108 protein-coding genes and 1 pseudogene (2 of these 109 only partly in view) are annotated in these 114,313 nt (G+C 68.1%); 72 read left to right on the plus strand and 37 right to left on the minus strand.

What is annotated here, in order from left to right; all coding sequences use genetic code 11:
• Positions 1–456 carry the 3' portion of a TetR/AcrR family transcriptional regulator gene (locus ACWDSI_RS09695; RefSeq protein ID WP_449756405.1) on the plus strand. 159 nt of this gene lie to the left of the window's left edge, so only the last 456 of its 615 coding nucleotides appear in the window; its start codon lies beyond the left edge, outside the window; it ends in the stop codon at positions 454–456.
• Here ACWDSI_RS09695 and ACWDSI_RS09700 read toward each other — a convergent pair.
• Positions 437–862, minus strand: coding sequence for a nitroreductase family deazaflavin-dependent oxidoreductase (locus ACWDSI_RS09700; protein WP_449756494.1), 426 nt, complete (start codon positions 860–862; stop codon positions 437–439). The genes ACWDSI_RS09695 and ACWDSI_RS09700 overlap by 20 nt on opposite strands.
• A gap of 58 nt (positions 863–920) precedes the next feature.
• Complete coding sequence (locus ACWDSI_RS09705; protein ID WP_449746866.1) at positions 921–2,084, minus strand: steroid 3-ketoacyl-CoA thiolase; 1,164 nt, start codon at positions 2,082–2,084, stop codon at positions 921–923.
• Between the two features lie 221 nt (positions 2,085–2,305).
• Here ACWDSI_RS09705 and ACWDSI_RS09710 point away from each other — a divergent pair, with 221 nt between their 5' ends.
• A complete protein-coding gene (locus ACWDSI_RS09710) occupies positions 2,306–3,529 on the plus strand; it encodes a cytochrome P450 (RefSeq protein ID WP_449747005.1) in 1,224 nt (407 codons plus the stop codon).
• A gap of 21 nt (positions 3,530–3,550) precedes the next feature.
• Positions 3,551–4,000 (plus strand): nuclear transport factor 2 family protein, encoded by a 450-nt coding sequence (locus ACWDSI_RS09715; protein WP_449756495.1) that lies wholly within the window; start codon positions 3,551–3,553, stop codon positions 3,998–4,000.
• 150 nt (positions 4,001–4,150) lie between these two features.
• Here the strand turns inward: ACWDSI_RS09715 and ACWDSI_RS09720 are convergent, their stop codons facing one another.
• From ACWDSI_RS09720 to ACWDSI_RS09735, 4 genes are all read right to left on the minus strand, one after another.
• Positions 4,151–5,143 carry a hypothetical protein gene (locus ACWDSI_RS09720; RefSeq protein ID WP_449756406.1) on the minus strand — a complete coding sequence of 331 codons (993 nt, stop codon included), beginning with the start codon at positions 5,141–5,143 and terminating at the stop codon, positions 4,151–4,153.
• A 221-nt stretch (positions 5,144–5,364) separates the two neighbouring features.
• Positions 5,365–6,543 (minus strand): thiolase domain-containing protein, encoded by a 1,179-nt coding sequence (locus ACWDSI_RS09725; RefSeq protein ID WP_449756407.1) that lies wholly within the window; start codon positions 6,541–6,543, stop codon positions 5,365–5,367.
• Positions 6,543–7,598, minus strand: coding sequence for a thiolase domain-containing protein (locus ACWDSI_RS09730; RefSeq protein WP_449756408.1), 1,056 nt, complete (start codon positions 7,596–7,598; stop codon positions 6,543–6,545). The genes ACWDSI_RS09725 and ACWDSI_RS09730 overlap by 1 nt, the downstream gene beginning before the upstream one ends.
• Positions 7,599–7,648: 50 nt before the next feature.
• Positions 7,649–8,716 carry a Zn-ribbon domain-containing OB-fold protein gene (locus ACWDSI_RS09735; RefSeq protein ID WP_449756409.1) on the minus strand — a complete coding sequence of 356 codons (1,068 nt, stop codon included), beginning with the start codon at positions 8,714–8,716 and terminating at the stop codon, positions 7,649–7,651.
• Between the two features lie 87 nt (positions 8,717–8,803).
• On the opposite strand from ACWDSI_RS09735, the gene ACWDSI_RS09740 reads away from it, so the two are divergent.
• Positions 8,804–9,841, plus strand: a complete 1,038-nt coding sequence (locus tag ACWDSI_RS09740; RefSeq protein WP_449756410.1) for an LLM class F420-dependent oxidoreductase — start codon at positions 8,804–8,806, stop codon at positions 9,839–9,841.
• Between the two features lie 18 nt (positions 9,842–9,859).
• Here ACWDSI_RS09740 and ACWDSI_RS09745 read toward each other — a convergent pair whose 3' ends face one another.
• Positions 9,860–11,296, minus strand: coding sequence for a cytochrome P450 (locus ACWDSI_RS09745; RefSeq protein WP_449756411.1), 1,437 nt, complete (start codon positions 11,294–11,296; stop codon positions 9,860–9,862).
• A gap of 53 nt (positions 11,297–11,349) precedes the next feature.
• Positions 11,350–12,132: a crotonase/enoyl-CoA hydratase family protein gene (locus tag ACWDSI_RS09750; RefSeq protein ID WP_449756412.1), complete on the minus strand. Its 783-nt coding sequence runs from the start codon at positions 12,130–12,132 to the stop codon at positions 11,350–11,352.
• 70 nt (positions 12,133–12,202) lie between these two features.
• On the opposite strand from ACWDSI_RS09750, the gene ACWDSI_RS09755 reads away from it, so the two are divergent.
• The 3 genes from ACWDSI_RS09755 (at position 12,203) to ACWDSI_RS09765 (ending at position 15,633) form a co-directional block, all read left to right on the plus strand.
• Positions 12,203–13,849: an acyl-CoA synthetase gene (locus ACWDSI_RS09755; RefSeq protein ID WP_449756413.1), complete on the plus strand. Its 1,647-nt coding sequence runs from the start codon at positions 12,203–12,205 to the stop codon at positions 13,847–13,849.
• A 19-nt stretch (positions 13,850–13,868) separates the two neighbouring features.
• Positions 13,869–14,999, plus strand: a complete 1,131-nt coding sequence (locus ACWDSI_RS09760) for an NAD(P)H-dependent flavin oxidoreductase (RefSeq protein ID WP_449756496.1) — start codon at positions 13,869–13,871, stop codon at positions 14,997–14,999.
• 118 nt (positions 15,000–15,117) lie between these two features.
• Positions 15,118–15,633, plus strand: a complete 516-nt coding sequence (locus tag ACWDSI_RS09765; protein WP_449756414.1) for a hypothetical protein — start codon at positions 15,118–15,120, stop codon at positions 15,631–15,633.
• On the opposite strand, the gene ACWDSI_RS09770 is transcribed toward ACWDSI_RS09765, so the two are convergent.
• Complete coding sequence (locus tag ACWDSI_RS09770; RefSeq protein WP_449756415.1) at positions 15,522–16,655, minus strand: acyl-CoA dehydrogenase family protein; 1,134 nt, start codon at positions 16,653–16,655, stop codon at positions 15,522–15,524. The genes ACWDSI_RS09765 and ACWDSI_RS09770 overlap by 112 nt on opposite strands.
• 33 nt (positions 16,656–16,688) lie before the next feature.
• On the minus strand, positions 16,689–17,891 hold the full coding sequence (locus ACWDSI_RS09775; RefSeq protein ID WP_449756416.1) for an acyl-CoA dehydrogenase family protein: 1,203 nt from the start codon (positions 17,889–17,891) through the stop codon (positions 16,689–16,691).
• A gap of 107 nt (positions 17,892–17,998) precedes the next feature.
• Here ACWDSI_RS09775 and ACWDSI_RS09780 point away from each other — a divergent pair, with 107 nt between their 5' ends.
• The 12 genes from ACWDSI_RS09780 to ACWDSI_RS09835 all read left to right on the plus strand — a co-directional run bounded on the left by ACWDSI_RS09780 (position 17,999) and on the right by ACWDSI_RS09835 (position 29,648).
• Positions 17,999–18,187 carry a ferredoxin gene (locus tag ACWDSI_RS09780; protein ID WP_449746882.1) on the plus strand — a complete coding sequence of 63 codons (189 nt, stop codon included), beginning with the start codon at positions 17,999–18,001 and terminating at the stop codon, positions 18,185–18,187.
• Positions 18,188–18,275: 88 nt separating this feature from the next.
• Positions 18,276–19,166 (plus strand): 3-oxoacyl-ACP reductase, encoded by an 891-nt coding sequence (locus ACWDSI_RS09785; RefSeq protein WP_449756417.1) that lies wholly within the window; start codon positions 18,276–18,278, stop codon positions 19,164–19,166.
• A 61-nt stretch (positions 19,167–19,227) separates the two neighbouring features.
• Positions 19,228–19,992, plus strand: coding sequence for an MlaE family ABC transporter permease (locus ACWDSI_RS09790; protein ID WP_449747007.1), 765 nt, complete (start codon positions 19,228–19,230; stop codon positions 19,990–19,992).
• Positions 19,993–19,995: 3 nt separating this feature from the next.
• Positions 19,996–20,847, plus strand: a complete 852-nt coding sequence (locus ACWDSI_RS09795; protein WP_449746884.1) for an MlaE family ABC transporter permease — start codon at positions 19,996–19,998, stop codon at positions 20,845–20,847.
• 2 nt (positions 20,848–20,849) lie between these two features.
• Positions 20,850–22,028: an MCE family protein gene (locus ACWDSI_RS09800; RefSeq protein WP_449756418.1), complete on the plus strand. Its 1,179-nt coding sequence runs from the start codon at positions 20,850–20,852 to the stop codon at positions 22,026–22,028.
• Positions 22,021–23,085, plus strand: coding sequence for an MCE family protein (locus ACWDSI_RS09805; protein ID WP_449746886.1), 1,065 nt, complete (start codon positions 22,021–22,023; stop codon positions 23,083–23,085). The genes ACWDSI_RS09800 and ACWDSI_RS09805 overlap by 8 nt, the downstream gene beginning before the upstream one ends.
• Positions 23,082–24,227 carry an MCE family protein gene (locus tag ACWDSI_RS09810; protein WP_449756419.1) on the plus strand — a complete coding sequence of 382 codons (1,146 nt, stop codon included), beginning with the start codon at positions 23,082–23,084 and terminating at the stop codon, positions 24,225–24,227. The genes ACWDSI_RS09805 and ACWDSI_RS09810 overlap by 4 nt, the downstream gene beginning before the upstream one ends.
• Position 24,228: 1 nt before the next feature.
• Complete coding sequence (locus ACWDSI_RS09815) at positions 24,229–25,500, plus strand: MCE family protein (RefSeq protein WP_449756420.1); 1,272 nt, start codon at positions 24,229–24,231, stop codon at positions 25,498–25,500.
• Entirely contained in the window at positions 25,500–26,732 is a 1,233-nt protein-coding gene (locus tag ACWDSI_RS09820; RefSeq protein WP_449756421.1) for an MCE family protein, read from the plus strand. The genes ACWDSI_RS09815 and ACWDSI_RS09820 overlap by 1 nt, the downstream gene beginning before the upstream one ends.
• Positions 26,729–28,153, plus strand: a complete 1,425-nt coding sequence (locus tag ACWDSI_RS09825; protein ID WP_449756422.1) for an MCE family protein — start codon at positions 26,729–26,731, stop codon at positions 28,151–28,153. Before ACWDSI_RS09820 ends, ACWDSI_RS09825 begins: the two co-directional genes overlap by 4 nt.
• Entirely contained in the window at positions 28,150–28,962 is an 813-nt protein-coding gene (locus tag ACWDSI_RS09830; protein ID WP_449756423.1) for a hypothetical protein, read from the plus strand. Before ACWDSI_RS09825 ends, ACWDSI_RS09830 begins: the two co-directional genes overlap by 4 nt.
• On the plus strand, positions 28,962–29,648 hold the full coding sequence (locus ACWDSI_RS09835; protein ID WP_449756424.1) for a hypothetical protein: 687 nt from the start codon (positions 28,962–28,964) through the stop codon (positions 29,646–29,648). Before ACWDSI_RS09830 ends, ACWDSI_RS09835 begins: the two co-directional genes overlap by 1 nt.
• 33 nt (positions 29,649–29,681) lie before the next feature.
• Here ACWDSI_RS09835 and ACWDSI_RS09840 read toward each other — a convergent pair whose 3' ends face one another.
• The 3 genes from ACWDSI_RS09840 to mhuD all read right to left on the minus strand — a co-directional run bounded on the left by ACWDSI_RS09840 (position 29,682) and on the right by mhuD (position 32,257).
• Positions 29,682–31,184: an aldehyde dehydrogenase gene (locus ACWDSI_RS09840; RefSeq protein ID WP_449756425.1), complete on the minus strand. Its 1,503-nt coding sequence runs from the start codon at positions 31,182–31,184 to the stop codon at positions 29,682–29,684.
• 94 nt (positions 31,185–31,278) lie between these two features.
• On the minus strand, positions 31,279–31,896 hold the full coding sequence (locus tag ACWDSI_RS09845) for an LON peptidase substrate-binding domain-containing protein (RefSeq protein ID WP_449747008.1): 618 nt from the start codon (positions 31,894–31,896) through the stop codon (positions 31,279–31,281).
• 52 nt (positions 31,897–31,948) lie between these two features.
• On the minus strand, positions 31,949–32,257 hold the full coding sequence (gene mhuD / locus ACWDSI_RS09850; protein WP_449746894.1) for a mycobilin-forming heme oxygenase MhuD: 309 nt from the start codon (positions 32,255–32,257) through the stop codon (positions 31,949–31,951).
• Between the two features lie 68 nt (positions 32,258–32,325).
• Here mhuD and ACWDSI_RS09855 point away from each other — a divergent pair, with 68 nt between their 5' ends.
• Positions 32,326–33,183, plus strand: coding sequence for an alpha/beta fold hydrolase (locus tag ACWDSI_RS09855; protein WP_449747009.1), 858 nt, complete (start codon positions 32,326–32,328; stop codon positions 33,181–33,183).
• 34 nt (positions 33,184–33,217) lie between these two features.
• On the opposite strand, the gene ACWDSI_RS09860 is transcribed toward ACWDSI_RS09855, so the two are convergent.
• The gene (locus tag ACWDSI_RS09860; protein WP_449756426.1) at positions 33,218–34,411 is read right to left on the minus strand and encodes a hypothetical protein; all 1,194 of its coding nucleotides are present in this window, start codon (positions 34,409–34,411) and stop codon (positions 33,218–33,220) included.
• Positions 34,412–34,498: 87 nt separating this feature from the next.
• A complete protein-coding gene (locus ACWDSI_RS09865; protein ID WP_449756427.1) occupies positions 34,499–35,410 on the minus strand; it encodes an A/G-specific adenine glycosylase in 912 nt (303 codons plus the stop codon).
• On the opposite strand from ACWDSI_RS09865, the gene ACWDSI_RS09870 reads away from it, so the two are divergent.
• Both ACWDSI_RS09870 and ACWDSI_RS09875 read left to right on the plus strand, forming a co-directional pair.
• Positions 35,409–36,101, plus strand: a complete 693-nt coding sequence (locus ACWDSI_RS09870) for a carbonic anhydrase (protein WP_449746897.1) — start codon at positions 35,409–35,411, stop codon at positions 36,099–36,101. The genes ACWDSI_RS09865 and ACWDSI_RS09870 overlap by 2 nt on opposite strands.
• Positions 36,102–36,244: 143 nt before the next feature.
• Positions 36,245–36,976: a hypothetical protein gene (locus ACWDSI_RS09875; protein ID WP_449756428.1), complete on the plus strand. Its 732-nt coding sequence runs from the start codon at positions 36,245–36,247 to the stop codon at positions 36,974–36,976.
• A 4-nt stretch (positions 36,977–36,980) separates the two neighbouring features.
• On the opposite strand, the gene disA is transcribed toward ACWDSI_RS09875, so the two are convergent.
• On the minus strand, positions 36,981–38,081 hold the full coding sequence (disA, locus tag ACWDSI_RS09880; protein ID WP_449746899.1) for a DNA integrity scanning diadenylate cyclase DisA: 1,101 nt from the start codon (positions 38,079–38,081) through the stop codon (positions 36,981–36,983).
• A 19-nt stretch (positions 38,082–38,100) separates the two neighbouring features.
• On the opposite strand from disA, the gene ACWDSI_RS09885 reads away from it, so the two are divergent.
• Complete coding sequence (locus ACWDSI_RS09885; RefSeq protein ID WP_449756429.1) at positions 38,101–38,706, plus strand: PaaI family thioesterase; 606 nt, start codon at positions 38,101–38,103, stop codon at positions 38,704–38,706.
• Between the two features lie 9 nt (positions 38,707–38,715).
• On the opposite strand, the gene radA is transcribed toward ACWDSI_RS09885, so the two are convergent.
• Positions 38,716–40,095, minus strand: a complete 1,380-nt coding sequence (gene radA / locus ACWDSI_RS09890; RefSeq protein ID WP_449756430.1) for a DNA repair protein RadA — start codon at positions 40,093–40,095, stop codon at positions 38,716–38,718.
• 66 nt (positions 40,096–40,161) lie between these two features.
• Positions 40,162–40,842, minus strand: a complete 681-nt coding sequence (locus tag ACWDSI_RS09895; RefSeq protein WP_449756431.1) for a hypothetical protein — start codon at positions 40,840–40,842, stop codon at positions 40,162–40,164.
• Between the two features lie 328 nt (positions 40,843–41,170).
• Here ACWDSI_RS09895 and ACWDSI_RS09900 point away from each other — a divergent pair, with 328 nt between their 5' ends.
• The 5 genes from ACWDSI_RS09900 to rlmB are packed head-to-tail and all read left to right on the plus strand — an operon-like array spanning position 41,171 to position 45,229.
• On the plus strand, positions 41,171–41,659 hold the full coding sequence (locus ACWDSI_RS09900; RefSeq protein ID WP_419222544.1) for a CarD family transcriptional regulator: 489 nt from the start codon (positions 41,171–41,173) through the stop codon (positions 41,657–41,659).
• Positions 41,660–41,671: 12 nt separating this feature from the next.
• Positions 41,672–42,400 (plus strand): 2-C-methyl-D-erythritol 4-phosphate cytidylyltransferase, encoded by a 729-nt coding sequence (ispD, locus tag ACWDSI_RS09905; RefSeq protein WP_449756432.1) that lies wholly within the window; start codon positions 41,672–41,674, stop codon positions 42,398–42,400.
• Positions 42,397–42,861, plus strand: a complete 465-nt coding sequence (gene ispF, locus ACWDSI_RS09910) for a 2-C-methyl-D-erythritol 2,4-cyclodiphosphate synthase (RefSeq protein WP_449746904.1) — start codon at positions 42,397–42,399, stop codon at positions 42,859–42,861. Before ispD ends, ispF begins: the two co-directional genes overlap by 4 nt.
• An 11-nt stretch (positions 42,862–42,872) precedes the next feature.
• The gene (gene cysS / locus ACWDSI_RS09915) at positions 42,873–44,261 is read left to right on the plus strand and encodes a cysteine--tRNA ligase (protein WP_449746905.1); all 1,389 of its coding nucleotides are present in this window, start codon (positions 42,873–42,875) and stop codon (positions 44,259–44,261) included.
• A gap of 14 nt (positions 44,262–44,275) precedes the next feature.
• Entirely contained in the window at positions 44,276–45,229 is a 954-nt protein-coding gene (rlmB, locus tag ACWDSI_RS09920) for a 23S rRNA (guanosine(2251)-2'-O)-methyltransferase RlmB (protein ID WP_449746906.1), read from the plus strand.
• A 25-nt stretch (positions 45,230–45,254) separates the two neighbouring features.
• Here rlmB and ACWDSI_RS09925 read toward each other — a convergent pair whose 3' ends face one another.
• Positions 45,255–46,025 (minus strand): LamB/YcsF family protein, encoded by a 771-nt coding sequence (locus ACWDSI_RS09925; RefSeq protein ID WP_449746907.1) that lies wholly within the window; start codon positions 46,023–46,025, stop codon positions 45,255–45,257.
• Positions 46,026–46,076: 51 nt separating this feature from the next.
• Between ACWDSI_RS09925 and ACWDSI_RS09930 the strand changes: the two genes are divergently transcribed.
• Positions 46,077–47,714 carry a carboxylesterase/lipase family protein gene (locus ACWDSI_RS09930; RefSeq protein ID WP_449746908.1) on the plus strand — a complete coding sequence of 546 codons (1,638 nt, stop codon included), beginning with the start codon at positions 46,077–46,079 and terminating at the stop codon, positions 47,712–47,714.
• Here ACWDSI_RS09930 and ACWDSI_RS09935 read toward each other — a convergent pair.
• The gene (locus ACWDSI_RS09935) at positions 47,656–48,483 is read right to left on the minus strand and encodes an alpha/beta fold hydrolase (RefSeq protein ID WP_449756433.1); all 828 of its coding nucleotides are present in this window, start codon (positions 48,481–48,483) and stop codon (positions 47,656–47,658) included. The genes ACWDSI_RS09930 and ACWDSI_RS09935 overlap by 59 nt on opposite strands.
• A 440-nt stretch (positions 48,484–48,923) precedes the next feature.
• Between ACWDSI_RS09935 and ACWDSI_RS09940 the strand changes: the two genes are divergently transcribed.
• The 4 genes from ACWDSI_RS09940 to ACWDSI_RS09955 are packed head-to-tail and all read left to right on the plus strand — an operon-like array spanning position 48,924 to position 55,619.
• Positions 48,924–50,891, plus strand: coding sequence for a hypothetical protein (locus ACWDSI_RS09940; RefSeq protein WP_449756434.1), 1,968 nt, complete (start codon positions 48,924–48,926; stop codon positions 50,889–50,891).
• Positions 50,891–52,429, plus strand: a complete 1,539-nt coding sequence (locus ACWDSI_RS09945; protein WP_449756435.1) for a hypothetical protein — start codon at positions 50,891–50,893, stop codon at positions 52,427–52,429. Before ACWDSI_RS09940 ends, ACWDSI_RS09945 begins: the two co-directional genes overlap by 1 nt.
• Positions 52,426–53,934, plus strand: coding sequence for a glycosyltransferase (locus ACWDSI_RS09950; protein ID WP_449746912.1), 1,509 nt, complete (start codon positions 52,426–52,428; stop codon positions 53,932–53,934). The genes ACWDSI_RS09945 and ACWDSI_RS09950 overlap by 4 nt, the downstream gene beginning before the upstream one ends.
• On the plus strand, positions 53,931–55,619 hold the full coding sequence (locus ACWDSI_RS09955; RefSeq protein ID WP_449746913.1) for an ArnT family glycosyltransferase: 1,689 nt from the start codon (positions 53,931–53,933) through the stop codon (positions 55,617–55,619). Before ACWDSI_RS09950 ends, ACWDSI_RS09955 begins: the two co-directional genes overlap by 4 nt.
• A gap of 219 nt (positions 55,620–55,838) precedes the next feature.
• Here ACWDSI_RS09955 and ACWDSI_RS09960 read toward each other — a convergent pair whose 3' ends face one another.
• Entirely contained in the window at positions 55,839–56,972 is a 1,134-nt protein-coding gene (locus ACWDSI_RS09960; protein WP_449756436.1) for a beta-mannosidase, read from the minus strand.
• A gap of 41 nt (positions 56,973–57,013) precedes the next feature.
• Here ACWDSI_RS09960 and ACWDSI_RS09965 point away from each other — a divergent pair, with 41 nt between their 5' ends.
• Entirely contained in the window at positions 57,014–57,538 is a 525-nt protein-coding gene (locus ACWDSI_RS09965) for a DUF2599 domain-containing protein (protein ID WP_449756437.1), read from the plus strand.
• A gap of 14 nt (positions 57,539–57,552) precedes the next feature.
• On the opposite strand, the gene ACWDSI_RS09970 is transcribed toward ACWDSI_RS09965, so the two are convergent.
• Genes ACWDSI_RS09970 through ACWDSI_RS09980 form a run of 3 tightly spaced genes read right to left on the minus strand, consistent with a single transcriptional unit; the run spans position 57,553 to position 60,145 of the window.
• The gene (locus ACWDSI_RS09970; protein WP_449756438.1) at positions 57,553–58,446 is read right to left on the minus strand and encodes a metal ABC transporter permease; all 894 of its coding nucleotides are present in this window, start codon (positions 58,444–58,446) and stop codon (positions 57,553–57,555) included.
• Entirely contained in the window at positions 58,443–59,258 is an 816-nt protein-coding gene (locus tag ACWDSI_RS09975; protein WP_449756439.1) for a metal ABC transporter ATP-binding protein, read from the minus strand. The genes ACWDSI_RS09970 and ACWDSI_RS09975 overlap by 4 nt, the downstream gene beginning before the upstream one ends.
• Positions 59,255–60,145: a metal ABC transporter solute-binding protein, Zn/Mn family gene (locus ACWDSI_RS09980; protein ID WP_449756497.1), complete on the minus strand. Its 891-nt coding sequence runs from the start codon at positions 60,143–60,145 to the stop codon at positions 59,255–59,257. The genes ACWDSI_RS09975 and ACWDSI_RS09980 overlap by 4 nt, the downstream gene beginning before the upstream one ends.
• Positions 60,146–60,250: 105 nt before the next feature.
• On the opposite strand from ACWDSI_RS09980, the gene mshA reads away from it, so the two are divergent.
• The 9 genes from mshA to ACWDSI_RS10025 all read left to right on the plus strand — a co-directional run bounded on the left by mshA (position 60,251) and on the right by ACWDSI_RS10025 (position 67,985).
• Positions 60,251–61,597, plus strand: a complete 1,347-nt coding sequence (gene mshA, locus ACWDSI_RS09985) for a D-inositol-3-phosphate glycosyltransferase (RefSeq protein WP_449756440.1) — start codon at positions 60,251–60,253, stop codon at positions 61,595–61,597.
• A gap of 45 nt (positions 61,598–61,642) precedes the next feature.
• Positions 61,643–62,194 (plus strand): YbjN domain-containing protein, encoded by a 552-nt coding sequence (locus ACWDSI_RS09990; protein WP_449756441.1) that lies wholly within the window; start codon positions 61,643–61,645, stop codon positions 62,192–62,194.
• A 7-nt stretch (positions 62,195–62,201) separates the two neighbouring features.
• Positions 62,202–62,513, plus strand: a complete 312-nt coding sequence (locus ACWDSI_RS09995; RefSeq protein WP_449756442.1) for a hypothetical protein — start codon at positions 62,202–62,204, stop codon at positions 62,511–62,513.
• Complete coding sequence (locus ACWDSI_RS10000) at positions 62,510–64,117, plus strand: AMP-binding protein (RefSeq protein WP_449746922.1); 1,608 nt, start codon at positions 62,510–62,512, stop codon at positions 64,115–64,117. Before ACWDSI_RS09995 ends, ACWDSI_RS10000 begins: the two co-directional genes overlap by 4 nt.
• Before the next feature lie 228 nt (positions 64,118–64,345).
• The gene (locus tag ACWDSI_RS10005) at positions 64,346–64,531 is read left to right on the plus strand and encodes a hypothetical protein (RefSeq protein ID WP_449746923.1); all 186 of its coding nucleotides are present in this window, start codon (positions 64,346–64,348) and stop codon (positions 64,529–64,531) included.
• 64 nt (positions 64,532–64,595) lie between these two features.
• Positions 64,596–65,339, plus strand: coding sequence for a phosphoglyceromutase (locus ACWDSI_RS10010; protein WP_449746924.1), 744 nt, complete (start codon positions 64,596–64,598; stop codon positions 65,337–65,339).
• Between the two features lie 68 nt (positions 65,340–65,407).
• A complete protein-coding gene (locus tag ACWDSI_RS10015; RefSeq protein WP_449746925.1) occupies positions 65,408–65,743 on the plus strand; it encodes a GNAT family N-acetyltransferase in 336 nt (111 codons plus the stop codon).
• Positions 65,744–65,874: 131 nt separating this feature from the next.
• Entirely contained in the window at positions 65,875–67,302 is a 1,428-nt protein-coding gene (locus ACWDSI_RS10020) for a sensor histidine kinase (RefSeq protein ID WP_449756443.1), read from the plus strand.
• On the plus strand, positions 67,299–67,985 hold the full coding sequence (locus tag ACWDSI_RS10025) for a winged helix-turn-helix domain-containing protein (RefSeq protein WP_449746927.1): 687 nt from the start codon (positions 67,299–67,301) through the stop codon (positions 67,983–67,985). The genes ACWDSI_RS10020 and ACWDSI_RS10025 overlap by 4 nt, the downstream gene beginning before the upstream one ends.
• A 1-nt stretch (position 67,986) precedes the next feature.
• Here ACWDSI_RS10025 and ACWDSI_RS10030 read toward each other — a convergent pair whose 3' ends face one another.
• Positions 67,987–68,814, minus strand: a complete 828-nt coding sequence (locus tag ACWDSI_RS10030) for a hypothetical protein (RefSeq protein WP_449756498.1) — start codon at positions 68,812–68,814, stop codon at positions 67,987–67,989.
• A 186-nt stretch (positions 68,815–69,000) separates the two neighbouring features.
• Between ACWDSI_RS10030 and ACWDSI_RS10035 the strand changes: the two genes are divergently transcribed.
• The 12 genes from ACWDSI_RS10035 (at position 69,001) to ACWDSI_RS10090 (ending at position 79,840) form a co-directional block, all read left to right on the plus strand.
• Positions 69,001–69,960, plus strand: coding sequence for a Ppx/GppA phosphatase family protein (locus ACWDSI_RS10035; RefSeq protein ID WP_449746928.1), 960 nt, complete (start codon positions 69,001–69,003; stop codon positions 69,958–69,960).
• A gap of 50 nt (positions 69,961–70,010) precedes the next feature.
• A complete protein-coding gene (locus tag ACWDSI_RS10040; RefSeq protein ID WP_449756444.1) occupies positions 70,011–71,780 on the plus strand; it encodes a hypothetical protein in 1,770 nt (589 codons plus the stop codon).
• Positions 71,781–71,826: 46 nt separating this feature from the next.
• A complete protein-coding gene (locus ACWDSI_RS10045) occupies positions 71,827–72,699 on the plus strand; it encodes a sugar phosphate isomerase/epimerase family protein (RefSeq protein ID WP_449756445.1) in 873 nt (290 codons plus the stop codon).
• A 16-nt stretch (positions 72,700–72,715) separates the two neighbouring features.
• Complete coding sequence (locus ACWDSI_RS10050) at positions 72,716–73,591, plus strand: thioesterase family protein (protein ID WP_449756446.1); 876 nt, start codon at positions 72,716–72,718, stop codon at positions 73,589–73,591.
• A 51-nt stretch (positions 73,592–73,642) separates the two neighbouring features.
• Positions 73,643–74,503, plus strand: a complete 861-nt coding sequence (proC, locus tag ACWDSI_RS10055) for a pyrroline-5-carboxylate reductase (RefSeq protein ID WP_449756447.1) — start codon at positions 73,643–73,645, stop codon at positions 74,501–74,503.
• Between the two features lie 187 nt (positions 74,504–74,690).
• A complete protein-coding gene (locus ACWDSI_RS10060) occupies positions 74,691–74,921 on the plus strand; it encodes a helix-turn-helix domain-containing protein (protein WP_449746933.1) in 231 nt (76 codons plus the stop codon).
• Positions 74,922–75,224: 303 nt separating this feature from the next.
• Positions 75,225–75,326, plus strand: a complete 102-nt coding sequence (locus ACWDSI_RS10065) for a 30S ribosomal protein bS22 (protein WP_003402602.1) — start codon at positions 75,225–75,227, stop codon at positions 75,324–75,326.
• A 128-nt stretch (positions 75,327–75,454) separates the two neighbouring features.
• Positions 75,455–76,504, plus strand: coding sequence for an NAD-dependent epimerase/dehydratase family protein (locus ACWDSI_RS10070; protein WP_449746934.1), 1,050 nt, complete (start codon positions 75,455–75,457; stop codon positions 76,502–76,504).
• A 180-nt stretch (positions 76,505–76,684) separates the two neighbouring features.
• The gene (locus ACWDSI_RS10075) at positions 76,685–77,824 is read left to right on the plus strand and encodes a lysophospholipid acyltransferase family protein (RefSeq protein ID WP_449756448.1); all 1,140 of its coding nucleotides are present in this window, start codon (positions 76,685–76,687) and stop codon (positions 77,822–77,824) included.
• Positions 77,825–77,878: 54 nt separating this feature from the next.
• Positions 77,879–78,304, plus strand: a complete 426-nt coding sequence (locus ACWDSI_RS10080; RefSeq protein WP_449746936.1) for a hypothetical protein — start codon at positions 77,879–77,881, stop codon at positions 78,302–78,304.
• Complete coding sequence (locus ACWDSI_RS10085) at positions 78,301–78,600, plus strand: hypothetical protein (protein WP_449746937.1); 300 nt, start codon at positions 78,301–78,303, stop codon at positions 78,598–78,600. The genes ACWDSI_RS10080 and ACWDSI_RS10085 overlap by 4 nt, the downstream gene beginning before the upstream one ends.
• A gap of 79 nt (positions 78,601–78,679) precedes the next feature.
• On the plus strand, positions 78,680–79,840 hold the full coding sequence (locus ACWDSI_RS10090; RefSeq protein WP_449756449.1) for a zinc-binding dehydrogenase: 1,161 nt from the start codon (positions 78,680–78,682) through the stop codon (positions 79,838–79,840).
• 320 nt (positions 79,841–80,160) lie between these two features.
• On the opposite strand, the gene ACWDSI_RS10095 is transcribed toward ACWDSI_RS10090, so the two are convergent.
• Positions 80,161–81,288, minus strand: a complete 1,128-nt coding sequence (locus ACWDSI_RS10095) for an HAD family hydrolase (protein ID WP_449746939.1) — start codon at positions 81,286–81,288, stop codon at positions 80,161–80,163.
• Positions 81,289–81,388: 100 nt separating this feature from the next.
• Between ACWDSI_RS10095 and ACWDSI_RS10100 the strand changes: the two genes are divergently transcribed.
• The 9 genes from ACWDSI_RS10100 to ACWDSI_RS10140 all read left to right on the plus strand — a co-directional run bounded on the left by ACWDSI_RS10100 (position 81,389) and on the right by ACWDSI_RS10140 (position 90,035).
• A complete protein-coding gene (locus tag ACWDSI_RS10100) occupies positions 81,389–81,643 on the plus strand; it encodes a glutaredoxin family protein (RefSeq protein WP_449746940.1) in 255 nt (84 codons plus the stop codon).
• An 80-nt stretch (positions 81,644–81,723) separates the two neighbouring features.
• On the plus strand, positions 81,724–82,416 hold the full coding sequence (locus tag ACWDSI_RS10105; RefSeq protein ID WP_449746941.1) for a redox-sensing transcriptional repressor Rex: 693 nt from the start codon (positions 81,724–81,726) through the stop codon (positions 82,414–82,416).
• A 37-nt stretch (positions 82,417–82,453) separates the two neighbouring features.
• On the plus strand, positions 82,454–83,806 hold the full coding sequence (locus ACWDSI_RS10110) for a glutamyl-tRNA reductase (RefSeq protein WP_449746942.1): 1,353 nt from the start codon (positions 82,454–82,456) through the stop codon (positions 83,804–83,806).
• A complete protein-coding gene (gene hemC / locus ACWDSI_RS10115; RefSeq protein ID WP_449746943.1) occupies positions 83,803–84,738 on the plus strand; it encodes a hydroxymethylbilane synthase in 936 nt (311 codons plus the stop codon). The genes ACWDSI_RS10110 and hemC overlap by 4 nt, the downstream gene beginning before the upstream one ends.
• 52 nt (positions 84,739–84,790) lie before the next feature.
• Positions 84,791–86,584 carry a uroporphyrinogen-III synthase gene (locus ACWDSI_RS10120; RefSeq protein WP_449756450.1) on the plus strand — a complete coding sequence of 598 codons (1,794 nt, stop codon included), beginning with the start codon at positions 84,791–84,793 and terminating at the stop codon, positions 86,582–86,584.
• An 11-nt stretch (positions 86,585–86,595) separates the two neighbouring features.
• Positions 86,596–87,573, plus strand: a complete 978-nt coding sequence (gene hemB / locus ACWDSI_RS10125) for a porphobilinogen synthase (RefSeq protein WP_449746945.1) — start codon at positions 86,596–86,598, stop codon at positions 87,571–87,573.
• 398 nt (positions 87,574–87,971) lie between these two features.
• The gene (locus ACWDSI_RS10130; RefSeq protein WP_449756451.1) at positions 87,972–88,898 is read left to right on the plus strand and encodes a DUF3824 domain-containing protein; all 927 of its coding nucleotides are present in this window, start codon (positions 87,972–87,974) and stop codon (positions 88,896–88,898) included.
• Entirely contained in the window at positions 88,885–89,340 is a 456-nt protein-coding gene (locus ACWDSI_RS10135; protein ID WP_449756452.1) for a hypothetical protein, read from the plus strand. The genes ACWDSI_RS10130 and ACWDSI_RS10135 overlap by 14 nt, the downstream gene beginning before the upstream one ends.
• The gene (locus tag ACWDSI_RS10140) at positions 89,337–90,035 is read left to right on the plus strand and encodes a hypothetical protein (RefSeq protein ID WP_449756453.1); all 699 of its coding nucleotides are present in this window, start codon (positions 89,337–89,339) and stop codon (positions 90,033–90,035) included. Before ACWDSI_RS10135 ends, ACWDSI_RS10140 begins: the two co-directional genes overlap by 4 nt.
• A gap of 13 nt (positions 90,036–90,048) precedes the next feature.
• Here ACWDSI_RS10140 and ACWDSI_RS10145 read toward each other — a convergent pair whose 3' ends face one another.
• From ACWDSI_RS10145 to ACWDSI_RS10165, 5 genes are all read right to left on the minus strand, one after another.
• Entirely contained in the window at positions 90,049–90,738 is a 690-nt protein-coding gene (locus ACWDSI_RS10145) for a hypothetical protein (protein ID WP_449746949.1), read from the minus strand.
• A 184-nt stretch (positions 90,739–90,922) separates the two neighbouring features.
• The gene (locus ACWDSI_RS10150; protein WP_449756454.1) at positions 90,923–93,358 is read right to left on the minus strand and encodes a TPR repeat region-containing protein; all 2,436 of its coding nucleotides are present in this window, start codon (positions 93,356–93,358) and stop codon (positions 90,923–90,925) included.
• A 9-nt stretch (positions 93,359–93,367) separates the two neighbouring features.
• Positions 93,368–93,739, minus strand: coding sequence for a hypothetical protein (locus ACWDSI_RS10155; RefSeq protein ID WP_449756455.1), 372 nt, complete (start codon positions 93,737–93,739; stop codon positions 93,368–93,370).
• Positions 93,740–93,861: 122 nt separating this feature from the next.
• The gene (locus ACWDSI_RS10160; protein WP_449756456.1) at positions 93,862–95,976 is read right to left on the minus strand and encodes an acyl-CoA dehydrogenase family protein; all 2,115 of its coding nucleotides are present in this window, start codon (positions 95,974–95,976) and stop codon (positions 93,862–93,864) included.
• Between the two features lie 58 nt (positions 95,977–96,034).
• Complete coding sequence (locus ACWDSI_RS10165; protein WP_449756457.1) at positions 96,035–96,892, minus strand: LuxR C-terminal-related transcriptional regulator; 858 nt, start codon at positions 96,890–96,892, stop codon at positions 96,035–96,037.
• Between the two features lie 145 nt (positions 96,893–97,037).
• Between ACWDSI_RS10165 and ACWDSI_RS10170 the strand changes: the two genes are divergently transcribed.
• Positions 97,038–98,717 carry an AMP-binding protein gene (locus tag ACWDSI_RS10170; RefSeq protein WP_449756458.1) on the plus strand — a complete coding sequence of 560 codons (1,680 nt, stop codon included), beginning with the start codon at positions 97,038–97,040 and terminating at the stop codon, positions 98,715–98,717.
• A gap of 96 nt (positions 98,718–98,813) precedes the next feature.
• Here the strand turns inward: ACWDSI_RS10170 and ACWDSI_RS10175 are convergent, their stop codons facing one another.
• Positions 98,814–99,731: an endonuclease domain-containing protein gene (locus ACWDSI_RS10175; RefSeq protein WP_449746955.1), complete on the minus strand. Its 918-nt coding sequence runs from the start codon at positions 99,729–99,731 to the stop codon at positions 98,814–98,816.
• Positions 99,732–99,960: 229 nt separating this feature from the next.
• On the opposite strand from ACWDSI_RS10175, the gene ACWDSI_RS10180 reads away from it, so the two are divergent.
• Together ACWDSI_RS10180 and ACWDSI_RS10185 are read left to right on the plus strand one after the other, a co-directional pair.
• Positions 99,961–100,653, plus strand: a complete 693-nt coding sequence (locus ACWDSI_RS10180) for a TetR family transcriptional regulator (protein WP_449746956.1) — start codon at positions 99,961–99,963, stop codon at positions 100,651–100,653.
• Between the two features lie 121 nt (positions 100,654–100,774).
• The gene (locus ACWDSI_RS10185; protein ID WP_449746957.1) at positions 100,775–101,938 is read left to right on the plus strand and encodes an acyl-CoA dehydrogenase; all 1,164 of its coding nucleotides are present in this window, start codon (positions 100,775–100,777) and stop codon (positions 101,936–101,938) included.
• Between the two features lie 117 nt (positions 101,939–102,055).
• Here ACWDSI_RS10185 and ACWDSI_RS10190 read toward each other — a convergent pair whose 3' ends face one another.
• From ACWDSI_RS10190 to gabT, 5 genes and pseudogenes are all read right to left on the minus strand, one after another.
• Entirely contained in the window at positions 102,056–102,985 is a 930-nt protein-coding gene (locus ACWDSI_RS10190) for a hypothetical protein (RefSeq protein ID WP_449756459.1), read from the minus strand.
• 139 nt (positions 102,986–103,124) lie between these two features.
• The gene (locus ACWDSI_RS10195) at positions 103,125–103,709 is read right to left on the minus strand and encodes a YdcF family protein (RefSeq protein WP_449746959.1); all 585 of its coding nucleotides are present in this window, start codon (positions 103,707–103,709) and stop codon (positions 103,125–103,127) included.
• A gap of 155 nt (positions 103,710–103,864) precedes the next feature.
• Positions 103,865–105,340 carry an NAD-dependent succinate-semialdehyde dehydrogenase gene (locus ACWDSI_RS10200; RefSeq protein ID WP_449756460.1) on the minus strand — a complete coding sequence of 492 codons (1,476 nt, stop codon included), beginning with the start codon at positions 105,338–105,340 and terminating at the stop codon, positions 103,865–103,867.
• Positions 105,333–107,309: pseudogene (locus ACWDSI_RS10205) on the minus strand (primary-amine oxidase); the annotation flags it as partial. The pseudogene ACWDSI_RS10205 and the gene ACWDSI_RS10200, both read right to left, overlap by 8 nt.
• 28 nt (positions 107,310–107,337) lie before the next feature.
• Positions 107,338–108,702: a 4-aminobutyrate--2-oxoglutarate transaminase gene (gabT, locus tag ACWDSI_RS10210; protein WP_449756461.1), complete on the minus strand. Its 1,365-nt coding sequence runs from the start codon at positions 108,700–108,702 to the stop codon at positions 107,338–107,340.
• A gap of 103 nt (positions 108,703–108,805) precedes the next feature.
• On the opposite strand from gabT, the gene ACWDSI_RS10215 reads away from it, so the two are divergent.
• From ACWDSI_RS10215 to ACWDSI_RS10235, 5 genes are all read left to right on the plus strand, one after another.
• Positions 108,806–110,305, plus strand: coding sequence for a PucR family transcriptional regulator (locus tag ACWDSI_RS10215; protein ID WP_449756462.1), 1,500 nt, complete (start codon positions 108,806–108,808; stop codon positions 110,303–110,305).
• Positions 110,302–111,198: an SGNH/GDSL hydrolase family protein gene (locus ACWDSI_RS10220; protein WP_449756463.1), complete on the plus strand. Its 897-nt coding sequence runs from the start codon at positions 110,302–110,304 to the stop codon at positions 111,196–111,198. Before ACWDSI_RS10215 ends, ACWDSI_RS10220 begins: the two co-directional genes overlap by 4 nt.
• 540 nt (positions 111,199–111,738) lie before the next feature.
• Positions 111,739–112,275: a DUF559 domain-containing protein gene (locus ACWDSI_RS10225; protein ID WP_449756464.1), complete on the plus strand. Its 537-nt coding sequence runs from the start codon at positions 111,739–111,741 to the stop codon at positions 112,273–112,275.
• Positions 112,276–112,407: 132 nt separating this feature from the next.
• The gene (gene hemL / locus ACWDSI_RS10230; RefSeq protein ID WP_449747011.1) at positions 112,408–113,736 is read left to right on the plus strand and encodes a glutamate-1-semialdehyde 2,1-aminomutase; all 1,329 of its coding nucleotides are present in this window, start codon (positions 112,408–112,410) and stop codon (positions 113,734–113,736) included.
• A protein-coding gene (locus tag ACWDSI_RS10235) for a histidine phosphatase family protein (protein ID WP_449746965.1) crosses the window boundary here: on the plus strand, positions 113,736–114,313 show its 5' portion. Its footprint extends 49 nt past the window's final position; 578 of the gene's 627 nt are visible here — the first part of the coding sequence; its start codon is at positions 113,736–113,738; its stop codon lies off the right edge, out of view. Before hemL ends, ACWDSI_RS10235 begins: the two co-directional genes overlap by 1 nt.

Raw genomic sequence — 114,313 nt, forward strand, 5'->3', positions numbered from 1 at the left:
CGCTACTTCAGCGGGACCGAGGAATTGCTGCGTGCCACCGCACTCGACGCGGTGGGCGATTTCCTCGACCGGATCATCGAGCGCATCGCCGGCATCGCCGAACCCGATGTCGCGGTTGTCGACGGCGTGGAGGCGGTTCTCGAAGAGCTCACCACGGATCGCTACGTCGGCGTGCTGTTCGCCCAGGGGCATCTGAGTCTGCCGGCGGTGGGTGAGGTGACCTCGCAGGTGGGTCATGATTTCGTGCTCACGATGGTGACGCGGATGGACGTGGACTGGGCGGCCGCGGGCTACGGCGAACGCGAACTCGACCTCGTGGCCGAGATGGTGCTGCGGACTCTGCAGTCGATGGTCCTCGACCCGGGCACGCGGGACCCGACCGGACGCCGCGCGTTTCTGGACGCATGGCTCGGCGCAGCGATGCGCGCCCTGTCGGTCACGCCGGCGTGCAGATGACCACCGGGATGGTCCGCTGCGTCCAGGCGGCGTAGGTGTCGAAGTCGGCGTAGAGGTCCACCAGGTGCGGCCACAGCGTGGCGCGCTCGTCCTCGTCGGCCGTACGCGCGATGAAATCCTTTGTATCGCTGCCGATCTGGACGGTCACCGCGGGATTGTCGCGCAGATTCAGGTACCACGCCGGGTTGTTCTCCCGGCCACCTTGGGATGCCACCACCACGATGTCGTCACCGCGCCGCAGGTAGAGCAGGGGTGCGGTGCGCGGCTTGCCGGACTTACGGCCGATGGTGGTGAGCAGACACACCTGGACCGGCTGTCGCAGGGCGGCGCCGACGCGCCACTTGCCCCCGAGACGGCCGCCGGTGAGCCGGTAGATCGCCGTGTTCGCCCGTGAACCCGCCTTCATGAGCGTGCCGACGATCGGCGAATCGAGTTGATCCGGACGGGATTCGGGCTTCACCGCCTCAGATCCGTTCCAGCACAGTGCCGGTGGCCAGTGCCCCACCCGCGCACATGGTGACGAGCGCGGTCTGGCCGTCGGTGCGCTCGAGTTCGTGCAGGGCGGTGGTGATCAGACGGGATCCGGTGCTGCCCACCGGGTGTCCGAGTGCGATGGCACCGCCGTTGACGTTGACGCGGTCGAGGTCGGCGTCGTGCACCTGCGCCCAGCTGAGCACCACCGAGGCGAAGGCCTCGTTGATCTCCACGAGGTCGATGTCCGACAGTGTCATCCCGGCCCTGGCGAGCACCCGTTCGGTGGCCTGCACCGGCCCGTCGAGGTGATAGTGCGGTTCGCTGCCGACGAGCGCGGACGCACGGATCCGGGCGCGCGGTGTAAGGCCCAGCTCGCGGGCCCTGCTCTCGTCCATCAACAGCACCGCGGCCGCGCCGTCGGAGATCTGCGACGAGGTGCCCGCGGTGTGGATGCCGCCCTCGATCACGGGTCGCAGCGCGCGCAGTGATTCGGTGGTGGTGTCGCGCAGTCCCTGGTCGCGGCTCACGTCGATCACGTTGCCGGTGAACTCGCCCTCCTTGGTGCGCTCGGGAGCCTTCAGGGTCAGCACCTCGCGATCGAAGCGCCCTTCCTCCCAGGCGCGCCGGGCGCGCTGCTGACTCCGGACGCCGAGCGCGTCCACGTCGTCGCGGGTGATGCCGCGCCGCCGGGCGATGCGCTCGGCCGCCTCGAACTGGTTGGGCATGTCGACGTGCCACGAATCGGCGTGATAGGGCCCGGCGTCGACTCCGATGTTGGCGCCGAGCGGCACCTGGGACATCGCCTCGACCCCGCAGGCCATGCCCACGTCGATGGTGTCGGTGGCGATGAGTCCGGCGATCAGATTGACCGCCTGCTGCGCCGATCCGCACTGGCAGTCGACGGTGGTGGACCCGGTCTGTTCGGGTAGCCCCGCCGACAGCCACGCCTTGCGGGTGATGTTGCCCGACTGGGCGCCCGCCTGGGTCACGCAGCCGCCGATGGCCTGCTCGACCAGCGCCGGGTCGATGCCGGCTTGCTCGATGAGTCCGCGCTGCGCGAGACCGAGGAGTTCCTCCGCGTGCAGCCCGGAGAGCCAGCCGTTTCGCTTGCCGATCGGTGTGCGCACTGCTTCGACGATCACCGGTTCGCCCATACCCGACACTCCTTCTCGATGTACTTGCGTCGAGTGGCGACAAGCCGACCCGACATCGGGACAAAATTAGAACAAGTTCTCGTCCGCGTCTACGCCGCAGTGTACGGTGTTGCCTACCGAGACTGAAACACGTTCTCATTTCGAAGACAGGGGTGTGCGCAGTGATCAAGACCGAAGGAGTCGGCTCGTCGGGCACCGAAGCCGCGGCCACGTGCCCGTTCATGAACGAAGCCGGTTGGGACTTCACCAACCCCGACCTCCTCGAGCGCGGCATGCCGGTGCGCGAATTCGCCGAACTGCGTCGCACCGCACCGGTCTGGTGGAACGCACAGCTGCCCGGCAAGGGCGGCGGCTTCCACGACGGCGGCTACTGGGTGATCTCCAAGCATGCGCACATCCGCGAGATCTCCAAGAACAACAACGACTGGGCCACGTCGACCAACGGCGTGATCATGCGCTTCGACGATGAGATGACCAGCGACCAGCTCGACGTCACCAAGGCGTTGCTGATCAACCACGACCCGCCCGAGCACACCCGCCTGCGCAAGATCGTGTCGAAGGCGTTCACGCCGAAGGCGGTGCAGGCACTCGAGGACAAGCTCGACGATGCCGCGCGCACCATCGTTCGACGCGCCGCCGACCGCGGCACCGGAGACTTCGTCCACGATGTGGCCGTCGACCTGCCGTTGCTCGCGATCGCCGACCTGCTCGGCGTACCCGAGGACGACCGCGACAAGCTGTTCAACTGGTCGAACTCGATGATGAACTACGACGACCCGGAGTTCGACGAAGACCCGCAGATGGCGTCCGCGGAGATCCTCGGTTACGGCTACACCATGGCCGAGGAGCGTCGGAAATGCCCGGTGGACGACATCGTCACCAAACTCGTCGAGGCCGACATCGACGGTCAGTCGCTCGACGAGACCGAGTTCGGGTTCTTCTTCATCCTGCTGACCGTGGCCGGCAACGAAACCACCCGGAATGCGATCAGTCACGGCATGAACGCGTTTCTCGAGCACCCCGACCAGTGGGAACTGTTCAAGAAGGAACGTCCCTCGACCGCCGTCGACGAGATCGTCCGCTGGGCCACGCCGGTGAACTGCTTCCAGCGCACCGCGAAGAACGACACCACGGTGGGCGGCGTCGACATCGCGGCCGGGCAGCGGGTGGGCCTGTTCTACGGATCGGCCAACTTCGACGAGGACGTGTTCGACGACCCGTTCAGCTTCAACATCCTGCGTGATCCCAACCCGCACGTCGGATTCGGCGGCAATGGCGCGCACTTCTGCGTCGGCGCGAACCTGGCCCGCATGGAGATCAACCTGATGTTCAACGCGCTCGCCGACATCGTGCCCGACATCTCCCGTCTGGAGGCGCCGCGACGGCTGCGGCACGGCTGGATCAACGGGGTCAAGGAACTCCGCGTCGACTATGGCACCCGCTAGATGGCGCCGGACGGGCCGGCGATGACGGCGGCGGCCGACACCCCGGCCTATCTGAACATCGACCGCGACAACCATCCCGCCGTCGTGGCCGGGCGGCGCTCCCGGGCGGCGGTGGTGGCCCGCGACAAGGCGGCCTGGCTCGACAACTTCACCGACGACGCGAAGGTGGAGGACCCCGTCGGTCCGTCGATGTTCGACGCCGAGGGTGTGGGATTCCAAGGGCGCGAACGTATCTCGCATTTCTGGGATCTCTCGATTGGCACCACCGAGAGCATCGAGTTCGTGTTCGACGAGGAGATCATCTGCGGCCCCGAGGTTGCCTACATCGGGAGCATCGTCACGCACATCGCGGGCCACGTGTCGCAGGCACGAGGGGTGTTCACCTACCGTGCCGCCCCCGACGGCCGACTCGAAGCGCTGCGCGCCTTCTGGGAGGTCGAGAAGACCATCAACTCGGTGCGCAAGGCCTGATCGGCCCGGCTACCGAAAGTAGGGGAAGGTTGGTCTTCCCCTACTTCTCGCACCTTCCCCCAGAAAGTTCTCGGGGAAGAGCACGAAAGTAGGGGAGGAATCGGTCGGGAGTGCCCCAGACAACCAAGGTCGGAGGGGCTCAAGATCGAGTCACCGGATGAGGCCGGCGCGGCGGAGCGCGGACCGGATCTTGCGAATCACCACCGCCGGCGTCATCAACTCTTGCCACGTCCATCGCACGACGATGATGTCGCAGTCTCGGATTGCGTCTTCGCGGAGTTTCTCCGCGTAGATCACGTCCTCGGGGAGTCGGTGGCCGCTCGCCGGAGCCGCGCGGTGGTACTTGAATCGCCCGTCGAACTCGCCGACCACCCGTAGCTGTCCATCGGAGTCGCGCCAGCCTGTGTCACAACGTTTCACGTCGCCGCCGTCGACCTTCACCGCAACCTGCAAGTCCGGGAACGGAATCGAGCCGTCCTCGAGGAGGATGCAACAACTCAACGATTCCCCGATCGATTCGCAGAGATCTGTCGAATGGACATGCGCCGTTCGGAGGGTCTCGATCCCGTGGGTACCCTTGAGTGCGTCGATGACAGGCTCGAGCGAGATGGGCAGATCGCGTCGTCGGCTCTCGAACAAACCAGAGTTGAGCGCGCAGATCGCTTGCCGGATGGATCCATCTCGCGCGACGTCGCACACTGTCCGGGCGATACTCGTGACCACGATGCCCTGGTACTCCGTCAGATGCTCGGGATCGACCGCTGTCTGATGGATGACCAGTCCGGGGGACGTCCGTCCGGATTTCTCGGAGATGAAGTGCGCCGTCGACCTGTCGGGTTGGAGGAGCGGCACTTGCAGGAGTGCGGCTGCCGACTGGTGGCTCGGGTAGCGTCGGCTGCCACCGGTGCGGACCGCGGCCACGACCTTGTCGCGATATTTCGCTTCGCGCGCTGCGTAAGAGTCTTGGCCCTCCGGTGCCACCGTCGAAATGTAGGACCCCCAGTGGATTCGCTCGATGGCGTTGGTGCGCAGGGCATAACGAATATCGGCGTCGGTGCTGCCGGTGCGGATGGCCTCGCGGCGCAGAATGAGACGGTCCGCTGCGGGCGGTTGGCGGAGGTCGAATTCGTCAGGATCGATCATGGGCCGATCTTGCCAAGCGCCACGTCGACCGCAGCTGCTCTATCCACAGACCATTGAGTGAGCAGAACCCTCCCCTACTTGTGGGCTCATCCGCGAGAAATTTCCAGGGGAAGGCGCTGAAAGTAGGGGAACGTTGTTCTTCCCCTACTTTCGGTCGGTGGGTCGGTGGGTCGGTGGGTCGGTGGGTCGGTGGGTCGGTCGGTGGGCGGAAAGGCAGGCGGCTAGTGCGTCGGCTTGTCGGCGCCGACCAGCCACATCGAAAAGTACTGCGACCCACCGCCGTAGGCGTGGCCGAGTGCCTTGCGCGCGTCGGCCACCTGGTGTGCGCCGGCCTTCCCCATCACCTGGATCGCGGCCTCGGCGAACCGGATCATGCCCGACGCACCGATCGGATTCGACGACAACACCCCACCGGAGGCGTTGACCGGGATGCGGCCCCCGATCTCCGTCTCGCCGGCCTCGGTGAGGTTCCAGCCCTCGCCCTCCGGGGCAAAACCGAGGCTCTCGAGCCACATCGGTTCGAACCAGGAGAACGGTACGTAGATCTCGGCGGCATCGATCTCGTCGATCGGGTTGTCGATACCGCCGGCCTTCCACAGCGCCGCGGCGGCGTCGCGACTCGCCTGTGGGTTCACCACGTTGCGGTGGGCGAACGAGAGCGGTTCGGTGCGCATCGCGGTGGCGTGCACCCACGCGACCGGATCGCCCTGCGCCACAGCGGCATCGGCCGCCTCCTCATCGCCGATCACCACCGCGCAGGCACCGTCCGACGACGGGCAGGTCTCGTCGTAGCGGATGGGATCCCACAGCATCTGCGAGCTCATCACCTTCTCGACGGTCTGATCGGGCTGGTGCAGATGGGCCAGGGGGTTGAGCGCACCGTTGCGGCGATCCTTGGCCGCGACCACCGCCCCGATGTGCTCGGGTGCGCCTGACTGCCGGATGTAGGCGCGCACGTGCGGTGCGAAGAAGCCGCCCGCCCCGGCGCCGACCGGTTTGGTGAACGGAACCGGAATCGACAACGCCCACATGGCATTGCTCTCCGACTGCTTCTCCCACGCCACCGCCAGCACCCGCCGGTGGATGCCCGCGAATACCAGCGACGCCGCCACGTTGGCCGTCGACCCGCCGACCGAACCGGCCGTGTGCACCCGGATCAGGCGCTTGCCCACCGCGCCGATCGCCTCGGCCATCGCCAGTTCGGGCATCATGACGCCCTCGAACAGATCGGGGGCCTTGCCGATCACGATGGCGTCGATCTCATCGATCGACACCTTCGCGTCGGCCAGTGCGGAGTCGATCGCCTCCCGGCACATCCCGGCCATCGTCGCGTCCTGCCGTTTGGCGACGTAGCGCGTCTGCCCGGTGCCCAGTACCGCAGCGCGGTTGTTGTGTGCCATCAGTTCTCGTCTCCCACCTGGGCTGCCTCGTCGGAACTCAGCGTGACCACCATGTTCTGTTGCAGCAGCGGACCGCTGGTGGCGTGCGCGACCGCGGTGCGCGCGCTGCCGGTGAGGATGGCGTGCGCGGCGTAGCCGATCCGCTGCAATCCCACCGAGAACAGGGAGTTGCCCGCCAGTGCGCCCCCCGACGGGTTGATGCGCACCGAATCGGGCAGGTCGAGGGCGTTGCGCACGATCAGCTCCTGGTGGGTGAAGGGTGCGCAGATCTCGGCCACGTCGACCGCGCGACCACGCTCCCCGAACGCGGTGTCGGCGGCCAGCCGTGTCGACGGCGACTCGGTGAGGTCGCGGGCGCCGAAGTTGGGCGTGTCGATCCGGTGATCCCAGCCGGTCACGAACGCCGGATTGGCCACGAGTTCGCGAGCACGTCGCTCCGAGGCGATGATGACGGCCGCCGCGGCGTCGGTGTACGGCGCGATATCGTGTGCGCGCAACGGATTCGCGACGTACTCGGCGGCCAGCAGCGACTCCACCGAGGCGCCCGAGGTGCGTGCGGCAACGGCCGCCATGTCGGCCTCGGTCCATGCGCCCGAATCGATTCCGGCACGGGCCTGTAGCCCGGCGAGCGCGGTGGCGCCCGGCCGCAACGGCGCGACGGTGTAGGGGTCGGTCTGCAGCGACAGGGTGAGGTCCGCGCCTCCGGCCGACGGCTTGCCGAATCCGTAGGCCAGCGCCAGGTCGACCTCACCGGTGGCGATCTTCACCCACGCCTCGTACAGCGCCCAGGCGCCGTCCATCTCGACATGCGATTCGTTGATCGGCGGCATCGCGCCGATCGAGTCGATCGCGGAGATGAACGAGAAGGCGCGTCCGGCAAGGTAATCCGACGACCCACTGCACCAGAACTCGATGTCGGTGCGCTCGATGCCGAGTTCGGCGTAGAGCTTGTGGAAGCAGGGGATCAGCATCTCGACACCGTTGGTGGTGCCGTGCGTCCCGACGATGTTGGGACTGTGCGCGAATCCGACGATCGCGATCCGGGGAAGGGCCACAGGTTCTCCTAGACGGGTGCGGTGATACCGGGACGGACGTGTATTGGGACTCAGAGGAATTCGCGGTAGGACTCGTAGTCGGCGTCGGGTTCTCCGGTCGGCGCGAAATGGCTGATGCTGCCCAGCGACAGTTCGCGCTCGCCGTCGGGCACCCACACGGCGCGCACCCGCATACCCATGCGCACCTCGTCGGCCGGGCAGTCGAGGATCAGGTGCAGAAACGGGATGTCGGTGCCGTCGAGCAGCACATAGGCCGCCACGTACGGCGGCGTGATCCGCTGCCCCCTGAAGGGAACGTTGACGATGCAGAAGGTGGTGACCGTCCCGGCGTCGGACAGCTCCACACGTTCGGTCGCCGGTGCTCCGTCCGACGGGCTGACCGCACGCGGCGGGAAGTACACCCGCCCCGCGTCGACCCCCGAGCCGATGCGCGACCCGATGAGCTTGCCCTCGGCGAGCCCGCGCAGGTAGTCGCTCTCCTCGGGGGTGGCCGAATGGGTGATGGTGGTGGTGATGGGGACGGTGATCACGACGAGTCCGTCCTCGGTCGCCGCAGGCTCGGATGCGTCCGTCTTGCCGGGGGAGTCCTCCGGTGCCGCCGCTGCACGTGCCGGTTCGGGTGCGGCAGCGAAATGGGCGATGTCGCCGATCGCCCCGGTGCGTGCCGCTCGCCACACCGCGTGGACCCGCATCCCGGTGCTCAAGGCGTCGGGGCCGTCGGCCGCCACTACGTGCAGCAGCGCCGTGTCGGCACCGTCGAGCCTGATCAGGGCCCAGGCGAACGGAACGTCGCGGGGTTGTCCGTCGGCGGGTGAGCCGTTCCACGACCACGCCGTGACGATGCCCGAATCGCCGACGTCGACGATGTCGGTCACCGGAGCGCCGGTTTCCGGATCGAACTCGAGGGGCGGCACCGCGACCGTGCCGTCGCTGCACCGTGATCCGACGATGCGGGCCTCGCGCAGTGCCAGCGCGAACTGGCTCAACACCGGCCCCAGTGAGCGCGTGTAACCGAACGTGTTGGTCAGCGGTGCGGTGAGGATGTCGGTGCCCGGATCGGGGACGGTCGCGACCGGGCTCTGCGAGGCCGGACGCGTGGCGGTTGAGATGCTGCTCACACTTCGAGTAGAACACGTTCTAGTATTGGGACACAAGGTGCGCCCGTCGACGTCGCCGGAGGCGCGTCGGAGAGAGAGGTTGTTGGCGTGAAACTCGCACTGCAGCTTGGGTATTGGGGTGCAGGTCCGATCGATGACGCGCCGGCGCTGATCGCCGCGGCGGAGGCGGCCGGATTCGACGCCGTGTTCACCGCGGAATCGTGGGGCTCGGATGCGTACACACCGCTGGCGTGGTGGGGTGCGGCCACGACGCGTGTGCGGCTCGGCACCGCCGTCGCCCAGCTCTCCGCGCGTCCGCCCACCTCGCTGGCCATGCACGCGCTGACGCTCGATCACCTCTCCGGCGGTCGCCACATCATCGGCCTGGGCGTCTCCGGACCCCAGGTGGTGGAGGGCTGGTACGGGCAGCCGTTCGCGAAACCGCTGGCCCGCACCCGCGAATACGTGCGGATCGTGCGCGAGGTGCTCGCCCGGGAGGATCGGGTGACCAACGCGGGCGCGCACTACCCGTTGCCGTATCCGGCCGATGCTGCCGGGTCGACGGGACTGGGCAAGCCGCTCAAGTCGATCACTCATCCGCTGCGCGCCGACATCCCGATCTGGCTCGGCGCGGAGGGGCCCCGGAACGTGGCACAGACCGCCGAGATCGCCGACGGCTGGCTGGCGATCTTCTACTCGCTGCGCCTGGCCGACCGCTACGAGCAGTGGCTCGCCGAGGGCTTCGCGCGGCCCGGTGCCCGTCGCACCCGGGACGATTTCGAGGTGGCGGCCACCGTTCAGGTCGCCATCACCGACGACGTCGCCGCGACGATCGACGCCTATCGGCCGGCCACCGCGCTCTACGTCGGCGGCATGGGGGCCAAGGAGAAGAACTTCCATGCCGACCTGTACCGGCGTATGGGCTACGGCGAGGTGGTCGACGAGATCGGCAGCCTGTTCCTGGCCGGACGCAAGACCGAGGCGCTCGCCGCCGTCCCCGACGAGATGGTCCGCGAGACGATGATCGTCGGAAATGCCGACGAGGTGCGCGAGCAGATCAAGCAGTGGGAGGCGGCGGGGGTGTCGATGCTCATGGTGACCGCGCGTGACACCGACACGATCGCACAGCTCGGCGCTCTGGTCTGAGCTGTTCGTATCTGGGGGTCAGCCGGTGTGCGCACCCACCCGACGTGGACTGAGGGTGAGATGAAAGTTCTTGGGCACCAGAGTCAATCGTTCATCGATGCGCAATTCGTAGCCCGGGTCGGCGGCGATGTCGAAACGGTGCAGCAGGCTGGCGAGCACCAGGGTTGCCTCGTGCAGCGCGAACTGACGCCCGATGCAGGCGCGCGCCCCGGTGCCGAAGGGTTTGTAGCTGTGTGCCGGGCGCTTCTTCACGTTTTCCGGCAGAAACCGGTCGGGATCGAAGACGTCGGGGTTGTCCCAGACCGACGGGTCTGTGTGCACCTGGCCGAGAACCACCACCGCCCAGTCCGACGGCCGCATCGGGTATTTCCCGGCCAGGGTGGTGGTCTCGCGCGGGCTGCGCGCGAAGGCGGGCACAGTCGGCCAGATCCGTAGCGCCTCGTCGAGACACCGTCGGATGTCGCGGAACTTGGGGACCTGCTCGAACGTGGGCATCGCGTCGGGGTCGTCGCCGAGGATCTCGGCAACCTCCCGCTGGGCGGCAGCCAGGCATTCGGGATTCTGCGACAGGTAGTAGAGAGTGAAAGACAGCGCCCCCGAGGTGGTTTCGTGTCCTGCCACCAGGAAGGTGAGGATCTGGTAGCGGATGTTGAGCGGGGAGAGTCGTTCACCGGTGTCCGGATGTGTCACGTTGAGCATGATGCCGAGCAGATCGTGTTGGTCGGTGTCGTCCTTGCGTTCGGCGATCAGGTCGTCGAGCAGTGTGTCGACGTAGGCCTGCGGTTCGCTGTTTCGGCGGTCGAGATACCGGGCGAGCAGCCGACCACCGGGTGCGGTCCGCAATCCGCCCTTACGGCGCCCCGTCTCGAGGGCCCGGATCATCGCCCCGACGAACGGATGTCGTTCGGCGCTCGAGAACGATCCGAAATCGTGGCTGAACGCGGTGCGGCTGAGGGTCTCCATCGTCAGTTTGGTCATGTCGCCGGTGACCTCCACGCGCCTGGTGCCCGACGCGTCGACCGGACGGCGGGTCCAATAGTCGAACAGTTCGGTTGCGGTGCGCACCATGATCGGGTGATACGAGCGCATCGCCGACTTGGTGAACGCGGGCATCAGCAGGTCATGTGCGAGTTGCCAATTCGGCTCGTCGTTGTACGCGGTGAACAGGCCGTCGCCGGCGTAATCTCGCAGCGCGACGATGGCCGGCGGCAGCGCCTTGCAGAACCGGGTCTCGTCGCACAGCTCCGCGGCGAGTTCGGCCGACGAGACGAACACGAACTTCTGCCGGAAGATCTGCATCTCGTAGATGGGACCGAGCTGTGCACCGAACTCGAGCACGCTCAGCAGGGGGCTGCGCGGGTCCGCGACACCGAAGTCGCCGACGAATCGCCGGCGGCGACCCGCATGCGGGAACTGCTGACCGGACCAGTCATTGAGGATGTGGCGTCGCACCATCACCCGACGATGCCCTCAGGAACTCGGATGTGTCAAAGGGTTCGAACGGATTCTCATCGTCCCGTGAAGATCGGGGTCTGCTTGTTGGCGAACGCCCGCGGCCCCACCTTGGCGTCGGCGCTGGCGAAGACCTTGGCGCCGAGATCGGCGTCGATCTTGAACGCGTCCTCCTCGTGCATGCCCTCGGTGTCGCGGATGGTCCGCAGGATGGCCTGCACCGCGAGGGGTCCGTTGGCGGCGATGCGTTCGGCGATCTCGAGGGCCTTGTCGAGTGCGGTGCCGTCGGGCACCACGTAGCCGATCAGTCCGTACTCCTTGGCCTCGGCGGCGGTGATGTGACGGCCGGTGAGCAGGATGTCGGCGGCGACGGTGTAGGGGATCTGCCGTACCAGCCGCACCGCGCTGCCGCCGAGCGGGAACAGTCCCCAGCGGGCCTCGGAGACGCCGAACTTTGCGCTCGCCCCGGCCACCCGGATGTCGGTGCCCTGCAGGATCTCGGTGCCACCGGCGATCGCGGGTCCTTCGACGGCGGCGATCAGCGGTTTGGACAATCGCCTGCCCTTGAGCAGTGCGGGCAGTCGGGTGAGATCCCAGCCGCCCTCGGCGAACTTGTCACCCGGCGCCTTCTGGTTCATCGACTTGAGGTCGGCGCCCGCGCAGAAGTAGCCGCCGGCGCCGGTCAGGATGGCGACGCGGATGTCGGGGTCGGCGTCGACCTGATCCCATGCCTGCTCCATGATGGCCATCATCTCGGTGGAGAGCGCGTTGCGTGCCTCGGGCCGGTTCATCGTCACGATCAGCACGTGACCGCGTTTTTCCACCAGGCAGTCGGGCATCGGTACTCCTTGTGATCGATCGCACTTTTGCGTCTTGCCGAAAACGGTAACACGTTCTAATTTTGTGGGCATGGCCATGCACATCGCCGATCTCATCGAGCACGCCGTCGACCTCGTGCCCGAGCGGGTGGCGCTCGAATCCGACAACCAGGTGCTCACCTACGCGGAGGTGGAATCACAGGCCAACGCGCTGGCGCACACCCTGCGTCAGCTGGGCGTCGAACCCGGCGACGCGGTGGGCCTGTACAGCCGAAACACCATCGAATGCGTCATCGCGATGATCGCCGTCTTCAAGGCGCGCGCGGTGATGGTCAACGTCAACTACCGCTACGTGCTCGCCGAACTCGAGCACATCGTCGGCGACTCGGGCATGAAGGTACTCATCTACGAACGCCAGTACGGCGAGAACGCGGTGAACGTGTTCTCGAATGCGCCGGCGCTCGAGCACCTCATCATGCTCGACGACGACAGCGGCGTACCCGTCCCGGAGGGCGCGCTCACCTACGACGAGGCGATCGCGCGGGGGTCGGCCGAACGTGACTTCGAGGAGCGGTCCAACGACGACCTCTACATGCTCTACACCGGAGGCACCACCGGTGCGCCCAAGGGCGTCGTGTGGCGGCAGGAGGACATCTGGCGGGTACTCGGCGGCGGCATCGACTTCTACACCGGCGACCCGATCGACGACGAGTGGAAGCTGGCCCGCGACGGTGCGCAGCACCCCCAGCTGGTGCGCTATCCCATCCCGCCATTCATCCACGGCGGCTCCCAGTGGGCGGTGTTCCAGGCCTTGTTCGCCGGCGGAAAGGCGATCATCTACCCCGACTTCGGGGGGCACCTCGCCTGGGAGATCGTCGAGCGACACAAGGTCAACGTCGTGATGATCACCGGTGACGCGATGGCCCGGCCGATGGCCGACGCGCTCGCGGAGAGTCTGGCCGGTGACCGTCCTTACGACACGTCGTCGATGATCACGGTGGCATCGTCGGCGGCGCTGTTCTCCGCGACCATCAAGGACCGGCTGCTCGACATGCTGCCGAATCTGATCGTGGTGGACGCGATCGGTTCGTCGGAAACAGGTTTCGCCGGAATGGATTTCGCGAAGAAGGGCCAGTCGCACGCCGGGGCACCCCGCGTGGTGGCCGACAAGGAGGCAGTGGTGCTGCGTGCGGACGGCACCCGCACGCAACCGGGCGGCGGCGAGGTGGGTGTGCTCGCGAGGTCGGGGCATATCCCGCTGCGGTATCACAACGACCCGGAGAAGACCGAACGCACCTTCAAGGTGTACGACGGTGTGCGCTATGCGATTCCGGGCGATCAGGCGGTGCTCGAGAGTGATGGCACCATCACCATGCTGGGACGCGGCTCGCAGTCGATCAACACCGGCGGGGAAAAGGTGTATCCCGAGGAGGTGGAGGCGGCACTCAAGGCGCATCCCGATGTGTTCGACGTGCTCGTCTTGGGAGTGCCCGATGAACGGTACGGTCAACGCGTGGCAGCGGTGGTGGCCACCCGCAGTGATCGACGACCCACGGTGATCGACCTCAACAGCGTTGTGCGCGAGCACATTGCCGGATACAAGTGTCCGCGCAGCGTGTGGTTCGTGGATGAGGTGAAACGGTCACCGGCAGGCAAGCCGAACTATCGGTGGGGTACGCAGATCACCGAGTCCCGGCCGGCCGACGACTCGGTGCAGGTCCTCTCGGGAAGGGCGTGATCGGATGAGCGACAACATCATCACCACGGAGCTGACCGAGCGGTTCGGCATCGACTATCCGATCTTCGGGTTCACGCCGAGCCAGGACGTGGCTGCCGCGTTGAGCCGGGCGGGTGGCTTCGGGGTACTCGGCTGCGTGCGCTTCAACGATCCGGCCGAGCTCGACGAGGTGCTCGAGTGGATGCACGAGCACACCGACGGCAGGCCGTTCGGGGTGGACGTGGTGATGCCGGCCAAGATCCCCACCGAGGGCAGCAAGGTGGATCTCGAGTCGATGATTCCGCCCGAGCATCGCGCGTTTGTCGAACGCACCCTCGACGATCTCGGGGTGCCACCGCTGCCCGACGGGGAGCGCCTCGACGCCGGGGTGCTGGGCTGGTTGCACTCGGTGGCGCGTTCGCACGTCGACGTGGCGATGGAGCATGCGCGAAAGTACGGTCAGATCAAGCTGATCGCGAACGCCTTGGGGTCGCCGCCGCCTGATGTGATCGCCGTGGCGCACGAGAACGGTGTGCAGGTGGCCGCGCTCGCCGGGGCGAAAGAGCATGCGCTGCATCATGTCGACGCAGGGGTCGACATCGTGATCGCGCAGGGATACGAGGGTGGTGGCCACACCGGTGAGGTGACCTCGATGGTGCTGTGGCCCGAACTGGTGGACGCGGTGGGGGATCGGGCGCCGGTGCTCGCCGCGGGCGGTGTCGGCAGCGGCAGGCAGATGGCGGCCGCGATCGCGCTCGGTACCCAAGGCGTGTGGATGGGCACCTACTGGCTTACCGCGGCCGAGTACAAGCTGGGTGCGGTGGGTGATGGGCCGTCGACCGTGCAGAAGGCGCTGCTGGCGGCGTCGTCGCGAGACACCGTGCGACGTCGGATCTACTCGGGAAAGCCTGCGCGCCTGTTGAAGACGAAGTGGACCGATGCCTGGGACGCCGCGAACGCACCCGATCCGCTGCCCATGCCGCTGCAGAATCTCCTCGTCGCCGAGGCTCATTCGCGCATCTCGCACGCCGACGATCCTGATGTGGTCGCGATGCCCGCCGGGCAGATCGTCGGCCGGTGCGATGCCATCACCCCGGTCGCCGAACTCGTCGCCGATCTGGTGAGTGAGTACGAGGAATCGGTTGCGCGGCTGGGAAAGACGCTGGAGTAGCCGTTACCGTCGAGCGTGCCCGGATTCGCGTTGAGCGTGCCCGGTCTCGCGTTGAGCGTGCCCGGTCGGGTGGTTTCGACAAGCTCAACCAGCGAAACTGCACACGCTCGACCGGCGGATGGGCACGCTCGACCAGCGGATCGGCACGCTCGACCGGCGGATGGGCACGCTCGACCGGCGGATGGGCACGCTCGACCAGCGGATGAGCACGCTCGACCGGCGGATGGGCACGCTCGTCCAGCGGATGTGGGCAGGGGCGGGTGGTTTCGACAAGCTCAACCGGCGGATGGGCACGCTCGACCGGCGGATGGGCACGCTCGACCGGCGGATGTGGGCGGGGGCGGGTGGTTTCGACAAGCTCAACCAGCGAATGGGCGCGCTCGACCCGCGGATGTGGGCGGCGGCGGGTGGTTTCGACAAGCTCAACCAGCGAAACTGGACGCTCAACCGGCGGATGTGGGCACGCTCGACCAGCGAAACTGGGCACGCTCGACGGAATTCTGGGCACGCTCGACGGGGCCGTCACGCAGGCTCGGTGGCCAGCGCATCTCCGATCCGGCGCAGCACGGTGCTCGCCGAACCCAGGGTGAATTCGTTCTGCTTGGCGCGCAGGAAGAATCGGTGCGCGGGATGACTGGTGTCGAGGCCGACGCCGCCGTGCACATGCACGGTCGTATGCGCGACGCGGTGCCCTGCTTCGGCCGCCCAGAACTTGGCGGTGGCGATCGCGGTGCGCAGTTCGATGTCGGTCACCGCGGAGTCGGTGTGCGCCCCGGCCAACAGCCATGCCGCCTGGGTGGTGGTCAGCGACAATCCCTGAGCGTCGATGTATCCGTCTGCCAGGCGTTGCGCAACCGCCTGAAAGGAGCCGATCGCCCGACCGAACTGTTCGCGCTCGCGCGCATACTCGGCGGTGAGTTCGAGTGCGCGCGAGACGATTCCGGATTGCTCGGCACAGATTGCCAGGGTGAATCGATTCACGACGTCGTGTACCGCTGCCGCACCGCCGTCCAGGATGTCATCGCCGCCGATGCCGACATCGGCGAAATCGACCTGGGCGGTGGGGATGAGTCCGGTCGATGTGGTGGGCGTGACCGTCACGCCGTCCGCATCCGTGCGGACGACCACCACGACGGGGCCGTCGGCGCCGATCGCGTTGACGAGAAGAAGGTCGGCGGCCGGTGCGTAGGGGACATTCACCTTGGTCCCGGTGAGGACACCGTTGTCCGCGGTGGCCGCCGGCGAGCCGGGGTCGACGCCGAGGTCCTCCTCGAATGCGACGGTGACGATCAGCTCACCGCCGGCGCCGGGTCCGACGACCGTCTCGCGTAACGCGGTGCTGCCACGTGCGGCGATCAGCGGCATGGCGGTGAACGCGTGCGCCGCAAACGGGACACGGGCCAAAGCGCGGCCCAATTGCTCGGCGACAACCATGTTCTCGACCGCGGTGAGATCGCCGCCGCGATCACCCGCGACGGCCGACGGCACCTCCAGGCCGAGAAGGCCCGCAGCGCCGAGTTCACGCCAGAGTTCGTGGTCGAGGGGTGCCCTGGTGACTTCGAGTTCGGCGACGCGCTCGGGTGAACTGATCTTGCCGACGATGTCGTGCGCCAGGCCGCGCACATCCTCGCCGGATTCGGGGAGAGTGAAATCCATTGTGTGGCTTCCTTCGACGGTGAGGGATCTCGATCAGCGGCGCTGGTGGGGCAGCCCGAGGGCGAGCATCCCGATGATGTCGCGCTGGATCTCGTTGGTGCCGCCACCGAACGTGAGGATCAACGACGTGCGCTGATAGCGCTCGAGTCGGCCGGCCAGATGCGCACCCGGGCTGCCCTGACGCAGTGTGGCGGCCGGGCCGAGGATCTCCATCAACAGCCGGTAGGCCTCGGTGGCGAATTCGGTACCGAACACCTTGGTCGCCGACGCGTCGGCAGGGCTCGGCGACCCCCCGGATGAGGAGACCGAGGCGATCTTCCAGTTGATCAGTTTGAGGTACTCGACCTTCGCGTGGACGCGCGCGAGATTCGTCCGCACCCACGGGCTGTCGATGACGCGCTGCCCGTCGCCGGTCTTGGACTGCTGCGCCCACGCCACGGTCTCGCGCAGGGCGGTCTGAATCGGCGCCGCGCTGCACAACGCGACGCGCTCGTGGTTGAGCTGATTGGTCACCAGCGGCCAGCCACCGCCCTCGTCGCCCACCAGCGCCGTGGTCGGCACCCGCACATCGGAGTAGTAGGTGGCGCTGGTGTCCACCCCTGACATCGTGTGCACCGGGGTGTAGCTGAAGCCGGGACTGTCGGTGGGCACGATCAGCATGGATATCCCGCGATGCTTCTTGCCGCCGGGTTCACCGGTGGCCGGGTCGGTGCGACACGCCAGCCAGATGTAGTCGGCGTACTGCACCAACGAGGTCCACATCTTCTGCCCGTTGACGACGTACTCGTCGCCGTCGCGCACGGCGGTGGTGCGCAGCGCGGCCAGGTCGGTGCCCGCGCCGGGCTCGGAGTACCCGATCGAGAAGTGCAGTTCGCCGGCGGCGATCCGCGGCAGGAAGAACGACTTCTGCTCCGGCGTCCCGTAATGCATGATCGTCGGCGCCACCGAGTTGATGGTCAAGAAGGGGACCGGCGCGCCGGCGATCGCGGCCTCGTCGGTGAAGATGAGCTGATCCATCATCGACCGGTTCTGGCCCCCGTATTCGGTGGGCCAGCCCAACGCCAGCCAGCCGTCGCACCCCATCTGGGCCACCACGTCCCGGTAGGCGTCGCCCTCGCCCAGCTCGCCGACACCGCCGACGAGCGCGGCGCGGCGCTCGTCGGTCATCAGCCCGGCGAAATACGACCGCAGTTCCCGCCGCAACTGCGACTGTTCATCCGTGTATGCGATGCGCATGGGAACCTCGTCCGTCGTCGTGGGCACTCGCCAAGTTCTGAAACACGTTCTAACCTGTATCCACTCGGCCCGTCAACCATCGAGGCCGACAGCGAGGAGTGCTCCCAATGCGAATCAAGGCAGATTTCGACCTATGCGAGTCCAACGCCGTGTGCGTGGGCCTGGCGCCGGACTTCTTCGACCTCGATGACGACGACTACCTGGTGATTCTCTCCGACGAGGTACCCGCCGACCGGGTGGAGGAGGTGCGGGCCGCAGTGGCCGGGTGCCCCAAGTCCGCGCTGTCGCTCGAGTGAGATCGATCGATCGAAAACCCACCTCCTCGTCCCGCCCCGCGGCTAACGTGTTAGAACAAGTTCTAGTTTCGTCGAGAGGGGTGTGGGGATGGTCGAGTCGCTCAGTGACCGGGTAGCGGTGGTGACCGGGGCGGGCGCCGGCCTCGGCCGGGCAGAAGCCATCGGATTGGCCACGGCCGGCGCGACCGTCATCGTCAACGACCTACCCGCAGCGCTCGCCGACAGCGACGTGACCGACGCCATCACCGCGGCGGGTGGTACGGCCGTGCAGGTACCCGGCGACATCTCCGACTCGGCCACCGCCACCGAGATCATGCGGACCGCCACCGAGGACCTCGGACGACTCGACATCGTGGTGAGCAACGCCGGAGTGGTCCGCGACAAGATGCTCTTCAACCTCACCGACGACGACTGGGACCTGGTGATCCGGGTACACCTGCGCGGTCATTTCCTGCTCAACCGCAACGCCGCCGTGCACTGGCGGTCGGAGTCGAAGAAGGCGGGCGCCCCGGTCTACGGCAGGCTGATCAACACCTCGTCGGAGGCCGGTCTGTTCGGGCCGCCCGCGCAGGCGAACTACGGCGCCGCCAAGGCGGGTATCACCGCACTCACGTTGTCGGCGTCACGCGCACTGAAGTCCTACGGGGTGCGCGCCAACGCGATCTGCCCGCGCGCACGGACCGCGATGACCGCCGACGTCTTCGGCGACGCGCCCGACGACGGCGTCGATCCGCTGGCACCCGACCACGTCGTGCGTCTCGTCACATTTCTCGCATCCGAGGACGCCGATGCCATCACCGGTCAGGTGTTCGTGGTGCACGGTCGGCAGGTCACCCTGATGGCCGCACCCACCGTCGACAAGGTCTTTCGCGCCGACGGCGACGCGTGGGACGACGACGATCTGGCGAAGACCCTCGTGGCGTACTTCGCCGATCGTGATCCCGACCGGACATTCTCGGCGACAGGGCTGGTCAACTGACCCACTGGACATTCTGTGGCGTGCTAGTTTCGCGAGTGTCCGAAGGGTGAGGAGTGCTGGTTTGGTTGGCTGGCTTGCTGGCCCCATGGAGGGCGTGGGTGATTTCGTCGCACTTGGCGTCGATTCCTCGCGAGAACTCTTCCGTCGGCCGTTCCAGTGGCGCGAAACCGTAGAGCAGTCATGGGCCATCGCCCGGGTGTCGATGATGCCGACACTGCTCGTCGCCATCCCGTTCACCGTCCTGGTCAGTTTCACGCTCAACATCCTGCTGCGTGAGATCGGCGCGCAGGACCTCTCGGGCGCCGGGGCCGCATTGGGCACCATCACGCAGATCGGCCCGATCGTCACCGTGCTGATCGTGGCAGGTGCCGGCGCCACGGCCATTTGCGCCGACCTGGGCGCCCGCACCATCCGCGAGGAGATCGACGCGATGAAGGTGCTCGGCATCGATCCCGTGCATCGGCTCGTCGTACCGCGGATCATCGCGTCGACCGGCGTCGCGGTGCTGCTCAACAGCCTTGTGTGCACCATCGGCATCGGCGGCGGGTTCATGTTTTCGGTCTATCTCCAGGATGTGAATCCCGGCGCATTCATCGCTAGCCTTACCCTCCTCACCGGCTTCAGCGAGCTGATGATCTCGATGGTGAAAGCGGCCCTGTTCGGACTCTTCGCCGGGATGGTGGGGTGCTACCAGGGACTGAACGTGAAGGGCGGTGCGAAGGGTGTCGGTGACGCGGTCAACGAAACCGTCGTCTACTCCTTCATGGCACTTTTCGTCGTCAACGTGGTGGTCACCGCCGTCGGTATCAAGGCAACGGCGGGCTGAGCGATGGTCCTTCCGTTCACCACCCGATTGCAGACGGCCCGCGTCGCGGTGAAACGCGCGGGCGAGGACTGGAATCAAATCGGTGACCAAGCACTGTTTTATTGGGACAGCATTATCGCCATCCCGCGCGCGCTGAGGCAGTACAAGAAGGAGACGCTGCGGCTGATCGCGGAGATCTCGATGGGGTCCGGTGCGCTCGCCATGATCGGCGGAACGGTGGTGGTGGTGGGGTTCCTCACGCTGTTCACCGGCGGCACCATCGCGGTGCAGGGCTACAGCTCGCTGGCCAACATCGGGGTGGAGGCGCTCACCGGGTTCTTCTCCGCCTTCATCAATGTCCGCATCGCGGTGCCGGTGATCGCGGGTATCGCGCTCGCGGCCACCATCGGGGCGGGTGCCACCGCGCAACTCGGCGCCATGCGCGTCAGCGAGGAGATCGACGCGCTCGAGACGATGGCGATCTCGTCGATCCCGTTTCTGGTGAGTACCCGCATCGTGGCGGGGATGATCGCGATCATCCCGCTCTACTCCCTGGCGTCGCTGGCCGCGTTCCTCGCGAGCCGCTTCGCCACGGTGTTCCTGTACGGACAGTCCTCCGGCGTCTACGACCACTACTTCGACACCTTCCTGATCCCGTCGGACATCCTGTGGTCATTTGTGCAGGCCATCTGCATGGCGATCGCGGTGATGCTCATCCACACCTACTACGGCTACAACGCCGGCGGCGGTCCGGTGGGGGTGGGCGTCGCCGTGGGCAATGCGGTCCGTGCCTCACTGGTCGTCGTCGTCGCGATCACCCTGCTCACCTCGCTGGCCATCTACGGGGCCGACGGCAAATTCAACCTGGCGGGCTGACGATGGTGCGACGTGCCGAACGCAGCCCTCGGGTCCGCAAGACCGCCGCGGTCATCATGGTCGGCGCCATCGTCGCGGTGATCGTCGGCGCAGCGGCGCAGTTCCTCGGCTGGTTCGCCGACACCCAGCACGTCACGCTGATCTCCCCGCGCGCCGGCCTGGTGATGAGTCCCGACGCCAAGGTGACACTGCGTGGCGTGCCGGTGGGACGGGTGGGGTCGATCTCGCAGCGTGACGGACACGCCGTGCTCGTCCTCGACATCGACACCGCCCAGATCGATCACGTCCCGGCCAACGTGACCGCCGACATCAAGTCCAACACCGTCTTCGGGGCGAAGGCGGTGACTCTTGTGGTGCCCGAATCCGGGCCGCAGGGTCGGTTGCGTGGCGGCGACGTGATCGAGGCCGACCACGTGGTGGTGGAGCTCAACACCGTGTACCAGCAGCTGGTCAACGTGCTCGCCGATCTGCAGCCCGACAAGCTCAACGCCGTGATGGGCGCGGTCAACACGGCCCTGTCGGGACACGGCGCCCACATCGGTGCGGCGCTCGATCAGCTGTCGGATCTGCTGGCGACGACCAATCCGCACCTGCCCGCCCTCGACGAGACGCTGCGGCAGACCGCCGGCGCCACCGACGTGTACGCCGACGCCATGCCGGATCTGATGCGCACGGTGGACAACGCCACGTTCGTCGGTGACACCCTGGTGGCCAACTCACGCAACCTCGACGCGTTGCTCATCAACGCGACGGGGATGGCCGACACGATCGACGGGGTGCTGGCCCCGAGCAAGGCGACGCTGATCGCCGAGTTGCAGGATCTCAACCCGGTGTCGCAGCTGCTCGGTGCGCAGGCCCCCGGAATCAAGTGTTTCCTCACCGCGTCGGCCAGTGCGGCCGAGCTCGCCCAGCCGCTGCTCGGCGGCAAGAACGACAACCTCCTGCTGTATGCGGGCCTGCAGCCGGGCACCGACCCGTACACCTACCCGGAGAGCCTGCCGCTGGTGGCCGCCGCGGGACCCCCGACGTGTGCGGGCGCACTGGGCAACCCGACGACCAAGGAGCACACCGGCTTCTACGTGACCGATAACGCGCCGGTGCCCTACCAGCCTCGCACCACCCCAAAGCTCAACGGCCAGAAGCTCTTCCAGTTGTTGTTCGGGGAGCCGCCGCGTGGATAACCGTTCGCGCGCGTTCCGCGCCACCGCGATCAAGCTGGCCGCGTTCGCGGTGGTGATGATCCTCGTGTTCGTCGGACTCGTGGTGGTGTTCAGCAACTACCGGCCCGGTTCGTCCGACGACTACACCGCCGTGTTCACCAGCGCGTCGGAGATGAAATCGGGCTCCAAGGTGAAGATCGCGGGCGTCGAGGTGGGCACCGTCGACAAGGTGGCGCTCAACCGCGACAACGACGCCGTGGTGTCGTTCAGCGTCGACGAGAAATACCGGCTCCCCGCGTCGGTGCGCGCCCTGATCCGTTACGAGAACCTCACCGGCGACCGCTACCTCGAACTCGCGCAGGGCACCGGCGACCCCAGCGACGTACTGTCCGCGGGAGCCACCATTCCCATCGGCCAGACCGAACCCGCCCTCGACCTCGACAAGCTGCTCGGCGGATTCAAACCCCTGTTCCGCACCCTCGACGCCGACGAGGTGAACACGCTGTCGGCCTCGCTGATCGAGGTGTTCCAGGGCCGCGCACAGCGCGAGGCGCTGACCGACCTGCTCACCGAGACGGCGTCGTTCACCGGCGCGCTCGCCGACAAGGACCGCCTGATCGGCGAGGTGATCGACAACCTCAACGAGGCGCTCGGCACCCTCGACGGCGACAAGCACGGCCTCGACGTGAGCATCGACCAGCTCCAGCAGCTGATCACCGGACTCTCCGCCCAGCGCGGCGCCATCGGCAACTCACTGACCCAGACCGCGCAGGCCACCACCGGTCTGGCCGACCTGCTCGGCGCCACCCGACCCGATCTGCAGCAGATGATCACCAACACCGGATCGACGTCGGCCGAACTACTCAAGGCCGAGCCCTACCTGCGGTCACTGCTCGACCGGCTGCCCTCCGACTACAAGAAGCTGTCGAACCTCGGCAGCTACGGCGCGTGGCTGCAGATCTTCTTCTGCCGCATCCGGTTGCTGCTGTCGGGGCCCGACGGCAAGCAGTACTTCTTCACCGCGATCAACGTCATGGGCGACACCACCAAAGCAGGCGGGCGGTGCGCGGCCACATGAGCAGCAGGATGCGGATCGGTGTGATCGGCGTGGTGGTCACCGCGCTGGTGGTGATCGTGGCGATGCAGATGGACCGCCTGCCCTACCTGTCGCCGATCAGCACCTACACCGCCTACTTCGACGACGCCGGCGGCCTCGTCAGTGGCGACATCGTGACGGTGTCGGGGGTCAAGGTGGGCACCGTCACCAAGATCGCGCTGGCACCCACGCCGCAGGGCACCAAGGCCGCGGTGACGTGGACGATGGACGACACCGTGATCATGGGCACCGACACGCAGGCGGCCGTCAAGACCGAAACGGTGCTCGGTCGACGGAATCTGACGGTGGTGCCGCACGGCGGCGGCCGCATCAGGCCCGGGGGAGAGATCCCCAACCGCAACACCATCGCGCCGTACTCGCTGAGCGACGCGCTCGACGTCTCCACCAACACGCTCTCGCGCACCGACACCGACCAGCTCAACAAGGCGCTCGACACCTTGTCGTTCACGTTCTCCGAGACACCCGACGGGGTGCGCGGCGCCGTCGACGGGGTGTCGAGACTGTCGAAGGCCATCGCCGACCGCGACAACACCCTGCGTGAGCTGCTCGCGAAGGCGAGCGGTGTCACCCGCATCGTCGGCGACCGCAGCAAACAGATCAACCAGATGCTCGTCGACGCCAACGCGTTGCTCGGCGAACTCGACTTCCGGCGGGCCGCCATCGCACAGCTACTCACCGGCACCCGGGACGTGGCCGCGCAGATCTCCGGATTCATCGCCGACAACAACGCACAACTCACCCCGGTGCTCGACAAACTCAACGCCGTCACGCAGATCCTCAACGACAACGAGGCGAACCTGAAGGAGACCATCGACCGGCTCGGTCCGTACGCGAACGCGCTCGGCGAGGCGGTGGCGTCGGGACCACGCTTCGAATCCCTGGTGGGCATCCCGACGTTCGGCGATTACACCGCGACGTTCATGAAGATCCTGCAGCAGAAGTACCCCGAGGTGGCCAAGGCGTTCTCCTACAGCGGTTTCCCGCTGCTGCCCCAGGCGTGGAGCGTCGCCCCGCCCACCCCGCAGTACCCGCCGGGCCAACCGGCCCCGTCGCCCACGTACCCGACGCCCCCGCCGGCCACCTCACCCCGGGGAGGTGGCTGACATGGCGATGCGACCGTCGGTGAGTCTGAGCCGGAAATCGTGGACGATCGCCGCGCTGGTGGTGGCGCTGGTGGTGGCCGCGGTGCTCGGCTACGCCGCCTACGGCCGGGCCACCACCAAGACGTTCACCGCCTACTTCGCGTCGGTCAACGGGCTCTACCAGGGCGATCCGGTCCGGGTGATCGGCGTCGACGTCGGCCGGGTGGCCACCATCACCCCGCGCGCCAGCGATGTGAAGGTCACCCTCGAGGTCGACAAATCCACGCCGATCCCCGCCGACGCGCGCGCGGTGATCGTCGCCCAGAGCCTCGTGTCGGGCCGGTTCATCCAGCTTTCCCCGGTGTACGCCGGCGGAGCGCAACTCGGCGACGGGGCCGCAATCCCGATGGAACGCACCGCCGTCCCGATGGAGTGGGACGACGTGAAGCGCCAGCTCGGCGAACTCACCAAGGCGGTGGGCCCCGACGGCGCCGACAAGGGGTCGGCGGCGCGGGCCATCGACGTCGCCGACGCGAACCTCGAGGGCAACGGGCCGGCCATCAACAGCTCGATCACCGAGATGTCCGATGTGCTGACCACCTTGTCATCGGGGCGCGACGACCTCTTCGCCACCATCCGCAACCTGCAGAAACTCACCGACGCGCTCTCCACGAGCCACGAGGAACTCGTCCAGTTCAACGGGCGGATGGCGTCGGTGAACGATGTCCTCGCCGACAACACCACCGCCCTCGACGGGGCGATGCACAACCTCGACTCGGCGATGACCGACGTCCAGCCCTTCATCGCCCAGAACAAGCAGGCGCTGACCTCCTCGGTCGCCGGCCTGGCCACCACCACCCGCATCCTCGCCGAGAAGGACGAAAAGCTGCGTGGGCTGCTGCACTCGGCGCCCAACCAGCTGGCCAACTTCTACAACATCTACAACCCCCTGACCGGCGCATTGTCGGGGGTGTTCGGCCTCGGCATGGGCAACAACCTCATCACCCTGCTGTGCGGCACCATGGAGGCCAACAACCGCCCGGGTCAGAGCGAAGCCGACGTCGCCAAATGCGTCGACGTCCTCGCGCCCCTGCTGTCGAACATCGCGGTGGCCTATCCGCCGTTCCTCTCCGATCCCGTCGTCGGCATCAGCGCGCTGCCCAGCCAGATCACCTATCAGAACGCGGACGTGAAGGCGCGCGCGCAGCAGGGCATCCGCGACCAGGACGCGCAGACCCGCCGCGGCAACGGGCCGCTGGGCGCGCTGCTCGTGCCGTGGGGAGGTGAAGGCTGATGCAACCCGGTGGCACACGGCGCGCCGACCGCGTCCGGCTGGGCCTGACGCTGGTCGCGGTGGCCCTGATCGCGTCGGCGTGTGGCTTCTCCGGGGCGTCGAGTCTGCCGGTGCCCGGCGCCCAGGGCACCGACAACGGCAGCTACCAGATCAGCGCGGTGATCCCGACCGCGTCCGGGCTCACCAACAACGCGCCCGTCATGATCGACGACGTCACCGTCGGCAGCGTCGGGCGCGTCACCGTCGGCCCCGACTGGCACGCGAACGTACCCATCCGGCTCAACCCGGGCGTCAAGGTGCCCGTCGGGTCGTACGTGATGGTCGGGATGACCAGCGTCCTCGGGTCCACGCATCTGTCGATCGTGCCGCCACCGCGCCCCCGCCAGGGGTATCTGCGCGCCGGCGACCAGATCCCGCTGCCGAACTGCCCGGAACAGGACAACATTCCGTCACCCGGCGGCGCGGCCCCGGTCGCCGACATCAACTCCGCACAGCAGGTTCCCCAGTGCGCCTTCCCGACCACCGAACAGGTACTCAGTGCGCTGTCGGTGGTGCTCAACGGCGGCGGATTGTCGCAGTTGGGCGACGTCACCCACGAACTGAGCGAAATCCTCGGCGGCAACGCGAAGTCGATCCGCGCGCTGATACCCCGGCTCAACACGCTGGTCACCAACCTCAACGGACAGACCGACAACATCATCGCGGCCATGGACGGTCTCAACCGCCTCACCGGCACCCTCAACGAGCAGGCCCCCACCGTGGAGAAGGCGCTCGCCGACGGCCCGCAGATCCTCCGCCTGCTCAACGACGAACGGGAGAAGTTCGTCGCCACCCTGGTGTCGCTGGGCAAATTGTCGGCGACCACCAACGACGTCCTCGACGCCAACAGAGAGGACATCAAGACCATCGTCGCCAACCTCAACCCCGCGCTCGGCGGGCTGGCGGCGGCAGGCCCGGCGCTGCCGTCCTCGCTCCGGATCCTGCTGACCTTCCCGTTCCTGGAGGACACCATCCCGGACATCGTCAAGGGCGACTATGTGAACTCCGACCTGGTGCTCGACCTGACGGTGAACAAACTCAAGAGCTCGATCCTGATGACCAGCGGACTGGTCAGCCCCGAGGCCGTGGCCGGGGCACCGGCGGGGGCGGCCAAACGTGGTCTCGACCCGTTCACATCGCCCCTGGTTCCCGGCGGCGCGCAAACCCCGCCTACGCAGGCCGGTGGCCGATGAAGATCACCCGTTTCGTGCGCATCCAGTTGACGATCTTCACCATCGTCACCGTGATCGCGGTGGTGGCGATGGCCGTGTACTACGTGCGGGTGCCCGCGATGGTCGGCGTGGGCCGCTACCAGGTGCAGCTGCTGCTGCCGAGCACCGGCGGCCTCTATAAGAACGCGAACGTCAGCTTCCGCGGCGTCAACGTCGGGAAGGTCAGCGAGGTGCGACTGACGCCCGACGGTGTCGCGGCGACACTGTCGATCCGCAGCGGCACCGAGATCCCCGCGTCGTCGCGGGCCTCGGTGCGCAGCCAGTCGGCCGTGGGTGAACAGTTCGTCGAGTTCACGCCGCCCCCGGGCGCCAACGGCGACGGCGGCCACCTCCACGACGGATCGGTGGTGCACAGCACCGACATCCCGGTGGAGATCTCGTCGGTCCTCGACCAGGCCAACGCGCTGCTCGCCAAGGTGGGCGACACGAAGCTGCGCAACGTGATGGACGAGGCGTTCGGGGCGTTCAACGGCACCGGTGAGGACCTGCGCAGGCTCCTCGATTCGATGACGCTGCTCGTCGACGACGCCACCAAGAACGTCGACGTCACCATCGACCTGGTGGAACAGGCCGGTCCGCTGCTGGCCACGCAGACCGCCACCGCCGGAGCGATCCGTGCCTGGACGTCGGACGTGATGAAGGTGACCGACCAGTTGCGCGCGAACAACCCGGAGATCACCGACATCCTCACCAAGGGGCCGACGACGGCGGCGGTGTCGCAGCAGCTGTTCGCCGCGATGGATCAGACCCTGCCGATGCTGATCAGCAACCTCGGGGTGGCGTCGAAGACGCTGGCGGTTTATCTGCCCAATCTGCAGCAGGTGCTGGTGATCTATCCGCGGCTGATGAGTGCGCTGCTCACCGCCGTCAACTCGGGGTCGCCCGAGTACGGTCCCAGTGTCCTGTTCTCGCTGGGTCTGCAGGATCCGCCGCCGTGCACGGTGGGCTTCCTGCCACCATCGCAGTGGCGTTCCCCGGCGATCCAGACCGCCCGCGATCTGCCGCCGGGACTGTTGTGCCGGTTGCCGCAGGATTCGTCGATCGCGGTGCGCGGTGCCCGCAATTTCCCGTGCGCCGAGTTCCCGGGGCGTCGTGCGGCCACGCCGGAGGGGTGCCGGGAGGGCTACAAGCCGCTGTCGAACAACAACGTGCCGTTCCCCAACGGCATCCCGGGGGTGATCCCGGCGCCCACCGGCCAGACCACACCGGGATCGCCGTCGTCGTATGAGCCCGGACCCGCCGTGTACGGCACCACGTACGATCCGGAGTCGGGGGATTTCATCGGCCCCGACGGAAAGACCTACAACGCCGGGACCGGCCGGAACGAGCAGGGACGAGACAGCACGTGGCAGAGTCTGATCACCGACGGAGTGGGCCGGTGACCGGGCGCGCCACCGGCGCCACACCCGTGCGGTCGGCTCCGCTGCGCCGCAAACGCAAACCCGATCGGGCGGTACCGGAGACGCCCGCGACAGCCGAGCCGGGCACGGTCGACGGGGATCTGGGCACGGTCGACGGGGAAGTGGGCACGCTCGACGGGGATCCGGGCACGGTCGACGAGGATCCGGGCACGGTCGACGGGGAAGTGGGCACGGTCGACGGGGAAGTGGGCACGGTCGACGCCGGGCTGAGCTACCGCGAGCGGCGGGCGCGCAGGCAGGCCGGGGCGCCGGTCACGCGCACGGCCCGGGTGTCGCGCAGCCGTGCGCTCGGCCCGATCCTCGCGGTCACCGCCGCCGTGGTGGTGATCGTGGCCGCGACGGTGGCGTCGGTGCTGTTCGCGGTCGGTACCGCCCGCATCGACCACCGCAACGAGCTGCGCGCGGAGTACTCGGCGTTCGCGCGACAGATGACGATCAACCTCACCTCGCTCAACCCGGGCAACGTCGACAAGGCGCTGCAAACCGTGCAGGACAAGACGAGCGGGGCAGCCCAGCAACGTATCCGGCAGTCGATGGCACAGGTGGTCAGCCTCATCCGTGACCAGAAGCAAACGGTGAGTTCGCAGATCATCAGCGATGCGGTGACGCGCTCGACGCCCGACGAGGGATCGGTGATCCTGGTCTACGGCTGGGAGATGCAGCCCCAGGACCCCAAGCAGGAGCTGGTGGTGCAGACGTTCCGGTGGCGGATAGACATCACCCGCATCAACGGGGACCTCAAGATGACCGACTTCGAGTGGGTCACCTGATGGCCGCCCTCACCGCGCGCATCGGGCGTCGATGGCTGACCGGCGCGATTCTCGGGCTACTCGTGGTCGCCTCGCTGGCGTCGGCCGGAATCCTCGGTTTCCGCTACTGGGACGCCCGCAGCGTGGAGACCGCACGCGCCACGTCGCTCGCGGCGGCCCGCGACTACGCCACCACCATGTTCGGCTACGACCCGGTGAACGTGGCCGACCACGTCCAACGGTCGAAGGAAGCGGTCACCGGATCGGCCAAGTCGGAGTACGACAAACTCATCGCCAAGCCGCTGTCGGACTCCTCCGACGACTTCGTCGAGGGTGTGCGCAAGCAGCGTGTGGTGTCGCAGGCGGTGATCCAGGATGCCGGAGTGGTCGCCAACACCCGCGACACGTCTACCGTGCTGATCTTCATGAACCAGTCGGTTACCCGCAACGGCAAGGAACTCGTCCGGGTGGACCCGAGCCGGTTGACCTTCTCGATGGTCCGGCGTGACGGCCGCTGGCTGATCGAGACCATCGACGTCATCACCGACGACTCGTTCCGCAGCCGTATCTCCCGCACCCAGACGCCGCCGCCGGGAGCCATCCCGCTACCCGCACCGGGTTCGGCACCCGCCGCACCCACCAGCCCACAGCCGGGCCCACAGACGGGGGCGCCGGCACCGTCCTCGTCGACGATGCCGGCGCCCTGACCCGCCCGGGGGTTCTTCGCGCCGATTCGGCGCTCAGTCGTGGGGGCTCACCTCGTAGCCCAGCGGCAGCATCGTCGACTTGTGTTCGACGAACGATTCCAGACCCTCCGGACCGCATTCGCGGCCGATGCCGGAGTTCTTGTAGCCGCCGAACGGCGAACCGGGGTCGATGGCGTAGAAATTGATGCCGAACGTGCCGGTACGGATCTTCTCGGAGATGGCGATCCCGCGTTCGACGTCGGAGGTCCACACCGTGCCGGCCAGGCCGTAGTCGGAATCGTTGGCGATCGAGATGGCCTCATCGACGTCGTCGTAGGCGATCACCGAGAGCACCGGGCCGAAGATCTCCTCACGGGCGATCGTCATGTCGTTGGTGACGTCGCGGAAGATCGTCGGCGTGAGGAAGTAGCCGTCGTCGAGGCCGGCCGGTCGGGCGCCCTCCAGCGCCGCGGTGGCCCCGGCCCGCTTGCCCGCCTCGATGTAGCCCTCGATCTTGGTGCGCTGTTTCTCGCTGATCACCGGACCGAGTTGCGCTTCGGGGTCGTCGGGCAGGCCCACCTTCATGCCCTGCGCGGCGGTCACCATCGCCGCGACGATCTCGTCCTCACGGCTGCGTGGCACCAGCACACGGGTCTGCGCCACGCACGCCTGGCCGGTGTTGAACAGCCCGAGGAACACCATCATGGCGATGTTGTTCACGTCGACGTCGTCGAGCACGATGGCCGCCGATTTTCCGCCGAGTTCGAGCGAGCACCGCTTGAGCGATTCGGCGCAGGCCGCGCCGATCACCCTGCCCGCCGCGGTGGAGCCGGTGAACGTGATCTTGTCGACGTCGGGGTGTGCCACCAGCGCCTTGCCGGTGTCGGGACCGCCGGGAACCACCGAGATCACGCCCTCCGGAACACCGGCCTCGGTGAAGATCTCGGCGAGCAGGTTCGCGGTGAGCGGCGTTTCCGGCGCCGGTTTGAGCACCACCGAACAGCCCGCCGCGAGCGCGGCGCCGAACTTGTTGCACACGAGGAACAACGGCACGTTCCAGGCCGTGATGGCGCCGACCACGCCCACCGGTTCCCGGGTCACCCGGGTGGTGCCGAACATGCCCGTCCGGTACTCCTGCCAGGCGTAGTCGCGAGCGGCGTTGGCGTAGGCACGCAGCACGCCGGTCCCGGGGAGTTGCTGCAGCGTCGTCACCGCACTCGGTGGCGCGCCCATTTCGGCCGACACGATCCCGGTGATCTGTGCGGTGCGCTCCTCGATGAGCGCGGCGGCACGGTCGAGCACGTCGGCGCGTTCGGCGGGCGGGGTGTTGGCCCACACCCCGGAGTCCAGGGCGGCGCGCGCCGTGCGCACCGCGGTGTCCACGTCGGTGTCGTCGGCCAGCGGCACCGATCCGACGCGCTGTCCGGTGGCCGGTGAGTACACCTCGAGGGTTTCGGTGGAATGTGGCGCCACCCAGCGGCCGCCGATGTAGAGCGAGGTCTGCTCGCTGGGCGGGGACTGGTCGCTCGACGGTCGGGACTCGACGGTCTGGGTCATCCATGCTCCTCGGTTGTGAACTGCGGCAGATGTGAACTGCGGCACAACCGATACTAGAACACGTTCTAACTCTGCGGCAGGGGGTCGGCAGGGTTCAGTTGCCGAAACGCACCCGCGCCGCGATGCCGTCGACCGCGTCGGCCAGGACGAGCACCTGACTCGCACGATCAGGTGCCTCCAGCAGCGACTGACGGTCGGCCGGTCCGATGGGCAGCCGCGCTGCCCAGCCGAACACACCCACCTCGTCGAGGTCGGCGGCGTCGAAGGCGGGCATCGCCGCCGGCAGGTCCGCGCCGCGACGCGCGTACGCCTCACCGATCACCTCGCGGATCGTCGCGCCGATGGCCAGGAGCCGATCGCGGTCATCGGCCGTGCCCCGCCGACCCGGCAGCGAGCGGACCCGTGCCCGCGGATAGGGGTCGTCGGGCAACCATTCGATCACCTCGAACAGCCCGCCACCGGTGCAGGTCAGGAGGGCCTCTCCGTCGGGTTCGCGCGCCACCTCGTCGATCATCGCGAAGGTGCCCACATCGTGGCGCACATCCCCGCCGCCGACCTCCGAACCGCGAGCGATCAGCACGACACCGAAGCGCGGGGGGCCGAAGCGCCGCGGACCGTCGAGGCAATCGGTCAGCATCTGCCGGTAGCGGGGCTCGAAGATGCGCAGCGGCAGTTCCTCACCCGGCAGCAACACGGTGCCGAGCGGGAACATCGCCTCCGTTGTGATGCCGTCCACGGCGCGGTCGTTGCCGAGGGCGTCTGTGTCAGGCGGAGGGCTTGGCGTCGAGCACGACCTCGAACTCGAGGAGGTCTGCACCCGAGGCGACCGGCTTCGCGCGCTCACCGGCGTGCGCCTCGCGCGCCGGGCCGGCCGCCCACGCCTGGAAGTCTTCCTCGGACTCCCACTGGGTCACCACGAAGTACCGGTCGTCGCCCTTGACCGGGCGCAGCAACTGGAAGCCGAGAAAGCCCTTGGAGCCGTCGACGGAGTGCGCGCGGTGGGCGAACCGCTTCTCGAGTTCGGGGCCCGCGCCCTCGGGGACATGGATTGCGTTGATCTTGACCACTGCCATAGCGCCCACCCTATCGGCCTCACCGCGATGCGATGGTGGCTGCACTAACCTCGTGAGCTGTGACAGCGATGGTTTCCGCCGCCACCGGGCTGCTCGACCACGGTGGCCCCGACACGCGGGGTGGTGAGCGCCCCGCGCCCGATCGCGTTGCCGACGCCGACCAGGCGACCGCCACGTTCGCTGGACTCGGTGTCGGCCCGATCGTCCTGCTGCACGGGCTGATGGGCCGGGGCCGCACCTGGCGACGTCAGATCCCGTGGCTGCGCCGATACGGGAGGGTGTTCACCTTCGACGCGGCGTATCACACCGGTGCCGATGCACCCGAACCCGCCGACGACGCGGAACTGTCCACCGAGCGCTTCGTCGGGGATCTGGCGGAGATCCTCACCTGGATCGACCTGGGACCTGCTGTGCTGGTGGGCCATTCGATGGGGGCGCTGCACGCGTGGTGCGCCGCCGCGGACTATCCCGAACTCGTCAGTGCACTCGTGCTCGAAGACATGGCACCGGACTTCCGCGGCCGCACCACTGCGAGCTGGACGCCCTGGTTCGATTCGTGGCCGGAGCGCTTCGAGTCGCGGCAACAGGCCGAGGAGATGTTCGGCGCGGTGGCCGGGCGCTACTTCTACGAGGCGTTCGACGACGGGCACCTGCACGGTCGGCTGCCCGTCTGGGCGGCGATCGCCGAGGAATGGGGCCGACGCGACTTCTGGGACCAATGGCGCGCCGTGGCGGTACCGACGCTGCTGATCGAGGCCGAACACTCGGTGACCCCGCCCGCCCAGATGCGAAAGATGGCCTCGGTCAACGACCATGCGCAGTACCTGCGTGCCGCCGGTGCCGGACACCTCGTCCACGACGACGCCCCCCAGTTGTACCGGGGGGCGGTCGAGGCGTTTCTGTCCGGTCTGCCGGACAGGGACTGATCCCTACTGGGACCGATCTACTGCATGCCTGCTGCTACTGGATGCCTGCTGCCGGGGGCGCGGCGGGACCCGGTGCGGGGACGACCGGTTCGCCGACGATCCGGCGGAACGCGTGCACCTGGAACAGGCCGGCCAGCGGCGCGGCGACGATCAGACCGATACCGCAGACGATGGCGCCGACGAGCATGGTCGCCCAGGTCACCAGCAGCGTGAGAATCGAATCGGAGACGCGATTCTTGGTCACGTCGACCGAGCGGCCCATCGCCTTACCCGGCGACAGTGACTCGCTGATGGTCACGAGCACCGCGAACTGCAGGAAGAAGATGGCGATGATGCCCGGGATGACGCACAGCGCATAGCCGATACCGGTGATGATGCCGACCAGGATCGCGGTGGCCAGCACCGGACCGAAGCGGATCGGCACCAGGAACGACTTCGCCGACACCGGCTCACCGTTGGCCACGCGCACGGCACCGGAGACGATGCTCGCCTGGATGTAGATCGCCACGAGGTACACGAGGATCTCGACGATGATCAGCAGGATGGTCGCGCCGACACCGAATGATGTTGTGGTGTAAGTGAGGTCGGCGCCGTAGGGGTTGGAGTACGTCTCGGTGGTGGAGGTGCCGGCCCACGACGTGGCCGTGGCGCCGAGAACCGCGGCGAGTACCGCCACGATCAGCATCAGCACGCCGGGCAGGATCATCGGACCGGGATTGGCCTTGAACTGATTCCACGCCCACCCGAACGACTCGCCGACGCTGAAGGTGTCGGGCGGAAGCTGCGCGGCGCCGTAGCCGGGAGCCGGCGCGCCCTGATACGGCGGCGGGGGAGGCACGCTTCCCGGCGGGACGCTGCCCGGGGCGGGGGCGCCGTATTCCGGTGTGCCGTATTGGGGTGCCCCGTATTGGGGCGTGCCGTACTGGGGTTCGCCGTATTGGGGCGTGCCGTACTGGGGTGGCTGTTGCTGTGGTCCGGGCGGGGTGCCGGGCTGCTGCGGGGGAGTCGGCTGGCCCGGTGCGCCGTACTGAGGTGACCCGTATTGAGGTGATCCGTACTGGGGTGATCCGTACTGGGGTTCGCCGTACTGGGGTGATCCGTACCGGGGTTCGCCGTACTGGGGTGATCCGTACTGGGGCGGCTGTTGCCCCGGAGCGGGCGGCGGTGTCGGCTGCTGCGGATCGGATTCGGGTGAGGGTGGCGTCGAATCATTCGGCGGCTCAGTCATGAGCAGACACGCTAGCAAGCTCGCGGGGTCTGGAGAAGACCACGATCAACCGACCGGGTGGCAACGGTGACGACTTCGGCATCGGGATCAATCCACGCGACGTCGATCTCCTTCGCCGGCCAGACAGAATCGACCGTCGGTGGTGAGTTCCACCAGACCGTCCACCAGCAGCGAGTCGAGTGCCCGATCACGTTGTGCCACATCGGTTGCCCACACGACGTCGAGTTGGGCCCGGTCCACCGCCGCGTCGGTGCCGCGCAGCACGTCGAGCAACAGTCCGCGCACCTGGCGATCGGTACCCGCGAATTTCTGCGTCCGCCGAGGTTTTCCGGCATGGGCGGGGCGGCCGGCACGTACCCAGGCGCAATCGGTCAGCGGGCAGGCCGAGCAGTCGGGATTGCGGGCGGTGCACACCAGTGCCCCCAACTCCATGAGAGCCGCCGAGAAGCGGGGCGCGGCGGGCGCATACTCACCGTCTCCGGTGCGGGGCAGCAGCGCCTGGGCGTCGGTCAGATCCGTGCGCGACGGATTGCCGGGCTCCGCGCGGCCGTGCACCGCACGCGCGATCACGCGCCGGACGTTCGTGTCGACGACGGGGACCGCCTGGCCGTAGGCGAAGCACGCGACCGCGCGTGCCGTGTAGTCGCCGATACCCGGCAGGGTCAGCATCGTCGTCACGTCGTCGGGCACCGCGTCGTCGTGCTCGTCGGCGAGCACGCGGGCGCACTCGTGCAGCCGCAGCGCCCGCCGCGGGTAGCCCAGCTTTCCCCACGCACGCAACACCTCGCCGGGGGTCTCGGCGGCCATCGCCGACGGCACCGGCCAGCGGCCCACCCAATCGGTCCACGGTGCGATCACCCGCGCGACCGGTGTCTGCTGCAACATGATCTCGCTGATCAGGATCTGCCATCCGGACAGGCCCTCGCGGCGCCACGGCAGATCGCGTTCGTGGCGATCGAACCAGCCGAGTAGCGCTTGCGATGGCACACTAGTCCCCATGATCGGACTGACCCCGAAAAAGGCGTGGGACGTGCTGCGCGAAGGCAACAGGCGATTCGTCGAAGGCGTGTCTGAACATCCCAGTCAGGGTATCGAGGACCGCGCCCGGCTCGCCGCAGGCCAACACCCGCACGTGGTGCTCTTCGGTTGCGCGGACTCGCGTCTGGCCGCCGAGATCATCTTCGACCAGGGGCTCGGCGACATGTTCGTGGTCCGCACCGCCGGACACGTGATCGACTCCGCGGTCCTCGGTTCGCTCGAGTACGCCGCCGAGGTGCTCGAGGTGCCACTGATCGTGATCCTCGGACACGACAGCTGCGGGGCGGTGAAGGCCACCCTCGACGCGCTCGACGACCTACAGATTCCCGGCGGCTACATCCGCGACGTGGTGGAGCGGGTCACCCCGAGCATCCTCGCCGGCCGCAGCGAGGGACTGACCCGCGTCGACGAATTCGAGGCACGGCACGTGGTGGAGACCGGGCGACTGCTCATGCAGCGCAGCCGCATCATCGCCGACCGCGTGGCCAACGGGAAGCTCGCCATCGTCGGCCTGACCTACGCGCTGAGCGAGGGTGCCATCCAGCTTCGCGGTTCGTACGGCGACATCGGCCAGGGCTATGCCGGTGACGTCAACCCGGTGCACGTGGATCACCACGGACATCACGAGGTCGGTAGCGCCAAGTCCGCGTGATCCGACGGCCGTGTGGTCGTGACCGGCGACCGGCCCGGGCCTGAACCCGAACTTTAGACTTTGCCCCGGTCAGGCCCGTTTTCTTCGGCGACACGCCGATCGGGGTGAGCCGGGCGTCGGAAGCTGGCCGTTAGCGTGGACGCGTGATCGAACCGCACGGCCCACTTCCACCCGAGATCTACTGGCGACGCCGTATCGTCGCCGGTGGCGTCGGGGTGGCTGTGCTCGCCCTCGTCGTCGGACTGATCATCTGGACCACCTCGGGTAGCAACGACTCCCCGTCGAACACCGCCGCGAACTCCGCGGTGACCTCGACCACCACGACGACATCGGAACCGGCGTCGGAGTCGTCGGAGGCGCCCGCGGGTGGCGGTTCCTACGGCGGCGGCGGAACCCCGGCGTCGGAGTCCGTGTCGGTGCCCCCGGGATCGCCCGGTGCCCCCGCGCCCGCCGGTGCCAACGGCGTGGCGCTGTGCCCCGACCAGAACGTCGCCGTGGTGCTCTACACCGACAAACCCACCTACACCACCGGTGATCAGCCCGTCTTCACGATCGTGACCACCAACGCCGGCCTCACCGCATGCACCCGCGACGTGGGCAAGGCGGCGCAGAACGTGGTGGTGCGCACCCTCGACGGAACACGCACCCTGTGGTCGGCGCAGGATTGCTCTCCGCTCAAGACCGTCAACAACGTGGTGTTGCAGCCGCAGCAGCAGGTCAAGGACACCATCACCTGGTCGGGGACCACCAGCAATCCCGGCTGCGACAAGCCGCGGGTGCAGGTGCCGCCGGGCTCGTATCAGGCCATCGGCAAGATCGGCGAGAAGGAATCGGCGCCGATCACCTTCAACGTGGTCGCTCCCGCCCAGCCCTGATCGACTAGTCGTAGCGTTCGATGCTCGTCTCGGCGAGCCGCGACAGTCCCTCACGGATGTGTCGCGCCCAGATGCTGCCGATCCCTTCCACGGCCTGCAGGTCGGCCGCCGACGACGCGAGCAGCGCCTGCAGTGTGCCGAAGCTGCGCACCAGACGGTCGATGTGGGCGAATTGCAGCCGCGAGATGCCCGCGAGCAGCCGGTAGCCACGCGGGCTCATCGCGGTGTCCTGGGCCTCGATCGTGGTGGGGTAGCCGAACGCACCGGCGAGCAGCGTGAGGTCGAGCAGGTCGGCGTCGGAGAGACCCTCGACCGCCTCGAGGGTGGCGCGGACCTCTTCGGTGGTCGCCGGTTCGGGACCGGCGTAGTAGTCGCGCACCAGCAGTTCGCGTTTCGTGTCGTTCTCGGCGATGAGCTCCTCGAGTTGCAGGCTCACCTGCCTGCCGTTCACGCCGAGTTCGAGCACGTACTCGTCGATCTCCACCGACACGCGGCGCACCATCTCCATCCGCTGGGCCGCCGACATCGCGTCGCGCAGCAACACGTAGTCCTCGATCTCCGCCCGTGACAGTGTGGCGCTCACCTCGTCGAGCCGGGCCTTGTACCGCTCGAGGGTCGACAGGGCCACGTTGGCGCGCGACAGGATCGGGTCGGGACTCTCCACCACCCGGCGTTGCCCGTCGACGTAGACGCTGACGATCGACATCGACGCGCTCACCGAGATCACCGGATGTCCGGTCTGGATGGCGGTGCGTTCGGCCGCTCGGTGCCGGGTGCCCGACTCCTCGGTCGGGATGGACGGGTCGGGCACGAGCTGCACGTTGGCGCGCACGATGCGCTTGCCGTCGGTGGAGAGCACCACCGCGCCATCCATCTTCGCGAGCTCGCGCAGCCGCGTGGGGGCGAATTCGACGTCGAGATGGAAGCCGCCGTCACAGATTTTCTCGACGTCGGAATCGTGACCGATCACGATGAGTGCGCCGGTGCCGCCGCGCAGGATGCGTTCGAGCCCGTCGCGCAGGCCCGTGCCGGGAGCCACGCGGGCGAGTGTCTCGCGCGTCAGCTCCGAGCGTGCGCCGTGTTCGGTCCGCACCACCTCGGGCATGCCCGGCCTCCCTTCACCGATGATCGCGAGACTAGGGTATCGGCACGTGAGAACAGAGTTCGCGGTGCCCGCCCACCTCGACCCGCTGCAGCGGCACCCCAAAGCGCCCGCGCCGGGCGAACCCATCCGTAGGCACAATCCGCTGTGTTTCGGCTGCGGGGCGGACTCCGCGCAGGGACTTCACCTGGTGGTGCGCGCGGCAGAAGAGAGTGCGCCAGAAGAGAGTGTGGAAGAGGAATTCGCCGTGGAGACCGAGATGACGGTGGAACCGCGGATGGAAGGCGGTCCCGGCGTCATCCACGGGGGCATCCTGTCCACGGCGATGGACGAGGTGATGGGCACCGCCCCGCTGCTCGTGGGGCCTGCCGCGATCACCGTGCATCTCGAGGTCGACTTCATCGCACCCGTGCCCATCGGTTCCACGCTGTATCTGCGGGCGCGCATCCTCGGCAAACAGCGGCGCAAGATCTACGTCGAGGCCATCGGCCACCTCGGCGACCCGCAGCAGCCGGTTGCCGTGGGGCACAGCATTTTCGTCACCATCGACGCCCGCGACCACTTCGCCGACCACCTCGCCAACAGCGGACTCTCCGACGAGCACAAGCGACGGCTGTCGCGGCCGTAGCGCGACCGCTCAGAACGAGGCGTCGACGACGGTGAGCGTGGCCGCCGCGATGGCCGATTCCACGTCGCGCGCCCGGCTGATCCGCATGCCCGACGGCAATTCGTCGTCGGTGGCCTCGGGCACGATCGCATGCCGGAAGCCGAGTCGTGCGGCCTCGGCGACCCGCCGTCCCACCGACGTCACCCGGCGCACCTCGCCGGTCAGGCCCACCTCGCCGATCGCGACCGTCGTATGCGGGATCACCATGCCGCGCTGACCCGATGCCACCGACAGTGCGATCGCCAGATCGGCGGCGGGTTCGGTGACGCGCATGCCGCCGACGGTGGCGACGTAGATCTCCCGTTCGTGCAGCGGCATCTTCATCCGGGCCTGCAGCACGGCCAGCACCATCAGCACGCGCGGCTGATCCAACCCCGACACCGCGCGGCGCGGATTGGCCATCGTCGTCGGATTCGACAGCGACTGCACCTCGCCGACCAACGCCCGCCGGCCGTCCATCGTGACCATGTTCGCCGTACCGGGGGTATCCGAATCACGTTGGTGCAGAAACATTCCCGACGGATCGGGCACTTCGTGGATGCCGTCGGAACGTTGTTCGAAGCAGCCCACCTCGTCGGCGGCGCCGAACCGGTTCTTGATGCTGCGCACCATCCGCAGCGCGGAGTGTTTGTCGCCTTCGAAGGAGAGCACGACGTCGACGAGGTGCTCGAGTGACCGCGGGCCGGCCACCGCGCCGTCCTTGGTGACGTGCCCCACGAGCACCACCGCGATCCCGCGGTTCTTTGCCAGCGACACCAGCGCGGTGGTGACCGCGCGGATCTGGGTCACCCCGCCGGTCACGCCGTCGGTGCCCGCGGCCACGACGGTCTGCACCGAGTCGACGACGAGCAGGCTCGGCGCCACCGCGTCGACGTGTCCGAGGATGGTGGCCAGGTCGGTTTCGGCGGCCAGATAGACGTTCTCGTGCACGGCGTCGGTGCGCTCGGCGCGCATCCGCACCTGACCGGCGGACTCCTCGCCGGTCAGATACAGCGCTCGTCGCCCGCCGCGCGCCCAGTGTTTGACCGTTTCGAGCAGCAGCGTGGACTTGCCGACGCCGGGTTCACCGGCCAGCAGGATCACCGATCCGGGAACCACGCCACGCCCGAGCACGCGGTCGAATTCACCGACCCCGGTCGGGATGGCGACCGAGCCGGCCGCATCCACCCGCGTGATCGGCAGCGCCGGACTCGACGGGGCCACCGCGGCGTGCCGCGACGCGGCCGCCGGGGCCGCGCTGACCGACTCGTCGACGGTGCCCCACTCGCCGCAGTCGGGGCAGCGGCCCACCCATTTGGCCACCTGATGACCGCAGGCACTGCAGCGGAAGGAGGTTTTCGTTTTGGCCACAGCGTCAGCCTAGAGGCGGCCACGGACAACTCGGGTCAAGCGCCCCCGAACGTCGGCGATCGACGATCAGTGCCCGGGCAGTTCCTGCTCGTAGGCGTGTTCGTCGGCGGGCTGCTCGGCCTCGCGGACCTTGTCCTGCCGCGTCAGCAGGGTTCCGGAATCGACCGGCGTGGTCACGGTGACGTCGCCGGCGGGAACCGTCGACCCGTCGGGGTTGACCTGCGCGAAGGTGAATGTGAGCGGGGTGGTCAGTCCGACGGCGACGGTGTCGCCGGTGCCGTCGAGGGTGGCGGTCATCCGCTTCTCGGCGTCGGCGGCGTTCTGGGGCGCGATCAGCGCGGCGGGATAGCCGGCGCGCAGCGACTTGCCGGGCATGATGTCGTACTTGCCGCTCAGAGTGACCGTGCCCTGCTTGGCGGTGACGTTGAGAAGGCGATAGGTGTTGGTGTCGCTGCCGTTGGCGATGACCCAGGAGAGCTGGAACGGACCGCCCTTGTCGAACACCTCGGCCGCGTTGTCGGTGGGGTAGATGATCTGCACGTCGCGCAACTCGATCTGGCCCAGGTTGGCGTTGGCGCCGTTGACCGCGGGGAGCTGGTTGGCGGTCTGGGAGATCTGTCCGGCGCCGCACCCGGTGGTGCCGAGCGCGATGGCGATCCCGGCGGCGGCCACGGCGGTGGCCTGCGCCAGCCGGCGCACACGCCGACTGCCCGGCTGGGGCAACCCATTTCGAGATGACACAGACACCTGTTCCTCCCAGGAGATCGAAAGCCGAATCGCGCCCGCGCGAACCCTGCACTACGCAGCGTAGTGGGCCGGGCACCCAAAAGCCCGACGGGGTGCCAGATTGGTCCCGACGAGTCGTCCCGGCCCGCGTTCGGGTGCCGCCGCGAGGGCGGGTCAGGTGGCGTGTGCAACCAGGTCTTGCGCGTGACCTCAACCCCTGTTATGGGAGCGGCCCGCACCAGCCCGAACACCCACGCCGACGAGCGTGTAGGGCGTTGACCTGCACCGTTGGGTGTGCCCCAAAACACCCCCGTGCTAGACTGGCCCTACTCGAAAGGGGCATGGAACATTGAATTTCAAAGTTGGCGACACCGTTGTCTACCCCCATCACGGTGCTGCCCGGGTCGAAGACATCGTGACCCGGACCATCAAGGGTGAGCAGATCGAATACCTCGTCCTCAAGGTTGCCGATGGTGACATGACGGTCCAGATTCCCTCCACCAAGCTCGAATACGTCGGCGTACGCGACGTCGTCGGCGAAGAGGGACTCGATCAGGTCTTCCAGGTACTACGCGCGCCCCACACCGAGGAGCCCACCAACTGGGCCCGCCGATTCAAGGCGAATCAGGAGAAGCTGATCTCCGGCGACATCATCAAGGTCGCCGAGATCGTGCGTGACCTGTGGCGCCGCGAGCAGGACCGTGGCCTGTCCGCGGGGGAGAAGCGCATGCTGACCCGTGCTCGTCGCGTGCTGGTCGACGAGCTGTCGCTGGCCCAGAACACCGACGACGAGAAGGCGACCACCATTCTCGACGAGGTCCTGGCCGCCGCGTCCTGACGAGCGGCGTCGATGATGCCGACCGTCGGAGTGGTGATCCCCGCCGCGGGATCGGGCACCCGGCTCGGTGAGCCGGTACCCAAGGCGTTCGTCGACGTCGGCTCCCGCACCATTCTGCAGTGGTGTGTGGACGGTGTGCGGGCGGCCGGTGTCGCCTCGACCGTCGTCGTGGTGGTGCCCGCCGACCTCGTGGCCGACGCGTCACGCCTTGTCGGTGACGACGTGCTGGTGGTGGCCGGTGGTGCTCACCGATCCGAATCCGTCCGGGCCGGGATCGACGCACTCCCCGACGACGTCGACGTGGTGCTCGTGCACGACGCCGCCCGGCCGTTCACCCCGGCCGCGGTGTTCGAGCGTGTCATCGCCGCCGTCGCCGCGGGCCATCGTGCCGTGGTGCCCGGACTTCCCGTCGCCGACACCCTCAAGCAGGTCGGTGCTCCCGGCACCGACGGAGCCCAATCGGTGATCCGGACCGTCGACCGCGAACCGTTGCGCGCCATCCAGACACCGCAGGGCTTCACCCGCGACGCCCTCGACCGCGCGCACGCGGACGCTTCCGGTCTGGCCACCGACGATGCCGGTCTGGCCGAACGCTGCGGCATCGCCGTGCACGTCGTCGCCGGTGATCCCCTCGCACTGAAGATCACCACGCCGTGGGATCTGCGGATCGCGCGAGACATCGTGGTGGCCGAGGCGAGCGCCCCGACCGCGACCGGGTCACGAGAGTGGGCGGAATCATGAGGGTCGGCATCGGTACCGACGCACACGTCGTCGACCCCGAGTCGCCGTGCTGGATGGTGGGCCTGTTCTTTCCGGACACACCCGGCTGCGCCGGACACTCCGACGGCGACGTGGGCGCCCACGCACTCTGCGACGCGGTGCTCTCGGCCGCCGGCCTCGGGGACGTCGGTTCGGTATTCGGCACCGGGCGACCCGAGTGGGCGGGCGTGTCGGGGGTGCGGATGCTCGCCCACGTGGCGCAACTCGTCTCCGAAGCCGGATACACGGTGGTCAACGGGGCCGTCCAGGTGATCGGCAACCGACCGAAGATCGGTCCCCGCCGCGCCGAGGCGCAGCAGGTGCTCGGTGACGCGCTCGGCGCGCCGGTGTCGGTGTCGGCGACCACGACCGACGGGCTGGGCATGACCGGTCGGGGCGAGGGTGTCGCGGCCGTGGCCACCGCCCTGCTCGACGACCGGTAGAATCGCACGTCGTGACCCTGCGCTTGTACGACACCGCTGCCCGCGAGGTGCGCGACTTCGAGTCGCTGCGCCCCGGACGAGTGACGGTGTACCTGTGTGGCGCCACCGTGCAGGGCGTTCCCCACATTGGTCACGTGCGCAGCGGCATCGCTTTCGACGTGTTGCGCCGTTGGCTCGAATACCGCGGCAACGACGTGCTGTTCGTCCGCAATGTGACCGACATCGAGGACAAGATCCTGCGCAAGGCCGCCGACGCGGGACGTCCGTGGTGGGAGTGGGCGGCCACCCACGAGCGGGAGTTCACCGCGGCCTATGACGCCCTCGGGGTGCTGCCGCCGTCCGGCGAGCCGCGAGCCACCGGCTTCATCACGCAGATGGTGGAGTACATGGAGCGGCTCATCGACCGTGGCCACGCCTACGCCGCGCAGGGCAACGTCTACTTCGACGTGCTCAGCCAGCCCGACTACGGCCAACTCTCCGGCCATCGCCTCGACGACGTGCACCAGGGGGAGAGTGCCGGGGAGGGCAAACGCGATCCCCGCGACTTCACCCTGTGGAAGGCGGCCAAGCCCGGCGAACCGTCGTGGCCCACGCCGTGGGGCCGGGGGCGGCCGGGCTGGCATCTCGAATGCTCCGCGATGGCCACGTCGCTCCTCGGTCCTGAGTTCGACATTCATTGCGGCGGAATGGATCTCGTGTTTCCGCACCACGAGAACGAGATCGCGCAGGCGCACGGCGCCGGGGACCCGTTCGCGCGGTACTGGCTGCACAACGGGTGGGTCACCATGGGCGGCGAGAAGATGAGCAAGTCGCTGGGCAACGTGGTGTCGATCCCGGCGATGCTCCAACGGGTGCGGGCCGTCGAACTGCGGTACTACCTGGGCAGCGCCCATTACCGCTCGATGCTGGAGTACTCCGACGGCGCCCTCACCGAGGCGGCCGCCGGATACCGTCGGGTCGAGTCGTTCATCGACCGCGTCGCCTCGCGTGCCGGTGACGTGTCCGTCGGCGAGGTGCACCCCGATTTCGCGGCCGCACTCGACGACGACCTCGGGGTGCCGGCGGCACTGGCGATCGTTCACAACGTTGTGCGACAAGGTAATACGGCACTGGAATCCGGTGACGGCGAGGCCGCGTTGGCCGCGGCCGCCTCGGTACGCGCGATGATGGGTGTGCTCGGCGTCGACCCGCTCGACGCGCACTGGGCCGAAACCGGCGACGACTCGTCGGCGATGTCGGCGCTCGACGTGCTCGTCGACGCCGAGTTGCGTCGCCGGGTGCAAGCGCGTGCGGAGAAAGACTGGGCGACCGCCGACGCCGTGCGGGATCGGTTGTCGGAAGCGGGAATCGAGGTCACCGACACTCCCGACGGGCCCACCTGGGCACTCAAGGGTCAGTAGGGCAGGGGTACGCAATGGCAGGCAACTCCAGGCGCCGCGGTGCGGTACGCAAGTCGGGTTCCAAGAAGGGGCAGACCGTCGGCTCCGGCGGTCAGCGCAGACGCGGGCTCGAGGGTCGCGGCGCCACGCCGAAGGCCGTCGACCGTCCGTATCACCCGGCGCACAAGCGGGCCAAGGCCAACTCGAAAAACGTTGCGGGGCGGCCCGGTCCGCGACGCAAGGACGACGGTCCCGAATACGTGCTGGGTCGCAACCCGGTGCTCGAATGCCTGCGCGCCGGGGTGCCCGCGACCGCGTTGTATCTGGCGACCAACTCCGAACCCGACGACCGCGTGGCCGAGGCGGTGAAGATCGCCGGTGACCACGCCATCGCGATCCTCGAGGTGGGCAAGCCGGAGCTGGACCGGTTGTCGGCCAACGGGTTGCATCAGGGCATCGCCCTGCAGGTTCCCGAATACTCCTACGCGCACCCCGACGACCTCATGGCTGCCGCGATCGAGAGTGGCACGCCGCCGCTACTGGTGGCGCTCGACAACATCACCGACCCGCGCAACCTGGGTGCGGTGATCCGCTCGGTGGCCGCTTTCGGCGGTCACGGTGTGCTCATCCCGGCGCGCCGCAGCGCCAGTGTCACCGCCGTGGCCTGGCGCACCAGTGCCGGCGCCGCGGCACGGCTGCCGGTGGCGCAGGCACCCAATCTGACTCGGACACTGAAGGATTGGGCGGCAACCGGCGCTCAGATCGTCGGCCTCGACACCGAGGGCGCGATGAGCCTCGACGACTATGACGGAACCGGGCCGACGGTGATCGTCGTCGGCTCCGAGGGCAAGGGGCTGTCGCGGCTGGTCCGCGAGACCTGCGACTCCATCCTGTCCATCCCGATGGCCGGCGACGTGGAGAGCCTCAACGCGTCGGTGGCCGCGGGCGTGGTGCTCGCCGAGTTCGCCCGCCAGCGCCGCCACGTCTGAGGACCGCCCGGCCCTTCCCCGGGCGTCACGCCGTCCGCACTCCGATTCCGGCCCCGACCAGCGCGTCTCGGACCGCACGGGCATGGGCCACCGCGCCCGGGGTGTCGCCGTGCAGGCACACCGACTCCGCACGCACCCGGATCGTCGACCCGTCGACGGCCGTCAACGTTCCGCGTTGCACCAGCTCCACCACCCGGCCCGCGATCTGCGCACTGTCGGCGAGTACCGCCCCGGCCTCGGTACGCGGCACCAGCGTGCCCTCGGGCGTGTAGGCGCGGTCGGCGAATGCCTCGGTGATGATGGGGATACCCGCGTCCGACGCCGCGCGCAGCACCTGCGATCCGGGCAGGCCCATCAGCGCCAGCGACCCGTCGTACTCGCGCATCGCGGCCACCACCGCAGCGGCTTGCCGTTCGTGGTTGACGATCGTGTTGTACAGCGCGCCATGGGGTTTCACGTAACTGACCGACCCGCCGGCGGATCGTGCGATCGCCTCGAGCGCACCGATCTGATACAGCATGTCGGCGGTGAGTTCGGCGGGCGCGATGTCCATGAAACGTCGACCGAAACCCGCGCGGTCGGGGTAGGACACCTGCGCCCCGATCCGCACCCCGGACTCGACGGCCGCGCGGCAGGTGGCCAGCAACTCGGCCGGGGTGCCCGCGTGGAAGCCGCACGCGATGTTCGCGCTGGTCACCAGCGTCAGCATCGCCTCGTCGTCGCCGACGCCCTCACCGAGGTCGGCGTTGAGGTCGATGGACGTCCCACCGTCATCGGTGATCGCGCCGTCGGTCATGCCGCCATGGTAGGTGGCTCACACCGGATCGTCGTTCGTTAGGTTGGAACGATGACCTTGCTCGACATGACGGTGCGCACCGCAGACGGACTCGTACGCGGCCGGCGGGGCCGGCGCCTGCGACGCGGCACCATCAGCTGGCGCGGCATTCCCTTCGCGGCGCCACCGGTGGGTGGCGGCCGGTTCGCCGACCCGCAGCCGGTGCTGGCCTGGCCCGGGGTGCGTGACTGCACCCGTTTCGGCGACGCAGCGATTCAGGAGCGACGCTTCGCGGCCATCGCGCCCGGCCGCTACCAGCCGATGAGCGAAGACTGTCTCACCCTCAACGTGTTCTCCCCGGAGACCGCCTCCACCGCACCCCGGCCGGTGATGGTGTTCATCCACGGTGGCGCGTACATCCTGGGCACCACCGCCACCCCGCTTTACGACGCCTCGCTGCTGGCACGGTCACAGGACGTGGTGGTGGTGACCGTGCAGTACCGCTTCGGCGCCTTCGGGATGCTCGACTTCAGCGGGTACTCGACTCCTGAGCGCACCTTCGCCGAGAACCCAGGTCTCGCCGACCATCTCGCCGCATTGCGCTGGGTGCAGCGCAACATCGACGCCTTCGGCGGCGACCCCGACAACGTGACGGTGTTCGGCGAGAGCGCGGGCGCCAGTTCGGTGCTGGCCCTGCTGTCCACCCCGGCCGCGGCGGGACTGTTCCACCGGGCCATCGCCGAGAGCCCGGCACCCGACCTCATCGTCGCCAAACACGAAGCCGCCATCTACGCCGACGAGTTTGTGCGTATCCTGGCCGATCCCACGCGGCGTGCCTCCTCCGTCGCCGACCGTGGCGAGCCGATCGACCCAGCGCGGGCACGCGAATTGCTCGACGGCGCCGAACCGGCCGAGATTTTCCGCGCGGGCAATCGGCTGATGCGTTTCGCGCGTCACGCCGACCTGATGGCACCGGTTCCGTTCGGACCGGTGGCCGGAGGTGAACTGCTGCCCGCGCTGCCGCTGGTGGCGGCGCGCCACGGCGGCACCCATCCGGTTCCGCTCGTGATCGGCACCAATCGCGACGAGGGCAAGCTGTTCGACAAGTTCTTCAACATGCTGCCCGATGCCGAACGAGCGTTGGTGCGGGTGGAGGACGCCGGTGCCCGCGACGAGGTGATCGGCGAGTACGAGGGTGGCGCCGCCGACCGGCTGCGGCTATCCGCCGACGCCACCTTCTGGGCGCCGACCATCACTTTCGCCGACGCGCACAGCGCCACCGCACCCACCTACGTCTACCGCTTCGACTTCTCGACCCGGGCTCTCGACCTCGCCGGCGTGGGGGCCACACATGCCACCGAACTGTTCGCCGTCTTCGGCGCCTACCGGCTCCCGCTCGGCGTGGGACTCGCGGTGGGCGACTGGCGCGATGCGGGGCGCGTCACCGCCGACGTGCAGTCGCGGTGGGGCGGATTCGCCCGCACGGGCATCCCCGGCGACGACTGGCCGCGCTACGTCGACGCCGACCGCGAGATTCTCGTGATCGACCGGCACGACCAGGTGGAAGCCGACCCCGATGCCGGTCGCCGCGCGGCGTGGCAGCGGGCACACGCCACCCCGCCCGGTGGTGACACCGGGCGGGAACCGGTGGTCACGGTTCCCAGTGACTCGGCGGATCCGCAGCGAGAAACGACAACACCAGGGGATTGAACAACTCCGGCGATTCCACCGGGAGGATGTGGGTGCCGGGCAATACCGCCAGCCGACCCCGGGGCATGACCCGCGCCAGCGCGGTGGCGTGCTCGAGACGCACCACCCCGCGGTCGGCGGCGACGACGAGGGTCGGCGCGCTCACCCCGGCGAAGTCGTCGACCCGATAGTGCGGGCCGGAGCTCAGCAGGTCCAGCGTCTTGTCGTAGATCTCGTCGAACTCGGTGAGTCCGTCCGGTGACGATTCGAGGAATCCGGCCCGCACGAAGTCGACGATGGACGGCTCGCGCCGCGCGGCGCGCTCTATGAAGTCCGACGGCGCGGCGCCGTCGAGGTTCACGTAGCTGCAGGTGGCGACCACCCGGCGCACCAGGTCGGGGCGCAGCAGCGCGATGCGTAAGACCACGACGCCACCGTCGCTCCAGCCCACCAGGTGCGCCGGTCCGCCGATCACCCGGTCCAGATAGCCGATGACCTGATCGGTCATGTCGTCGAACGTGTACGGCCCGGCCCGGTCCGGACTGTGCCCGTGTCCGCTTCGCTCGGGCACGAAGACGTGCAACCCGGAGTCGGCGAACTCCGAGATCTGTGCTCCCCAGGTGGCCGCCGACGCGTAGGCACCGTGCACCAGGACCGTCGGGTGACCGTGCGGATCACCGGACTCGAAGTGCCAGACGAGGCGACCGTCGATGTCGAGATAGCTGCCGCCGTCGATGCGTTCACCCGCTCGCAGCGCCGAATGGCCAGAACCGGGTCGCGTTCCGATCATGCCCGCACCACCACCGGGAGGTGCGTGTTCCGCGGGGCAGCGCTCGGCCTCCGGACACGACGAAACCAGGTGTGGCTGAGCGCAGACATGGCGCCCATGGTCCCAGAGAAATCGCAGCCGAACGGACACGGATCGGACTCGAAACGGCAACGCTGCGCACCCGAAAGGCGCGAAACGACCACGCCGCGCCCGCGGAGCGACAGTTGCGCTACGCCATCAAGCCGCGTTGAGTAGCGTGGGGACGAAGGACTTTGGTTGCATGCGGTTTCGTGGATATGCCGACGTGTGAGTTCACCAATAGATGGGTGAAGCCTCTGGTCAGGGAAACAGCGGTTTTGTGAAGACAGGTTTTGTGAAGACAGGTTTGTGAAGACACGGGCTCATCAGCGGCGGTAAGTGGGTTGTCGACGATTCCGTGTTCGGCTTCGACAGAGGACTCGATGACCATTCGACGCGCGCGACACTCACTCAAGATCCCCACGGCACTGTCCGCGGTCTTCCTGCTCCTCGGTGCAATGGCGCTCGCCGGCGTTCCACGTGCATCGGCCGCACCGGGCGACCCGCCACCGCCGCTGTCGCTGCAGGCCGTCGGGGTGTCCCCGACCTTGACCTTCAGCGGTCAGCAGGGTCAGGCCAGCCTCACGTTGCCGGTGCCGCAGGATCTCTCGCCGGATGTCCTGAGCGGCGTGACCGATGTACCCCCGTTCGTCACCGGCGGCGAGGTCGACGTGGTGCAGGGTGACCGGGTTCTCTCGCGCACACCGATCTCGCGGGCACCCAATGCTCCGATCGCGTTGCCCCTGCGCGGTGTCGACGTGGAGCAGAATGCGGCCGCATTGACTCTTCGTTCGTACCTGACGGTGGACGGGACCTGCCAATTCGACCCCGACCAGGGATTCCGCATCCGCAATGCCACCGTCGCATTCACCGGGCGCGAGGCGATTCCGCAGACCGTGGCCTCGTTCCTGCCGCCGATCCTGCGGAATCTGGCGATTTACCTGCCCGACGACGTGCAGCAAGTGGAGGGGGCTGCCGCAGTCCAGTTGGCCACCGCCGTCGCCGGCAATTACGGAACCGCGGACTTCGGCATCGAGGTGCGTTCGCTGCCTCGCGGCACCCTGACACCACCGGACACCCCGGGACCGCTGGAGCGTCAGATCGTCGTCAACACGTCGGCGCCGCCCGGTCTCACGCTGCGGACATCGCCGGGCGGTGCGCCCTACCTGTTGCTGGGTGGTCCGGCGTCCCAACTCTCGGCGCAGGCGCAGTTCCTCACGTCCAACCTCGCGCCGATCGCTCAGAGCTCCGCGGCGGTCGCCGGCACGCTGAACCTCGCGCCGCAGTTGGCGCCCAATGTCCAGACGCTCGCCGACCTGGGTATCACCAACCAGACGGTGACATCGGCGGCGTGGCCGTCGGTGTCGATCGGGATCGATCAGACCCGCCTGGCGCGACCTTCGCGCAACATCCGGGTGCAGCTCACCGGCTCGTACACGCCCGGGCCGTCGGGCTCGACGGGTGTGCTGTCGGTGACACTCGGCGACGATGTCATCGCGACCATCCCCACCGACAGCTCGGGCACCTTCAATCAGTGGGTGACCCTTCCCGACAACCAGCTCGAGCGGTTCAACAATCTCACCGTCACCCTGCAGCGCGGCGATCTACGCGAAGGCTGTGGCAACGGGGTACGCAGTTCGCTGAGCGTGTCGGCGTCGGGCGAGATCAAATCCGAGCCCGCCGACCCGCCGGTGCCGCCCGGGTTCGGTTCGCTGCCGCAGGCCCTGATGCCCCGGACCCAGGTGGCGTGGACCAAGGGTGACGTGCCCGACGTCTCCCGCGCCGTATCGATCATGACTGCCCAGCAGCGACTGTCGGCGGTCCCGGTGGGCGTCGACGTGGTCTCGGTGTCCGACGCCGCGTCGTCGTCGCAACCCGCCCTGATCATCGCCGCGGACGGCACCGGCCTGCCCGGCGGGCTGAACCTCCCGGTCACCGAGAACTCCGGGACGGTGTCGGTGTCGTCGGGGTCGGGAGCCACCAGCAAGGTGACGCTGTCGCCGCAGGTCGAGTTCGGTTCGGTTCAGGTCACCCGATCCGGTGACCGCAGCATCGTGGTGGCCACCTCGACCAACGATGCCGCCGACCTCGACGCGCTGCTGGTGTGGTTGGGATCGAGTGACCGGTGGTCGACGGCGATCGGTGATGCCGCACTCAAGGTCGCGGGCAACGATCCGGTCTACCTGTCGAGTGACGCGCTGGGACAAGCCCCGTCGTCGTCGCACGACTGGGGCTGGGCGGTCGCGGTCGGTGTGGTGGCCGGCGGATTGGTGCTGGCCGCATTGGTCGCGGCGCTCACGCTGCGGCGACGGCGGGCCGACGAGCCCGACACCCCCGACGACGCAGCGTGATGACGGCGGCGACAGCCCCGGTCGAGGCGTCCCACGATCCGCCCGACCACGGCCATCGGCAGGGTGAACACACCGTCCGGGTCTTGGCCGTCCGCTGGGTGATCCTCGTGGCGGCCACGGTGATCGCCTACTGGAGCCACCTGGACTCGGTGCTCCAGGGAATACGGTCGCAGACGGTGATCACCTACGTGCCGGCGGCGCTGCTGCTGACCGCGATGGCCGCCTACGGTGTGACCCTGCGCCGTGGTCCCGAGCTGCCGATCTACGACCGGCAGACCGATGTCATCGTCGGCGTCATCCTGCTGGGCCTGTCGCTGAGCACCGACGCACTGCTGGCCCCACGGTTCACCGGCGGAATCTATTTCGTCACCCACCTGGACCTGCTCGGACTGTGGGGATTCGTCCTGGGCGCCTCGGTCCTGCTGTTCGGACTGCGACCGGTGGCACGGTACCGCTGGGTGTGGCTCCTCGGGCTGTCGGTGTTCCCGATCCCGATGCGCATCCTGGCGCTGCTCATGTTGGGGGGCACACCGTTCGCCGCGGGAGCGGCGATGGTCATCCTCGCCGTCATGGCATCGATGATCGCGGTTGGTCGCACGCGCCGCCTGGCGGTGGCCGGCGGGCTCATCGCCGGCGGGGTGGGCGTCATCCTGCTCTTCGCCGTCCAGCTCGTCCATCCGAGCGCGCCCACCTGGGTCTTTCAGACCCTGCCGCCCGTGGGCTGCGTGCTCGTCACCGGGGTGGTCGCCTATGTCGCTCGGCGGCGCAATGCTTCGCCCCGTCCGTTCGACAGGCCCCTCTACCCGCCGGCCGTGGCGCAGGTGGGCCGCGGACCGTGGGCCTGCCTGCTGGTGGTCACCGTGCTCTCGTTCTTCGTCCGGGTACCACCGCTGGACGGGCCGCCGAGTGTTTACGTTCCCGGACTGAACACCCGCCCACCCCTGACCGTGCCGTCCGACTGGGTGCAACTCACCGGAGCGCGGGAGTACGACTGGGTGTCCCGGCTCTACGGGCCGAATTCGCTGCTGGTGCGCCAAGAACTGGTACAGCGCGACGGGGATCCGGCGTTCGACAAGTTCGCACGACCCCGCAAGGTGGTGGCCGACAGCATCGAGACCGCCAGACCGGCTGCGCTGCAGTTGTATCCGCTGATCTTCATTTACGACCTCGTCGGCGACCGGATCAGTCCGCGCAAGCAGATCCCGCTGGCGCACAACGTCACCGGCCGCGTGTTCACGGTCGTCGACGACACCAACTATCTCACCTACAACCTGCTGTGGTGGGAATGGAACAACGGTACTTACACCCAGCAGGTGACCCTCTGGGCCGTCGACAACCACGAGACCTGGGCGCCGTTCCCCGAGCCGAAACTCACCGTGGTGCAGAACCTCAACACGCTCGTCACCGCCGTGTTGCGTGGCAATTCGGTGGTCGAGGACCTCAAGCCGAATCTGAAGGACGAGGCACTGCTGGTCGGTGCCGCCAACGACCTCATCGACGCGCAGGTGGCGTCCATACCGCAGGCAGGGGCATCGTGACCGACAAACAGTCCGGCGCGCGCTCCGAATCCGTGGTGGACGTCAATTCGACTGTCGCGCAACGTCTGTCCGACGAATCCTACCGGCAAGCCGCGCTCGACGACGCGGTCAACGGGCTGCGTACGCGCAACCCGCAGAAGTCGGCGTCGATCGCGTTCAGCCGCGGCCAGAAGATCATCGGCGCGGCGATCGTCGTCGTGCTGGTGATCTGCTTCGTGTTCTGGACCGTCGGCACCGCCGCCACGCTGGTCTCCATCGCCACCGTCGGCTACATTCTGTCGCTGCTCGACCGGCTGGTGATCTTCCGGCGCGGTCTGGTCAACGGCGCCATCAAGATCTCCGACGAACGGGCGCGGGCGATACCCGACGACCAGTTGCCGCCGTACACCGTCCTCGTTCCGGCCTACGGTGAACCCGAGGTGGTGGGTCAGCTGATCGCGGCTGTGGAATCGCTCGAGTACCCCGCCGACAAACTCCAGGTGCTGCTGCTCCTCGAGGAAGACGACGAGCCGACCATCGCGGCGGCAAACGAGGTGTCGCGCAACAACTCCGTCACCGTCGTGCTGACCCCGCCCGCACAGCCGCGCACAAAACCGAAGGCCTGCAATTACGGTCTGCATTTCGCCACCGGCGACATCGTGACCATCTACGACGCCGAGGACAAACCCGACCCGTTGCAGTTACGTCGGGTGATCGCGGCCTTCGCCGACCTCGACGACGACTCAGTGGTCTGTATCCAGGGAAAGCTGAGTTTCCACAACGTCTACGACAACATCCTCACCCAGTGGTTCACCGCGGACTACGGCATCTGGTTCGGCTACCTGCTGCCCGGGATGATGGCGAGTAAGGCGCCGATCCCGTTGGGCGGCACGTCGAATCACTTCCGCCGCGCGGTGCTCGACGAGATCGGCGCGTGGGACCCGTTCAACGTCACCGAGGATGCCGATCTCGGGGTGCGGATCGCCGGCTACGGTTATCGCACCGCGGTGCTGGATTCGGTGACGCTCGAAGAGGCCAATGTCGATCCCATCAACTGGATTCGGCAACGATCCCGTTGGTACAAGGGCTACATGCAGACCTGGCTGGTGCACATGCGCACACCCAGGGAGCTCTACCGCACCCTCGGCTTCATGGGATGGCTCCGGTTCACCCTGCTGATCGCCGGCACCCCGGTGATCGCGTGCCTCAACATGGTGTTCTGGCTGATCCTGCTGGTGTGGTTGGCCGGTCAGCCCGCGGTGATCGCCGACCTGTTCCCCGGGCCGATCTACTATCTCGCGCTGATCTCGCTGATCGTCGGCAACAGTGCCGCGATCTACATGACCCTGATCGCGATCCGTGAGGACGGGCGCCCGGGCCTGATGTGGTCGGGTCTGATCGTCCCGCTGTACTGGGTGATGATGAGCGTGGCCGCCATCAAGGGCATGTGGCAGATGCTGTTCAACCCGTCGTACTGGGAGAAGACCGCACACGGCTTGTCGTCGAACGACGGGACGTCGACGTGAGCAGGCGCCCGGGCTTGTGGATCTTTCTCGGAGCGTGGCTGGTCTACCTCGCGATCGGGGTGTATTTCGCCGCCTTCGCCCACGTGTACTTCGGCGATTCGCTGTCGCGGGTGCAGTCCGCGCAGAGTGTGTTGTTCAGTCGCGACCCCCACCTCGCGGCGATCGGATTCATCTTCACGCCGCTGACCGCGGTGGTGCAGTTGCCGCTGATCGCGCTGTCGCCGTGGTGGCCGCAGGTCACCACGGATTCGTTGTCGGCGGTGATCATGTCGTCGGCGTTCATGGCGGGCGCAGTGGTGCAGGTGACCGGCATCGCGCGCGACCGGGGAGTGCCGCGATACCTGACCGCCGCGGTGGCGATCTGCTTCGCCATCGACCCGATGATCGTGATGTACGCCGCCAACGGGATGAGCGAGGCCCCGTATCTGTTCTTCCTCGCGTGGGCCATCCGACGCCTCATCCGCTGGGTCGACACCGACGACGTGCACGAACTCATCGTCGCGGGCGTCGCGTTGGGGCTCGCCTATCTCACCCGGTACGAGGCCGCGGCCGCCGCGCTGGTCACCGGGATCTTCGTCGCGGCCCTCACCTACCGGCGCGCCGCACGCGGTGGAGAGTCGCGACGGCGCGATCGGGTCCAGGCGGGTCTACTCGACATGGTGCTCGTCGCGGCGCCCAGCGCGGTGGCCTTCATCGCGTGGGCATTCGCGAGCTGGCTGATCACCGGGAACCTGTTCGCCCAGTTCACCTCCGAGTACGGCAACGTGGCGATCATCCGCGAATCCGGTGGCTCCGGATCGACAGGTGGGCTGCAGGCACTCGGGTTCTCGGCGACCGAGTTGCTCATCCTCGCCCCGCTGTACGGGTTGTTGCTCGTCCTGGTGGTCTGGGTTCGCGCACATCGCAATCGGTTGATCTCGCTGGCGGTGCCTGTGTTGATCATCGGCGCGGTGCTGGGGTTCCAGATCTACAGTTACGCACGGGGTTCGACGTTCGGTTTCCTCCGCTTCTACCTGACCGTGGTCCTGCTGTCGGCGGTCACGGCCCTGCTCGTGGTGCCTGCGCGTCGTGCCGAACCGGTGCGCCGTCCCGGCCGAAGTGCGCAGCAGCCGGCCGTCGATCCCGGAGCAGGCCGCGGTCGCCGCTACGTCGCCGCGGCGGCGGTCGCGATCACGGTCGTCGCCGTCGCGATCCCGGTGACCCTGCTCGGCATGAGATCGCCGAAATTCGCGCCGCAGGAGTTCGCGTACACGGCGGTGGTCCGTCCACGACCGGATTCGACGAGCAAGCGTTACCTCGACTCCCAGCAGATCTTGCGATCGTTCTCCACCGAACGTCTTCTCGCCGAGTACTTCGACAGCCTCGACCTTCCCGAGGGGAGCGTGCTCACCGACACGGTCTACGGGTTCGGCGTGGTGGCCCAATCACGGCACCCCAAGCAATTCGTGATCCCCTCGGATCAGGATTTCACCGAGATTCTCAACGACCCGGCCGCGCATGGGGTGCGCTACATGCTGGCGGTCCCGTCGGACGGCCGCGGCACTTCCGACGCACTCAACGTCCGCTTCCCGACGCTCTACGAGAACGGTGCCCAGATCTCGGCGTTGGTGCTGGAGGCGCGCAATCAGGGCGCGGACCTGCCCGACTGGCGGGTGTATCGGGTGACGTCGCCGGTGCCGCGCTGAATAGTGGTGTGGTGGTGAATAACGGCGTGGCGGTGAATGGTGGCGTGGTGCCGCGAAATCTGTACAGAATGGGCGCCTCTGGTGAACGCGACCCGCGCTGGTGCGGGCCGCGTGTCTCAGAGCCGCCCGTTCTGTACGTCTCCCGACTGCTGTGTGTGACGCCGTCAAGGTGATGGCCCTCCCGCGCGGCAAACATGAGGTCGTCTTCGCACCGCCGACTCAGGTGATCGTCTTGTCCACGACGTCCCACGCCGGGTCGTCGGGCCCGATGTCGAAGGTGCACTCGTCCGGGCGCGGGTCGGGGACGAACGCCCACAGCAACGCCCCCGCGACTCCCGCGGAACGATAGTTCTCCAGTCGTGACCGGAACATCTGTGCACGCTGGGCAACCCCGCGGCAACTCCCGGCGTTGATGCCGATCTCGTTGACCACCAGTGGTTTCCCGAGTTCTCGGGCCTGGGCCAGGCGTGCCGGGAGATCGCTGCCCGCCGGGCCGGCGGCGCCGTCGACGCTGTAATCATGAAAGTCGAGCACGTCGAGGCCGTCGGAGCCGGCCACCCGCGCGAACTCGGCGCCCGCCAGCCCGCACTGATCACCGCCGACGAAGCCGGAGAAGATCGGGCGGTCGGGATCGATCGCACGCAGCTGTGCACCGACCGCGTCGAAGAAGTGACGGAGGACCTCGGCGCCGCCCGGCGGGCACAGCCGGTCGTGCCAGTGGCACCCGGCGGGGCCGCAGATGCTGGCCTCGGGCTCGCCCACCGGCTCCCAGCCCGCGATCACCGGTGAGCCCTTCCAGCGGTCAACAGCGGTGGTCACCCAGTCGGAATACGTCACACCACCGGGACCGCGCGCAGTGCGCCATCGGCTCTCGTACCAGGAGCGGTCCTTGAACTTCTCGTCCTCACAGTCGCCGCTGCTGCCTGCCAGCACGGGCAGCACCATCTGGTGGTGGCGTTCGGCGGCGGCGAAGACGGCGTCGAGTCGGGAGAAATCGAGTAGTCCGCTGTCGCGGTGGACGGCGAAGGCCGAATAGAGATTGAACCGCGTCAGGGCTCGCGGCGGCAGTTTTCCGAAGTAGTCGTCGAGATCGACCATCGCGCCGCAACCCACGTTGATCGACCAGTCGGTGCCCAGCTGGTAGGCGTTGAAACCGCTAGGCCACCACGGCGATCCGTCGAGGACGAGGCCGGTCGAAGTGGTGGTCACCCGTCCCTTGAGACGGTTGCCACCCGAGGTCGCCGACCCGTGCGGTGTGGTGGGGCGGGTGCAGGCGACGGCCATGCACAGCACGCCGACGATGCACAACACCCCGGCCACATTGCGCCACTGGCGCAACGAATACCCGACCATGTGCCGGAGCATACGCCCGGCCGTCGGCTACGGTCGGTGCAATGACACCCCGTCGGCGGCTGGGCGCGACCGCCCTTGCCATCGCCGTCTGCGCGGCCACCGCGGCCGGGTGCTCGTCGTCGGACAACTCGTCGTCGGACAACTCGGCGTCGCCGGCCGGTTCGACGGGCACCAGCTCGCCGCAGACCGAGAGCGCGGTGGTCACCGCACCCTCGCCGGCCACCGCGACCTCGACACCCTTCGTCGACCCGGTCCACCGGCCGCCCTACATCGACCACGTCACCTGGGTCGACACGGCCGTGGGCCCGAGTCTGCAGATCTATCCCACCCCGTCGGGGCGCGCGAGCACCTCCGACGACGGGGCGGCGGTGGCATGGTCGGAGGTGCTGGCGCTGGCGCCGGGGGCGAACACCCCCGGCATGCAGGCGCAATTCGACTGTCACTGGGATTTCGCCCGGGCGGTGGAGCCGGACAAGCCGAGCTGGAACATCGAACCCGACCGGCCCGTGGTGGATCGCCAGCAGATGATCGCCACGCGCTGCAATCCCGGTGGCCCCGAGGAGTGAGGCCGTCGTGCGGGTTACGAAGCGGCGGTGGCGGATTCGCGTCGGGTGATGTGCCGGCGGCGGCCACCGACCCAGCGGCAGATCAGGTAGATCACGAACGAGATGGTGGTGACGAACACCGAGACGGGCAGTTTGGGGGCCAGCGAGAGCAGCAACCCGCCCACCGCCGCGATCTCGGCGAAGAGCACCGACCACAGCACCGCACGCGTCGGGTTGGCGGTGATGCGTGCCGCCGCGGCACCCGGCGTGATCATCAGCGACATCACCAGCAGGGCGCCGATGATCTGCACGCCCTGCGCGCACGCCAGGCCCATGATGATCGCGAAGACCACCGACAGCGTCCGCATCGGCACACCGCCGGCCTGAGCCACCCGCGGGTCCATCGATGCGAACAGCAATGGCCGGTAGATCACGCTCAATACCGCCAGCACCACGACGGTGGTGATCGCGATCGCCCGCAGACCCTCGACGCCCACGCTGACCACCTGGCCGGTGAGCAGTGCGAAGCCCGTGCCGATCCGGCCGTAGAGCGCCAGGAACAGCACACCGAGTCCGAGGCCGAAGGCCATCACCACGCCGATCACCGAATCACGTTCGCGGGCGCGATTTCCCATCAAGCCGAACACCGCGGCGGCGATCACCGCGCCGATCACGCCGCCCAGATTGACGCTGACGCCCGCGAGTAGCGCGGCGGCCGCGCCGGTCACCGACAGTTCGCTGGCACCGTGCACCGCGAACGACATCTGCCGCACCACGATCAGCGGTGCCAGCACCCCGCCGAGCAGGCCCAGCAGGGCCAGCGCGAGCAGTGCCTGCAGCACGAAGTCGTAGTGCAGCAATTCAGCGGTCACCGAGAAGTCCCAGAGATCGCTCCAGGAGACGTCGGTGGCCAGATGGGTGGTGGTCATGCCGGCGGCTCCGGTTCCCCGCAGTCCGCACAGTGATGGGCGTCCTCACCGCCGATCACCACCAGGCGGCCGTGGACGCGCAACACCTCGACGTCGCTGCCGTAGAGCTCGGTGAGCGTTTCGCTGGTCATCACCTCGGCGGTGGTCCCGATGCGGAAGCGCCCGCCCACCAGGTAGAGCACGCGGTCGACATAGGGCAGGATCGGATTGATCTCGTGGGTGACGAACACGACCGCTGTGTCTTCCCGCCGCCGGTGGGCGTCGATGAGTTCGACCACCCGCTCCTGATTGGCGGGGTCGAGACTGGCCAGCGGCTCGTCGCACAGCAGCAGGCGCGGATCGGTGGTGAGCGCCTGCGCGATGCGTAACCGCTGCTGTTCGCCGCCGGAGAGCAGCCCCACCGGGGCGTCGGCGTAGGTGGTGGCGCCCACCTCGGCGAGTGCCGCGTCGACGCGTTCGCGTCGCCGTCGCCAGCCCCGGAGTCCCATACCCCAACGGGCGCCGTCCACGCCGAACCCCACCAGGTCACGACCTCGCATGGCCATCGGGTCGGCGTCGTCGGCGTGCTGTTGCGGGATGTAACCGATCGCATCGGTCACGGTCAGTTCCCCGGCGTTGAGCGGGTACTGGTGCAGCAGCGTACGCAGAAACGACGTCTTGCCCGAGCCGTTGGGGCCCAGGACGGCGACGAACTCACCGGGCGCGATGTCGAGGTCGAGGTCGTCCCACAGCACACGGTCGCCGAATGCGAGCCGCGCATGGGAGAACCGCGCGACCGGTGTCGTGCTCCCGGCCGGGGTCGGGCCCGTCACTTCGCCAGGGCCGCCGACAGCGCAGTGATCTGCTTCTGCTGCCAGGTGATGTAGTCGGTCACGCCCTCGGGGAGGGTTTCGGTGAAGTCCACCACCGGAACGTTGGCAGACTTTGCCACCGCCAGCAACGCCTCGGTCACCGAGTCCACCGCCTGGGTGTTGTAGATCAGGGCACTCACCTTGCGTTCGGTGAGCAGATCCTGCATCGCGGCGCGGTCGGCCGCCGAAGGCGACTGGCCCTCCTCGACCGCGGCGGTGAACCCGGCCGGCGCCGCGTCGACGAGTCCCGCCTCGGTCAGCAGGTAGGCGGCCAGCGGTTCGGTCTGGGCTACCCGGGTTCCGTCGTGGGCGGCCTTGATGGTGGCGAGTTCGGTGCGCAGGCCGTCGATCTTGCCGTTGAATGCGGTGGCGTTGGCCCGATAGGTGGCGGCATGCGACGGGTCCTTGTCGGCCAGCGCGTCGGCGATCTTGGTGGCCACCTCGCCGACCACCGGCAGGTTGTAGAAGACGTGCTCGTTGGCGTCCTTCGTACCGCCCATCACCTCGAACGCGTTGATCACGGTGCCCGAGGTCTGCTGCGACGCCTTCTCCATGTATTCGTCGTAGTGGCCGCCGTTCATCACCACCACGTCGGCGTCGGCGACCTTCGCGGAGTCGACCGCCGAGGGTTCGAACTCGTGCGGGTCGCCCGACGGGTCGGAGTAGAGCGCGGTGACCGTCGCGTCCTGGCCGGCGACCGCGGACGCCACCGCAGCCCAGACATTCGTGGAGGTCACCACGGTGGGCTTGCCGTCCGACGCGGTTCCCGAACCGCTCGAGCATCCCGCGACGATCACGACCAGCAGACCGGTCGCCAGCATCGCCACCGCAGCCATCGCACGCTTCATCTCGTCCATCTTTCGCTAATGACAATCGTTACCGAAAGGAGTGTAACACCGCCCGGACATGCGGCCATCGGCATCGCCGCGCGCGGGTTTCTCTAAGCTGGAGTGATGACGTCCCTGGTGCCGCGGCGAGTCGCGCTGATCTCGGTACACACCTCTCCGTTGGCGCAGCCCGGCACCGGCGACGCGGGGGGCATGAACGTCTACGTCTGGCAGACCGCGCAACGCCTCGCCCGCCGCGGCGTGGAAGTGGAGATCTTCACCCGCGCCACGTCGTCGTCCGACGCGCCGGTGGTGGAGGCGGCGCCCGGTGTGACCGTGCGCCATGTGGCGGCCGGACCGTTCGAGGGACTCGACAAACAGGATCTGCCCGCCCAGTTGTGCGCGTTCACCGCGGGCGTGCTGCGCGCCGAGGCCGTGCAGCGGCCCGGCTACTACGACCTGATCCACTCGCACTACTGGTTGTCGGGGCAGGTGGGCTGGCTGGCCCGCGACCGGTGGGGCGTGCCGCTGGTGCACACCGCGCACACGCTGGCCGCGGTGAAGAACGCCGCGCTCGCGGTCGGTGACACCGCCGAGCCGATGCTGCGCGTGATCGGCGAGCAACAGGTGGTCGACGAGGCCGACCAGCTCGTCGCGAACACCCAGACCGAGGCGCACGAGTTGGTCTCGATGTACCGGGCCGAACCCGCTCGGGTGGATGTGGTGACGCCCGGCGCCGATCTCGATTGCTACACACCGGGTTCCGCGGATGCGGCACGCCGGGCACTGGGCCTGCACCCCGATTCGATGCTGCTGACCTTCGTCGGCCGCATCCAGCCGCTGAAGGCCCCCGACATTCTGCTGCGCGCGGCGGCACCGCTGATCGAGCGAACCCGTGACGCGCGGCGGCCGGTTCGACTGCTGGTGGTCGGCGGTCCGTCGGGCAACGGGGTGCAGACGCCGTCGGCGATGGTCGACCTCGCCGCGGAACTGGGGATCTCCGACGCCGTCACCTTTTTGCCGCCACAACCCGCCGGCCGCCTGGCCGACGTGTATCGGGCATCGGATGTTGTTGCCGTGCCGAGCTATTCGGAGTCGTTCGGCCTGGTTGCGATCGAAGCGCAGGCGTGCGGTACCCCGGTGATCGCGGCCGACGTCGGCGGGCTGGGAGTTGCCGTCGCCGACGGACGCAGCGGGGTGCTCGTCGACGGGCACCGGATCGACGACTGGACGAACGCGCTGGAGAAACTGGTGTCGTCGCCCGACGAGTTGTCGGCGATGCGTGCGCACGCACGCGCACACGCGGAGCAGTTCTCCTGGGACCGCACCGTCGACGCCTTGCAGGACAGTTACGCACGCGCGATGGCGTCGTTCGCGGTTGCCCCGGGGACACGTCCGACACCCGGCGCGGGCTCCGTGCCCGGCCGGTTGTCGGGGATGCGCTGGCGCCGGCGCAGCAGGGCCACCGCCTGATCGAGGAGATCGGGTGCCAACGCACACGGACAGGAGTGATGCTCGATGAGTCACACCGATAATCTCGCCCTGCTCGAAGAGGTACTCACCGAGCGCGAGATCGCTTTCACCCGAAAGAGTTCGGGCGGTGCGCAGTCGGAGCACGTGGTGCTCGAACTGCCGGGGGAGAAGAAGCTCAAGACCACGGTGCTGTTGACCGCCGGCACGCACGGGGTCCGTGTGGAGGCGTTCGTGTGTCGTCACGCCGACGAGAACCACGAGTCGGTGTATCGCTATCTGCTCAAACGTAATCGGCGTCTCTATGGGGTCGCCTACACCATCGACAACATCGGCGACATCTATCTGGTGGGTCGCATCTCGAACGACGCTCTCACCCCCGACGAGGTGGATCGGGTTCTCGGGCAGGTCCTCGAGGCCGCCGACGGCGACTTCAACACGCTGCTCGAACTCGGCTTCGCCAATTCGATTCGGCGCGAATGGGCGTGGCGGGTGTCGCGCGGCGAGTCGCTGCGCAACCTGCTCGCCTTCGAGCACCTCATCGACAAGGAGTCGCTGCCCGAGCCCACCGGTGAGCGGAGCGACGAACTCCCCACCTGAGTCGAGCGTGCCCACTTTCGCGTCGAGCGTGCCCGGTTTCGCGTCGAGCGTGCCCGGATCGGCGTCGAGCGTGCCCGGTTCGGCGTCGAGCGTGCCCGGTTTCGCGTTGAGCGTGCCCACTTTCTCGTCGAGCGTGCCCGGATCGGCGTCGAGCGTGCCCACTTTCGCGTCGAGCGTGTCCACTTTCGCGTCGAGCGTGCCCGGATCTGCGTTGAGCGTGCCCGGCCAATCGGTCAATTCCGACGGAGATGCGCGTCACAAGGTGGCAACCAGTGTTGATACGCTCATCCCCACAGACCGGCCAACGGAGGTGCCATGAGCTTCAAGAGTCCCTACCCAGATGTCGACATCCCCAACGTCAGTGTCTATGACTTCCTGTTCGGCGACATCGACGAGGCCGATCTCGATCGCGTGGCGCTCATCGATCCCAAGACCGACACCAAGACCACTTACCGGCAGCTGATCGGCAGCATCAACGCGGCCGCCGGTGCCCTTGCCGCCCGGGGTATCGGGGTGGGCGACGTGGTGGGCATTCTGTCGCCCAATCTCCCGGTGTTCGCCACCGTCTTCCACGGCATCTTGCGCGCCGGTGCCACCGCAACCACGATCAACGCGCTGTTCACCGCTCCCGAGATCGCCAAGCAGCTCAAGGATTCTGGCGCCAAGACGCTGGTCACCATCTCGCCGATGGCGCCGCAGGCACTCGAGGCCGCCGCCGAGGCGGGCATCGCCGACGACAGTGTGTACATCCTCGACGGTGAGGGGCTCGCGGCTTCCGGACACCCCAACGCCGCCGACCTGATCGGTCCCAACCTGCCCGCACCCGATGTTTCGTTCGACCCGAAGACCCACGTCGCGGTGCTGCCCTACAGCTCCGGAACCACCGGAAATCCCAAGGGCGTCATGCTCAGTCACACCAACCTGGTGGCCAATGTCGCGCAGATCGCGCCGCTGCAGGGGATGGCCTCCGACGACGTGATCATGGCCGTGTTGCCGTTCTTCCACATCTACGGCATGACGGTGCTGCTCAACGCCGCGCTGCGCGTGCGCGCGAGCCTGGTGGTGATGCCGCGATTCGATCTCGTCGAGTTCCTGGAGAGCATTCAGAAGTACAAGGTCACCTACGCGTTCATCGCGCCGCCGGTGGCCGTCGCGCTGGCCAAGCACCCCATCATCGACAAGTACGACCTGTCGTCGCTGCACACCATGCTCTCCGGTGCCGCGCCGCTCGACGACGAACTCGGCAAGGCGGTGGCCAAGCGACTCAACCTGCACATGCTGCAGGGTTACGGCATGAGCGAGTTGTCGCCGGTGAGCCACCTGATTCCCTTCGACACCACTGCCGCGCTCGGCCTCGAAGAGCCGCCGTTGTCGTCGACCGGATGGGCGATTCCCAACAGCGAGAACAAGATCGTCGACCCGGCCACCGGCGCGGATCTGCCGCTGCCGACCGAGGGCTTGTCGGAGCCCGGTGAGCTGTGGGTGAAGGGCCCGAACGTGATGCTCGGCTACCTCAACAACGAGCAGGCCACCGCAGACACCATCGACGCCGACGGCTATCTGCACACCGGCGACATGGCACAGGTGGACCCCACCGGCTGCGTCTACATCGTCGACCGGCTCAAGGAACTCATCAAATACAAGGGCTACCAGGTGCCGCCGGCCGAACTCGAGGCACTGCTGCTCACGCATCCCAAGATCGCGGACACGGCGGTGGTCGGCGTGATCGAGGAGGAGTCGGGCGAGGAGATCCCCAAGGCCTACGTCGTGGTGCAGGCGAAGGTGGAACTCACCGAGGACGAGGTGATGGAGTTCGTCGCGACAAAGGTGGCCCCGCACAAGAAGGTGCGGGAGGTCGAGTTCATCGAGGCCATCCCGAAGTCCGCGTCGGGCAAGATCCTGCGCAAGGATCTCCGCAAGTAGCCGCGCGCCGGCCCGCTGGTTGAGTGTCTTCCCGCTGGGTGCGGGTCTGTCGCGCTGGTTGAGCGACGCCCGCTGGTTGAGCGACGCCCGCTGGTTGAGCCCTCCGCGCTGGTTGAGCGACGCCCGCTGGTTGAGCGACGCCCGCTGGTTGAGCGCCGGCCCGCTGGTCGAGCGACGCCCGCTGGTTGAGCGCCGGCCCGCTGGTCGAGCGACGCCCGCTGGTTGAGCTTGTCGAAACCACCATCCGCGGGCACGGTCGACGGCAAAGCGGGCACGCTCGACGGCAAAGTGGGCACGCTCGACGGCAAAGTGGGCACGCTCGACGGCAAAGTGGGCACGCTCGACGGCAAAGTGGGCACGGTCGACGGCAAAGTGGGCACGCTCGACTCGCGGCGACAGCCGAACACGCGATGAACTCTCCAAACGGGTGACACGTTCATCGCGATGGCGGCGGGTGGCCTGTGCGAAACTGACGGGTATGAGCAACGGCACCCTGATCCTGATGCGGCACGGCGAGAGTGAATGGAACGCGTCGAACCAGTTCACCGGATGGGTGGACGTCGCCCTCACCGACAAGGGCAGGGCCGAGGCCAAACGCGCGGGCGAGCTGCTCGTCGAACACGACGTGCTGCCCGACATCCTCTACACCTCGCTGCTGCGTCGTGCGATCACCACCGCCGACATCGCGCTCGACGCGGCCGACCGGCTGTGGATCCCGGTGGTCCGTGACTGGCGGCTCAACGAGCGGCACTACGGCAAGCTGCAGGGACTGAACAAGGCGGAGATCAAGGAGGAGTTCGGCAACGAGCAGTTCATGTTGTGGCGCCGCAGCTACGACACGCCGCCGCCGCCGATCGACCCGGACTCCGAGTACAGCCAGACCGGCGATCCGCGCTACGCCGACATCGAGGTCCCGTTGACCGAATGCCTCAAGGACGTCGTCGAACGGTTCACCCCGTACTTCCTGGACACCATTGCGGCCGACATCACGTCGGGCAAGACCGTGCTGGTGGCCGCCCACGGCAATTCGCTGCGCGCTCTCGTGAAGTACCTCGACGGCATCTCCGACGCCGACATCGCCGAACTCAACATCCCCACCGGCAACCCGCTGCGCTACGACCTCGACGACGATCTCAAGCCGCTCAATCCCGGTGGCACCTATCTCGATCCCGAGGGCGCGGCGGCCGGGGCCGCGGCGGTGGCGGCGCAGGGTCAGAAGTGACTGTGTGGTACAAGCTGTAACGCAATCGTCATGGCAAGCAAAGTGTGACGCGCGCTATATTTGAGTGCATGGTGAACGACGACGAGGTCCGAATCGATCATTCGCCTGCTCAGGAGCGCTACCAGGCGGTGCTGGTTGCCGCGGCGGATCCGGACGGATTCGATGTCGCCGAATCGCTCGTCGGATACCTCGACTACGTGTCCGAGCCCTATCAGGTGGTGCTGACGCACACCGTGATCCTCGACAGCCACTCGGGACGCGGATACGCGGCCCGGTTGGTGCGGGCCGTGCTCGACGACATTCGGCCGACCGGAAAACAGGTGGTGCCGGTGTGCAGCTACGTCCGCCGCTTCATCGAGTCGCATCCCGAATACTCCGACATGGCGGTTCCCGTCCCGCAGTGACGCACTCGCGGACGGGCGTCGGGCCGGGCCGAAACCAACCCGAACGCGGTGTGAACAGCGGTCGAACACTTCTTCGCCGTGTGTGCTGGCCGTTTGACGGCCCGTAAGCTGGAATTGTGACCGGTGGATTCGTGAGCGGCGCTGTTTTCGTCGTCGTGATCGTCGTGGCACTGGCCATCGGTGTGCTCATCGGCATCCGTGTCCATCAGCGAAGCCAGCGACCGCACTCGCGTCGTCCCGGTCGGCCCGCCCCGGCATTACAGCAGGCAGCAGCGCGCATCGAACCCGCAGAGCTCGCCGACAAACCCCGGGTGGTGCCCGAGACCGCCGAACTGCGGGCTTCGGATGTGCGGGTGACCACCGACGACGGGCGGATGACCACCGCGGGTCTGCTCAGTCTCATCGTCCGCAACTCCGAGACCGCGATCGCCGTGGTGGACCAGTTCCGCGACGTGGTCCTCTACAACCACCGCGCCGTCGACCTCGCGATGGTCCGCGACCGTCTCCTCGCCGACGCCGTGTGGGACGCCGCGAAGGAAACACTCGACACCGACGCCGACAAACGTTTCGACTTCGAGCCGCCCGCCTCGGCGGCAGGCTTCATCTCCACCGGCCGCACGCGCGCCAACTCGGTGGAATCGGTCCGATGCGTCGCCCGCCTGGTGCGGCACGCCGACGAGCGTTATGCCGTCGTCTACGGCTTCGACGACACCGAGCACTCCCGTGTGGAGGCCACCCGGCGCGACTTCGTGGCCAACGTGTCGCACGAACTCAAGACGCCGGTCGGTGCGATCGGCCTGCTCGCCGAGGCGCTGCTGGAATCGGCCGACGACCCCGATTCCGTCGAGTACTTCGGCCGCAAGGTGGCGGCCGAGGCCACCCGGATGGGCAACATGGTGAGCGAGCTAATCGCCCTGTCGCGGCTGCAAGGCGGCGAGACCGCCGACTTCACCGAGGTCAACGTCGACCGGTTGATCGGCGAGGCCGTCGATTCGGCCACCGTGCCCGCCGAGGCCGCAGGCATCGCGCTGCGCACCGACGCACCCGCGGGACTCGTCGTGCGCGGAGACCGGGTACTGCTGCTCACCGCCCTCAACAACCTGATCGTCAACGCCATCGCCTACTCACCGGCCAACACGATCGTCTCGATCAGCCGCCGCGTCACGCGGGTCGACGGCAGGCCCATGGTGGCCATCGCCGTCACCGACCGCGGCATCGGAATCGCACAGGCCAACCAGCAGCGGGTATTCGAGCGGTTCTTCCGGGTCGACCGGGCGCGCTCGCGACAGACCGGCGGCACCGGATTGGGGCTGGCCATCGTGAAACACGTCGCCGCCAACCACGGCGGTTCCATCAGCCTGTGGAGCAAACCGGGCACGGGCTCCACGTTCACCCTCTGCATTCCGCAGGACCTCACCGCGCGTGGGTCGTGGGATGCGGACCGACCGGCCGCGGATACCGACATCGACGCCTCGCTGCCCGATTTCGGCTCGTCCGCGGTCCCCGACCCGGCACTCCCGCCGGTGCTCGCCACTCAATCAAAGGACATCGACAGGTGACTCACGTTCTGATCGTCGAGGACGAGGAATCGCTGGCCGATCCGTTGGCCTTCCTGCTGCGCAAGGAAGGTTTCGAGGCCAGCGTCGTCAACGACGGCGCACACGCGCTCGCGGCATTCGACCGGGTCAGCCCCGACATCGTGCTGCTCGATTTGATGCTGCCCGGCATGTCGGGCACCGAGATCTGCAAGTCGCTGCGGTCGCGGTCGAGCGTGCCGGTCATCATGGTCACCGCCCGCGACAGCGAGATCGACAAGGTGGTGGGCCTCGAACTCGGTGCCGATGATTACGTCACCAAGCCCTACTCCGCGCGGGAGCTCATCGCGCGCATCCGTGCCGTGTTGCGGCGCGGGGGAGAGGGTTCCGACGAGGACCTGTCCATCGGCGTGCTGGAGGCCGGACCGGTGCGGATGGACGTGGAACGGCACATCGTCGCCGTCAACGGTCAGCCGATCACGTTGCCGCTCAAGGAATTCGACCTGCTCGAGTATCTGCTGCGCAACGCCGGCCGGGTACTCACCCGCGGGCAATTGATCGACCGGGTATGGGGCGCCGACTACGTCGGCGACACCAAGACGCTCGACGTGCACGTCAAACGTCTGCGCTCCAAGATCGAACCCGACCCGGCCAACCCCAAGCACCTCGTCACCGTCCGCGGGCTGGGTTACAAGCTCGAACCCTGAGCTATTCGTCGAGCCGTTCGTACTTGATGTCGGTGTCGCGGCGGCTGGTGGCTGCCGCGGTGGCCGGATGAACTGCGATGAGCCCCATGCCGTTTCGGCGTCGGCACACCCGGGCGAGTTCGTCGTAGGCGGCCGCGCCGAGCAGTTCGGTGAGTTCGGGCGCATACGATTCGAACACCTGCGTGGCACCGACATGCGCGTCGGGTGATCCCGAGCAGTACCACTTGAGGTCGTGACCGCCCTCGCCCCACCCGCGCCGGTCGTACTCGGTGATCGTGGTCTGCAGCACCTGGGTGTCGTCGGGACGTGTCACCCACTCCTGCTCCCGGCGCACCGGAAGTTGCCAGCACACATCGGGTTTCACGGTCAGCGGTTCGAGCCCGCGGCGCAGGGCCATGGCGTGCAGGGCGCAGCCGGGACCGTTGGCGAAGTCCGGGCGATTCAGAAAGATGCACGCGCCCTTGTGAAGTCGGGTCTTGAGCGCCGGTTCGTCATCGAGGTCACCCTCCTCGAGGTACCCCTTGTTGCCCAGCGGGTCCTTGCCCGACCCCTTGTCGAAGAACTGCCAGTCGGAGCGCGTGAGCATCTTGACGCCCTTGGCCAGGCGTTTGCGGTCGTCCTTGTCGGAGAGATAGGCCCCGTGGCTGCAGCAGCCGTCGTCGGGGCGGCCCTCGATGATCCCTTGGCAGGCGGGGGTGCCGAACACGCAGGTCCAGCGCGACAACAGCCAGGTCAGGTCGGCTCTGATCAGGTGCTCGGCGTTGGCCGGGTCGAAGAACTCGTACCACTCGCGGGCGAAGTCGAGATCGACCTCGGGAGCAGGCGCGATGCGCGCGGGACGTGGGGGGCTGGACACGACGTCCACCGTAACCCGCCACGCAACGGGCGGTCGGTCGGCGCCGGGCACCTGCGCCCCGTGCCGAAGGCACCCACGCCCCGTGCCGAAGGCACCCACGCACCGTGCCGAAGGCACCCACACACGGACGGCGAATCGGACACGCACTACCGTGGATTCGTGCGTTTAGGAGTCCTCGACGTGGGCAGCAACACGGTGCACCTGTTGGTGGTCGACGCCCATCGCGGCGGACATCCCACCCCGATGAGTTCGACGAAGTCGGTGCTGCGACTCGCCGAACAGATCGACGGCAAGGGCCGGCTCACCGAGCGCGGGGCGCGATCGCTGGTGGAGTCGGTCGACGAGTTCACCCGGATCGCGACCAGTTCGGGGTGTGAACAAACCATGGCGTTCGCGACGTCGGCGGTACGCGACGCCACCAACAGCGACGCCGTCCTCGACCGGGTGGAGGCCGAGACCGGTCTGCGGGTGGTGGTGCTCTCCGGCCGCGACGAGGCGCGACTCACGTCACTGGCGGTGCGGCGCTGGTTCGGGTGGGGCGCCGGGCGCATCCTGGCCCTCGACATCGGCGGCGGGTCGCTGGAGATGTCGAACGGGGTCGACGAGGAACCCGACGTCGCACTGTCGCTTCCGCTGGGCGCCGGACGCCTGACCCGCGAGTGGCTGCCCGACGACCCGCCGGACCGGCGCCGCATCGGGGTGCTGCGTGACTGGCTCGACGCCGAGCTCAAGGCGCCGGCGAAGGAGTTGCTCGAACCCGGCCGGCCCGATGTCGCGGTGGCCACCTCCAAGACGTTCCGCAGCCTGGCCCGGCTCACCGGTGCCGCGCCCTCGGGTGCGGGTCCGCGGGTGCGGCGGCAGTTGACCGCGAGCGGTCTGCGGCAGGTGATCGCCTTCATCTCGCGGATGACCCGCGACGACCGCGCCGAACTCGAAGGGGTCAGCGCCGACCGTGCGGGACAGCTGGTCGCGGGGGCACTCGTCGCCGAGGCGGCGATGCGCGCGTTGTCGGTGGATACACTGGAGATCTGTCCGTGGGCTCTGCGTGAGGGAGTGATCCTGCGTCGTCTGGACAGCGAACCGGCCGACACGACCGAGCCGATGGCTCCCACCCGGTGACCGCGGGCGACAGCACTACATGACGAGTTGAGGACGGAGTACGCGTTTCGATGGCGAACCAACCTGGGGCGGGCAAGCCGCAATCGAACACGGGATCGGGCGGCGATGCCCCCGAGTCGCGGCCGATCTCGGTGGCCGAACTGCTGGCGCGACGCGACGCGGCGGCCGCGGAAGCGGCACCGGGGCGGGGCTCGACCGAGGGCCGACGCTCGGCCGACGGTCGGGGTCGACGGCGCGCCGGCCGCGACGGGGCCGTCTCGGTCTCGGAGCTGACCGGTGAGATCCCACGCATCACCACCGATCCCACCCCGGCCACACCGGTGTCGAAAACACCGGCCCCGGCACCGCAAACCTCCCGGCCGGCAACCCCGCAACGTGAGACGCCGGTTCGCCCGGCGTGGGGTAACTCGCAGCCCGGTCCTTTCCCGCGGTCGAGCAGTCCGATCGCACGTCGCGCGTCACAGGACGGACCGGTGCCCGACACCGACACCGACACCTCGGCGTCGGCCTTCCGCGGCGCCACCCCCGGTGACACGCCCACCCCCACGCGGCCGTCGTTCCGTGCGCCGGAAACCCGTGACTTCCATGCCGGTGCCGTCGCCTCGCGACTGGCCACGCCGGCCGCCGAGCAGGCATCCGACGATCTCGTGGAGGCCGATCTCGAACACGCGAACGCGGTGACCGGGATCATCCCGGTGGTGGGCGACGAGCCCGACGGGGTGAGCGTGGTCGACGCCGACGACGTGGACAGCGTCGAACTCGCTGCGCCCCCGACCCCGGCCGGCCGGACCAGCGCATTCGCCGAGGTGATGGACGACGATTTCGAGGCCTACCGAGCCTTCGCCGACGTCGAGGACGACGAGGAGCCCAAGCAGAAGCGACGCTGGTTCCGGCGACGCGGCGCCAAGGCCGCCGGGAGGGGTGCTGCCGCCAAGGCGGCTGCCGCCGCCGACGGCACCGACGCCGAAGCCCCGACCGTCGACAAGGCCACCGGCCCCGATGTACCCGAGCCGGCGACTGCCGACTTCCCGGGCGACGAGGCGGTCGCGCTGACGCCCGCGGCGACCGAACAGTTCTCTGCCGCCGATCGCGAGGAGGCGACGGACGCGTCGCCGGCTCCCGGCACCCCGGCGTCTGATGCCCCGGCGCTCGAGGACCCGGCGCTCGAGGCCGAGGAGAACACGTCGATGGAGCTGGTCGAGGATCTGCTCGACGTGCAGCCCGCCGCCGACGACGTCATCGCGGATTCGGAGCCACCCGTCCCGGCGACCGACACCGCGGATGTCGACGACGTCGTGGGCACCGAATCCTCCTCCGCAGCCCCAGTCGTCGACGATGTAGCGGCCGAGGGGGTTCCCACTGCCGACACGTCGGCCGCGGACACAGCCACCGCCGACACGTCGGTCACCGAGACGGCAGCAGCCGAGAAGACCGACACCGCAGACACCGACGCCCCAGAGACCGACGCCCCAGACACCGACACCGCAGACACAGACACCGATACCCCAGAGACCGACACCGCAGACACCGACACCGCCCCCGCGAAGAAGGGTCGTTTCGATTCACCGCTGGCCGCGTGGCTGCTGGTGATCGGCGAGTCGCTCGTCGGCCTGGCCGTGGGCGTCGGACTGTTCTGGGGCTTCACCGAGCTGTGGAAGTGGAATGTGTATTTCGCGCTCGTGCTCGCGGTGCTGGTGATCTTCGGCGTCGTGACGCTCACCCACGCGGTCCGCCGCTCCCGCGACCTGCCCACCACGCTGCTCGCGCTCGGCGTCGGCCTGATCGTGACGATCGGTCCGCTCGTGCTGCTTGCCACGTGAGCGCGACCGCGCGTCACCCATCGTCCGGCCGCGTGAGCGCAACCCGATGAAACCTGTCTCCGACATCCCGGTGGGCCTGTCCACGGCGTCGGTCTATCCCCAGAACACCGAGGCCGCGTTCGCCTACGCCGCCGACCTCGGATACGACGGTGTGGAGCTGATGGTGTGGGGGGAGTCGGTGAGCCAGGACATCCGGCACGTCGAGTACCTCTCCGAGCGCTATCAGATGCCGGTCCTGTCCATCCACGCACCGTGCCTGCTGATCTCCCAGCGCGTGTGGGGCCGCGATCCGCTGGCGAAACTGGCGCGGGCCGTGCAGGCGGCCGAGGACCTCGGCGCGAGCACCGTGGTGGTGCATCCGCCGTTTCGCTGGCAGCGCACGTACACCGCAGCGTTCGACGACCTCGTCGCCGATCTGGAATCGTCGAGTGACGTCGACGTCGCGGTGGAGAACATGTTCCCGATGCGCGCCGACCGCCTCTTCGGGGCCGGTGATCGTTCGGCGAAACGCCTGATCACCCGGGGCGGACCGGGGTTGGCGGCCTCGGCGTTCGGCAAATCGACCGACCCTACCGACGACGGATACGCCCACTACACACTCGACCTCTCGCACACCGCCACCGCGGGCGTCGACGCCGTCGCCCTGTTCGAGCGGATGGGATCGCGGCTTTCTCACCTGCATCTCGCCGACGGCAGTGGCGCGGCCACCGACGAACACCTCATCCCCGGCGACGGCTCTCAGCCGTGCGCCGAGATCTGCCGGCGCCTGGCGGCCTCCCACTTCACCGGAGCGGCGATCCTCGAGGTCGGCACCGGCGCGGCCCGCACCAAACCCGAACGAAGTGCCCTGTTGTCGCGCGCGCTCGAGTTCGCCCGGCAGCATCTCAAACGCGAGACCATACCCACCGCTTCGACATGAATCCCAGGAGCAGGCGATGAGCAAGCTGTCGGAGTTGTCGACCCTCACCAGAGACGACACGGCCACACCGCGCATCGGTGACGGCGAGCGGCCCCACCTCGTCTACACCGCGACGATCGATCCGGTGTTCACCATCGGCCCCAAGGTGCACGGCGGTTCCATGCAGATGCTGGTCGCGCACGCCGCACGCCGGGCGTTCGACGAACTCGCCGCACCCGATGACCGGACCGTCAGCGGCAGCGAGCTGGTGCCCGTCGCGATCGCCAGTGACTATCTGTCGGCACCCGACCCCGCCGAGGTCCAGCTCGAGGTGACCCTGCGTAAACGCGGACGCACCGTGTCGCTGCTGCACGTCGACCTGTGCCAGAACGGGCGCACGATGGTGTCCTCGTCGGTCACACTGGCCCGGCCGGAGACCGGACGGCCGCATCACTCGGCGCCGACGCTGCTCGACGGCGTGCCGATCACCCCCGTGGACGGCGGCATCGACATCGACTCGTCGCCGGTGTCGGAGGTGATGCATCTGGGGCCCGCGCTGGATCTGGTGCTCGATCCGCAGACCTTCCCGGTGGCCAGCGGCGACACCGGCGAGCCGGTGGTCCGGGGCTGGACCAGACCCAAGGGCTGCGACCCCGACGCCGACTTCACGGTCCTGATCTGCGACATCTCGCCACCGGTGGTGATGAACCTCGCGTTGTTCGGCTGGGCACCCACCCTTCAGCTCACCACCTACGTGCGCCGCGAACCGGCGCCGGGATGGCTTCGGTTCGCGGCGACGAGCTCCGAGGTGGGACCCGGGATGTTCGAGGAGGATCACCTCGTGATGGACTCGACGGGGGCCGTGGTGGCCCAATCCCGGCAGCTCGCGTTGGTGCCCCAGCACCGGCACTGACCCCCCGCGGCACCACCGGATCGCACCGCACCGACGAAAGGCTCGAAGGACGTGACCGAACGTATCGCCATCATCGGCGGCGGAAAGATCGGCGAGGCATTGCTGGCCGGCCTGATGGGCGCGGGCACCCCGGCCAAGAACCTGGTGATGGCCGAGAAGAACGAGAAACGGGCCACCGAGATCGCCGACGAGTACGGCGTGCTGGTCGCCGACATCCGGGCGGCAGCCGAGGGCGCACAATACGTGTTCCTCGCCGTCAAACCCGAGGACGTCGACGCCGTGCTTCGTCAATTGTCGTCGGCCGACGACCCGGGCGAATCCGAACGCGTCACGGTGAGCCTGGTGGCCGGGTTGCCGACGGCCCGCTACGAGCAGGTCCTGCAGGCCGGTTCCCCGGTGGTGCGGGTCATGCCGAACACCCCGATGCTGGTCAACGAGGCGATGTCGGCGGTGTCGGCCGGACGCCATGTGGACGCCGAGCAACTCGGCGCCGTGGTGCGGCTGCTCGAGTCGGTCGGCAAGGTCACCGTGATCCCCGAACGGCTGATGGATGCGGTCACCGCGCTGTCCGGGTCGGGACCGGCGTATGTGTTCCTGATGGCCGAGTCGATGATCGACGCGGGCGTCGCGCTGGGCCTGTCACGGCAGCAGGCCACCGAGATGACCGTGCAGACGATCCGCGGCGCGGGCATCCTGATGAGTGACTCGGGGTTGTCGCCGGTGGATCTGCGGGCGGCGGTCACCTCGCCGGGCGGAACCACCGCGGCCGCGATCCGCGAACTGGAGTCCGGCGGGCTGCGGGCCGCGATGTACCGTGCCACCGAGGCCGCCGCCGCAGCGAGTTCGCGGGCCGGACGTCGAGCCGATGTTGAGGGTTTGGGTGGTGGACGCGCCGAACGCGGGACCCCATGAATAGTGGGTTACCGGCCAGAAAACCCCAGCATGTTGTGGTCGACGTGAAGAATCCGTCGGTTTCCTGGCAACTCACGTCGCTTTTTTCACATCTGCCACGCTAAGCTCCTTTAAGCACGTGCGTGTCTGGTGTCCGCCGGAGGGGAAGCCGGCGGCCGCGACGCGTGCTCCGGAGGTATGAGTTTTTATGGCTGCTGAGACTCCTGGTGACAGGACAGGCGCGGTGGGCAACACAGGCTCGGGTTCGCAGTTCCTGACCGTCGCCGAAGTCGCGTCGCTGATGCGCGTATCGAAGATGACCGTCTACCGCCTCGTCCACAACGGGGAACTGCCCGCCGTTCGCGTCGGCCGGTCGTTCCGCGTGCATGCCAAGGCCGTGCACGACTATCTGGAGACGTCTTACTTCGACGCCGGTTAGACCCGCAGGCACCCGGCCACCGCGTCGCGCCGCGGCAAGATGTGCATCTCGGCTCCCGCCCACCAACGGCTCCGTCCGGCCGGTGGGCGGGAGTTCTCGTGTCCTGTGGGCACCCCGCAGCCCGTCATGCGTCGACCTGATTTCGCTGTATGAGGGGGCGGCCGGTAGTGTTGATCCTCGCGTACCCGACCTCCCGGCATGGTGACGGTGGGTGTGACGGCCCAGTTCCGTATGGTGCGGAATTTTCCGTACTCGGCGGAACCCCCGGGCCGATGAGACAGCGTGAAGTGAGGAAGTGGCCCGATGGGTTCTGTGATCAAGAAGCGCCGCAAGCGCATGTCGAAGAAGAAGCACCGCAAGCTCCTTCGTCGTACCCGCGTGCAGCGTCGCAAACTCGGCAAGTGAGTCACCCGCCCCGCGACCCGGGGCGAGTGTGACCCACGGTCTGAAGAGAACCCGCGTACGCGCGGGTTCTTTTCATGTCGGGATGTTCCCGATCACCTCGTGGCGCGTGCCGGGATAGCCTGAACCCCATGTCCGACACTGCGCAGGTGCCCAGAACCGTCCTGGTGACGGGCGCATCGACCTTTCTCGGCGGCTACCTGGTCGCGCGGCTCGCCGCGAACCCCGAGGTCGAGCGTGTGTTGGCGGTCGATTCGCGCGTCCCGCGCAAAGATCTCATGCGGCGCATGGGTCGGGCGGAGTTCCTGCGACTCGACATCCGGCGGCCGGTGATCGCCAAGGCGATCGCGCACTACGAGGTCGACACCGTGGTGCACGCCGCCACGTCGATCATGGACACCGCGGCGCACTCCGCGGCGATCAAGGAATTCACCCTGCTCGGGGCGATGCAGGTGTGTGGTGCCTGCCAGCGCAGTCCGTCGGTCAAACGCCTCGTCCTGCGCTCGAGCGGCATGGTGTACGGGTCCAGCGCACGCGATCCGTCGCACTTCGCCGAGGAGACCCCTGCGGTGCGCGAGCCGCGCTGGGGTTTCGGCCGGGATCTGCTCGACGTCGAGGGTTACGTGCGTGGGCTGGCGCGACGCCGCCAGGACATCGACGTCACCATCCTGCGTCCGCAGGCGATGCTGGGGCCACGGATCACCACGCGGATGGGTTCGTATCTCTCGATGCCCGTGGTGCCCACGGTCATCGGATTCCAGCCGCGCCTGCAGTTCCTGCACGAGGAGGACGCGCTGGCCGCGATGGAACACGTCGCGCTGGCCGGCCGGCCCGGAACGTTCAACATCGCCGGCGACGGAGTGGTCACGCTGACGCAGGCCGTGCGCCGCCTCGGGCATCTCGAGTTGCCGGTGCCCAGCGGACTGCTCGCGCCGGTCACGGGCGTGCTGCAGGACCTGCGGTCGGCCAGGTTGCGCTCCTCGCAGACCGAATTCCTCACCTACGGCCGGGTGCTCGACACCACCCGGATGCGAACCGAACTCGGCTTCGCGCCGCGCTACTCCACGAAGGACACCCTCGACGACTTCATCGAGCGCAGCTCGGTGTCGCCGGTGATCAGCGTTGACACGTGGCGGAGTCTGGAGCGGCGCGTGGTGTCGGCGGCACACCGGCTGGCGTGATGGTTTCTGGCAGGTCCGGCATTAACGATTTGCTCAACTGTATCGGCGCTGCGCAGGTGCACAGCGACGTCGTACCGCCTAAACTTGGGCGGTAGTCCAAGTCCGACGCGAAGCAGACCGCGAGGCTTGTGAACTTCTTCGGAATCTGCGCAGGGCGCATCGTTGTTGGGGGTGGCCTCTATGTCGAATCGCTCGTCAAGCGATGCTCGAACGGCAAAGGTCATCCAGCTCTACGCCAGCCCGTCCGGTGCCGTCGCGTCCGATCCGCGCGAGAGCGGCCGGCGGCGTCACCCGAGTCAGACGATGGAGCGACCGCGACGCGACCCCACACTCGGGCACCCCAACACCGACGGGTTCGGCGGTACGTCGGCACAGATCACCCCCATCAGTGACAACGTCGCGCTCACCGCGGACTCGCTCGGCGTCGAACAGCGCGGCCCCGCACGCAGCCCGCTGTTCAGCCTCGGTGGCATTCGCGGTGCAGTGGCCGATTCGCTCACCGCCACCGCCGGATTCATCCGGGAACGCATGACCGGCGATTACGAGGTCGACGACTTCGGTTTCGACCCGCACTTCACCGAGGCGGTGTGGTACCCCGCGATCCGGCAGCTCTACGAGAACTGGTTCCGCGTCGAGGTGACCGGCGTGGAGAACCTCCCCGACTCCGGCGGTGCGCTGCTGGTGGCCAACCATGCCGGCGCGATCCCGGTGGACGCGATGATGACCAGCCTCGCCGTCCACGACAATCATCCCGCCGGACGCTTCTTGCGAATCCTGGCCGCCGACATGGCTTTTGACATTCCCGGTGTCAGCGAGGTGGCACGCCGGATCGGCGCCACACTGGCCTGCGCCAATGACGCCGACCGCCTGCTGAAGGCCGGCGAGCTCACTGCGGTGTGGCCCGAGGGCTACAAGGGAATCGGCAAGCTCTACCGCGATCGGTACAAGCTGCAGCGGTTCGGCCGCGGCGGCTTCGTCACCACCGCGCTGCGCAACGCCGCCCCGATCATCCCGGTCTCCATCGTGGGGTCCGAGGAGATCTACCCGATGATCGCCGACCTCAAACTGATCGCGCGCATCCTCGGCATGCCGTATCTCCCGGTGACGCCGACCTTCCCGTGGCTCGGTCCGCTCGGGTTGGTACCGCTGCCGTCGAAGTGGCACATCCACTTCGGGCGCCCCATCGAGACCGGCGGGTACGACGAGTCGGCCGCCGACGACCCGATGGTGATCTTCGACGTCACCGACCACGTCCGCGAGGAGATCCAGCAGACCCTGTTCCGGATGCTGAGCCGCCGCGGAAGTGTCTATTTCGGCTGAGCGGGTGGCCGAGCCGGTACCGGTGTGCCCAGCCGGCAGGAATAGAGTTGTGTGGTGAGCTTCGACGCCGATCTCGGCCCCATCAGTTTTGTTGTCGTGCAATTTCCTTCGAGTCCGGTCGGCCCGGCTGGGTTCGACACGCTGCGAGCGCTGGTCGCCGCCGGGCGTATCAACGTACTTGACGTGGAGTTCGTGGGCCGTGACGCCGACGGTGGGCCCGCGCGGCTCGACGCGGCGCAACTCGGTGTCGCCGACCTGGCCGGCGCCGACAGCCACCTGATCGATGACGACGACGTCGCCACCGCGGCGGCCGGATTGTCGGCGGGTGAGGTCGCGGCCATCGTCGTCTACGAGGACCTGACCTTCCTGCAGGTGATCGAGGGCTGGCGGGCCGACGGAGGCTCGGTGATCTCGGAGGGACCGGTGCTTCTCGACGATCTGATCGGCGCGCTCGATGCCACGGAAGGAGACCGGCGATGAGTCTGTTGAAGACGGCGGCGAGGGCCGCGGTGGCCAGTTCGGTGCACGGACGGGTGCAGCGCCGTCAGCAGGAACGCTGGGCCGCCCAACCCGTCGCGCAGGCACCTGTGCAGCAGGTGCCGGTACAACAGGCACCGGTACAACAGGCACCGGTACAGCAGGCACCGGTCCAGCAGGCGGCTCAGCCTGCCGCCGACCCGAGGACCGAGCTGATGAACTCGCTGACCGCGCTGCGGTCGGCCGGTGTGGTCTCCGACGCCGAGTTCGCCGACATCTCGTCGCGCATCTTCGCCTGACCTCGCCGAGCCGGCGATCCGGTCGGCGGCCGCCACGTAGGCTGTCCGCAGATCGTCGGCGGATGCAAGGAGGCATCGGGTGCGTGCAGTGGTGTGTCACGAGGGCGAACTGCGTGTCGAGGAGATCGACACACCCCGACCCGGTCGGGGACAGGTGCTGCTCAAAGTGGTTCGCACCGGAATCTGCGGCTCCGACCTGCACGCCCGCACCCATTGCGACGAGACCGCCGCGGTGACCGCCGCGGTGGGCTACGACTTCATGCGGTCCACCGATCGGGTGGTACTCGGCCACGAATTCGTCGGCGAAGTGGTGTCCTACGGCCCCAAGTGCCGTGAGAAGTGGACCCCGGGCACCCTGGTGGCCGCGCTGCCGATCATCACCCAGGACTCCGACGCGCACCTGATCGGCTTCAACACCGCCGCACCCGGTGCGTTCGCCGAGTACGTGGTGGTGGCCGAGGACATGACCCTGTCGGTGCCCGACGGTGTGCCCGTCGAGCAGGCCGCGCTCACCGAGCCGCTGTCGGTTGCGGTGCACGCGGTGAACCGCGGTGATGTGGGCAAACGCGACGTGGCGGTGGTGGTCGGCTGCGGGCCCATCGGGCTGTCGGTGATCCTGGTGCTCAAGGCGAACGGCGTCAAGACCGTCATCGCCTCCGACCTCTCGGCGGGCCGCCGCGACCTGGCCCGGCGCTGCGGCGCCGACGTCGTGGTGGATCCGACCGTCGACTCCCCGTGGGACATCGCCGCCGCCAAGGGCAAATACATCACCCGTACCGGCGATTTCCTCGGCGCGGCGTTCGACGCCATGCGGATACTGCGGCGCATTCCCGGCCTGCCGTGGTGGCGGGTGATCCCGCTCGGTGATCGGCTCGGTGCCACCCCGAGCGGTCCGGTCGTATTCGAATGCGTCGGCGTGCCCGGGATGATCGAGCAGATCGCCACCAACACGCCGATGCGCTCACGGATCGTGGTGGTCGGGGTCTGCATGCAGACCGACACCTTCCGTCCGGCGATGGCGATCAACAAGGAACTCGATCTTCGGTTCGTGATCTACTACGACCCCGCCGAATTCCGCACCGCGCTGCACCTGATCGCCGGCCGCAAGGTGGACGTGACGCCGCTGCTCACCGGCACCATCGGATTGCACGCGGTGGCCGAGGCGTTCGAGACCCTCGGTGCGGCGCAGCACCACGCGAAGATCCTCATCGACCCGTCGAGCTCCGTCTCGACGCTGTAGCGCACGGCCGCGCAAAGCAGGCCCGCGTCCGGACGCCGGGGGGCTGGGGGCCGGGCGGGAGGCGTGGGGGCAGGCCCGGCGTCGAAAGTAGGGGAGGAATATCCTTCCCCCACTTTTGCGACCTTCCCCGAGAAAAAACCCGGGGAGGAGGCCGAAAGTAGGGGAGGAATATCCTTCCCCTACTTTCGGCAGGGCAGACGCCGGGAGCAACCCTACTTTCGGCAGGCAGGCGCCGGGAGCAACCCAGGGCGAGCGGCAGGCAGGCGCCGGGGAGCAACCCAGGACGACACGCAGGCCGGGAGCAACCCCGGCACACAGACTCAGCCCTTGTTCCGCCACAGCTTCACCGCAGTGGCGGCGGCGCCGGTCGCCGCGCCCACCACCAGGGCGGTCGACGCCCCGTACTTCGCCGCCTTGCGGGCGGTGCGGAAGTCGTACATCTCCCAGCCGCGCACCTTCGCCACCTCCTTGAGGTCGGCGTCGGGATTGATCGCCACCGCCGTGCCCACCAGCGAGAGCATCGGCACGTCGTTGTGCGAGTCGGAGTAGGCGGTGCACCGTTTGAGGTTGAGGCCCTCGCGAATTGCCAACGCGCGCACCGCATGTGCCTTACCCGGTCCGTGCAGGATGTCGCCGACGAGGCGCCCGGTGAACTTGCCGTCGACGCTTTCGGCCACGGTGCCCAGCGCGCCGGTCAGCCCCAGATGGTCGGCGATGGTCTGCGCGAGTTCCAGCGGGGTGGCGGTGACGAGCCACACCTGCTGGCCCGCGTCGAGGTGCCGCTGCGCCAGTGCCCGGGTACCCGGCCAGATCTTGTCGGCGATGTAGTCGTCGAAGATCTGCTCGCCCAGATCGGCCAGTTCGGCGGTGGATCGACCGGCGATGAAGCTCAGCGCCTTGTCGCGGCCCTCGGCCACGTCCTGCGCGTTCTCCTTGCCGGTGATGCGGAACTTGGCCTGCGTCCACGCGAAGTCGAGGACGTCGGAGTAGGAGAAGTACTTGTGTGCCGCGAGGCCGCGGGCGAAATGAACGATGGAGGCACCCTGAATCAGGGTGTTGTCCACGTCGAAGAACGCGGCGGCGGTCAGGTCGACGGGGGTGTCGGGTTCGGTTTCGGTGGGCGGCCGCGATCGCAACGAGTCCACGGCGGCCTTGGCGCTGGCCTCGCCGGCCAACGTCTGCCGCAACTCCTGGGCGGTCTGGCGAAAGCGTCCCGTCGCAGCCGTCGCACGTTCGGAGATCCAGGTGGTCACCCGGCCCGACTCGTCCTCCTCGACCACCTCGAACTCCGCGTCGGGGTCGAGCTCATCGGCATGCAGACCGCCCAGCGGGCCGTCGACCTCGGCGGCGTGACCCTCCCAGTCCTCGCCGCTTCGCCCCGATTCCGGTTCGGCCCCGTCGGCCTGGCTCTCCGAGCCCGGAACCCCATCCTCAGAGGTCACACCCACATTCCACCTCTCACGCCCGCGCTTGCTGCCCAACCCGGTCTCATCCAGATTAGCCGTGGTGTCAGACTGAACTGGCCCCGATACCGAAGGAGTTCCGCCGATGATCACCTTGCTGACCCGGGCCGGGTGTTCGGCCTGCGAAACGGCCTTGCACGACCTCCAACGGATCTGCGGCGAATTGTCCGAACCCCTCGAAGTGGTGGACGTCGACCGCGCCGCCGCCGACGGTGACCGCGAATTGCGCGCCGAGTTCGGCGACCGGTTGCCGGTCATCCTGCTCGACGGCTCCGAGCACGGCTACTGGGAGGTCGACGAGGCGCGGCTGCGCGAGGATCTCGCGGCGCGCAGCGCCTGACGGGGTCGCCGACCCCGCCCCGACGCGGGAGGGCTAGGCTGACACGCATTCGCTGATCTGGTGAAAGTGGGTGTGCGGGAATGAGCGTCGGTTCGGAGGTCGACCACATACCCGAACCGTCGGTTGCCCGTCTCGCGACGTATCTGCACGTGCTGCGCTCGTTCACCCAGCGCGGCGCCCTGGTGGCCTCGAGCAATCAGGTCGCCACCGCGGCCGGGGTCAACCCGGCGATCCTGCGCAAGGACCTCTCGTATGTGGGGGCCAACGGCGTGCGCGGCGTGGGCTACGACGTCAGCAGGCTGATCGCCCGCATCGCCCTGGCACTGCACACCGACAACGTCCACAGCGTCGCACTGGTCGGAGCGGGATCGCTGGGCCGGGCGTTGGTCGCCCACACCGGATTCGGACGGGGATTCCGTGTCGTGGCGATGTTCGACGATGACCCACACCTGATCGGCACCACGATCGACGACGTGCAGGTGCTCCCGCTCGCCGACATCGCGACGCTGACCGATCACGCCGAACCGGTCGCGATCGGGGTCATCGCCACCGCACCCGAGGCGGCGCAGGCGGCCTGCGATGCGCTGACGGCGGCCGGGGTGCGACAACTGCTCAACGTCACCACGGCCACCTTGTCGACGGAGTCCGATGTCGTCGTGCGTCAGGTTGATCTAGCCTTGGAGATGCAGGTGTTGGCGTTTCACGCGTCACGTAGCCCGCTGCCCGCCCCGCAGGGCGTGCCGCGGCCCGGCGGCCTGCGGACGGTCGAGTAGGGGCGGACGGTCGAGTAGGGATGGAAACGGTGACGGTGTGAGTGTTCTGTTGTTCGGGGTCAGCCATCGAAGCGCGCCCGTCGACGTGCTGGAGCGGCTCGCGGTCTCCGACGACGACCGGCCCAAACTGGTCGACGACCTGCTCTCCTCCCGTGCGGTCTCCGAGGCGATGCTGGTCTCCACCTGCAACCGGGTGGAGATCTACGCCGTCGTCGACGCCTTTCACCCCGCGCTCGAAGCAGTGGGGGCCGTGCTCGGCGACCACTCCGGCATGACCATCAACGAACTCACCCGCCACGCCTACGTCCGCTACTCCGAGGCCGCCGTCGAACACCTCTTCACCGTGGCCGCGGGACTCGATTCGATCGTCGTCGGCGAACAGCAGATCCTCGGACAGATCCGTAACGCCTACCTCAACGCCGACGCCAACAAATCCGCCGGGCGCGCGCTACACGAGCTGGCCCAGCAGGCGCTGCGTGTGGGCAAACGGGTCCACACCGAGACCGGCATCGACCGGGCCGGTGCGTCGGTGGTTTCGGTGTCGCTGCACCGGGCGAAGGGTCTGCTCGGCGGCGACACCGCCACCCTGCGTCGCGCCGTGGTGATCGGCGCCGGCGCCATGGGCGGGCTGGCCACCGCCCATCTCGCGCGGGAGAACGTGGAACGGCTCGTGGTGGTCAACCGGACCGTCGCCAACGCCGAACACCTGGCCCGCAACGTCGCCGCCAACCACGGCATCGAGGTCGACGGCATCGGATTCGACGGCCTGCCCGAGGCGATGGCTACCGCGGACGTGGTGGTGGCCTGCACCGGGTCGATCGGCACCGTGGTCAGCGTCGGCGACGTGCACTCGGCACTCGCCGCGCGCACACCAGGCTCGCCGCCGCTGGTCATCTGCGACCTCGGTCTGCCCCGCAACGTCGACCCGGCCGCGGCCCGCCTCCCCGGCGCCCACATCGTCGACATCGACCAACTGCGCGGCGACTCCGCGGCCAAGGCGGCCGCGAACGATGAGGCGGCCGCCCGGGCGATCGTGGCCGCCGAACTCGCCGACTACCTCACCCTGCAGCGTCAGGCGGAGGTCACCCCCACCGTCGCGGCGCTGCGCCAGCGCGCCGCCGACGTGGTGGAGGCCGAGATCCTGCGGCTCGAGACCCGGCTGCCCGACCTCGATGACCCGCAACGCGACGAGGTGGCCAAGGCGGTGCGCCGCGTCGTCGACAAACTGCTGCACGCGCCCACCGTGCGGGTCAAGCAACTCGCGTCGACACCCAACGGCGACCACTACGCCGAGGCGCTGCGCGAACTCTTCGAGCTCAAGCCGGGTGCCGCCGAATCGGTGTCGGCGCCCGAGAGCGGACTCGAAGAGACCGAGCAGGGTGACCGTTGACCCAACCTGACCCGATCCGGATCGGCACCCGCGGTTCCCTGCTGGCGCGCACCCAGTCGCAGACGATCGCCGACGCGCTGACCGCCGCCGGACATCCCGCCGAACTCGTCATCATCCGCACCGACGGGGACGCGTCGGCGGCGCCGGTCACCGAAATCGGTGTCGGGGTGTTCACCACCGCCATCCGCAACGCGCTGCACGCGCGCGAGATCGACGTCGCCGTGCACTCCTACAAGGACCTGCCCACCGCACCCGATCCGGGCCTGCTGATCGCTGCCGTCCCGCCTCGCGAAGATCCGCGAGATGCGCTGGTCAGCAGGGGTAACCTGGTGTTGGGAGCGCTTCCGCCGGGATCGGTGATCGGCACCTCGTCGCCACGGAGGGCGGCGCAGCTTAGAGCATTGGGTCTCGGTTTGGAAATCCGCCCCCTACGAGGCAACCTTGATTCTCGGTTGGGCAAAGTCGCCGGCGGCGAACTCGATGCAGTCGTGGTCGCCCGCGCCGGACTCGTTCGTATCGGTCGTGCCGCAGAGGTCACCGAGGCGTTCGACCCGGTGGTCCTGCTACCGGCTCCGGCACAGGGCGCACTGGCTGTGGAGTGCCGCTCCGACGATGCCCGACTGGTGAGAATTCTCGCCGAGTTGGACGACGAGTCCACCCGCGCGGCGGTCGACGCCGAACGTGCGGTGCTGGCGGCACTCGAGGCCGGTTGCACCGCGCCGGTCGGAGCGATCGCCGAGGTGGTCGAGTCGATCGACGACGACGGGCGCATCTTCGTCGAACTGTCGCTTCGCGCGGCGGTGGCGGCCGAGGACGGATCCGATGTGATCCGCGCTTCGGTGGTGGGACCCGTCGCGCGTGCAGACCAACTCGGCAAGGACCTCGCCGCCGAACTGCTGGATCTGGGAGCGGGCGAACTGATCGGCTCCTAGCAGCAGAGAACGAACTGCAGCCCTCGCCGCGAGGGCAGGAGAGTGCGAACGCATGAGCCGTACGAAGAAGGCCAACCCTGGGCGCATCTTGTTCGTGGGATCCGGTCCCGGGGATCCCGACCTGCTCACCGTGCGTGCGCGGACGGTGATTCACAACGCGACCACCGCCTACATCGACCCCGACGTCCCGGCCGCGGTCGTGGAGATGCTCGGAGCCGCGCACCGATCGGAGTCCGACGACACCGGACGCCGCAGCGACGCCGGGCGCAAGAACGCGGCCGGCAAGACATCATCGGCGTCCGATGCCGGTACACCTGCGGGGTCTGATTCTGCGGGGTCTGATTCTGCGGGGTCTGATTCTGCTGCGCGGGAGTCCACTGCGTCCGAGCCGGACCAGAACCCCGCCGACAGCACCACCGTCGACAACACCACTGCCGACAGCACCACTGCCGACGACGCGTCCGAGGCCGCCGATCAGGTGGTGCATCCGGCGCTCGGCGATCCCACCGAGGTGGCCAAGACGCTGGTTGCCGCCGCCAAGGCCGGCCGCGACGTGGTCCGCGTCGTCTCGGGCGATCCGCTGACCACCGATTCCGTGCTCGCCGAGGTCCACGCGGTGGCGCGCACCGCTCTCGCCTTCGAGGTGCTGCCCGGGCTGCCCGCCGCCTCGGTGGTGCCCAGTTACGCGGGTATGCCGCTCGGTTCGAGTCACACCGAGGCCGACGTGCGCGCCGAGGGTGTCGACTGGGCGGCACTGGCCGCCGCACCCGGCCCCCTGGTGTTGCACGCGACGTCGGGTCACCTCGCCGAGACCGCGAGCGCGCTGACCGAGCACGGGCTGGCCCCGCAGACCCCGGTGGCCATCACCATCAACGGCACCACCTGCGCACAGCGCACCATCGAGGCCACGCTGGCGTCGGTCAACGAACTGGGCAATGCGCTCACCGGGCCGCTGGTCCTGACCATCGGCAAGGTGGTCAGCCAGCGCAGCAAGCTGTCGTGGTGGGAGTCGCGTGCGCTGTACGGCTGGACCGTGCTGGTGCCGCGCACCAAGGATCAGGCCGCCGACATGAGCGAGCGTCTCGTCGGGCACGGCGCCATCCCCAAGGAGGTGCCGACCATCGCGGTGGAACCGCCGCGCAGTCCGGCCCAGATGGAAAGGGCCGTCAAGGGATTGGTCGACGGCCGCTACCAGTGGGTGGTGTTCACCTCCACCAACGCGGTGCGTGCCGTGTGGGAGAAGTTCGCCGAGTTCGGCTTGGACGCGCGTGCCTTCTCGGGCGTCAAGATCGCCTGCGTCGGCGAGGCCACCGCGGAGAAGGTGCGGGCCTTCGGCATCAACCCTGAACTCGTGCCGTCGGGCGAGCAGTCCAGCCTGGGCCTGCTCGAGGATTTCCCGCCTTACGACGACGTGTTCGATCCGGTGGACCGAATCCTGTTGCCGCGCGCCGACATCGCCACCGAGACGCTGTCCGAGGGGCTGCGCGACAGGGGCTGGGAGATCGACGACGTGACCGCGTATCGCACCGTGCGCGCCGCACCGCCGCCCGCCGAGACCCGCGAGATGATCAAGACCGGCGGCTTCGACGCGGTGTGCTTCACGTCGAGTTCGACGGTGCGCAACCTGGTGGGCATCGCGGGAAAACCGCACGCGCGCACCATCGTCGCCTGCATCGGACCCAAGACCGCCGAAACCGCAACGGAATTCGGCCTGCGGGTGGACGTGCAGCCGGAAACCGCCTCGATCCCCGATCTGGTGGACGCGCTCGCCGAGCACGCCGCACGCCTGCGTGCCGAAGGCGCGCTGCCCCCGCCGCGTAAGAAGTCGCGCCGGTCGCGCTCGTAGGAGGTGTGCCGATGGCACCGGTGATCCGACCCCGACGGCTCCGCACCACGCCCGCCATGCGGCGGCTGGTGGCGGAGGCGACGCTGCGTCCCGCCGACCTCGTGCTGCCGATGTTCGTCGCCGACGGCATCGACGACCCGCGCCCCATCTCGTCGATGCCCGGCGTGGTGCAGCACACCTACGATTCGCTGCGCAAGGCCGCCGACGAGGCGGTGCGCGCCGGAGTGGGCGGGCTCATGCTGTTCGGGGTGCCCGCCGCCGCCGACAAGGACTCCCGGGGCAGCGGCGCCGACGACCCGGACGGCGTGCTCAACCGGGCGCTGAGTCTGCTCGCCGACGATCTCGGTGACGCCACCGTGCTGATGGCCGACACCTGCCTCGACGAGTTCACTGACCACGGTCACTGCGGCGTGCTCGACGCGGCGAACCGCGTCGACAACGACGCCACGCTCGACCGCTACGTCTCGATGGCGCTGGCGCAGGCGCGCGCGGGCGCGCACCTGCTCGGGCCGTCGGGGATGATGGACGGCCAGGTGGCCGCGATCCGCGGCGCACTCGACGCCGAGGGCCACACCGACACCGGAATCCTCGCCTACGCGGCCAAGTACGCGTCGGCGTTCTACGGGCCGTTCCGCGAGGCCGTCGGGTCGTCGCTGCAGGGCGATCGGCGCACCTACCAGCAGGACGGCGCCAACCGCATCGAGGCGCTGCGCGAGGTACGCCTCGACCTCGAGGAGGGCGCCGACATCGTGATGGTCAAACCCGCGATGAGCTACCTCGACATCGTGCGCGACGTCGCCGAGATGTCCGACGTCCCGGTGGCCGCCTACCAGATCAGCGGCGAGTACTCGATGATCACCGCCGCCGCCGAACGCGGCTGGATCGACCGCGACGCCGCCATCCTGGAATCGCTCACGTCCATCCGCCGCGCCGGCGCGTCGATCATCCTCACGTATTGGGCAGCCGAGGTCGCGACCCGCCTCACCTGACCGTCGAGCGTGCCCAGTTCCGCGTCGAGCGTGCCCACTTCCGCGTCGAGCGTGCCCGCGGATGGTGGTTTCGACAAGCTCAACCAGCGGGGGAGTACTCAACCAGCGGGGGAGTGCTCAACCCAGCGGGGGCGGCGGGTCGAGCGTGCCCAGTTCCGCGTCGAGCGTGCCCGGTTCCGCGTCGAGCGTGCCCGCGGATGGTGGTTTCGACAAGCTCAACCAGCGGGGGAGTGCTCAACCAGCGGGGGCGGCGAGTCGAGCGTGCCCACTTCCGCGTTGAGCGTGCCCAGTTCCGTGTCGAGCGTGCCCGGTTCCGTGTCGAGCGTGCCCACAACCGGGGCTCGGTGCGTACCGGACACTCCCCACCGCCTCGGATCGGAGTGTCTACCCTGGTAGCCATGTCCGCATCCACCGACCCGACGCAGCGCTCGGGTACGCCCGAGCCCGACGATGGCGGGGTGGGCCGCAAGCGGCCGAAGCTCGTCGACTCGATGGCCATCGCCACCGAGCTCTGGATCGTCGTCATCATCGCGCGGACCGTGGCCTTGGGAGCGCAATACCCCACCGCCCGCAGGCTCATGGACGAACGCATCGCGGGATTGCCGGCCGATACCCCCAAGTCGGAAGTCGACGTCCTCGGTGCGCCTTGGCTGCTGATCACGGTGATGGCGATCATCGCCGCCGTGCTGGTCGCGGCCTCCCTGACCGTGGTCTTGTTCGCCCGACGCGGATACTCCTGGGCCCGGTTCGTGCTCGGTGCGATGGGCTTCTACATCGTCGTCGACCTGGTGTTCTCGTTCTTCGCCGACATCGACCCGCGATGGTCGATGATCCCGCTGGTGATCGGGGGGATCGCCGCGCTGGGCGCCACCGTGCTGCTGCTGCTGCGCCCCGAGTCGGATGCCTACTGCAAGCAGATGGCGCAGTACCGCAAGGGCCCATCGGTTCCACCCCCGACATACCCGTACCAGGGTCAGTACCCGCCCCCGTACGGTCCCGCCCAATACGGTCCGCCCCAGCAGGGGCCCTACGGCGGTCCATACCAGCCGAATCCCCCGACCTACCAGAACCCCCCGACCTACCAGAACCCCCCGACCTACCAGAATCCCCCGGCGGACCAGGGGACAACCCCCTACCAGGGCTATCCGTACCATCCCGGTGAGTGGTCCTATCCGCAGAACCCGTCCGACGACTACTCTTCCGGTCAACGCCGCGACGATCAGACCGCCGAGCCCGACCCCACCGATCCCTCGACTTCGCCGTCCACCAGGCCGTCGTCACGAGAACGCTCGTCTAGAGAAAGCGACAGCAGTGATCCTTCCTGACCCGGCCAAACGCCCCATGCTCGTGGTGTGGGCGTACAGATGCTGGTTGATCTCGGCGGTGCTCCTGGGTCTGCTGGGTGTCGGGTACATCCTGATCGGCATCTTCGCGGACGGCGCGACGTTGGTGCCCGTGGGTCTTGGTGCGTTTGTGCTGGCCATCGGGGTCGCGGTCGCGATGATGGGCACCAAGTCGTACACCGGCGACGTCCGCTGGCGGTCGTCGCTCGCGGCGCTCACCCTGGTCGCGACGCTGATGCTGGTGTTCATCTCGCTGGTGTGGAATGTGATGGCGTTTGCGCTGCTGGCCGCGGTGGTCGGGCTGGTGGGGTCACTGCTTGCCTATCGTCCGGAATCGGAGACCTGGTACACCGAGACCCCTGACACCGACAAGCCACGCGGGGACCGGGCAAACCGGAAGAAGACCGGCCGGGACAAGGCGTGACCTCGGGGCCCGCCGACGCGGCCGCAGAAGGCGAGGAGCCACCCGCCGCCGACACCCCGCCGCCCGCCGACGCACAACCGGCCGCCGACACCCCACCGCCCGCCGACACAGACACCTCGCGGGCCGACCCCGAATCACCTGCCGACCCCGAAACCGCCGACCCCGAAACCCCCGACCCCGAAACCCCCGTCCCCGACGAGACACCCGTCGAACCGGGCGAGGTGCTGTTCTACGAACCCGGCGGCAGTTGGTGGGTCGTCTCCATCGGTCCGGTCCTCGTTGCCGCCGTGCTCATCATGGAGATCACCGGTCCCGGTCAGGTGCATTGGGCCGTCATCACGATCTTCGCGCTCATCCTGATCGGCTTCTCGGTGGTCCAGGTCTATGCCGCTCGCCGCCACGTCAGCGTCGAGCTCACTGACACCACGCTGCGCCAAGGCACCCGGACTCTAGCCCTCGCCGACATCGCCACCGTTTTCCCGGAGAACACCGGCTCCGAGCATGAGAAGTGGGAAAGCGCTCCCGCACTCGGCGAACTCCACGGCGTCCCGCGGCGACGCAAAGGCGTCGGCGTGAAGCTTTCCGACGGTTCGCTGGCGCAGGCGTGGGCGCGCGACGTCGACCGTTTCCGCCGAGAGCTCACCGACGCGCACCTCGCCGTGAAACTCGGCCTGCCGCCCCGCGACGCCGACTGACACCACCGACGGTTCACGGTTCCCCGACGCGCGTCCATCCGGGGTACTGGGTCAAGGTCGGTGGGGTACCGTCGGGGTACATGCGGCGTGGTGGCGGACCGGGGTCGACGATGCCGGGGTTGTTGTGCAGAGCCCATGTGTTGCAATCGATCACCGACTGTTGCTGCTCGCGGGTGTAGCGATAGTGGTTCTGTTCATCGAAGAACAGGAGGTCATGCTTCTGGAATTGCCAGCCGGAGAAGGGGTTCCAGTTGGGCGCGCGTGCGGTGCCACGGTCGACGACCTTCGGTATCCCGGTGGGGGTTCCGGTGCTCGAGAGGCTGACGGTGATCACGAACAGATCATTCAGGACGTAGGGGCGTCCGCCAGGGCCATAGAGGTCAGGGTCCGGGTGCGGCGGGGTAGACGTCGGAGCCGGGCGTGGCTGCCCGAGAACATAGATACCGGCTTGGTCGTTGCAGATCGAAGCCTCGAGCCGGTCTCCGTCGCGGTGGATGGATTGCAGCAGCATTCGTCGGGTTCCACCGAACCGGTATGAACGGTAGGAGTCGAGGATCGGTTTCCCGTTATGGCCGAGGAAGTCGACGAATCCGGGGAAGCCGTCAGCGGGGTCCCAGGTGGCGATGAAGTACGACTCGGCGAAAGCACGTACCACGGTGGCGTCCGGAGCGATGAGGTCGATGCCGTCCGTGGCCTGCCACACGGTGGTGGAGGTACCCAGCAGGCGGGTGGGATATGTGTAACCCCGGGTCGGATCGGCGGGCGCGGGGATGCTCGACGTGCCTGTGTCGTTGCCAGGGGCGCATGCGGCGGTGAGAAGAAGGACAAGCGCCCCTAATGTTCCGTTCCTCAGCCGGCGTAGCGCAACGCTTGCGCGGCCCGCCACGCTACTTGTCACGAAGAAGCCGATCCCGGTAGGTGTTGTAGTCGATGGGGTCTCGCTCATCGCCGGTGGTGTCGTGATACGTGTCGTCATAGCTGCTGAGGTCGAGGTTCTGCCTGCGCAACTCGCCCGCTAGCTGGGTTATCAGCTGGTTCATACTCGGTGCGATCCCATCGTGATCCGGCGGCGACAGCACGTCGGCCAGCGACTTGAGATTTCCGTGCGCGTCGAAGTAGCCCCGCATTTGCGGCGAGACCGAATCCACGCTCGGGTGGGTCGCCGCCCACGCCGACCAGTGTTGCTCCAGCAGCGTGTCGTGCAGGTTGACGTAGGTGGGATATACCCCCTGATCGGGGAACTGGGTCGGCGGCGGATGCGCCCAGTCGATCACCAGGCCTGCGCCGGTAGCGGCGTAGGAGCTGCCCGGGAACGGCAAGAGCTTGATGCCTTCCTTGACCAGCGTATTCACGTTCGATTTCATCGAGTTGAAGTCGGCCGGGCTCATGCTGTCCGAACCCGGATGCTGGTCGTGCCAGGCGTCGAGCTGCGCCCCCATGATGCCGTCGCGAGCGAAATACTGGAGCCAGCCGTTGCGGGCGGCCAGGTCGCCGTCGAATCCGCTTCCGGATCTGATCGCGTCGGGCACGTGTGACGCGTTGACGGTCTGCTGCATCCCGATGTCGGCGATCAGGTGCGACCGCGCGTCGCCGTCGGTGGAGATCAACGTGAACAGGCGCCGCACGCGGTCCTGCATGTCGCCGTCGTCGGCGATGTCGATCGGGTTGCCGTTGTGGTCGAGATGGCGCAGATCCAGATGCTCGACGGCCGCCGGATTGAACCCATAGGTCGTCGGGTCACCGCCGGCGAGCACGTTGAAGTAGGGGCGCGACGCACTTTCCAGCGCCCGGGCGAGCAACGGATTGACCTCGCCGAGTGACGGTTGGTGCGGGCCGCCGATCTCCATCAACGACTTGAAGTTCGACGGGTCGGTGCCGAAGTCGTACAAACCGTGAAATGCCTCGGCGGACAGCCCCGCACGGTAGGCGTTGTGCTGATCACCGGCGAAATCGTCGATCCAGTCGGTGATCCCGCCGACTGTCTTGCCGTTGTCGTGCCACCCGTAGTCGTACAGCGATCGGAGGGTGGCATCGCGGTTGTAATCGGTGGGCAGCCCGGCGGTTTCGCCGCCGTGGCCGGTGAGTACGGCGGTCATCGACTGCTGGTTGAGCGAACCGGCGTGCACCAGGCTTTGCATGGTGTCGTCGAATCGTGTCTCGAAATCCCGGCCGGGTGGAATGTGGATTCCGAGGCCGCCGTCGTTGGCGAGCGCACGATCCATGTAGGTCTGGATACCGTGGCGCAGATTGGGGTTCTCCAGTGCCGCCTGCCCGAGGTTCGAGGCGCGCAGCGTCAGCTGGGTACCGGTCTGCACTCCCGGCGGTAGCGTCGCCCCGGCGAAGAGCTGACCGAGCGCATACGCGTGCACCAGCGCCGGCGCATTCTCCGGGGTGAATCGACCCAGATCGGTGGGGATCGTCTCGCCCAACCAATCCTGTGCCCAACCGGGGAGTTCGTTCCTCCCGCCTGCGGTGCCGCCGCCCCCGACGTGCTCGTTGCTCAGCGTTGCCAGGCCGTTGGCGAAACTCGTTCCCGCCGCCGGACTCAGCCCGTCGAGGCCGTAGCGCAGCGAGAGCGCCTCGCCGGGGTCGAGGCCGCCGAACAGGTTGCGCAGATAAGAGATCACGCCGGGCGGCACATCGGCCGTCTGCCCGTTGAGGAGCGCGTTGATCTGTTCCGGGGTGAGTTGGGCGTCGCCCAGGTGTGTGGCGATCGTGCGCAGTTCCTCGGGGGTCCAGCCGTCCTTGGCCATCTGCGCGTCGCGACGCCCCATCGTCCCATTGAGTGCAAGCGATGCCGGCGTCAGCGTGGTGAGGTTGCCCAGTTCGGTCTTCAGCGAGTTGGCAGCGGCCTGCACGGCATGAAACGTCTCGTTCGCCTGCGCGACGAGTCGCTGACTCCACGACGCCATCGCTGCCCCGTCGCCTGCCTTCGATTTCACCCCCTGACGTCGCTGCAACGTCCACGTCACGTCCCCGGTGGACACAAGTTCGTAGCCCGCGTTGAACGCGTCATTCTGCAGCGAGATGAGAAAGGACTTGTGATTGGCGATGTCTTCGCAACCCTTCTCGATCGCGGTCGCCACGTCGTCGAAGTTCGCGGCGAGATTGCTCAACCACCGACCCTCGGCGTCGGCACGATCGTCGGCACTGTTGCGGCCGACCCCCACCCATTGGTCGGTGCGGTCGAGGCCGACGACGCTGTTGCGCACCGGGCCCGATTTGTCGAGGATTGAGCCGGCCACCGTCCGCAGGGCAGCGGCCACTGGCAACATGTCGTGCGGGTGCCAGGCGTCGACGTCGACGCGTGCCGGTGTGCTCACGCGAGTTGCCTATTCGTGCGGCTTGGCCGGCCGCTTCGTGTTGCCGGGGTCCCACGCCGCGACAGTCGGCAACTGTCCGGCGTCGTCGAATCGGGTGGCATTGAAGTCGTCGGTGTCGACGCTGGAAGTGGCCGCCACACGCACCAGCGCGCCGAATGCCTCCACCTGGCCTCCGCAATGATCGATGGCGGTGGTCACCGTCGCATCAGCACCATTCGCGACGGGAACGATCGGTGATGTGACGTTTGCTGTGTCGGGGATCGCAGTCGCCAGCGTCGCCATCTTGGTGGACAGGGTCAACGCGCGAATCTGGCCGGCCAGGCCGTCCAGAGTCGTCGCGGCCGCGGTGACCGCGCCCGGGTCCATTGCGAACTTCGCCATCGAGCCCCCCTTGCTTCGGTGATCGTGGCGTCACTATACCGAGGCCATGCGGTACCCCGTGCCATGAGTCCGCCAGGCGAACGACCATGAGCCGATCACCACGACGGTGGCCGCCACCGGCGTCAGTGATTCTCCAGCATGGGCGCGGCCATCAGCGCCTCCGGAATGCCGAACGCGTCCACCAGTTCACGCGCATACGGCCGCAATTCGAGGCACAGATCGTTGACGCCCCGGCGAATTGCCTTGGCGCGCTCCACCGATACGTGCCGGTGCATCATGAACCACGACAGGTCGTCCTCGATCGCCGCGAACACGAACAGGTCGCACACCTTGCCGAGCAATTCGGCCGCAGCCCGTGAATCGCAATCGTTGATGGCCTGCACAAACGCCTCCAACACCATGCGCTCGGTGCGTGCGTGCCCCACCTTCAGCAGGTGATCCTGCGCGTTGTTGAACACCTCGAACGCGTCGTTGTCGTCGTCGGTGGCGCGTCGCAACCGCTGCGCACACGTGCGCACCAAGTGCGCCTCCCGGTTACGGAACAGCCGAATCTGGGTGCCGCGGTTACCCAATGGCGACTTCTCGGTGTCCTCGTCGGAGCTGTCCAGAAGCGTCTGCACCACCTGCCGCACCGCGGTCTTCTCCACCACCACATCGCGTGCCATCGACGCGATGAATCGTACCCAGCCGCCCGCCGACAACCCTTGCACGTCATCGGCATACGCCGACAAAACTTCCTTGGCCACCAGCTGGGTCAGCACCGTGTTGTCGCCCTCGAAGGTGGTGAACACGTCGATGTCACCGCGAATGATCGAGATCTGGTTCTCGTCCAGATAGCCTGCGCCACCGCAGGCTTCGCGTGCGACGTTGATGGCGTGCGACGCGTGCCACGTGGCGTACGCCTTCAACCCGGCGGCATCGGCCTCGAGTTGCCGTTGCCGCCCGGCGTCGGAATCGTCGGGTGAGCCGCTCTGCACCTCGTGCAGTTCCTCGGTGAGCTCATTCTGCGCGAAGGCGACCGCATACGATTTGGCGATGAGCGGCAACAGCTTTCGCTGATGCCCCAGATAATCCATCACGACGATCTCGTCGTCGTCGCCGGGAGCCTCGAACTGCTTGCGCACCAGTCCATATCGCGTTGCCAGCGCGAGCGACTTGCGTGCCGCGGCACCTGCGGTGGCCGCCACCGAGATCCGGCCGCGGATCAGTGTTCCCAGCATCGTGAAGAAGCGGCGGTTCGGGTTCTCGATCGGCGACGTGTAGGTGCCGTCGGCGTCGACATCGCCGTAGCGGTTGAGCAGGTTCTCCGCCAGGATACGCACGTGATCAAACATGATGCGGCCGTTGTCCACCCCGGCCAGGCCGCCCTTGTACCCGCAGTCGCTGGTGGTCACGCCCGGGAGGTCGTTGCCGTCCTCGTCCCGGATGGGCACCACGAAGCAGTGCACGCCGTGACTAATTGGCCCGCTCGCTTCGCTCCCGGCGCCGTGTGATTGCGGCCCGCTCGCTTCGCTCCCGGCGCCGTGACCCTTCGGCCCGCTCGCTTCGCTCCCGGCGCCGGGCGTGATCAGCTGCGCGAACACCGCGGCCACCCGCGCATGCTCGGCGGCACCGCCGATGTAGTCCTTGCGCGCCGACGGTGTGGGGGAGTCGATCACGAACTCCCGCGTCGCCACGTCGTAGGTGGCGGTGGTCTCCAGCGCCTGCACATTCGACCCGTGGCCCGTCTCGGTCATCGCGAAACACCCCAGCAGGTCGAGGTCGATGATGTCGGCGACGTAGCGTTCGTGGTGGCGCGCGGTGCCCAGGTTCTCCACCGCACCACCGAACAGACCCCACTGCACCCCGGCCTTCACCATCAGCGAGAGGTCGGCGTAACCCAGCATCTCGATGGCGGTGATCGACGCCCCCACATCGCCGGTGCCCCCGTGGTCGGCCGCGAAACCCGCCGCGGCGAAACCCTGACCGGCCAGCTCACGCATCTCCTCCAGAATCCGCGTTCGCGCCTCGTCGAGCGTGCGCGACGGATCGGGCAGCAGGTCGTGGCGATCGGCGCGGCCACGCACCTCGTCGCGCGTACTCCGCCATCGTCCGTCGAGCGTGTACCGCAGATTGTCGACGAGCAGCGCCTGCTCGTCGGCGGACAATTCGGTCGAGATGTCGGGAGTTGCGGTCTGCGGCGTCGTCAGATCGCCGACCTCGGACGCCGGCGTCGAGGGGCTTTCGGTGGTGGACATGACTCCACGGTACGGACCAAGCCGTCGCGGGAGGCCGGAATCGCCGCGCACCCGCCGATCAGGGCAGCAGGCCTTGCCTGCGTGCCGCCACCACGGCTTCGCGCCGGTTGTGCACCCCGAGCTTGCTCATCAGATTGCGCACGTAACCCTTGACGGTCTCGCGCCGCAGGCCCAGCCGTTCGGCGATCTCGGCGTTGCCGCACCCCAGGGCGAGATGGGCCAACACGTCGTTCTCCCGCGCCGACAACCGCACCGCATCGCCGACCGGCCTGCCCGACCCGAGACCCGCGAGCCGATCGGAGATCCCCCGCAACCGTTCGGCGAGCGCGGGATCGGCGGTGCTATCGGCGATCGTGCGCAGCGCCAGATAGCTCTCGACGATCCCGTCGGCCACCGCCGGCGAGATGGGCGCCGGATCGGTGCGCGCCCTGCCCAGCATCGCCATCCGGCGATCCACCTCGTCACGCACCTCGATCTCACGCGCGACGCGTCGCGCCGCGAGCACCATCCGGGTGAAGACGGCATCGCCGAAGTCGGTGGGCGCGCGTAATCCGCCGTAGAGCACTGCACGGGTGCGGCCACCCACCACCGCGGGGGCGGCCAGCAGCGATTCGATGCCCTCCGCCGCCACCTCACGGTCGTACTCGTGGCTGATCTCACGTGAGCGCGCGTAGTCGACCACGGCGCCCGGCCGGCGCTCGGCGACGGTGCGCCCGCCGAGTCCGCATTCGGAACTGATCAGGAGATTGCGCAGGATCGAACTGCGTGTGCCGACGAATCCCGACAACACCAGATCGCCACCGGCCACCACGCCACCGAACAGCACCGGCAGCCCCGTCGCCCGGAACCCGCGGCGCAGTTCGGCGCGCACCGCGTCGGCATCACGGGGACGGTGGGCGACGACAGGTGACGCCATCGACGGCTCCTCTCGGCACGGGTGGGGCAGGACTGCGGCACCACCCCTTTTCGGGGGTGGTATCCCTCCAGTGTGATCCATACCGTGGGTGCCACGCCAACGTCGCGGACATCACGCGTCCGCGCGCCGACCCACGGAGAAGACGATGTCCGTCTCGACCCCCACGCAGCCCTCGACTACCGCCGACAACGAGTTCGGCCGCATCGACTGCGGCACGGCCAACCGGTCCGAACTCACCCCGCTGCGTTTCCTGGAACGATCCGCGGAGGTCTTCGGAGACCGCGTCGCCGTCCGCTACGGTGCCCGCACCGCCACCTACACCGACCTCGCCGACGAGGTACAGCGGCTTGCCCGGGTGCTGCGCGCTCGCATCGCCCCCGGCGAACGCATCGCCTACCTCGCGCCCAACATCCCGGAGATGCTGGTCGCGCACTTCGCGGTCCCGCTCGCCGGCGGCGTGCTGGTGGCGCTCAACTCGCGACTGGCCGGACCAGAACTGGTCTACATCCTCAATCACGCGGGCGTCACCACCCTGTTCTTCGACGCCGAGTTCCGGCACACCGTGGCCACGATCGCCGACGAGGTGGCCGAACTGACCACCACCGTCGAGATCACCGACGCCGAGTTCGGCGTCGTTCCCGGTGCCGTCGAGGCGTCGGGCATCGCGGGGCTCGTGAGCTACCCCGATTTCCTCGCACTCGACCCCGGCGGCGACCCGCTGCCGTGGACGGTCGACGACGAGAACGCCGTCATCACCATCAACTACACATCCGGTACCACCGGAAAACCCAAGGGCGTCATGTATACCCACCGCGGTGCCTACCTGAACTCCTTCGGTGAGACCTTCCACAACCAGTTCACCGGGCACACCCGGTATCTGTGGACGCTGCCGATGTTCCACTGCAACGGCTGGTGCACGCCGTGGGCGGTCACCCAGGCATCGGGCACCCATCTCTGTCTGCGGGCGGTGCGCGCCGACGCGGTGTGGGACGCCATCGACGATCTCGGTGCCACCCACATGTGCGGTGCGCCGACGGTGTGCACCACGATCGCGGGATCGCCACGCGCACACCAACTCGACCGTCCCCTGCGCATCACCACCGCGGGTGCGCCCCCGTCGCCGACGGTCATCGGCGCCCTCGAGGCCTTGGGCATCACCGCGGTGCACGTCTACGGACTCACCGAGGTGTACGGGCCGTACACCATCTGCGAATACCAGGACGCGTGGGATCATCTGGCTCCCGCCGAGCGCGCCGCCAAGCTGTCGCGGCAGGGCGTCGGCATGGTCCAGGCGGAGCAGGCGCGGGTGGTGCGCCAGGGGACGGTACCGCTGGTCGACGTCCCCGCCGACGCAAACACCATGGGCGAGATCGTGTTACGCGGCAACAACGTGATGGCCGGATACTTCCGCGATCCCGACGCCACCCGGCAGGCCTTCGACGGAGGCTGGTTCCACACCGGCGACCTCGGCGTCATGCATCCCGACGGCTACATCCAGCTGCGCGACCGGGCCAAGGACATCATCATCTCCGGCGGCGAGAACATCTCCACGATCGAGGTGGAACAGGCTCTGGTGAGCCATGATTCGGTTCTCGACGTAGCGGTGATCGGCATCCCCGACGAGAAGTGGGGCGAGCGCCCGCGCGCCTATGTGCTCCTCAAGGAGGGCCAGACGCTCACCGGCGACGAACTGATCGAGCACGCACGCCGGCTCCTCGCCGGCTACAAGGTGCCCCGCGACATCGTCTTCGCCGACGAACTACCGCGAACCTCCACGGGCAAGGTCCTCAAGTTCGAACTGCGCAAGCAGGCAGCCGGCAGCTGACGACGGTTTGCCGAACAAACCCCAGCTGCGCCGCGAAATCTGTACAGAATGGGCGCCTCTCGTGAACGCGACCCGCGCTGGTGCGGGCCGAGTGTCTCAGAGCCGCCCATTCTGTACGTCTCCCGGCTGCTGTGTGTGACGCCGCTCGCGGTGATGGCCCTCCCGCACGGCAAACATGATGTCGGCCTCGGCCTCGGCCCAGTTGTAGATCACGTCCTCGTAGGTCAAGCGCATGCGCAGGAGGTTGTGCTTGGTGGCCACCCGGTCCCGTCGCCGATCCTCGGCGTAGCTGTACGGGTTCTCGTGGTACGCCCGGCCGTCGACCTCGATGATCAGCCGGTTGCCGACCACCAGATCCACGTGACCGATCCCGTCGATCTTCACCTGAACGTTCACGTGCACCCCCTTCGCCCGCAGCCGCAGCCGAACCATAGTCTCCGTTCCCGACTGAGCACGTGCGTCGATGCGGTCGAGCAATCGGCAGACCCTGATCGGTGCGCCGGTGAAACACGACTCCACCTCGGTGGGGGTGAGGAGTCGGCTTCCCATGTCGGGGACCAGCAGTCCGGCGTCGAACCGGAGCGTGCGGTTGAGAATCGAGTCGCACACCACGACGATCCCCTCCGCATCAAGGCATCGCAGCGCGTGACGTAGCGCCACGTCGATGTCGTCCACGGCGACGGTCACCGGGCCCGGCGGTGTGAACTGACTGCAATAGCGCCGAGGATGGGCGCGATGTGCCTTTTCGTTCCCCCGCACGTGCAGGGTCTTGACCTGCGGCGGAACCCAGACGCCTTGACGGCGTAACACCGAAGTGCAGGAGAGGCTTCCGCCCAACCGAACGGCCTCGACCACAACGGGATCCGCACCGGCATCGGCGTACCACCCGCGCCGGACCTGACTCCACGAACCGTCGGCGAGACCACGCCGCAGTTGTGCCTGTGTGACACCCCGACGCGAGAGTGTCGCCCACGAGAACACCCCGAAATCTGTGGCGGCGCAGAAATCTGGCATGCGGAGAGTCTGTTGCCGAACCCCAGCACCCGCGGCGGCCCGTCCACACCTGTGGATGGGCGGTTTGCGTACAGAACGGGCGCCTCTCGCGGCACCGGAGTCCACCAGCGAGGATCGCGGCAGTTTCCGCCGCCCATTCTGTACGGAAATTGCCGACCGGGGCGGCCGAATCGCCGCCGATAGCGGTGTAGCGCCTCCCGTCGACCGCCCGCGGTGAATACTGGGATCTATGGCACTCGGTGACAGCAACGGAACGGACTTCCGGCTCCACGTTGTCGCCGAGGCCATCCGGCTGTTCGCCGAGAACGGCTACGAATCGACCACCGTCGAGCAGATCGCGGCCGCCGCCGGGATCTCCCGGCGCACGTTCTTCCGGCAGTTCGGCTCCAAGGAAGACGTCATCTTCGCCGACCACGAGAGCCTGATCGCGCAGGTCGGCGAGCAACTCGCCGCCGACACCGCCGATCCGTGGACGTCGGTCTGCGCGGCCGCCGAGCTGGTGTTCACCCATTTCCTCGCCACCCGCGACCTCGCGCTACGGCGGATGCGGGTGGTGCAGCAGGTGCCGGTGCTGCGCGATCGCGAACTCGTCACCACCTACCGCTACCAGCGGGTGTTCGAGGAGCATCTGCGTCGTCGGCTGCCCGACGAGCCGCGGGTGCGCCTGGTGACCTATGCCGGAGCGATCACCGCCGCCCACAACTACCTGTTGCGGTCGATGATCCGCGGCGATGCCGGTGCCACGCTGGAGCGGCTGCGCGCCGAACTGAGTCGCATCCGCGCGGCACTGAGTGCCACCGACGACGTCGGCGATCGGTCGTCGATCGCGGTGGTGTCCTACCCGGCAGGCTCCGACCCCGACGAGGTGGCGCACGCTGTGCGCGCACAACTGCAGGGGGAAACCCCACGGGGACGGCACTGAACAGGAACAATGGACCACGAAGACGCAGGCGCCCGCGCCCGCCCCGATTGACATGGCACTCAGTGTCGTGTTGAACTAAAACAAACAGGAAAACTGGCACCGAGTGTCGTGAGGAGCCGTCATGGGTTTTGGAAATCCCGAGTTCAACCTCTTCGAACTGCCCGAGGAGCACGTCGCGCTGCGTGAGGCGATCCGCGCGCTCTCGGAGAAGGAGATCGAACCGTACGCCGCCGACGTCGACGAGAAGGCGCGGTTCCCGCAAGAGGCTCTCGACGCGCTGGTCGCGTCGGGTTTCAACGCCATCCACGTGCCCGAGGAGTACGACGGCCAGGGCGCCGACTCCGTCGCCGCCTGCATCGTCATCGAGGAGGTCGCGCGCGTCGACGCCTCGGCCTCGCTGATCCCGGCGGTCAACAAGCTCGGGACGATGGGCCTGATCCTCAACGGGTCCGACGACCTCAAATCCCAGGTGCTGCCGTCGATCGCCTCCGGCGAGGCGATGGCGTCCTACGCGCTGTCGGAACGCGAGGCCGGTTCCGACGCAGCGTCGATGAAGACCCGCGCCCGCGCCGACGGCGATTCCTGGGTGCTCAACGGCTCCAAGTGCTGGATCACCAACGGCGGCAAGTCCACCTGGTACACCGTGATGGCCGTGACCGACGCGGAGAAGGGCCCCAACGGCATCTCCGCGTTCATGGTCCACAAGGACGATCCGGGCTTCGTCGTCGGTCCCCTCGAGAAGAAGCTGGGCATCAAAGGCAGTCCCACCGCCGAACTCTACTTCGAGAACTGCACCATCCCCGCGGACCGCATCATCGGTGAGCCGGGAACCGGCTTCAAGACCGCGCTGCAGACCCTCGACCACACCCGCCCCACCATCGGCGCGCAGGCCGTCGGCATCGCCCAGGGCGCGCTCGACGCCGCCATCGCATATGTCAAGGAGCGCAAGCAGTTCGGCAAGACGATCAGCTCGTTCCAGGGCGTGGAGTTCATGATCGCCGACATGGCGATGAAGGTGGAGGCCGCGCGTCTGATGGTCTACACCTCGGCCGCCCGCGCCGAGCGCGGCGAGAAGAACCTCGGGTTCATCAGCTCCGCGTCGAAGTGTCTGGCCTCCGACGTCGCGATGGAGGTCACCACCGACGCCGTGCAGCTCTTCGGCGGCGCCGGCTACACCCGTGACTTCCCGGTGGAGCGGATGATGCGCGACGCCAAGATCACCCAGATCTACGAGGGCACCAACCAGATCCAGCGCGTGGTGATGAGCCGGGCGCTGCTGCGCTGACCTCGTCGCCGCCCATCGACGGCCAGAAACCCCGCCTCTCGTCGGCAACACTGCGCACGCGCGGTGTTCGTCGCGACAGGTGGGGTTTCTGCGTCGACCGGGTGTCTGCACGGGGGGTCACGCCGCCCTCGGCTCCGCCAACATCGACGTGAGGCGCGCGATCAACCGGCCGCGTCGGCGTTCGTGCTCGAGATCTTTCCAGTACCAATGGATTGGCCGATGTCCGGCCTCGAGAAGCGCGCCGTCCTGCTCCTTTTCACTGAGAAGCCGCTCCTTTCCACCCTGATCGTCGTCGTACTTCGACATGCCGTCGGCCTGCCCGACGACGCGCCGCTCCCGCCAGTAAAAGTCAACGCGCGCAATGAAATTGCCCAGCAAGTCAAGAATTTCAACCTGCAACTCTGGCGCGGGTAGACCGACGTCGGAGAACAGAACGCGGCTGCGAGATTCGAATACCGACTCCGACGCCGCGTCGAGTTCTGCGACGACGCGCCGAGCCCGCGCGGCTCCGGTCATGCCGCCGATGAGGTCGAGTTCGTTGGCGAGGTCGGCGACGCTGCACAGACCCAGGTGCAGGGCTGCATCGCCGACGACGACCGCCGGCTCCCGTGGTTCGCGCCGCGCGATGTCGATCACGACGCGTGCCGGGGACACCACCGGAACACCGTCGACAACCACGGTCGATTCCGGGCGCCGATCGGTGATGATCCGCGTTGCGCCCGACGACTTCGATCGTGCCTGTGCACCGCTCACCGCCATCGTCACCCGACTGGTGTCGAGACCCCACACCGGCAACTGCAGCACCGCGGCCGCCGACGCATCGGCAAGCGCACGGCCCGGCGGGAGGCGCCGGCCGTAGGCCAAAGACAGTTCCCGATGTCGCTGTTCGGGGGTGCCGTCGAGGAGTGCGGAGTCGATGACGACTCCGTGACCGAGTGCGGTGAGCAGTCCGGTTCGCACGGCGCTGCGGATCTCGTGGTCGGCGTAGCCGGCGTCGATCAACTCACCGCGGAACATCGCGTGGGGTGCGGGCGCGAGAATCTTCATGGACATCCGACGCCGCGGCGCCGCATCCGGTTGCGTTGAACTCGCCCATCTGCCAGAAACCCCACCTCTCGTCAGGAACACTGCGCACGCGCAGTGTTCGTGGCGAGAGGCGGGGTTTCTGCGTGACCGACCGCCCCCGTCAGGCGTAGGCGGGACTGAACTGCAGGTTGGCGTGTTGCCGGTTCGACGCGTCGCGGAAGTTCTTCAGCGCCCGGGACATGTGGAAGCCGTTGGTCACGATCACCGCGCCGCTCGCACCCATCGCCTTGAGCATCCGCACCGTGAACTCCGCGTTCTGCACGGTGGAGAGCGACGCCGACTCGTTGACCATCTGCCACACCGGCACACCGCGCTGCAGGAGGCCGATGTTCATGAACTGCGCCTCCGACACCGGTAACCACCACGTGTCACCACCGGAGACGATCACCCGGTTGAACGGATGCGTCCGGGCAAGGCGCGCACCGAGATTCATGCGCTGCTGCAGAATCTCCGGCGCTTGCCCCAGCAGTCCCACCTTGGCCCCGAGTACGACGATGTAGCGCGTCGGCGGACTCTGCCAGAGAAAGATGCTGGTGGGGGAGAACAGGTCGTAGGCGAGGTCGCTGGAACTGCTGCCGGTGTCGGCGTGGGCCTCGGCCGGAGCCGCGACCACACCGCCGGCGGTCACGCCAACAGTGGTCACGACGGTGGCGGCAAGCGTGATCGCGAGTTTCCTGAGACGCATGAACAAGCAGCCTAGAGCTGCTACTTTACGGGACTAAGGACATCAGCAATCACTTTGGTAACAATAAGCACTTGTGTTACAGCCATACTTCACAACGGGCCGGCGCCTGCCGGACGACGCGTCGCGGCAGGCAGCCGGCCAGGTGAGGCGTCCGGTCAGGTGAGGGCGACGTACTTCACGGTCAGGTACTCGTCGATGCCCTCCGCGCCGCCCTCGCGGCCGATGCCGGACTGCTTCACCCCGCCGAACGGCGCGGCGACGTCGGAGATCACCCCGCGGTTCACGCCCACCATGCCGGCGTCGAGGCGCGACGCCACTCGCATCGCCCGGTCGAGGTCGCGGCTGAAGAAGTAGGCCGCGAGCCCGTACTCGGTGGAGTTGGCGGCCTTGATGGCCTCGTCCTCGGAATCGAAGGTGCTGACCACCGCGACCGGACCGAAGATCTCGCCCCGGGTGACCGGCGCGTAGGGGTCCACCCCGTCGACGACGGTGGCCGGATAGAAGAAGCCCTTGCCCTCGGGGACCTTGCCGCCCAACCGAACCCGGCCGCCGTGGGCGACGGCGCTCTCCACCGCCTCGGCCACTTTGTCGCGCTGCGCGGCGCTCACCAGCGGACCGAGCGTCACACCGTCCTCGTAGCCGGCGCCGAGCCGCACCGCGGCCATCTTCTCGGTGAGTTTGGTGGTGAACTCCTCGGCCACCCCGGCCTGCACCAGGAAGCGGTTGGCCGCAGTGCACGCCTCGCCGCCATTGCGCATCTTGGCCAGGAAGGCACCGTCGACGGCCTTGTCCACGTCGGCGTCGTCGAACACCAGGAACGGGGCGTTGCCGCCGAGCTCCATCGACGTGCGCTGCACCCGTTCTGCGGCCTGCCCCAACAGATTCCGGCCCACCGGCGTTGACCCGGTGAAGCTGATCTTGCGGATCCGGTCGTCGGTGATGATCGCTGACGACACCTCCTTCGCGTTCATCGTGGGCAGCACCGAGAGCACACCGCCGGGCAGTCCGGCCTCGGCGAAGATCTCGGCGAGCGCGAGCATGGTCAGCGGGGTCTCGTGGGCCGGTTTCACCAGCATCACGTTGCCCGCGGCCAGCGCCGGCCCGATCTTGCGGGTACCCATCGCCAGCGGGAAGTTCCACGGTGTGATCGCCAGGCACGGCCCCACCGGGCCGTGGGTCACCAGGATGCGTCCGGTGCCCGCGGGGGAGTGGGTGAAGCGGCCGTCGATGCGCACCGCCTCCTCGGCGAACCAACGCAGAAACTCGTTGCCGTACTTGGTCTCCGCCAGGCTGTCCGGCAGCGCCCGACCCAGTTCCAGGGTCATCAGCATGGCCAGGTCGTCGGCGCGCTCGGCCACCAATTCGAAAGCGCGCCGCAGGATCTCGCCGCGTTCGCGAGGCGGTGTGGCGGCCCAGTCGCCGGCCACCCCGGCGGCCACGTCGAGCGCTCGTTTCGCGTCCTCCACAGTCGCGTCGGCAACCTCGGTCAGCGATTCCTCGGTGGCGGGGTCGATCACGGTGAAGGTGGCGCCGCCGGTCGCGGGCACCGATTCGCCGCCGATCCACAGTCCGGTGGGCACGCCGTCGAGCACGGCCTGGGGGTCGAGTACCTGTGTCGCAGTGTCAGTCATGTGAATTCCCTTCGTGGTGGCACGCGTGCTGCGACGGTGACGGTTCGACGTCGAGCGATGGGTTGCGGTCGAAGAACCCGAACGGCTTGAGCCAGAACGACACGATGTCGGCGGGCATGATCGGCCAGTCCTCCGGCCGGGTGATGTGGTGGATGCCGAACGTGTACCAGAGGACGACGTCGGTGTTCTCGATCGGGCGGTCGGCCTTGGTCCATTCCGCCAGGCCGGTGTCGCGCTCCGACTGATTGACGAATTCGCCTGCGGGCCAACGCTCATCGGGACTGTTCGGGGTGACCCACAGCGTGTGTCCGATCACCGTGGCGCGGCCGAAGATCGGCGATGCGGGATCGAACATCGACGGGAAAGCACCCGAGGGCACCAGCTTGTAGGCGGGATTCAAGCCCAGCGAGGTGGTCACGTTCGGATTCGCGATCTTCCAGGTCTTCTGCGTCGCGTAGTTCGGGTTCTGCTTGCCCTCCGACTCGGTGCGCAGCGGCGTGTTCTGTTGCACCAGCGACAGACCGTACGGGTTGTCGGGGCCCATCGGCTCGGCGATCGTCTCGCTGGCGAAGACGGTGTTGTCGGTGCCGTCGATGTCGAGATCCATACGCGCGGTGAGGAAATGCTGATGGAACGGAGCGTACGTGCGGTTGTCGACGGTGGTGCCGTTCGGGTTCGCGCTCGCGCCCGGCGCGATCGGCGTGGTCACCATGATGCCGGTGGCGCGCACCTCGCATTCGATGTTGCCGTCCTGATACAGCCGCCAGTACACGAGGTACTCGTAATTGGCCACCGTCACATGGAAACTCACGGTCAGCCGCCGCATGCGACGGACTTCGGCACCGGCGTCGTGGTCGACATGCTTCCACAACACGGCGTTGTCTTCTTCGTGGATACAGATGGCGTTGGTGATCGTGTACGGCTCACCGGCACTGTTGTGCAGCACCGCGTCGAGGTAGCGGATCTCGCCGAGACAGTCGCACCCGAGTTCGAGCGACGTCGTCATGAAACCCAGACCCCACTCGCCGATGTCGAAAGCGGTGCGGCGGTAGTGATCCACACTCGGATCGCGGTAGGGAACCACCATCTCGGCGAACGAGAGCCGATGGGCGATCGGGCGCACGCGGCCCGCGTCGGTGTAGCTGACGGTGTGCAGGGTCATGCCCTCGCGATAGTTGAAACCCACGCGCAGCGACCAGTTCTGCCAGGTGAGCAGATTGCCGTCGATCTGGAACGACGGGCCGTCGGGCTGCGTGATCTCCAGTGTCTTCAGCGGCGGCCGATCGAAGGTGTCGCGGATGCGTTGCGGAATGTGGCGCGGCACATACTCGCCCATCGTCTCCGGCTGATCAAAACCGGTGGCATTGGCCCCGCTCGCTTCGCTCCCGGCGGCCGCCGCGTCCTCGATACGCAGCACCTCCATCGTGTTCACGTCGATCACGCAGTGCAGCCCGGTGATCGGCGTGGCATACGGGTTGGCGCCCGGCTCCTTGCGCAGCCATGTGTCCGACCAGCCCAGCCGCCGGTCCTTGTATTCCTCCGGCATCACCGGACCGCCGTAGGTCCAGGTGTCCATGAACACCAGATCCATGTCGGTGATGCCGCGGCGGGCAAGTGCCGCTTGCACATCGGGGTGTGCGCGCAGCACCCGGTCGCATTCCTCGAACTCGTCGACGGTGAAATTCGCCTGCACGCCGGGGACGAGTTCGAAGGACTCCACCGACTCGCCCGAGAGTGAGACGAACGACTTATAGGTCGTGTTCTCACCGGTGTTGAAACACACCACCACCGCGCGCCGCGGCGGCAGAGTGCCGTCGGCGTCGTAGGCGGCCAGCTCCGACTTGGTGGGTTCGACGAGTTCGATTGAGGCGTAACGCCATCCGTCGCCGACGCCTTGCTCAGCGGAGAGCAGTGCGGTCACTGCGCGGAACTCGTCGGCGGTGAGCGGCTCGAGGGGATGCATGGGGAACGTGGCTCCTTGTGTCGTGACCGGCGGTTCAGGCGTTGGCGCGGATGGCGTCGGCCAGCACCGACAGTCCGTCGTTGAGCAGGTCGTCGTCGATCACCAGCGGCGGCAGCAGACGCAGCACGTTTCCGTAAGTGCCGCAGGTCAGCACGATCACACCCTGTTCGAGTGCCGCCGCCGCAACCGTCTTGGTGAGGTCGGCGTCGGGTTCTTTGCTGCCCGGTTTCACCAGTTCCACCGCGATCATCGCGCCGCGGCCACGGATGTCGCCGATCACGGCCTTGCCGTCGGCAGCCAGCTGACCCGCGGTGTACGTGAGCTTGTCGAGGACGATCTCCTCGATGCGTCGGGCGCGCGCCGGAAGGTCGAGACGCTCCATCTCGTCGAGGGCGGCGAGCGCGGCGGCACACGCCACCGGGTTACCGCCGTAGGTGCCGCCGAGTCCGCCGCCGTGCACGGCGTCGAGCAGGTCGGCGCGGCCGGTGACCGCCGAGAGCGGCATGCCGCCGGCGATGCCCTTGGCCATGGTGATGAGGTCGGGCACGATGCCCTCGTCCTCACACGCGAACCATGTCCCGGTGCGGGCGAATCCGGCCTGTACCTCGTCGGCGATCAGCAGCACCCCGTTGTCGGTGCACCACTGCGCCAGGGTGGGCAGGAAACCCGGTGCGGGAACGATGAATCCGCCTTCGCCCTGAATCGGCTCGATGATGACGGCCGCGGTGGTCTCCACACCCACCTGCTTCTCGATCATCGTGATCGCGCGACGTGCTGCGGCCACACCGTCGCCACCGAGGTCGTCGCGGAACGGGTAGCTCATCGGCATCCGGTACACCTCGGGCGCGAACGGTCCGAAGTTGCGCTTGTACGGCATGCTTTTCGCGGTCAGCGCCATGGTGAGGTTGGTGCGGCCGTGATACGCGTGGTCGAAGGCGACGATCGCGTCGCGGCCGGTGGCCAGGCGGGCGATCTTCACCGCGTTCTCCACCGCTTCGGCACCCGAGTTGAACAGCACGGTGCGCTTCTCGTGATCGCCCGGGGTCAGGGCGTTGAGTTTCTCGGCCACCGCCACATATCCCTCGTAGGGGGTCACCATGAAGCAGGTGTGGGTGAAGTGGCCGGCCTGGTCGGCTACCGCGGCGGCGACGGCCGCATTGCTGGCGCCGACCGTGGTGACGGCGATCCCCGAACCGAGGTCGATGAGCGAGTTGCCGTCGACGTCGACGATGACGCCGCCGTCGGCGTCGGTCGCGTAGACGGGAACACTGGAGCCGACACCCGCGGCGACGGCGGCCGAGCGACGGGCGGCGAGTTCGGCCGACCGCGGACCGGGCAGCGCCGTCGCCAGATGCCGTGTCTGCGGCAGGCGATACGAGATTTCAGTAGCTGTGGTCATGAGATCAGTGTTCGCCCCCAACGGCCACGATGAGGCTCGCCACTATGTACAGCAGATTCGTATCGGCACGACAAGTTGTCCAGTAGGTGCGTACGGTTGATCCATGACGACCGTGCGCTGGTTGGTGGGCCAACGCGCCCTCGAACTGACATTGCGTGCCGGCGCGGCCGGCCTCGACCGCACACTGGACTGCGCGGTGAGCTCCGAGCTGACCAACGCCGCCGACTGGCTGTCGGGCGGTGAGGTGTTGCTCACCACGGGCCTGCGGCTGCCCGACGACCCGGCCGCCCATCGCGAGTTCGTCCACAGCCTCGACGCGGTGGGTGTGGCCGGGATCGGGTTCGGCCTGGGGCTGGGCTACGACGACGTGCCGGACGCGCTCGTCGCCGCCGCCGACGAGGTGGGAGTACCCGTTTTCGAAGTGCCGCTACCCATCCCGTTCTCGGCGATCACCCGCGCGGTGATCGACCAGATCGCCGCCCAGCGGTCGGCGCGGCTGGTGTCGGCCACCCGGGCGCAGCCACGGATGACCCGCGCGGCCGCCGCCTCCGGACCCGCGGCGGTGGTGCGCGAACTCGCCGACGCCGTGGGCCGGCAGGTGGTGCTGCTCGACGCGCGGCACGCGGTGGTGTCCACGGCTCCCGGCCGGGTGAGCCAGAACCGGATCGAGCAGATCCGTGAGCTCGTCGGCCGCGACCCGGCCTCGGCCGGTGCCGTCCGGGTGACCGACGACGCGACCTTCACCATCGCCCGGATTGCATCTGGCCGCAACACATTCGGACATCTCGGACTTGTCGGACCGGAATCTCCCGACGACGTGGCCCGCATGCTGATCGGTCATGCGGTGTCGCTGCTGGCCATCGAGTACGCCAAGCCGCAGCAGGTGCGACGCGACGTGGCCACGCTTCAGGGCGATGTCCTCGCGAGCGCGATCGAGGTGGCCGTGGGCGAGAGGTCGCGTGCACTGCTGTCCCGCGCGGGTGACCCGTCGGGGCGTGTGCGCGCCGTGGTGTTCCGGTTTCCGTCCGACGACGACGCGGCGCGCGCGGCCGAACGCCTCGCCGACGAACTCGAACGCCGGTGGCGGCCGGCGTTCGTCCATCGCGACGCCGACGAAGTGATCACCCTGATCCGCGGCGACGATCACGTGCAGTTCGCGGTGGGCCTGCTCAACCTGCTCGGCACCCATGCCGCGGCGCGTGGCGGATTGGGGGCGGCGTCGGCGGTGGCAGAGGTGTCCGACTCGGTGCGTCAGGCGCGGTTGGCATCGCGCTCGGCGGCGGTCGGCCAACTCGTCGACCTGCACCAGACGCGCTCACTGCTGACGCTTGATCCGGTACGTGAAGCGTTGCGCGACAGTCACTCCCATCGACTCGCACCGATCATCGAGCATGACGGGCAACACGGGGCGCGGCTGTATGAGAGCCTGCTGGCCTATCTGGAGGCCAACGGGAACTGGGGTGTGGCCGCGGATGGACTGGGCATTCACCGCCACACCCTGCGTGGCAGGATGGAACGAGTGGAGGATCTGCTGACCGTCGACCTCGCCGATGCGCGGACACGCGCGGAACTGCTGCTGATCATGCTGGGTGCGGACGCATGAGAGCGGTCGGGGTGGTGATGGTCGTCGTGGCGGCGCTGGTGGTGGCGGGCTGCGGCGGTACCTCGTCGTCGTCCGAATCCACATCGGCCTCGACATCGGTTGGGGCCGAACAGGAATCCACCGGCGAACAGGCCTCCGCACCCTACGTCAACCTGGGTGACAGCTACGCTGCCGGCACCGGCCTACGGCCGCTCGCCGAAGACTCGGAGTTCCAGTGCCAGCAGTCGGGACGCAACTTCGCAAGACTCGTCGCGCAGCAGCGCCGGATCGCGCTCACCGACGTCAGCTGCGCCGCAGCGAGCACCACCGACTTCTTCACCTCCCAGTACTTCGGCGTCGGACCGCAACTCGACGCTCTCGGACCACGCACCGAGATCGCGACGATGATGATCGGCGGCAACAACGGCGACGTGTTCAGCGACACGCTGCGGCTCTGCGGAGAGGCCGCGGCCACCGACCCCACCGGCTCACCCTGCCGCGAGCGATACGGTTCCCGGTTCGACGACGCGGTGCGCAACACCACCTACCCGGCGCTGGTGTCGGCGCTGCGTGCGGCGCGCCAACGCGCGCCGAAGGCCCACATGGTGATCGCCGGATACCCGTGGATCGTGCCGCCCACCGAGGGCTGCTATCCGCGGATGCGGGTGGCCGCGGGCGACGTGCCCTACGTCCGTGAACTTCAGGCCACCCTCAACGATGCGGTGCACCGGGCCGCCGACGCGAACGGGATCACCTTCGTCGACATGTCGGTGGAGGGTCACGACGCCTGCCGGCCGGTCGGGCAGCGCTGGATCGAGCCGCAGGAGGGATCGTCGGCGCCGATCACAGTGCATCCCAACGCCGCCGGGCAGCAGGCCATCGCCGACCGGGTGCAGGCCGCGCTCGATCGGTAGGAACGGCGCTCGCTGCTCGCCACAGCCGCGGCGCCAGAGTGGACTCGCAACAATAGTTGCTCCGAGACCCCTGTCACGCCGCGGTAGTAGTGCGGCCGCTTTCTTCACAAGCCCATGGGCATCCCCAGAAATCTGGATCGGCGTTCTCAGATCGGCTGATCGGCCTCACCTCGCCCGCACACTGCGCACGTGAACCCCGAGAACCTTCAGCCCACGCACGGAGTGTGGTCCTGGTCGGAGCTTTGCGCCGCGGGACTATCCCAGACAGACGTCCGCCGGGCGTTGAACCACGGGGATCTCGTTCGGATCAGGCGCGGCTGGTATGCGACCGGCAACGCGGACACGGTGGTGGCAGCGGGGGTCGCGGCCGGCGGAGTCCTGAGTTGTCTATCGGCGCTTCGGCACCACGGGATCTGGGTGCCGACACATCAGCGCAAGATCCACGTACGTGCCTGCGAGTCCGCCCATCGCAGGAACGATTCGCGCCGATTCTGCAGCCAATATGGTCCGCCGGAACCCGAATGCGGCGCTGTTGACGACGTGAGAACTGCGCTGCGTCACGCACTCAAGTGTCTCGACGACGAGGGGATCGTGGTCGTGTGCGACTCGATACTCCACCTCGGACTGCTGGAACTCCGCGATCTCGACGACGTGTTTGCGGCTGCGCCCCGGCGTGTCCGCCGACTGCTCGACCACTGCGATCCGACGGCGGAATCCGGTACCGAGACCATGGTGCGGCTGCGCCTGAGGTTGCTGGGAATCGGGGTGTCGACCCAGGTACGGATCATAGGGCTGGGTCGAGTCGATCTTCTGGTGGGGACACGTTTGATCATCGAGGTCGACAGCGAGGAATTCCACGATCGGTCCGCAGCCCAGCGAGCCCGTGACCGTCGACGTGACGAGATCGCCACCGACCTCGGCTACATTCCGCTTCGGCTCGATTACAAACGGGTGATGTACGAGTGGGCCGACGCCGAAGCGACCATTCTCGACATCGTCCGCCGTCGGGATCATGTGAAGAAGCTCCCACGCCATAAGCGCGGTTCCGGGGGCGACTCGCGACAATTATCGTCGTGACGACGCGCTGGCGCCGTGCCTGTGGCATCGGCAGCCAAAGCCCTGACCAGGTCGGATTTTATTCGGTCGGCACCATTTGGAACACTGGAGGCCGTGACCCGATCCGCTGCCGTCGCCGCCCGCTCCACCGAGATGTTCCAACGGGCGCGCCACGCGATCCCCGGCGGGGTGAATTCCCCCGTCCGGGCGTTCTCGGCAGTCGGTGGTGATCCCCGGTTCATCGCCTCGGCGTCGGGGTGCCGACTCACCGACGTCGACGGCAACACCTACGTCGACCTGGTCTCCTCGTGGGGCCCGATGATCCTCGGCCACGCACACCCCGCGGTGGTGGCAGCGGTACAGCGTGCCGCCGCCGGCGGCTTGTCGTTCGGCGCGCCCACCGAGGCCGAGGTCGAGCTCGCCGAGGAGATCATCGACCGCGTCGACCCGGTACACCGGGTCCGCCTGGTGAATTCGGGCACCGAGGCCACCATGTCGGCCATCCGGCTGGCCCGCGGATACACCGGCCGCGCCAAGATCATCAAGTTCTCCGGCTGCTACCACGGACACGTCGACGCGCTGCTCGCCGACGCGGGCTCGGGTGTCGCGACCCTCGGTCTGCCGACCACCCCCGGTGTCACCGGCGCCGCCGCCCACGACACCATCGTGCTGCCCTACAACGATCTCGCCGCCGTCACCGAGGCCTTCGACACCTACGGCGACGAGATCGCCGCGGTGATCACCGAGGCCGCCGCCGGCAACATGGGCGCCATCGCCCCGGTCGAGGGGTTCAACGCCGGGCTGTGCGCGGTCACCCGCCGACACGGCGCACTGCTGATCATCGACGAGGTCATGACCGGATTCCGGGTGAGCCCGGCCGGCTGGTACGGCCTCGAGGGTGTGGGTGCCGACCTCTACACCTTCGGCAAGGTGATGAGCGGCGGCCTGCCGGCGGCCGCGTTCGGCGGACGCACCGACGTCATGGAGAAGCTGGCGCCCATCGGCCCCGTCTATCAGGCCGGCACGCTCAGCGGTAATCCGGTGGCCGTGGCCGCCGGGCTGGCCACCCTGCGTCACGCCGATGCCGACGTCTATGCGGCGCTCGATGCCAACGCGCAGCGTCTGGCCGACCTGTTCACCGAGTCGTTGTCGGCGGCCGGGGTGGGCCACCGGGTGCAGATGGCGGGCAACCTGCTCAGTGTGTTCTTCACCTCCGATCCCGAGACGCCGATCATCGACTACCAGACCGTCAAGACCACCGAGACCTGGCGTTTCGCCCCGTTCTTCCATGCCCTCCTCGACCGCGGCGTGTACGCACCGCCCAGCGCATTCGAGGCCTGGTTTGTCTCCGCGGCGCTCGACGAGGATGCTTTCTCGGTGATCGCCGACGCTTTGCCCGCCGCCGCGCGGGCCGCTGCGGAGGCCACCCGACCGGCCACCGGACCGGCCACCGCACCCGCGCAAGTAGGGGAGAGCTCCTGATGCACACGATCGTCCACATGATGCGCCACGGTGAGGTGCACAATCCGGACGGCATTCTCTACGGCCGGCTGCCCGGCTTCAAACTGTCGGCGACGGGCCGCGCGCAGGCCGAGAAGGTCGCGGGCGTTCTCGCCGACCACGACGTGACCGCGGTCTTCGCCTCCCCGCTGCAGCGCGCCCAGGAGACGGCGAGTCCGGTCGCCGCGGCCCACGACCTCTCGATCCTCACCAACGACCAGCTCGTCGAGGCCGAGAACGTGTTCGAGGGACTGCGCGTATCCGTCGGCGACGGCGCCCTCACCAAACCCCGACACTGGCTCAAGCTGCGCGACCCCTTCACCCCGTCCTGGGGCGAGCCCTACATCCAGCTCGCCCACCGGATGCTCGCCGCCGCCAACAAGGCCCGCGACGCCGCCCGCGGCCACGAGGCGGTCTGTGTGAGCCATCAGTTGCCCGTCTACACGCTGCGCCGCTTCCTCGAAGGCCAGCGCCTGTGGCACGACCCGCGTCGCCGACAGTGCTCGCTCGCATCGCTGACCAGCCTGATCTACGACGACGACGCGCTCGTCGACATCAT

Source organism: Gordonia sp. NPDC003429, from assembly GCF_053588575.1.

Coding starts and splice junctions, on each gene's coding strand:
- hemB (WP_449746945.1), top strand. CDS start 86,596: ATGGCACCGGTGATCCGACCCCGACGGCTCCGCACCACGCCCGCCATG.
- gabT (WP_449756461.1), bottom strand. CDS start 108,702: ATGACCACAGCTACTGAAATCTCGTATCGCCTGCCGCAGACACGGCAT.
- ACWDSI_RS10065 (WP_003402602.1), top strand. CDS start 75,225: ATGGGTTCTGTGATCAAGAAGCGCCGCAAGCGCATGTCGAAGAAGAAG.
- mshA (WP_449756440.1), top strand. CDS start 60,251: ATGACGTCCCTGGTGCCGCGGCGAGTCGCGCTGATCTCGGTACACACC.
- ACWDSI_RS10045 (WP_449756445.1), top strand. CDS start 71,827: ATGAAACCTGTCTCCGACATCCCGGTGGGCCTGTCCACGGCGTCGGTC.
- ACWDSI_RS10060 (WP_449746933.1), top strand. CDS start 74,691: ATGGCTGCTGAGACTCCTGGTGACAGGACAGGCGCGGTGGGCAACACA.
- ACWDSI_RS09775 (WP_449756416.1), bottom strand. CDS start 17,891: ATGCGCATCGCATACACGGATGAACAGTCGCAGTTGCGGCGGGAACTG.
- ACWDSI_RS10215 (WP_449756462.1), top strand. CDS start 108,806: ATGACGACCGTGCGCTGGTTGGTGGGCCAACGCGCCCTCGAACTGACA.
- ACWDSI_RS10130 (WP_449756451.1), top strand. CDS start 87,972: ATGTCCGCATCCACCGACCCGACGCAGCGCTCGGGTACGCCCGAGCCC.
- ACWDSI_RS09835 (WP_449756424.1), top strand. CDS start 28,962: ATGGCCGCCCTCACCGCGCGCATCGGGCGTCGATGGCTGACCGGCGCG.
- ACWDSI_RS09885 (WP_449756429.1), top strand. CDS start 38,101: ATGATCGCGAGACTAGGGTATCGGCACGTGAGAACAGAGTTCGCGGTG.
- ACWDSI_RS10200 (WP_449756460.1), bottom strand. CDS start 105,340: ATGACTGACACTGCGACACAGGTACTCGACCCCCAGGCCGTGCTCGAC.
- ACWDSI_RS09765 (WP_449756414.1), top strand. CDS start 15,118: ATGGGCACGCTCGACCAGCGGATCGGCACGCTCGACCGGCGGATGGGC.
- hemL (WP_449747011.1), top strand. CDS start 112,408: ATGTTCCAACGGGCGCGCCACGCGATCCCCGGCGGGGTGAATTCCCCC.
- ACWDSI_RS10165 (WP_449756457.1), bottom strand. CDS start 96,892: ATGGCGTCACCTGTCGTCGCCCACCGTCCCCGTGATGCCGACGCGGTG.
- ACWDSI_RS09750 (WP_449756412.1), bottom strand. CDS start 12,132: ATGCCCGACTGCCTGGTGGAAAAACGCGGTCACGTGCTGATCGTGACG.
- ACWDSI_RS09855 (WP_449747009.1), top strand. CDS start 32,326: ATGGTTTCCGCCGCCACCGGGCTGCTCGACCACGGTGGCCCCGACACG.
- ACWDSI_RS09970 (WP_449756438.1), bottom strand. CDS start 58,446: ATGACCACCACCCATCTGGCCACCGACGTCTCCTGGAGCGATCTCTGG.
- ACWDSI_RS09770 (WP_449756415.1), bottom strand. CDS start 16,655: ATGGATTTCACTCTCCCCGAATCCGGCGAGGATGTGCGCGGCCTGGCG.
- ACWDSI_RS10000 (WP_449746922.1), top strand. CDS start 62,510: ATGAGCTTCAAGAGTCCCTACCCAGATGTCGACATCCCCAACGTCAGT.
- ACWDSI_RS10100 (WP_449746940.1), top strand. CDS start 81,389: ATGATCACCTTGCTGACCCGGGCCGGGTGTTCGGCCTGCGAAACGGCC.
- ACWDSI_RS09715 (WP_449756495.1), top strand. CDS start 3,551: ATGACGGCGGCGGCCGACACCCCGGCCTATCTGAACATCGACCGCGAC.
- ispF (WP_449746904.1), top strand. CDS start 42,397: ATGAGGGTCGGCATCGGTACCGACGCACACGTCGTCGACCCCGAGTCG.
- ispD (WP_449756432.1), top strand. CDS start 41,672: ATGATGCCGACCGTCGGAGTGGTGATCCCCGCCGCGGGATCGGGCACC.
- ACWDSI_RS10105 (WP_449746941.1), top strand. CDS start 81,724: ATGAGCGTCGGTTCGGAGGTCGACCACATACCCGAACCGTCGGTTGCC.
- rlmB (WP_449746906.1), top strand. CDS start 44,276: ATGGCAGGCAACTCCAGGCGCCGCGGTGCGGTACGCAAGTCGGGTTCC.
- ACWDSI_RS09780 (WP_449746882.1), top strand. CDS start 17,999: ATGCGAATCAAGGCAGATTTCGACCTATGCGAGTCCAACGCCGTGTGC.
- ACWDSI_RS09840 (WP_449756425.1), bottom strand. CDS start 31,184: ATGACCCAGACCGTCGAGTCCCGACCGTCGAGCGACCAGTCCCCGCCC.
- ACWDSI_RS09925 (WP_449746907.1), bottom strand. CDS start 46,025: ATGACCGACGGCGCGATCACCGATGACGGTGGGACGTCCATCGACCTC.
- ACWDSI_RS09930 (WP_449746908.1), top strand. CDS start 46,077: ATGACCTTGCTCGACATGACGGTGCGCACCGCAGACGGACTCGTACGC.
- ACWDSI_RS09745 (WP_449756411.1), bottom strand. CDS start 11,296: ATGGTGCGACGCCACATCCTCAATGACTGGTCCGGTCAGCAGTTCCCG.
- ACWDSI_RS09795 (WP_449746884.1), top strand. CDS start 19,996: ATGGTCCTTCCGTTCACCACCCGATTGCAGACGGCCCGCGTCGCGGTG.
- ACWDSI_RS09700 (WP_449756494.1), bottom strand. CDS start 862: ATGAAGGCGGGTTCACGGGCGAACACGGCGATCTACCGGCTCACCGGC.
- ACWDSI_RS09965 (WP_449756437.1), top strand. CDS start 57,014: ATGACACCCCGTCGGCGGCTGGGCGCGACCGCCCTTGCCATCGCCGTC.
- mhuD (WP_449746894.1), bottom strand. CDS start 32,257: ATGGCAGTGGTCAAGATCAACGCAATCCATGTCCCCGAGGGCGCGGGC.
- ACWDSI_RS10155 (WP_449756455.1), bottom strand. CDS start 93,739: ATGGCGAAGTTCGCAATGGACCCGGGCGCGGTCACCGCGGCCGCGACG.
- ACWDSI_RS10190 (WP_449756459.1), bottom strand. CDS start 102,985: ATGAAGATTCTCGCGCCCGCACCCCACGCGATGTTCCGCGGTGAGTTG.
- disA (WP_449746899.1), bottom strand. CDS start 38,081: ATGCCCGAGGTGGTGCGGACCGAACACGGCGCACGCTCGGAGCTGACG.
- ACWDSI_RS10120 (WP_449756450.1), top strand. CDS start 84,791: ATGAGCCGTACGAAGAAGGCCAACCCTGGGCGCATCTTGTTCGTGGGA.
- ACWDSI_RS10175 (WP_449746955.1), bottom strand. CDS start 99,731: ATGCCAGATTTCTGCGCCGCCACAGATTTCGGGGTGTTCTCGTGGGCG.
- ACWDSI_RS09990 (WP_449756441.1), top strand. CDS start 61,643: ATGAGTCACACCGATAATCTCGCCCTGCTCGAAGAGGTACTCACCGAG.
- ACWDSI_RS10195 (WP_449746959.1), bottom strand. CDS start 103,709: ATGCGTCTCAGGAAACTCGCGATCACGCTTGCCGCCACCGTCGTGACC.
- ACWDSI_RS09815 (WP_449756420.1), top strand. CDS start 24,229: ATGGCGATGCGACCGTCGGTGAGTCTGAGCCGGAAATCGTGGACGATC.
- ACWDSI_RS09870 (WP_449746897.1), top strand. CDS start 35,409: ATGATCGGACTGACCCCGAAAAAGGCGTGGGACGTGCTGCGCGAAGGC.
- ACWDSI_RS09945 (WP_449756435.1), top strand. CDS start 50,891: ATGACGGCGGCGACAGCCCCGGTCGAGGCGTCCCACGATCCGCCCGAC.
- ACWDSI_RS10075 (WP_449756448.1), top strand. CDS start 76,685: ATGTCGAATCGCTCGTCAAGCGATGCTCGAACGGCAAAGGTCATCCAG.
- ACWDSI_RS09710 (WP_449747005.1), top strand. CDS start 2,306: ATGAACGAAGCCGGTTGGGACTTCACCAACCCCGACCTCCTCGAGCGC.
- ACWDSI_RS09860 (WP_449756426.1), bottom strand. CDS start 34,411: ATGACTGAGCCGCCGAATGATTCGACGCCACCCTCACCCGAATCCGAT.
- ACWDSI_RS09980 (WP_449756497.1), bottom strand. CDS start 60,145: ATGAAGCGTGCGATGGCTGCGGTGGCGATGCTGGCGACCGGTCTGCTG.
- ACWDSI_RS09800 (WP_449756418.1), top strand. CDS start 20,850: ATGGTGCGACGTGCCGAACGCAGCCCTCGGGTCCGCAAGACCGCCGCG.
- ACWDSI_RS10015 (WP_449746925.1), top strand. CDS start 65,408: ATGGTGAACGACGACGAGGTCCGAATCGATCATTCGCCTGCTCAGGAG.
- ACWDSI_RS09755 (WP_449756413.1), top strand. CDS start 12,203: ATGGCCATGCACATCGCCGATCTCATCGAGCACGCCGTCGACCTCGTG.
- ACWDSI_RS10170 (WP_449756458.1), top strand. CDS start 97,038: ATGTCCGTCTCGACCCCCACGCAGCCCTCGACTACCGCCGACAACGAG.
- ACWDSI_RS10070 (WP_449746934.1), top strand. CDS start 75,455: ATGTCCGACACTGCGCAGGTGCCCAGAACCGTCCTGGTGACGGGCGCA.
- ACWDSI_RS10185 (WP_449746957.1), top strand. CDS start 100,775: ATGGGTTTTGGAAATCCCGAGTTCAACCTCTTCGAACTGCCCGAGGAG.
- ACWDSI_RS09960 (WP_449756436.1), bottom strand. CDS start 56,972: ATGGTCGGGTATTCGTTGCGCCAGTGGCGCAATGTGGCCGGGGTGTTG.
- ACWDSI_RS10050 (WP_449756446.1), top strand. CDS start 72,716: ATGAGCAAGCTGTCGGAGTTGTCGACCCTCACCAGAGACGACACGGCC.
- ACWDSI_RS09785 (WP_449756417.1), top strand. CDS start 18,276: ATGGTCGAGTCGCTCAGTGACCGGGTAGCGGTGGTGACCGGGGCGGGC.
- ACWDSI_RS10180 (WP_449746956.1), top strand. CDS start 99,961: ATGGCACTCGGTGACAGCAACGGAACGGACTTCCGGCTCCACGTTGTC.
- ACWDSI_RS10160 (WP_449756456.1), bottom strand. CDS start 95,976: ATGTCCACCACCGAAAGCCCCTCGACGCCGGCGTCCGAGGTCGGCGAT.
- ACWDSI_RS09810 (WP_449756419.1), top strand. CDS start 23,082: ATGAGCAGCAGGATGCGGATCGGTGTGATCGGCGTGGTGGTCACCGCG.
- ACWDSI_RS09940 (WP_449756434.1), top strand. CDS start 48,924: ATGACCATTCGACGCGCGCGACACTCACTCAAGATCCCCACGGCACTG.
- ACWDSI_RS09845 (WP_449747008.1), bottom strand. CDS start 31,896: ATGTTCCCGCTCGGCACCGTGTTGCTGCCGGGTGAGGAACTGCCGCTG.
- ACWDSI_RS09705 (WP_449746866.1), bottom strand. CDS start 2,084: ATGGGCGAACCGGTGATCGTCGAAGCAGTGCGCACACCGATCGGCAAG.
- ACWDSI_RS09935 (WP_449756433.1), bottom strand. CDS start 48,483: ATGATCGGAACGCGACCCGGTTCTGGCCATTCGGCGCTGCGAGCGGGT.
- ACWDSI_RS10040 (WP_449756444.1), top strand. CDS start 70,011: ATGGCGAACCAACCTGGGGCGGGCAAGCCGCAATCGAACACGGGATCG.
- ACWDSI_RS09725 (WP_449756407.1), bottom strand. CDS start 6,543: ATGGCACACAACAACCGCGCTGCGGTACTGGGCACCGGGCAGACGCGC.
- ACWDSI_RS10010 (WP_449746924.1), top strand. CDS start 64,596: ATGAGCAACGGCACCCTGATCCTGATGCGGCACGGCGAGAGTGAATGG.
- ACWDSI_RS10220 (WP_449756463.1), top strand. CDS start 110,302: ATGAGAGCGGTCGGGGTGGTGATGGTCGTCGTGGCGGCGCTGGTGGTG.
- ACWDSI_RS10085 (WP_449746937.1), top strand. CDS start 78,301: ATGAGTCTGTTGAAGACGGCGGCGAGGGCCGCGGTGGCCAGTTCGGTG.
- ACWDSI_RS09865 (WP_449756427.1), bottom strand. CDS start 35,410: ATGGGGACTAGTGTGCCATCGCAAGCGCTACTCGGCTGGTTCGATCGC.
- ACWDSI_RS09720 (WP_449756406.1), bottom strand. CDS start 5,143: ATGATCGATCCTGACGAATTCGACCTCCGCCAACCGCCCGCAGCGGAC.
- ACWDSI_RS09820 (WP_449756421.1), top strand. CDS start 25,500: ATGCAACCCGGTGGCACACGGCGCGCCGACCGCGTCCGGCTGGGCCTG.
- ACWDSI_RS09825 (WP_449756422.1), top strand. CDS start 26,729: ATGAAGATCACCCGTTTCGTGCGCATCCAGTTGACGATCTTCACCATC.